Source organism: Amycolatopsis taiwanensis DSM 45107 (genome assembly GCF_000519205.1).
In the GTDB taxonomy this organism is placed as follows: Bacteria; Actinomycetota; Actinomycetes; order Mycobacteriales; family Pseudonocardiaceae; genus Amycolatopsis_E; species Amycolatopsis_E taiwanensis.
Genome location: NZ_JAFB01000014.1, coordinates 57,445 through 168,740 on the forward strand (window position 1 = coordinate 57,445; position 111,296 = coordinate 168,740).

Below are 111,296 nucleotides of genomic sequence, written 5' to 3' on the forward strand. Positions count from 1 at the left end.
AAAATTTTTCTTGTCGGTTGGACCTGGCGCCGGTCAGCCGTTCCGAGAGTTCCCACAGCCGGCGGCCGGTCTCGGCGTCGGTGGCCGCCGGAGCCAACCACACCGGCTTCGGCGCGCCGAGCAGTCCGGCCATGCCGTCCGGCCCGATGAACTGCCCGCTCTCCACATCCGGGACGGTCGCCGAGTACAGCTGGGGCAGCGCGCCCTGGTCCGGAGCCTGAGCGAGTGGGGAGAGGATTCGGCCCTAGATCACCTTGGTCATGGCAACTGGCGTGCCCGTCTGGAGGTTGGTGGAGGCGTAGCCGGGGTGGGCGAGCACGCTGCGCACCGGGCTACCGGCCGAACTCAGCCGCCGGTGCAGTTCCCAGCCGAAGACGGCGTTGGCGAACTTGGACTGGTTGTAGAACTTCATCGGCGAGTACCTGTGCTCGCCGGAGAGGCCGTCGAAGACGATCTGCCGACGCCACCCGCCGCGCGAGTCCCACCTTCGCGTCGTGCGTGTCCCACGTTCGCGTCGCGCGAGTGCCACGTTCCTGTCCTGTGAGTTCCACGTTCCGGTCTACCGGAAGGTGGGACTCGCGCGTCGGGAGTGTGGGACTCGCGTGACGGGAGTGTGGGACTCGCGCGTCGGGAGTGTGGGACTCGCGCGGTAGGCGCCCAGGGCAGGGGTGTTTCCGTGGGTTACTTGAGTTCCGAGGACGTTTTGCCGAGCACGCGGCGGGCGACGATGAGTTGCTGGATCTGTTGGGTGCCTTCGAAAATGTCCAGGATCTTCGCGTCCCGGGCCCATTTCTCCAGCAGCGATTCCTCGGTATAGCCGAGCGTGCCGACCAGTTCCACGCAGCGCAGCGTAATGTCCACGACGGAACGTCCGGCCTTCGCCTTGGCCATCGACGCCGGCAAGGAATTCGGCTTACGGTTGTCGGCCATCCAGGCCGATTCCAGAGTCAGCAGGTACGACGCCTCGTAGTCGGCTTCCAGCTCCAGGTACGCGGCCGCGGCGGCGTGCTGGTGGTGCGCGGGCCGGTCGTAGTCGACGGTGATGCCGGCCTCGGCGAGGATGCGTGAGGTTTCCTCCAGCGCCGCCCGCGCCAGGCCGACGGCCATCGCGGCCACCAGCGGGCGGGTGTTGTCGAAGGTCTTCATGACCCCGGCGAAACTCGTTCTCGTGTCGATCTCCGGCGAGCCCAGGAGGTTTTCCCGTGGCACGCGGCAGTTTTCGAACCGTAGTACCGCGGTGTCGGAGGCGCGGATGCCGAGTTTGTGTTCCAGGCGCACGACTTCGAAGCCGGGGGTGCCCTTTTCCACCACGAACGACTTGATGGCGGCGCGGCCCTTGCTCCGGTCGAGGGTGGCCCACACGACCACGGCGTCGGCACGCTGGCCGGAGGTCACGAAGATCTTTTCGCCGTTGAGGACGTAGGAGTCCCCGTCGGGGGTCGCGGTGGTGGTGATCGACGCGGAATCCGAACCACAGTCCGGCTCGGTGATCGCCATTGCCGCCCACAGCTTGGCGAACCGCTTGAGCTGCTCGTCGTCGGCGACCGAGGCGATCGCGGCGTTGCCAAGGCCCTGGCGGGGCATGGACAGCAGCAATCCGACGTCGCCCCAGCACATTTCGATGGTGCCGAGCACCGTGCGCAGGTTGCCGCCGTTGCGGTTCTCACCGTCCGTTGTGGACTTCCCATGGTCGCCGCGCAGGCCGCTCGCGCCCGCGCCGCCCTCGCCGGAGGAGTTCAGGCCGTCCAGCACGGCCGCGAACATTTCCAGCTCGGTGGGGTAGGCGTGCTCGGCGCGGTCGTATTTCCGCGAGATCGGGCGCAGCACCTGCGACGCCGCCTGGTACGCCTGGTTGATCAGCGCCGCGGCCTTCTTCGGGGGTTCCAGATTGAACATGTCTGTCGGCTCCTACAGCAGGACGATGCCTTCGAGCACGCCGATGGCGCGCAGGTCGCGGTACCAGCGTTCGACGGGGTGTTCCTTGACGAAGCCGTGCCCGCCGAGTAACTGCACCCCGGCGTTGCCGATTCGCATTCCCTTGTCAGCGGCGAGTTTCCGGGCCAGTGCGGCCTCGCGCGCGTAGGTCCGGCCCTGCTCGGCTCGCGCGGCCGCCCGCAACATGACCAGCCGCATACCCTCGAGTTCGATGGCGATGTCGGCGACCGAGAACGCGACCGCCTGCCGGTGACTGATCGGCTCGCCGAAAGCTTTGCGTTCGTTGACGTAAGGCACCACGTAATCGAGAACGGCCTTCCCCGCGCCGCACGCCAGCGCGGCCCAGCCGAGCCGTGAAAGACGCACCGCCTCGGTGAAAGTCTCTGGCGAACCACCACCGAGTAGCGCGCCCGCAGGCAGCGAGACGTTGTCCAGGTGCAGCTTTCCGGTGGCCGCGCCTCGAAGTCCCATCGCCGGCTCCGCCTCGACGGTCAAGCCCGACGCCGAAGACTCGACCAGGAACAGCGCGGGCCGGAAACCGCCCGGCCCCTCCAGCGCGGCGGAGACAACGAACAACTCGGCCTGCGCGGCGCGTGGCACCAACGACTTCACGCCGTCGAGCCGGTACCCGGACGGTGTGCGGCGCGCGCGGGTCGTCGGCTGGAACGGGTCGAACAGCGGCTTACTCTCCTGCAACGCGAACGCGGCGGCGGGCACGTTCTCGCCGACGAAGGCGGGCAGGTAGTCCGCCTGCTGCTGCGTGTCGCCCCACAGGACGAGCGCGGTGCTCACCGCGGAGGGCGCCAGCACGGCCAACGCGAGCCCGAGATCGCCGTGCGCGAGGGCTTCGGCGATCAACGCCGAGGTGACCACCGACCGTTCTGTTCCGGCGCCGCCGAGTTCCTCCGGAATGCCGATCAGCGTTACGCCCAGTTCGGCCGCCCGGGCGAGCAGCCCGTCCGGCGGGTTCAGCTTCGCGTCGGCTTCGGCCGCCGCGGGCCGCAGTTGCTCGGCCGCGAACTCGCCGACCGTTTCCACGATCATCCGCTGTTCTTCGGTGGGCGTGAGGTCGAACAGTTCCCGCTCCCCGGGCCGGGCGGGGCGTGCGGGTGCGCCGAGCCGTCGTGCCGAGGCGAACGTCCGGTTCGCGGCGCCCGCCACGCGGAAGCCGTTCTTCGTTGCCGCGGCAAGGAGATTCCGCACCGGCTCGCGCAGTCCCACCCGGTCAAGGGTCCTGCTGCCGGCGAGCCGGGTGAGCGCGGCGAGCCCCAGCCCCATCGCATCTCGTTTCCGTGGTGCTGACACGTAACCCACTCCCGTCGGAGGTGAACCTACTGGCGAGTAGGTTAGCACGCCGGGCCACCTACGCTGTAACAGCCGGTGCCGGGGTGCCCACGCGATCCCGGCCCGGGCCGGGGAAACTCGGCCCTGGCCGGGTATCGGCGGCCAGGCAGCGCCAGGTATCACTCAGCGGTGAGTGTGGTTCAGGCGGACGTCGCCGCGTGGTGGTTTTTGAAGTAGGACGAAGACTTCCGATTCCACAGCAGCGCAACGGCCGTCAATCCGCTCAGGCACGGCAGCACGCCGGCCAGCGTCATGACAAGTGGGTGTGGCTGGCTGAAGTTGTACGCGGCCATGAGGCTGCCGAGCACGATGACCGCGGCACCCACGCCGCGCACCCAGCGCTTGCCCCGTTGGCTTGCCCGTGCCATCCACAGGAACAGGACCGTGCCGGCTACGGCGAGGGTGAACAGGTAGGTGAGGATGCTGGATTCCGCCATCCCGATCTGGTCGGTGTCGCGCTGCGGATAGATCTGGTGGAGGTGCTGGGCGAGGCCGCCGCCTGCGGCCTGGGCGATCACGATCACGGCCGCGGAGATCACGGCCAGGGCTGCGGCGAAGTACAGCGTGGTGACGGCATTGCGGACTGTTCTGGGTGGACGCTGCATGTTCATCGGATCCCTCCACTTGGAGCATTTTTGGAACTTGAGATATTATGTCCCAAACTTCAGGCGAGAGTAGAGGCAGGATGACGAACAAGCAACCACCCGCAGGGCTGGCCCGGCGCCGACCCCGCCTCACCGATGCCGAGACCGCACAGCGGATGCTGGACGCCGCAATGGCGATGGTCGAGGACACCGGCTTGACCGTGAGCCTGGATCACATCAGCTTCGAGGACGTCATCCGCGACGCCGGTGTCGCACGCAGCGCCGCCTACCGTCGCTGGCCCTACAAGGACATGTTCTTCAGCGACCTGCTCAAGGAACTCGCCAAACAGGCGCCCGCGGCGACCGGTGCCGACGGCCAGGCCGGCGAAGACGCGTTGCGGCAACTGGCCCGCGAACGGATCGATCAGCTGGCCACTGCCCAGGGACGCCACGATCTTTGCGTCGACCTGCTGCGGCAGGGTGCATTGCGCGACTTCGAGGCCATGTACGCCTCAACGCGATGGCGCACCTATATCGCGCTGCACGCGACCTTCCTTGGCCTGGCCGACGGCGAGTTGCGCACCGAGGTCCAGACCGCGTTCGACGCCGCCGAACGCCACCTCAACGACCAGATCGCGAAATCGTACGAACGGCTGGCCGCCTTGCTCGGCCTGCACCTGCGGCCCGAGCTTCACACCACCTTCGGCGAACTGGCCACCCAGCTGAGCGCGACCATGCGCGGATACGTACTCACCGCGCTGTCCCGGCCAGATCTCGCCGACCGCCACCTTAGACAGAGCGCGTTCGGCACTACCGGCGCGGCCGAATGGTCGCAGCCCGCTCTCGGGATCACCGCTGCCGTCCTGTCGTTCCTCGTTCCCGATCCACAGGTCGAATGGAACGAGGAACGGATCAAGCGGATACAGCAAACGTTGGAGTCCTAGAGCTTCACGCCGTGCGACGTGCGGACCATTCGTCGGCAAGCATCGCGAAGTCGAGTTCGGTGGACCACTGTCCTTTGAAGAGTTCGTTCTGCACCAAGCGAGCTTCCTGCCGCATCCCCAGTCGACGCGCCAGTTGCGCCGACGCCTCGTTGCGCTCGTCGAGCCGCGCAACGATGCGGTGCAGGCCGAGTTCCTCGAAGCCGAGGCGAAGGACCGCGCTCGCCGCCTCGGTGGCAAAACCGCGGCCACCGAAGTCGGGATTGAAGACATAGCCGAGTTCCCCGCTTGCGTGCTCGCGGCTGTGCCAGAACAGCACTACGTCGCCGATCAATTCATCGGTTTCGGCTATCACGACACCGAGCGTCAGTGCCTGCCCCTCCTCGGTGAGTTCGCGGCGAGCCCACGAGGACGAAATTCGTTCGCTGATGAGCTCGCGGGTCATCGGCTCGAACGGTACGTAACGACAGACTTCGGGCCGGCTTCGGTAGGCGTGTAACGCCTCGACATCATGGGCGGACAGTGGACGCAGCAACAGCCGTTCGGTGGAGACCGGATACTGGGGACGCAGGTAGGGCCGAGTGGGGGTTAGCACGTCGATCATTGTGACCTACCAGGTTCTTTCCGGCGCACGGCAGGCCACCGGGCTAGTCGTTGAGCACCGCGTTCATCAGCGCGACGAGTTCCATCGCCAGCCGCGGGCGGCTCGCGATGCGGCGGGTGCGGGTGAGGTCGTTCGCGATGGTCAGCGCCGCGTGCACGGTGATCTTGGCTTCGCGAGCGGTCAACCCCGGCCGCGCGGTGCGGAGCAGGTCGACCCACTGGGCCACGTAATCCCGTTGCACACGAACGAGATCGGCCCGGTCCCGTTCCGGAATGTTCGCGCGGTCGGCGGAAAGTCCCACGGCGAGCTCGAACGACCCGGTCAGTGCGCGCACGTAAGACTCCGCGAGCCGCCGCAATGCCTCGGTTTCGTCGGCGCTGGTACGCAGCGCCTGCTCGGCGTCGAGCGCCAGACGGCCGGCGGCGCGGCGGGCGATCGCGCAGAGCAAAGCCGCCTTGCTGGGGAAGTGCTTGTAGATGCTGGGGCCGGAAATGCCCGCGGCCGCGCCGATCTCCTCCATGCTCACGGCGTGGAAGCCGTTGCGGTGGAACAGTTCGGTCGCCGCCGTCAGCAACTGCTCGCGCCGTGATCGTGTGCCGATACCTGACGTGACCGGCGCCTCCGGAGGCGTGGGCACGCCGCTCGGCAACTCCGCGTGCAGGACCCGTTTGGCGAGATCGACCAGCAGGGCCACGAACCGCTGCCTGGCCACGCTGGTGTGATGCACCGCCACGCTGCCGAACACGCTCAGCGTCGCCCAGCACAGCAGTTCCGCATCGGGTGCGGCCAACTCCGGGCGGACCGTGAGCAGCATCTTGGTCCACGTGCCGAGCACGGCAGTGGACCGCTTCGCGATCTCGCGCTGGTCCTGCGGTTTGAGGTGCCGGCCTTCCCAGCGCCACAACGCGGTGATGTCGCGTCTCTCCACCGATGCGGCTGCCAGGCGGCCGAGCAGCGCCTCGATCCGCCCGTGCTCCAGCGCCGCGAGCGCCTCCTCCGTGCCACGTTCCAGGTCCTCGAGCCCGGACAGCAGCACGTAGGCGAGGATCGCCTGTTTGTCGGCGAAGTGCCGGTACAGTGCCGGCCCGGTGACGCCGGCCGCCGCGGCGATGTCGTTGATGCCGACGCCGGCGTAGCCGCGCGCGCGGAACAGCCCGGCCGCGACGGCGGCCAGCTGTTCCTTCCGGTCGGTTTGACGGCGGCCAGGCCTGTCCATAGTGAGCACACTGTAACCGTGCTCGTAGCCGTTGCACCAGGTGTTTTGTGGGTCTATGTTAATAGTCGTTAGCCTTGTAGGCAGGGAAGGACCGTCGGTGTGAGCAACGAGGCATACATCTACGAGGCGATCCGCACGCCTCGTGGCAAGAACAAGGGCGGGTCCCTACACGGGACCAAACCGATCGACCTGGTCGTGGGCCTGGTCAAGGAACTTCAGGCCCGGTACCCGAACCTCGACCCGGCCGCGATCAACGACATCGTGCTCGGCGTGGTCAGCCCGGTCGGGGACCAGGGCGGGGACATCGCGCGCGGCGCGGCCATCGCCGCCGGCCTGCCCGACACGGTGGCCGGTGTGCAGCTGAACCGGTTCTGCTCGTCCGGTCTGGAGGCGGTCAACCAGGCCGCGGCCCGGGTCCGGTCCGGCTGGGAGAACCTGATCGTCGCCGGCGGTGTCGAGTCGATGTCCCGGGTGCCGATGGGCTCGGACGGCGGGGCGATGTTCGCCGACCCGGTGACCAACTACGACAGCTATTTCGCGCCGCAGGGCATCGGCGCCGACCTGATCGCCACCCTCGAAGGCTTTTCGCGGGAGGACGTCGACCGCTTCGCCGTGCGCTCCCAGCAGCGGGCCGAGGCCGCGTGGGCCGGTGGGTACTTCGCCAAGTCCGTGGTGCCGGTCAAGGACCTCAACGGCGTCACCATCCTCGACCACGACGAGCACCGCCGGCCGGGCACCACGGTCGAGGGGCTGGCCAAGCTCAAGCCGTCGTTCGCGGGGATCGGCGACTTCGGTGGCTTCGACGCGGTGGTGCTGCAGAAGTATCACTGGGCGGAGAAGATCAACCATGTGCACACCGGCGGCAACTCGTCGGGCATCGTGGACGGCGCCGCACTGGTGCTGGTCGGCAACGAGCAGGCCGGCAAGGACCTCGGGCTCACGCCGCGGGCCCGCGTGGTGGCCACCGCGGTCACCGGCTCGGACCCGACGATCATGCTGACCGGCCCGACGCCCGCCACCCTCAAGGTGCTCGACGTGGCCGGGCTGACCCTCGACGACATCGACCTGTTCGAACTCAACGAGGCCTTCGCGGCCGTGGTCCTGAAGTGGATGAAGGACCTGAAGCTGCCGGAGGAGAAGGTCAACGTCAACGGTGGCGCGATCGCCATGGGGCATCCGCTCGGCGCGACCGGTGCGATGATCCTGGGCACCATGGTGGACGAGTTGGAGCGGCGCCAGGCCCGGCGCGCGCTGCTGTCGCTGTGCATCGGCGGCGGTATGGGTATCGCGACGATCATCGAGCGGGTGTGACCATGGCCGAGACTATTCGCTGGGACAAGGACTCCGACGGGATCGTCGTGCTCACTTTGGACGATCCCAACCAGTCCGCGAACACGATGAACAACGACTTCCGCGCGTCGCTGGCCGCGACCGTGGACCGGCTGGAGTCCGAAAAGGACTCGATCACCGGCGTGGTGGTCACCTCGGCCAAGAAGACCTTCTTCGCCGGCGGTGACCTCAAGGACCTGATCCAGGCGAAGCCCGAGCATGCCGAGGAGATCACCCACAGGTCCACGAAGCTCAAGTCGCAGCTGCGGCGGCTGGAGACGCTCGGTAAGCCGGTGGTCGCCGCGATCAACGGCGCCGCGCTCGGCGGCGGGCTGGAGATCGCGCTGGCCTGCCACCACCGGATCGCCGCCGACGTGCGGGGCAGCCAGATCGGCTTCCCCGAGGTCACCCTGGGCCTGCTGCCCGGCGCCGGCGGGGTGACCCGCTCGGTCCGGTTGCTGGGCATCCAGAACGCGGTGCTGAACTGGTTGATGCAGGGCCAGCGGCACCGACCGGCGAAGGCCGTCGAGCTGGGCCTGGTGCACGAACTCGTGTCTACTGTGGACGAGCTGCTACCACGTGCCAAGGAATGGATCAAGGCCAACCCCGAGGCGGCGCAACCCTGGGACGTCAAGGGCTACAAGATCCCCGGCGGCACACCGTCCACGCCGTCGTTCGCGGCGAACCTGCCCGCGTTCCCGGCCAACCTGCGCAAGCAGCTCAAGGGCGCGCCGATGCCCGCGCCGCGCGCGATCCTGGCCGCCGCGGTCGAAGGCGCCCAGGTCGACTTTGACACCGCGACGCTGGTGGAAACGCGGTACTTCGTCAGCCTGGTGACCGGTCAGGTCGCCAAGAACATGACCAAGGCGTTCTTCTTCGACCTGCAGACCATCAATTCCGGCGGCTCGCGGCCGGACGGTTACGAGAAGTACCAGGCCAGGAAGGTCGGCGTGCTGGGCGCCGGAATGATGGGCGCGGCCATCTCGTATGTCTGCGCCAAGGCCGGGATCGACGTGGTGCTCAAGGACGTTTCCCTCGAAGCGGCCGAAAAGGGCAAGGGCTACGCGGTCAAGCTGGAAGAGAAAGCGCTTTCTCGTGGACGGACCACGAAGGAGCGCTCGGCCGAGCTGCTCGCGCGGATCAAGCCGACCGCGGACGCGGCCGACTTCGCCGGCGTGGACTTCGTCATCGAGGCCGTGTTCGAAAGCCAGGAGCTCAAGCACAAGGTGTTCGGCGAGATCGAGCACATCGTCAACCCCGACGCGGTGCTCGGCTCGAACACCTCGACCCTGCCCATCACCGGGCTCGCCCAGGGCGTGCGGCGGCAGGAGGACTTCATCGGCATCCACTTCTTCTCGCCGGTGGACAAGATGCCGCTGGTGGAGATCATCCGCGGGGAGAAGACCTCCGACGCCACGCTCGCCAAGGTCGTCGATTTCACCCTGCAGATCAAGAAAACACCGATCGTGGTCAACGACAGCCGCGGCTTCTTCACCAGCCGGGTGATCGGCACGTTCCTCAACGAGGCCGTCGCCGCGGTCGGTGAAGGCGTCGAACCCGCTTCGATCGAGCAGGCCGGCGCCCAGGCGGGCTATCCGGCACCGCCGCTGCAGTTGATGGACGAACTGACGCTGACCCTGCCGCGCAAGATCCGGCAGGAGACGCGGGCGGCGGTGGAGGCCGCCGGTGGCGTGTGGAAGGAGCACGGCTCCGAGGCCGTCATCAACCGGCTGGTCGAAGAGTTCGACCGGAAGGGCAAGTCCGCGGGCGCCGGCTTCTACGACTACTCCGACGGCAAGCGGGTCGGGATCTGGCCCGGCCTGCGCGAGGCGTTCAAGTCGGGTAGTGCCAACGTGCCGTTCAAGGACCTGCAGGAGCGGATGCTGTTCGCCGAGGCACTGGAAACCGTGCGCTGCTTCGACGAGGGCGTGCTGAACTCGGTGGCCGACGCCAACATCGGGTCCATCTTCGGGATCGGTTTCCCGGCCTGGACCGGTGGCGTGATCCAGTACATCAACTCCTACGAGGGCGGCCTGGCCGGCTTCGTAGCCCGTGCCCGCGAACTGGCCGACCGCTACGGTGACCACTTCACCCCGCCACAGTCCCTTGTGGACAAGGCGGAGAAGGGCGAGATCTTCGAGTAGCAGCCCTTGAGTGAAGGGCACCGTTCGCGCTCCAACGGTGCCCTTCACTCGTAGCCGGTTCAGGCGGCGGATGACCCGGTGGGTGTCGCGGTGCGACTGGCCCGATGGCGGCGAACGGCCTCGCGATTGGCGCAGGTCGGACTGCAGAACCGCTGGCGCCCGTTCCGGGAGATGTCGGCGTATATCTTCGCGCACCCGTCGGCGGCGCACACGCCCAACCGGTCCATGCCGAGCCCACTGAGGTGCAGGGCCGTTCCCACGCTGATCAGTGCCGCGATCTGACGGGGCGTGTCGACATCGGGTTCGCGGAAGTGAAGGTGCCATCCGGTACCCGCATGGTCGGTCAGCCATGGTGCCGAGGCATATTCGGCCATCAGTGCGTTCAGCAGTGCCGCTCGCTGCGTGTGCTCGGTGCAAGCGACGACGCGCTCCCAGCCCGAGAGAAACGATTGCACCGCGACGAGGTCCTCGTCGGTGGGAGGGGCGGCGAGGACCAAGCCCGCTGCCTTGCACCGATGTCCCAGTTCGGCCGCGCTCGAGCACGGTTCGTTGAGCAGGCTGACGCCCAGGAGAACCGGATCCCTGCCGTAATGGTTGAACTGCATAAGGCCATTACAGCACGGTGGGGGACATGCACACCACGAACGAGCACGAGTGGATCACAGAGTCTCGACACTTCACCAGCGAGGGACTCATCACCTACGAGCGTTGTGGCTGCGGCGCCCGTCGGATCGTGACAGACCTGGTGATGAGCGCGCTCACCGTCGCCGAGTGCGACTCGCTTCGCTGAACCGGGAACTCGCCCGCCTGAACCGGCAACTCGCCCGCCTGAACCGGGAACTCGCCCGCCTGGGCCGGGAACTCGCCCGCCTGAACCGGCAACTCGCCTGCCTGGGCCGGGAACTCGCCCGCCTGAACCGGGGACTCGGGCGCCTGGGCCGGGGACACGCCAGGCTCCGGCGTGTCCCCGGCTCGGACGCGTGTGTTCCGGCTTCAGGTGTCTGAGTTCTGGGTTCGGGAGGGTGAGTTCTGGGTTCGGGAGGGTGAGTTCTGGGTTGGGGTGTCCGGGTTATGGGTTGGGGAGACTGGGCGGGGTTTTGTCAGTCGAGCCAGTCGAAGGTTTTGGTGACCGCCTTCTTCCAGTTGCGGTACTGGGTTTCCCGGGTCTCCTCGGCCATGTTGGGGGTCCATTCCTTGTCCTGGGCCCAGTTGGTGCGGATGTCGTCTTCGCTGGCCCAGAATCCGGTGGCGAGTCCGGCGGCGTAGGCGGCGCCGAGGGCGGTGGTTTCGTTGACGACTGGCCGGATGACGGGAACGTTGAGGATGTCGGCCTGGAATTGCATGAGTAGTTCGTTGACGACCATGCCGCCGTCTACTTTGAGTGATTTGAGGGGGACGCCGGAGTCGGCGTTCATGGCTTCGATTACTTCGCGGGTTTGGAAGGCGGTGGCTTCCAGGACGGCGCGGGCGAGGTGGCCTTTGTTGACGTATCGGGTGAGGCCGACGATGGCGCCGCGTGCGTCGGAGCGCCAGTAGGGGGCGAACAAGCCGGAGAAGGCGGGTACGAAGTAGGCGCCGCCGTTGTCCTCGACGGTGCCGGCGAGGTCTTCGATCTCGGCCGCGGTCGAGATCATGCCCAGGTTGTCCCGCAGCCATTGGACCAGCGCACCGGTGACCGCGATCGAGCCCTCGAGGGCGTAGACCGTGTCGTTGGCGCCGATCTTGTAGCAGACGGTGGTGAGCAGTCCGTTCTGTGACATGACCTTTTCGGTGCCGGTGTTGAGGAGCACGAAGTTGCCGGTGCCGTAAGTGTTCTTGGCCTCGCCGACGGACAGGCATGCCTGTCCGAAGGTGGCGGCCTGCTGGTCGCCGAGGATGCCCGCGATCGGCACCCCTGCCAGCACACCCCGCTCGCGGACGTGTTCGTATTCTTCGGACGAGGACCTGACCTGCGGCAGCATCGATACCGGGATACCGAGATCCGCGGCGATTTCGGGGTCCCAGGCTAGGGTGTCCAGGTCCATCAGCAGGGTGCGTGAGGCATTCGTCGGGTCGGTGACGTGTACCCCGCCATCGGGTCCACCGGTCATGTTCCACAGCAGCCAGGTGTCCATGTTGCCGAAGAGCAGGTCGCCGGCTTCGGCTCTGGCCCGGACGCCGTCCACGTTGTCCAGGATCCATTTGATCTTCGGCCCGGAGAAGTAGGTGGCCAGCGGCAAGCCGGTCTTGGCGCGATAGCGCTCTTGACCGCCGCCCAGCGCGCCGAGTTCGTCGATGATCTTGTCGGTTCGGGTGTCCTGCCAGACGATCGCGTTGTACACCGGCTTGCCGGTGTTGCGATCCCACACCACAGTCGTCTCACGCTGGTTGGTGATGCCGACCGCGGTGATATCGGCTATCCGCAGATCGGCCTTTGCCAGCGCACCCGCCGTGACCGTCCGGGCGTTCTGCCAGATCTCCTCGGGGTTGTGTTCGACCCAGCCCGCCTGCGGGAAGATCTGCTCGTGTTCGCGTTGATCGGAGGCCACGACCCGGCCCGAGCGATCGAAGATCATCGTCCGGGTCGAGGTCGTGCCCTGGTCAACCGCGGCGACATACGCCATTCGTCCTCCTCGATGTCACGACGCGTGAACCAGGCGGTGTTGGGCTTGTCCTTCACTCGGGGGGACTCACTCGGTGGGACGCCGCCCTTCCGCGGCAGCGCGTTCCCGTTCCCGTTCCTCCGCGGCCACCCGTTCCTCCTCCGTCGACACACGCTGCGGGGGCACGCGGCCGGGCTCGGGACCTTCGCCCGCGGCCACCCGCGCGGCGAGCACCTGCCCGATGAAGAGGTCGTAGATCAGGATGCCGAGAACCCCGCCGACGAGCGGCCCGGCTATCGGTATCCACCAGTAGTTACTGAACCACACCCCGTTCCCCGGGAAGGCCTTGTTGCCCCAGCCCGCGGCGAAGGTGAGCAGGCGAGGGCCGAAGTCGCGGGCCGGGTTTATCGCGTAACCGGCGTTCGTCCCGAAGGTCAGGCCGATCGCCACGACGACGAAACCGATCATGTACGGCGCGACATTGGACCCCGGTGACATATTCCGGCGGTCGATCAGCGCCGCGATGATGCCGACCAAGAGCGCGGTACCGACAACCTGGTCAACGAACGGTCCCCACCACACGCCCCCGAAGTACTGCGCGGGGAACGTCGCGAATATCGAGAACGTGGGCAGAGAGTCGGGCCGGGTCAGCGGTGGGGCCTGGGTGGCGTTGTAGAAGTCGATCGCGTTGTGGTAAACGGCGTACACCACGGCCGCCCCGGCGAACGCGCCGACCACTTGAGCCGCCCAGTAGGGAACCACCTTGGCCCAGGGGAACTTTCGCCGGATGGCGAACGCGAGGGTCACCGCCGGATTGATGTGCGCGCCGCTGACCCCGCCGGCCACATAGACACCGAACACGACCGCGAGGCCCCAACCCCAGGCGATGATCAACCAGTTCGCCGCGCCGAACGGGACCGACTGCCGACCCGAACCAGGCAACCCAGCGACAGCGACAGCGACAGAACCACATCCGAACATGATCAAAACCGCGGTTCCGAGAAATTCCGCGAGTAACTCTCCGCCAGTGTTTCGACGCAGTTTGCTCATCACGTTCGTTCGCTGGTGGGAGACCTGTTCGCTCATGGCGCACCTCCCGATGCCGTTGCCACGTCGCGTCGTTCATCTCAATAGTCCCCGTGCACTCTGTTAGGGACAACTTTTGCCAGATGGCGCGCGGCAGCGACCGGTGAACAAGGAGGTGTTACATCAGCGGAGGCACGATCGCGTCGATCAGATGCGGGCCGGGCTCGGCCAGGGCCCGGGCGAACTGCTCGGCGAGTTCCTCGGCCGTGGTGGCGCGGGTGGCCGGGACGCCCATCCCCTCGGCGATCTTGACGAAGTCCAGGTCCGGCCGGGAGAGGTCGAGCAGGTCGTTCGCCTTCGGGCCGGCAGCCTCGGCACCGACGCGCTGCAACTCCATGCGCAGGATCGCGTACGCCCGGTTGTTCAGCACGATCGTGGTGATGTCGAGGTTCTCCCGGGCCATCGTCCACAACGCGGAGATCGTGTAGAGCGCGCTCCCATCGGCCTGCAACGCGACCACCGGGCGGTCGGGCGCGGCCACGGCGGCGCCGACCGCGACCGGCAGGCCCTGGCCGATCGCGCCGCCGGTGAGCGTGAGCACGTCGTGGCGCGGCGCACCCGCGGTGGCCGCGGGCAACAGCACACCAGAGGTGTTCGCCTCGTCCGAGATGATCGCGCCCTCGGGCAGCAGCGCGCCGATCACCTCGACCCAGTTCTGCGGGGTGAGCGGCCCGCTCGGCAACGCCGGCCGGCGCGCCGGCTGGACGGCCGGCCGCTTGTCTTTCGCCACCTCGTCCGCAAGCGACTTCAGCGCGGCCACCACGTCCTGGTCGAGCCCGGCCAGCGTGTGCACCTGCGCGCCCTCGGGCACCAGTTCGCTGGGCTTGCCCGGGTAGGCGAAGAACGACACCGGCGGTTTCGTGCCGGCGACGATCACGTGCTTCACGCCGTCGAGCTGGTAGGTGACATGTTCGGCGAGATACCCCAGCCGCTCGATGGCGGGCAGCCCCGCACCGCGCTCGATCCGGGCGGGGAAGGTCTCGATGAACACCTTCGCCCCGGTCGCCTCGGCGATCCGGCTCGCCGCGAGCAACCCGGGTTCGCGGCAGGCCGGCCCGCCGATCAGCAGCGCGGCCGGCGCCCCGGTGCGCAGCACCTCGGCGATCCCCCGCACATCGGTGACCCGCTGCGGGACCCGTGGCGGTACCGGCTTGACCGGTTCGCCCCCATCGCCCCACGACACGTCCGCGGGCAGGATGAGGGTCGCCACCTGCCCCGGGGCCTTCTGCGCGGCGGCGACGGCGAGCGCGGCATCCGCAGCCACCTCGGCGGGGCTCTGCGACCGGCGAACCCAGCCGTTCAGCGAGCCGGCGACGGCGTCGATATCGGATTCCAGCGGGGCGTCGTACTGCTTGTGGTATGTCGCGTGGTCGCCGATGACATTGACGACCGGCGTGTGTGCACGGCGAGCGTTGTGCAGGTTCGCCAGCCCGTTGCCCAGACCGGGGCCCAGGTGCAGCAGGGTCGCCGCGGGTTTGCCCGCGATCCGCGCGTAACCGTCGGCCGCGCCGGTCACCACGCCTTCGAAGAGGGCGAGGACCGCGCGCATCTCGGGTTCACCGGATGTGTCGGCGTCGTGCTCGCCGGCGTTGGAGGCATCGGCGTCGAGCTCGTGGGCGCTGGAGGATTTGAGGCTGTCGAGCGCGGCCACGAAATGCATCTCCGAGGTGCCCGGGTTGGCGAAACACACGTCGACTCCCGCGTCGACGAGCGTGCGGATCAGGGACTGCGCGCCGTTCATCTCGCTCCTAGCCTGCCGCGTTTCGCGCGGTGTGGGGTGACATGTGGGGTGAAGTGCTTGCCCGGTAAGGAAACCATGACTCGGCTCCCGGCGGCACACTTCGCGGATGAAGCCTAGCCAGTCGCCGTTGTGGTTGTCAGTGATCAAGGGCGGTGAGTCGTTGATCTCCTCCGGCGGGCGGTGCGGAGCTGGATTCAGGAGTTGCCCAGCCGGGCCGACTTGGCCCACTCGGCCCAATCGGCGAGGGCGTCGTAGAGACGGATGGCCGCTTCGATGGTCACCCGCATGGAGCGGGTCTCGGAACTGTCGCCGAAGTCTCCGCGGTCCTTCGCGGCGGCGTAGGTCCGGTACACCTCGGCGATCTCGCGGTAGACGGTCACTTCGCGGTCCAGGTGCTCGGCGAGTTCGTCCGGGGACATGAGCCAGAAGAAAAGCGAGCGCAGCAGCGGCTCGACCCGCATCGTGTGGTCGACCGGTCCTTCGGCGAGCCACCGCCGGACATCGGCGAGCCCGGTGTCGGTGATGCGGTAGACCTTGCGTCGGCGCGGGCCCTCCGCGTCGACCTCGATCAGCCCCTCGTTCGCCAGGCGGTTCAGCTCGCCGTAGATCTGCGGATGCTTCGCGGGCCAGATCGATCCGAGGACCTCCTCGAACCGCCGGGTCAGGTCATAGCCGCTGGCCGGTTGCCCGGCCAGCAGACCGAGCAAGCCGTAGTGCAATGACACCGCTCCAACCTACCTGACCTGTAGCTCTTGACTTCTAGATGTACAACATGACATGTATAAATAAACATGTCGGGAGGACCATTTCATGTCGGACAAGGCTGTGCTGATCACTGGGGCCGGTGGCGGCATCGGTGTCTCGACGACCGCGGCGTTCGCCGACCGCGGCTACCGCGTCTACGCGGGCGTGTGACAGGGAAGCGACCACCCGGCGCTCGACCGCACCGGCGTTCGGCCGGTGGTGCTGGACGTGACCGACCCGGCGAGCATCGACGCGGCGTGCCGCGAGATCGCCGCGGACCAGCCCGGCGGACTTCAGGTGCTGGTCAACAATGCCGGGGTGATCGTCGGGGGGCCGATGGAACTGGTTCCCGCCGAGGAACTGCACCGGCAGTTCGCCGTCAACCTCTACGGACCGGCACTGGTCACGCAGGCCTTCCTGCCGCTGCTTCGACAGGGCAAGGGACGAGTGATCAACATCAGCGCGCCGACCGCCCGGGTCTCTCTCCCGTTCCTCGGCGTGCTCGCCAGCCAGCAAGGCCGCGCTGGAGTCCCTGTCCGACGCAGTACGGCTCGAACTGGCGCCGTGGCGCATCCCCGTGGTGGTCGTCGAGCCCGGCGCGATGGACACCGCGATCTTCCGCAATGCCGAATCCGCGGCCCAGGGCACGCTGGCGACGACGGACCCGGATCGCGTTGCCCTGTACGAAAAACAGCTTGTCGCGATGGGGCCGGCGATGGAGAAGCAACGGCTCGGGAACGTGGAAACGGTGTCGAAGGCGATCCTCCGCGCAGCGGAGGCCACCCGGCCGAAGAATCTCTACACTGCAGGAGCCGATGCGCGCATGGCCGGCGTCCTGGCCCGGTTTCCGGCCGGGCTACGCGACCGGCTGATCACCCGCATGTTCGGACTGAACCAGGCAGCCGGCGCCCCCTGACGAAATCAGGGGTCACCGGGTTGACCCGGTCAGTCGAACAGGGTGCCGGGGTTGAGGATGTTCCGCGGATCGAAGGCCTGCTTGATCCGCCGCAGCAGCGCGATTTTCGCCGGATCTTCCAGGGCCAGGAAATGGTCCTTCTTCGCCTCGCCGATACCGTGCTCGCCGGAGATCGCGCCGCCCGCGGCCATGCCCGCGGCGAAGATGTCGTGCAGGAGTTCGTGCCGCCGCTGCGGGTCCTTGCAGAAGATGCCGAGGTGCACGTTGCCGTCTCCGGCGTGTCCGCAACCGATCGCGCCCGCCTCGGCGGCGGTGGCGATTTCCCGTACCGTGGCAAGGAAACCGGGCATCTCCGAGCGCGGCACGACTACGTCGATCACGTCGTCCGCGCCCGCGGCCTTCGCCGTCCAGAAAGCCCTTTCCCGCGCTTCGATGAGTTTTCGTGCGGACCCGCCGTCGAGCACGTAGACGTCCGCCGCGCCCAGGTCGGCCAGCAGTTCCCCGGCACGCTCGACGTCACCGTCCAGCCGGTCCGAGTCGCGGTTTTGCAGGCCTACCACCAAATAGGCTTGCGTCGCGTCGCGGATTTCGTCGGGCACACCGAGCGAGAGTTGTTCGGTGTAGACGATCGCGGCCATCGTCAGGTTGTCGATGTATTCGAGGATGTCCGGGGTCAGCCCGCTGGCAAGGATCTTCGGCACCGCCTTCATGACCTTGTCGAGGTCGCCGAAGGGGGCCAGCAGGGTCGAGGTGTGCGCGAGCCTCGGGTACAGCTTGACGATCACCTCGGTGGCCAGCGCGAGGGTGCCCTCCGAGCCGATGATGAGCTGGGTGAGGTCGTAGCCCGAGGAGATCTTCGAGGTCTTGCCGCCGGTGCGGATGATCTCGCCGGTCGGCAGTACCGCTTGGAGCCCGAGAACGTTGTTCCTGGTCACGCCGTATTTCACGGCACGCATGCCACCCGCGTTCGTGCCGACGGTGCCTCCGACACTGGCGCTCAGCTCACCCGGGTACACCGTGTAGGCCAGGCCGGCGGCGGCGGTGGATCGGTCGAGCTCGGCCAGTGTCACACCCGGCTGCACGACCGCGACCTGGTTGTCCACGTCGATCTCCAGCACCGAGTTCATGCGTTCAAAGGAGATCAGCAGGCCGTCGGGGCGCGGCCGGGCGGCGCCGGACAGGCCGCTGCCGGTGCCGCGCGCGGTGACCGGCACGCCGTGCTCGGCGGCCGTCCTCAGCAGCGCGGCGACCTCTTCGGCCGTGGCCGGCTTGGCCACGGCGGCGGGTTTGGAAGGCTCGCAGGTGAGGGACTCGTCGCGCGCGTAGTCCTCCGGAATCCGGTCCCCGGTGAGCAGGTCGTGCTCGCCGACGATCTCGGCGAAGCGGGCTGCGACGGCATCGTCCATGCCGATCAGCGTAGTACGCCGACGTTGCCGGCAGGTGCCCGGCGACGGCAGCCGAACGGCCGGTTTTCGCTGCTGGAAAACAGCGAGAAACCGGCCGTTTCGCCTCCTGCGGTCTGGAACGCTAGATCAGACCAGCCAGCTCAGGAAGTGCCCGAGGTGGGCCACCAGGTTGCCGAGCAGGTCGTGCGGGTGGTGAAAGTGGGTGAAGGACGGGTGCATTCACGGGCTCCTTATCGGATTCAATTGCGTGAAAGTGCCTGCTTTCGAAAGCGAGGAGAGTATTTTCGGAGCCGCCCGGAGATGTCAATCTTTGCGAACCCCGGGCGGCCCTGTCCTCGCTGATCGAAAAGCGTGTCGGGGCTAACCCAACGACACCTTCACCTTTTCCCGTGCGGTTATTCCCCACTGTCGAGTGAGCATCCATCCGTCGGTCGAGTGACCGACCCGGGGTTCGGTGCAGCGAACCCCCGGCCTTTCGTCGAGTCGTCACCCCGGGTGGGTGAATCCGTTCCCGTGACTTCCAGACCACACGAATGAGTGAGCCGATTAGGATGCGTCCACTCGAACAGTCCCTAGTCCGCCCTGGCGAAGGAGAGGGTTTCTCCCTCGACCCCGCGCAGCCAGAGATCCTGCGCGGCCGCCGCCATTTCGGGCAGGCCCTCGACGATCGTGGCGAACACGTTGCCCGGCACCCAGCCGGCGTCGCCGTTTATCAACAGGTTGTTCCGGCCGTAGAAGATGGCCAGGTCGGTCGCGCCCTGCGCACCGTGCGCCTCGCTGGAGTCCTCGTAACCGTAGGCCGGATTGCCGATTTCCCACGCTTCGAAACCGAAATAGACGACGTCCCCGGGAATGGGGGTGACCGTCGGGTTCTCCCGGCCCGGTTGCGGCTGCGCGAACGGCGGCACCAGCGTGTAGATCTCATTGCGCGCGTATTTCGCGTGGTAGGCGGAACCGCTTTGCGGGAGGGCGTCCCAGACCGCGCGACAGGTGCGCGGCGCCTGGTCGTCGAGCAGCAGTGCCCGGCAGGACACGCCGCGCTTGTCCAGCGTGATGGTGATGTATCGAGCCATGTTCATCCCTTCGTGACGGCCGCGACCGTCTCACCCCAGATACCCAGTGCCTCATCGACCTGTTCGGAGCTGACCACCAGCGGCGGAATCATCCGAACCACGTTCATGTATGCCCCGCACGTGAGCAGTAACAGTCCCCGCTTCGCCGCCTCCTGCTGAGCGGCCTGTGCGGTGGCGGTGTCCGGCTTGCCGTCGGCGGTGGTGAACTCGGAGCCGATGAGCAGGCCGAGCCCGCGCACCTCTCCGATGGCCGGGGTCTTGTCGGCCACCAGCCGCGCGCCTTCGAGCAACTGCTGCCCGCGTGCCGCCGCGTTGTCCACCAGTCCCTCATCTTCGATCACGTCCAGGGTGGCCAGCGCCGCCGCGCACGAAACCGCGTTGCCGCCGTAGGTGCCGCCCTGCGAGCCCGGGAACGCCTTCGCCATCAGTTCCTGCGACGCCGCGATGCCGGACAGCGGGAAGCCGCTCGCCAGGCCCTTCGCGATGGTCACCACGTCGGGCCGTACGCCGAAGTGGTCGAGTCCCCAATACTTGCCGGTGCGGCCGAAACCGGTCTGGATCTCGTCCAGCACCAGCAGGATCCCGTGCTCGTCGGCCCGCTCTCGCAGCCCGGCGAAGAACTCCGCGTTGCCCGGCACGTACCCGCCTTCGCCGAGCATCGGCTCGACGAAGAACGCGGCGGTCTCCTGCGGAGAACTGATCGTGGCGAACAGGTAGTCCAGCTCCCGCAGCGCGAACTTGGTCGCGGTCGCCTCGTCCCAGCCGTAGTGATACGCATACGGGAAGGGAGCGACGTGCACACCGCTCATCAGCGGCGAGAACCCGGCGCTGAACCGGGTGCCCGAGGTGGTCATGGTCGCGGCCGCGACCGTGCGGCCGTGAAAACCGCCTTGGAACACCACGATGTTCGGCCTTCCGGTGGCCTGCCGGGACAACCGCAGCGCGGCTTCGATCGCCTCACTGCCCGAGTTGGCGAAGAACAGCGAGTCGAGCCCGGCGGGCAGCACATCGCCGAGGCGCTCGGTCAGCCGCAGCAGCGGCTGGTGCATGACCGTCGTGTACTGGCCGTGGATCAGCTTCCCGACCTGCTCCTGCGCCGCCCGCACCACGCGGGGATGGCAGTGGCCGGTGCTGGTGACCCCGATGCCCGCGGTGAAGTCGAGATAGCGGTTGCCGTCGACGCCGTAGAGATAACAGCCCTCGCCGTGATCGACGACGACCGGGGTGGCCTGCTTGAGTAGGGGCGAGAGCTGGGTCATCGGGGCTCCTCGGGTGTGTGCCGCGATTTCGGGTGCCGGGAAGATCACTCGCCGGGGAGTGATCTTTGCTCGGGTGTCTGGTTACGTTGCCATTGTGGGCCGGACAGGGCCCTTGGGAGAGCCTTTTCCTCGCCCGGCAGCCAGCCGGGCTCGGTGGTTACAACGTGGTTGTAGATTGTTGACAACATGCATAGCATGGCGGCCGGAGCGGGTGCAATGGAGGACACAGATGAGCGAGACCAGTGTGGTCGAAGCGGTCGGCAAGGAACTGTTCATCGGCGGAAAGTGGGTCCCCGCGACGGGCGGCCGCACCTTCGGCGTGGAGGACCCGTCCACCGGCCGGGTGCTCTGTAAGGTCGCCGATGCCACCCCGCAGGACGGCCTGGCCGCCCTCGATGCCGCGGTCGCCGCGCAGGCGGAGTGGGCCGCCACCGCGCCCCGCGAACGCAGCGAAATCCTGCGCCGCGCGTTCGAGTTGCTCAACGCGCGGAACGAGGAACTGGCGCTGTTGATGACCCTGGAGATGGGCAAGCCGCTGGCCGAGGCGCGCGGCGAAATCTCTTACGCCGCCGAGTTCTTCCGGTGGTTCTCCGAAGAGGCCGTGCGGATCGACGGTGGGTACCAGGTCGCGCCGAACGGCAGCGGGCGCTTCCTGGTCACCCGGCAGCCGGTCGGGCCGACGCTGCTGATCACCCCGTGGAACTTCCCGATGGCCATGGGCGGCCGCAAGATCGGCCCGGCGATCGCGGCCGGCTGCACGATGGTGATCAAGCCGGCCGAGCAGACCCCGCTGTCGATGCTCGCCCTCGCGGAGATCCTCGCCGAGGCCGGACTGCCCGACGGGGTGCTCAACGTGGTCACCACGACCGATCCCGGCGGCGTGATGGAACCGCTGATCCGCGACGGCCGGGCGCGCAAGCTCTCCTTCACCGGCTCCACCGCGGTCGGCCGCAAGCTGCTCGAACAATGTGCGGACAAGGTGTTGCGCACGTCCATGGAACTCGGTGGCAACGCGCCGTTCGTGGTGTTCGACGACGCGGATCTCGACGCGGCGATCGACGGCGCGATGCAGGCGAAGATGCGCAACATCGGTGAGGCATGCACTGCCGCGAACCGGTTCTACGTGCAGCGCGGCGTCGCGGACGAGTTCGCGCGCAGGCTCACCGAGCGGATGGCGGCGCTGCCGATGGGCCGCGGTACCGAACCGGGTGTGGTGGTCGGTCCGCTGATCGACGCCGACGCGGTCGAGAAGGTCAGTTCGCTGGTGCAGGACGCGGCCGACCGGGGGGCGCAGGTGCTCACCGGTGGGGCCACTGTGGACGGTCCCGGCCATTTCTACCAGGCCACCGTGCTCACCGGCGTGCCCCGCGATGCCCGGATGGCCAGCGAGGAGATCTTCGGCCCGGTGGCGCCGATCTCGGTGTTCGACACCGAGGACGAGGCCGTCGCCGCGGCCAACAACACCGACTTCGGCCTGGTGAGTTACGTCTACACCAACGATCTCAAGCGAGCGTTGCGAGTTTCGGAGCGGCTGGAAGCCGGGATGATCGGCCTGAACCAGGGCATCGTGTCCAACCCGGCGGCACCCTTCGGCGGGGTCAAGCAGTCCGGGCTGGGCCGGGAAGGCGGGAGCGTGGGCATCGACGAGTTCCTGGAGATCAAGTACGTCGCGGTGGCCCTGTGAACGGGCGCAGTTATCAGATCGCGAGCATTCCCGGGGACGGGATCGGCGTCGACGTCGTCATCGAGGCACGCAAGGTGCTCGACCGGGCGGCCGCCCTGCACGGCTTCGATCTGGGGTGGACGGAGTTCGACTGGAGCTGCGAGCGCTACGCCCGCACCGGCACCATGATGCCCGAGGACGGCGTCGAGCAGTTGTCTGCGTTCGACGGGATCTTTCTCGGCGCGGTGGGCTTTCCCGGCGTGCCGGACCATGTTTCCCTTTGGGGACTGCTGATTCCGATACGCCGGGCGTTCGCGCAGTACGTCAACCTCCGGCCGGTGCGCCTGCTGCCCGGCACCTCCTCGGTCCTGAAGAACCGGAGCGCGGAAGAACTGGAGATGGTGATCGTCCGGGAGAATTCCGAGGGCGAGTATTCGACGATCGGCGGCCGGCAGACCGGCCCGGCCGGCGAGTTCGCCGTGCAGGAGTCGGTGTTCACCCGGGCCGGCGTGGAACGGATCATCCGCTATGCCTTCGAACTCGCGCGCACCCGCGCGGGCCGGGTGTGCTCGGCGACGAAGTCCAACGGGATCATCCACACCATGCCGTTCTGGGACGAGATCTTCACCGAGGTCGCGGCCGGTTACCCGGATGTCCACAGTGAACAGTGCCATATCGACGCGCTGGCGGCCCGGATGGTGCAGCAGCCCGACCGGCTGGACGTCGTCGTCGGCTCGAACCTGTTCGGCGACATCCTCAGCGACCTGGCCGCCGCGATCACCGGCGGGCTGGGCATGGCACCCTCGGGCAACATCAACCCGGCCGGGGAGTACCCGTCGATGTTCGAGGCGGTGCACGGCAGCGCGCCGGACATCGCCGGGCAGGGCATCGCGAACCCGGTCGCGCAGATCCTCGCCGGGGCGATGATGCTGGAGCACCTCGGGGAGAGCGCCGCCGCGCGGGCGGTCAACGCCGCCGTCGAGGGCGTGCTGGCCGCCGGCGAGGTGGCGACGCCGGATCTCGGCGGCAAGTCCACCACCGCCGACCTCGGCACGGCCATCGCCGCGGCCCTCGATGCGAGCCCATCACGAATAGCGGGCGATTAGCGTGCCCACCCCGGTGAATATGAGCCCGACCAGGAACATCGCCATGCCGGCGGCAACGCCGGAATTCCCGCCCTTGGCCACCTGCGCTTGATCGGGATTCGCCGGATTGACCAGGACCTCGACGGGGAACGGAAAGCTGCGCAGCGTTCCGGTCGAACTGCCCGTCGGGTTCCTGGCCGTCCGGGTCACGCCGTCATCGTCCACCCATTGCAGTATCCAGAACTGGTGGCTGGAGCCTCCTGATCGTTCCCAGGCATAGCTGACCGCCTCGCCCCGGTAGCGTTTTCACCGTCGCCGCCGGTACACCACCAGCCACAGACCCCGGATGCCGATTATCGCCAGCAAGATCCCCAGGACGATGAACCCGATGGCCATCCGAACCTCTCCGTGTTACTCAGAACGTGTCCGGGTAGCCAGGCCGTGACTGCTCCTCGTCGGCTTCCGGTTGATCACGACGGCGGCCTGCTTCCCGCTCACAAGTTAACGTTGTGCTGGGTCGCCGAGCGTGCTCGTCTTGCGTTTGAATAACCCACGTCACAGTTTCAATGGTGTGTTCGGCTGGTGGGTTCCTCGGTCAGGCGGGCGGCGAGTACAGGCTCAGGCCGGGCGCCAGGCGCCGCACGGCGTCTTCCATGTGCGCCTCCAGCAACGACAGCGCGGCCTTCTCGTCGCGGGCCCGGATGGCTTCGGTGATCCGCTTGTGCTCGGTGACGCGCTCCTCGGCGTCGACGTACGTCCGGCCCAGCGCGGACACGCACATCCGCGTCTCGACGAGCAGTGCGCGTGCCATGCGCTGCAAGCGCTTGCTGCCCGACCCCGCGACCAGCTCCTCGTGGAACCGAAGGTCGGCTTCGGTGACCGCGGTTTCGTCGGCGCTCGTCATCTCCTGCACGACCTCGGCGAGCCGGTCCGCCACCTGTTCGGGGTCGCCGCGCAGAACACCCAGCACCGCCGACCGCTCGATGGCCAGCCGGGCGGTGTAGATGTCGTGGACGTCGGCCGGTTCGAGGTCGATCACGAACAGCCCGCGATGCCGCTCGCTGCGCAGCAAACCCTCCGACACCAGTCGCTGCATCGCTTCACGCAGGGGCCCGCGTGATACCTGGAACTGCGCGGCCAGCTCGGTCTCGCCGAGCTGGGCACCGGGCGGCAGCGCGCCGTTCATGATCGCCTCACGCAGCTGGCGGGCGATGATCGCGGCGGTCGATTCCCGGCTGACCGGCTCGATTTCGGTCAACGACACCGAAGGCGGCGCTGGGTGCGCAGGCCGCGGCCGCGCCGGTACCTTCTGCCGCCGGGTGCCCTTCCGCACGGCGCGCCCGCGCACCACGGTCCGGTCGGCGTTTCCCCCGACGGACGAATCCCCGGCCGTACCGGGCGATTCCAGCGCCTTTCCCTCAGTGCCTGGTTGAGGACCCGCCCACCCGATCTTGTGGACAGGGCTCTCCTGACCGCGTTGCTCACGGTTTTCCTGCGCGGAGCCCTGCCCCCAAGATCTCCTGCCTTCGGACGGCGGGTTCGAGGACTCACCTTCACCAGGGATCTGGCGGTTTCCGAACAGACTTTCCGTACTCACCTGACTCATGCCTTCCGATCCTCATCCGGTGGTCGAGCCGCCCGGAACAGCGCCCCCAGCCGGTCCGTCTGCGGGATGTCCCCGGCCAGCCGCAGTCCTTCCCAGATCGTCACCTGATTCGCCGTGAGCACCGGTTTCCCGAGCTTCTCCTCGATCGCCGGGATGACTCCGAGCGTACGCATGGCGGTGTCCGGGATCAGTACCGCGTCGGCGGCGGGGTGATCATGGCGCACCGCCAGCCGGACCACCGCCTCGGGGGACAGGCGGCCGACCTCGGCGGCCGTGTCGATGCCCTCGCTGCTCATGGACACGATCTCGATCCCGCCCACGGCGAGGAAGTCGACGAAGTACCGGGCCACGTCCGCCGGGTAGCTGGCCGCGACCGCGACCCGGCGGAGGCTCAGCGCCTCGGCCGCGCGCACGAAGGCGAACGAGGTGCTCGACGCGGGCTTGCCGGCCGCCGCGGCCAGCTTCTCGACCTGCTCGTGCGCGCCGTCCCATTCGTAGACGAAGCTGCCGCTGGTACACGCCCAGACCACCGAGTCGGGTTCGTGCTCGGCGAGCAGCGCCGCGCCCTCGGCCAGCCGTCGCTCGCTGCCCAGATCCAGCAGTTCCGGCACGGCATGCAGGTCGGTGCCGTAGATGTGCCGCACCGGAAGCGCCACGCCGTCGCCGAACAGCCGTTCGGCGAACGGGTAGTCGTCTTCCGCGGCGTGGTCCGGGTAGATGAAACCGGCGGTCGGCATGCCACTCCTCTCAAGGGGGTGTGGGGGCGGAGCCCCACGGGGCAGAGCGTGTGGGGCGGAGCCCCACGAGGCAGAACGTTCGAGGGTTTCCAGGCGGGTTCCGGGGGTTGCACCCCCAGAAGCGATAGTTGTTGACAATCCTACACGTCGCGAAGCCATTTTCCGGGCCCCACGATCGGTAGTTCCATCCGCGTCAGGCAGGCCCACATGGTGAGCTGGTTCGCGGTGAGCACCGGCTTGCCCAGTGCCGTTTCCAGCGGCTCGATCAGGTCGTAGGTCGGGAGGTTGGTGCAGCTGACGAAAATCGCCTCGGCGTCTTCATGATCCGCGGCGAGGATCCGCTCGGCGATGGTGCGGTAACTGACCTTCCAGATGCCACCGCCGAGGCCGAGGTGGTCGCTGGCCACCGTCACCACGTTCAACTCGGCGAGGAAGTCGTGCAGCTTCCCGGTCAGGTCGCCGTCGTACGGCGTGATCACCGCGAGCCGGTGCAGGTTCAACCGTTCCAGCACCTCGGCCAGCGCGCCCGACGTCGTCACCGCGTCGGGTGCGCCGGCGTCACAGATCGCCTTGCACAGCGACCGTTCGTAGTTCACCCCGTTGACGAAACTGCCCGATGTGCACAGGTATGCGACGACCTCGGGTTCGACGTGCAGCACGTCCCGGGTCGCGGCAGCGAGGTGCCGGCTGTCGCTGACCAGTTGCGCCATCTCCATACTCACCGGCACGGGCTCGTAGGGTGTGCGCGCCAGGTGCAGGGAGACCTCCATGGGCACCCAGCGCCAGAGCTCGCGCTCCAGGGCCAGGTCGAAGGGGGCGATGACGCCGATACCACGCTGAGCCAAAGGGCCGTCGAATACAGGGAAGTCCAAATCCAAGGCTCGTCCTCCGAAGGTTGTTCGCTGCAAGACAAAGCCTCCGGGGTGGCTCCTCGGATTGTTGACAATCATACGACCGACTCCTACCGTGTCAACGTGATCGGCACGAACAGCCCAGTGCTCGTGGTGCTGGAAGGTGACCAGCACCCACCTCGCATGGGGCCCATCGAAGCCTCTGCCCTTGTCCGTTACACCCGCGAAGACGGTCTGGCGGAGGCGCTGCGCGGAGCCGACGCGCTATTCCTTTACGACTTTCAGTCCAGCGCTTTGCGTGACGTCTGGTCGTCGGCCGACCGCCTGCGCTGGGTCCACGTTGCCGCCGCCGGGGTGGATCCCGTGCTGTTCCCCGAGTTGCGGGAAAGTCAAGTGGTCTTGACCAACTCTCGGGGCGTGTTCGACGGCCCGATCGCCGAATACGTGCTCGGTCTGATACTCGCACTGGCCAAGGATTTCGCTCATACGATCGAGCTGCAACGCCAGGGCCGCTGGCTGCATCGGGAAAGCGAACGGATCGCCGGTGCCCGCGTGCTCGTCGTCGGCACCGGCCCGATCGGGCGCGCGATCGCGAGAATGCTGCGGGCGGTCGGCATGCAGGTGACCGGCATGGGGCGCCGGTCCCAGGCCGACGACCCGGACTTCGGCACGGTGCGACCCTCGGCCGAACTCGTGCGGTGGCTTCCCGAAATGGACTACGTCGTCGCCGTGGCGCCGCTGACCGAGCAGACCAAGGGCATGTTCGACGAGGCGGCGTTCGCCGCGATGAAACCGGGCGCCCGCTTCGTCAACGTCGGCCGGGGCGCGTTGATGGACACGTCGGCCCTGGTCGCGGCCCTGCGCGACGGGCGGCTGGCCGGCGCGGCGCTGGACGTGTTCGAGACCGAGCCGTTACCCGGTGACAGTCCATTGTGGAATCTTCCGGGCGTGCTGGTGTCGCCGCACATGTCCGGGGATTTCGTCGGCTGGCGCGACACGCTGGTCGAGGTGTTCGCGGACAACTTCCAGCGCTGGCAAACTGGCCGTCCGCTTCGTAATGTGGTGGACAAACAGCTGGGCTACGTACCTTCGAGAGGTGTGTAATTCGAAACGTGAGACGGGCGCTCGTGGTGACGGCAGCAACGGTGCCCTGTGGGGCGCCACCCCCACGCCCCCACTGGGGCAAGCCCTCAGACCCCCTGGCCACCCGCACGCGTTCTGAATAACACAGGAGATTGATGAGCAAGCTTTTGACGGCGAGCGAAATGGTCGCCGCATACTCCGCCGGTGAGATTTCCCCCGTCGAGACGACAGAGGCCGCGTTGCGGGCGATCGAGGAGCGCGACGGCGAACTGGACTCCTACTGCCTGGTCGACCGGGAAGCGGCGCTGGCAGACGCGCGCGCCTCGGAAACCCGATGGCGGGAGGGCAATCCCATCGGGTGGCTGGACGGCGTGCCGGCGTCGATCAAGGACATGTTCCTCACCCGGGGCTGGCCGACGCTTCGCGGGTCCACCTGCGTCGAGGAGGACCAGTCGTGGGACGTGGACAGCCCGGTCACCGCCCGGATGCGGGAGAACGGGCTCGTCGTGCTCGGCAAGACCACCACACCCGAACTGGCCTGGAAGGGCGTCACCGACAGCCCGCTCACCGGAATCACGCGCAACCCGTGGAACCCCGCGCTGACTCCCGGCGGGTCGAGCGGCGGGAGCGCGGCCGCGGTGGCGGCGGGCATGGGCGAGCTGTCCGTGGGCACCGACGGCGGCGGCTCGGTCCGGATCCCGGCGTCGTTCTGCGGAATCGTCGGCCTCAAGCCCACTCACGGGCGGATCCCGCTGTACCCGGCAAGTCCGTTCGGCGCGCTTTCGCACGCTGGGCCGATGGCGCGCTCGGTCTACGACGTCGCCTTGATGCTGGACGTGCTCGCGCTGCCCGACCACCGGGACCCCGCCGCGCTGCCACCGGCCGAGAGCGTCTACCGCGAGGCCGTACGGCGCGACGTCCGTGGCCTGATCGCCGCGTTCTCACCCACCCTCGGCTACGTGAACGTGGACCCGGAAGTGGCGGCCGTCGTGCGCGCCGCGGTGACGGCCCTCGACGAGGCGGGGCTGCGGGTCGAGGAAACCGATCCCGGCTTCACCGACCCCAAGGAGGCCTTCGACGTCCTGTGGTCGACGGGCGCCGCGCAGTGGCTGAACACCTTCCCGGCCGGATCGGAGGAGAAGATCGACGCCGGGCTGCGGCGCGTCTGGCAGCAGGGCAAGACGTACTCGGCCGCCGACTACCTGGCCGCGAACGCCGAACGAGCCGCGCTGGGCATCCTCATGGGCGAGTTCCATTCGCGCTACGACGTGCTCATCACCCCGACCGTGCCGATCCCGCCGTTCGAGGCCGGGCACGACGTGCCGCCGGGCAGTGGGCTGACCGAGTGGCCCGAGTGGACCCCGTTCACCTACCCGTTCAACATGACCCAGCAGCCGGCGATCTCGGTTCCGGCCGGGTTCACCACGAGCGGGCTGCCGGTCGGCCTTCAGGTCGTCGGGCCGCGGCACTCCGACGATCTGGTGCTCGCCGTGGCCAAGCTGCTCGAAGACGTATGCCCCTGGCCCACCGACCGCCCCGCCGCACCCGGCCCGCGCTAGCGCTTGTCGACTTCGACAAGCGCTAGCGCCTTGTCGACTTCGAGAAGCTGACGTCACGAACCCACACCCCGCCCCACCGGCCCCGGAACTCGCCCGCCCCAACCCGGAGCTCGCCCGCCCCAACTCGGAACTTGGCAGCCGGAACCCGGGCTCCCCAACCGGGGACACGGCGGCCGGAACCCGGAGCTCGCCGGCCTAAACCCGGAACTCGGGGGCCTAAACCCGGAACTCGGCGGCCGGAACCCGGAACTCGGCCTCCCCAACCGGGGACACGCCGAGCCCCGGCGTGTCCCCGGTTCAGGCGCGTGTGTTCCGGGTTCAGGCGCGTGAGTTCTCGGTTCGGGTGGGCGAGTTCCCGGTTCGGGTGCGTGTGTTCCGGGTTCAGGTGGGCGCTCGGTTCGGGTCGGGCGCGTCCCTGCGTATCGGGCAGCGTCAGCGAGTGGCGTGTTCGAGTTCGGCCAGGGCGGTGTCCAGGTGGAGGAGCAGGCGCTGCAGGTGCGGGACCGAGCGGCGGCAGCCGGTGACGCCGAAGTCGAGGTTGTCGCCGTTGCTGGTCACCGTGATGTTGAGCGCCTGACCGTCGAGCAGCACCGACGCGGGATAAATGCCGTCGAGTTTCGCGCCGTTCCAGTACATCTGCTCGCTCGGGCCGGGCACGTTCGAGATGACCAGGTTGAACGGTGGCCTCGTGTTCACGGCCAGGCCCGTCAGGCTCGTGACACCGACTTGAGCCACGTTGAGCGCGGACAGCAGCAGCGCCTGCACCGGCGTCAGCTCCCGGAAGACCCGTTTGGCCTCCCGCATGGACCGGTGGATAGCGCCCAGCCGCGCGGCCGGGTCCTTCCGGTCGGTGCCCAGGTTGCAGAGCACCGCGCCGATCTTGTTGCCGCCTCCGTGCTCGGTGTCCGACGGCTTGCGCATCGACACCGGCACCATCGCGACCAGCGGGTCGTCCGGCAGCGCACTCTGCTCGATCAGATAGTCACGCAGCGCACCGGAGCACATCGCCAGCATCACGTCGTTGGTGGACGTGCCCGTGGCGGTGGCGATCTCACGGACGCGGGTCAGCGACCACGACTGGGCGGCGAACCGCCGGGCGCCACCGATCGGGACGTTGAGCATCGTCTTCGGAGCCTGTATCGGGAGGGTCAGCGCGTTTTCCCGGAACACCTCGTTCGCCACCTTGAACGCCGCCGGGGCGAGCGTCACGAGTTGGTCGACCGATTCGCGCGCGGTGCGCAGCAGGGAAAAGCGAGGACCGCGCTCCTCGTCACTCTTGCGTGGCCGCCGGGGCGCCCACTGCGGCGGGCATTCGAAGTCGAACGGATCCGGGCTCAGCGTGCTCTGCAGGTGCCGCAACGCCGACACACCGTCCAGCAGCGCGTGATGGATCTTGCTGAACACCGCGAAGCGGCCGTCCTGCATGCCTTCCACGAGATGGCTCTCCCACAGCGGGCGATGCCGGTCGAGCAGGATGCTGTGCCAGCGGGAGGCGAGCTCGAGCAGTTCGCGCACGCGCCCGGGTTGCGGCAGCGCGGAATGGCGGAAGTGGTAATCCAGGTCGACGTCGTCGTCCTCGACCCAGGCGAGATAACCCGCCGTGTTCAAGGGCTTGGCGGGACGGCGGCGGAACAGCGGGTCGATGTCGTTCTTCTTGAGCAGGTCGTCGTGGAGGTTGCGGAGGTACTGGCCGTCCGCGCCCTCGGGCTTGCGGAAGAGTTGGAGGCCGCCCACGTGCATGGGGTGCTCACGGCTTTCGATGAAAAGGAACACCGAGTCCGTGACCGGCATCAATGTCATTGTGACCACCTCTCGCCTCACCCCGGATGGTCAGTCTACGCAGCATGAACACTATTCACAGCGCGAGATGGGCTCCCGCGGTAACCCGAGCACGCTCTTTGCGCAGCACAGAAAGTCTAGGCTAGGGGAATGACCATTCCGACCAATCCCGAAACCGGAGAATTCGTTCGGGCACCCAATCACTTCGCCGCGCGCATCACCTCGGACGGGCGAGACGGCTGGCCGGCGGAGCCCGGCCGGTACCGGCTCGTGGTCAGCCGGGCGTGCCCGTGGGCGAGCCGCGGGCTCATCGTGCGCCGGCTGCTCGGCCTCGAGGACGCGATCTCGGTGGCGATCGCGGACCCGATCCAGGACCACCGCAGCTGGCGGTTCACCCTGGATGAGGGCGGGAGGGATCCGGTGCTGGGCATCCGGTTCCTGGCCGAGGCGTATCACGCGGCGGAGCCCGACTACGACGGCGGCATCAGCGTGCCCGCGGTGGTCGACATTCCGAGCGGGAAGCTGGTGACCAACGACTACCCGCAGATCACCCTCGACTTCTCCACCGAGTGGACGGCCTACCACCGGGAGGGCGCGCCGGAGCTGTACCCGGAAAAACACTCCGACGAGATCGACGAGATCAACCGCGGCGTGTACAAGGACGTGAACGCTGCCGTCTACGAAGCGGGCTTCGCCTCGAAACAGTCGGCGTACGAAGACGCTTACCGCCGGTTGTTCGCAAAGCTGGACGAGTTGTCGCAGCGGCTGGAGACCAACCGCTATCTGGTGGGGGACACGATCACCGAAGCCGACATCCGGTTGTTCACCACCCTCGTCCGGTTCGACCCGGTGTATCACGGGCACTTCAAGTGCAACCGGAACAAGCTCAGCGAGATGCCGGTGCTGTGGGCGTATGCGCGGGATCTGTTCCAGACCCCCGGCTTCGGCGACACGGTCGACTTCGACCACATCAAGCGGCACTACTACCAGGTGCACGAGCAGGTCAACCCGACCCGGATCGTCCCGCTGGGCCCGGATCTCTCGTCGTGGGCGACGCCGCACGGGCGGGAGGCGCTCGGCGGCCGCCCGTTCGGGAACGGCACCCCGCCCGGCCCGCCGCCCGCCGCGGAAGTCCTTCCCGCCCAGTGGTAACCAGGGTGCATCCCGCTGTCCGGGCCGGGGATCTCCCGGCCCGGTGGCGAGGGCTTTAACCTGACCTGGTGAGGAAAACCGGCGCGCAGCATCTGGTGGACGTGTTGACCGAGCTCGGCGTCGAGGTTGTGTTCGGCCTTCCCGGGGTGCACAACCTGGCCATCTGGGAAGCGCTTGCTGGAAGTGGGATCCGTGTGGTGGGCGTGCGGCAGGAGCAGACCGCCGGGTACGCGGCCGACGGGTACGCGCGGGCCACCGGAAAGCTCGGGGTCGCGATCGTCACCACCGGCCCGGGCGCCGCGAACACCCTGGCGGCAGTGGGCGAAGCCATGGCGTCGGCATCCCCGGTACTGGTGCTGGCCACCGACATCCCAGCGAAGCTGCGCCGCCCCGGCATGGTGCGCGGGGCGCTGCACGAGACCAGCGACCAGGCGGCGATGTTCGCCCCGGTGACCAAGGCGGCGCGCACGATCGACGCGCCGGAGGAGATCGCACCCGAACTGCTGCGCGCCGCCCGGCTGGCAAGACAACCGCAGAGTGGGCCCGTTTACGTCGGGATACCAACGGATTTCCTGCGCGAGGAAACCTCGAGGCTGCCCGATCCCGAACTCACCGAGCGGTTTCCCGCGGTGAACGTCGACGAGATCGACCACGCGCAACGCCTGCTCTCGTCCGCGGCCCGCCCGCTGATCTGGGCCGGCGGCGGCGCGGTCCGGGCCGGCGCCGGGCCGCTGGTCGCCGAGCTCGCGGAGAAGCTCGCCGCGCCCGTGATCACGACCTTCGCCGGGCGAGGCCTGCTCTCCCCGGCGCATCCATGTGCGGCGCCGAATCCAGTGCACACGCCGGAAGTCGGCGCCCTGTGGGACGAGGCCGACGTGGTGCTGGGCATAGGGACCGACTTCGACGGCCTGATGACCCAGAACTGGCTCATGCCCAAGCCGCCCACGCTCATCGCGGTCAACGTGGACGCCAAAGACGCCGCGAAGAACTACCCGCCGGAGGTGACCCTCGTCGGCGACGCGGGGGACGTGGTCGGCCAGTTGCTCGCCGGGCTCGTGCCCCGGCCGGGACTCGCCGAGCTCACCGAACGCCTGCGGCAGATCGACCAGCGCGTGCGGCGCCGAATTCGCGCCGAGGACCCGCAGGCAGCGGATTTCCTTGGCACGCTGGCGGAAACGCTGCCCGAGAGCGCCGTGCTCGTCGCCGATATGTGCGTTGCCGGCTACTGGGCCGGCGGCTTCCACCGGGTGACCGCGCCGCGCCGTTTTGCCTATCCGATGGGCTGGGGCACGCTCGGGTTCGGCTTCCCGGCTTCGCTGGGCGCCGCCACGGCACTGCCCAACCGGACCGCGGGCGGTGCGGCCGGTCGCGTGGTCTGTGTCAGCGGCGACGGCGGTTTCCTTTACGGATGCGGCGATCTGGCGACTCTCGCGCAGGAATCCCTGCCGGTGACGGTGATCGTCGTCGACGACGGCGGCTACGGCATGCTTCGCTTCGACCAGGACAGCCGCGGCCTGCCGGAACGCGGCGTCAATCTGCACACGCCGGATTTCGTAGGCTTAGCAAGGTCTTTCGGCGTGTACGCTGACCGCGTGGACGGGTTCGGCCGGGCGTTTCGCCGCCTGCTCACCGAGTTCGTCCGCGCCGACGAACCGAACATGCTGGTCGTACGTGCGAGTTTGAAGCCACCCGTCAATACTTCGCCACGTTGGTATCGCGCCACCCGGTAACGGCCACGCTTCCCGCGCGCAGGTTGCTCGTCGCGGCCGAACTGGCCTGGGACCCTTTAGCTCATTGCAGGCAGAACTCGTTTCCTTCCGGGTCCGTGACGGTGGCCCAGGTGTAAGGCCCTTGCTGTCCCCGATACTTCAGCGTCGCGCCGTTGGCCAGCAGCCGGTCCAGCTCCTTCTCCAGGTTTTCCTTGCCCACGAACACATCCAGGTGCACCCGGTTCTTGACCGTCTTGGCCTCCGGCACGCCCTGGAACAGGATCCGCCTCGGTGGCGAAGACCCGCCGCCGTCCGGATGGCGTATCGCCGCGCCCGTCCGCCAGACCAGTACGCCGTGGTACGTCGTGGTGTCTTCTTCGCGGGCTTGGCCTTCGGCGACCATCCGCCGGATGAACGCCTCGTCGCTCGGCTCCACGTGCCAGCCGAGTGCCTCCGCCCACCAGTCGGCGAGCTTGTGCGGTTCCGCCGAGTCGACGGTCACCTGGAAGTCGAATGCCATGGGCGCACGCTAACGCGACCCACCGACATTTTTTGGTCGACCGCCCTGACCAGCGGTTTCACCCCGCATCGCGAGAGAACTCGAGCGGGAACGGCCGGTCCCACAGCGCGCAGGCCACGGCATAGAGGTTGCCCGCCATTTTGCCCGCGACGCGGTAGGCGTACCGGTGCCCCTGCTCCGTGTCGCGGTAGAACGGTCCTGGCTCCGAGCCCGGGTTCCAGCAGGCCCAGGACTGGCCCGGGATGGTGTACCCGAGGTCCACCAGCGCCCCGCTGATCTCGCTGACCACGTGGTGCGCGCCGTCCTCGTTGCCGGTGGCCACCACGCCGGCGACCCGGTCGTAGGCGACCGGTTTACCGTCTTCGCGGGTTTCGATCAGCATCGCGTGCATCCGTTCCAGCGCCCGCTGGGCCAGCGATGACGGGCGGCCGAGCCACGTCGGCGACGCGAAGATGAGGATCTGGGAACGCAGCACTTCGCGGCGGATCCACGGCCATTCGTCGCCGTCGCCGAGGTCGCTGACCACCCCGGGCGGGATCGCGTGGTCGGCCAGCCGGATGGTGCGTACCGCGGCGCCCAGGTCCCGCAGTCCCGCGGCCACCGCGTCGGCCAGTTCCTGGGTGTTGGAGGGTTCGGGGGACTTCTTGAGCGTGCAGTTCAGAATCGTCGCCCGCATGCCTTCCGGCATTCCCTTCGGCCACCGGTGGCAAACGGGGCCTACGACAGGTGTTCGACGAGTAGGGCGGTGAGTACCTCGGGAACCTCCTCGGGAATCCAGTGCGTCACGTCCTCCAGCATCTGGAACGAATAGGCCCCGGTCACCCAGTTCTCCGTGTCGAGGGCCGCGGTGGAGCCCAGGGCGACGTCTTCCGTGCTCCACACGTACAGCGTGGGCACCTCTACCTTGCCGACCTCCCCGCTTGGGCGGCCGGCGCGGTACCAGTTCAACGCGGCGGTCAGCGCGCCGGGCTCGGACAGGCGCCGCACGTACTCGTCGACATGGCTCGGCGGCACGCGCCACTCGAAAATCCTTCGCAGCGCCTCGGCGTTGTTGGCGAGCATCCGGCGTTCGGCGCTGGTCTGCCGGAATTCCGTCATGTACGCCGAGCGCAGTTGCTGGTCCTCATCGGTGCGCAGGGCCGCCGCGAGCGCCTTGGGATGCGGGGTCGACACGGCGGTCAGCGTGCGCAGCCGCGCCGGGTGCTCGGCGGCCGTCCACCACCCGACCGCGGCGCCCCAGTCGTGGCCGACGAGGTCGAACCGGTGCCAGCCGAGTTCGTCGGCGATGGCCAGCACGTCCCCGACCAGCTCGCCCATGCCGTATTCGGCCGGGGCCGGCGGGCGCACCCCGGGCGAATAACCCCGCTGGTCGGGCGCGACCGCGCGGAAACCGCGCTTGCCCAGCGCCGCGACCTGGTATTCCCAGCAGATCGCCGCCTCCGGGAAGCCGTGCAGAAGCAGCACCGGCCGGCCGTCGGCGGGGCCGGCGGCGATCGCGTCGAAGGTGCCGGCCGCGGTGGGAATCGAGAGGTGTTCGGTCACGCCCGATAACTCTAAGGGGTCTGGGGGCTTGCCCCCAGCTGGGACGTGGGGGAGCCCCGCAAGGCGGAGCGCGTCTGGCGCCGTTGACGGGTAATCGGCCTTTCGGCTCGGCGAACCGTATCCGGTCTCCTCAAGCCGGAACTCGGATGCCTGAGGCGGGGACACACGTGTCTGAAGCCGGGACTCGCGTGCTTGAGGGGGAACTCGCGTGTCTGAGGCGGGAACTCGGATGCCTGGGGTGGGAACTCGCGTGTCTGAGGCGGGAACTCGCGTGTCTGAGGCGGGGACTCGCGTGTCTGAGGCCGGAATTCGCGTGCCTGGGGCGGGGACACGCCAGGTTCACGGCCTCGGTGGGTACCGTGACGGCGTGAACGAACCTGACAGACGGGTGTTCTTCGGCATGCTCGCGGTCGGCTTGGCGAGCGTGATCGCCGGTTGCGCTCCCGCCGGCAATGCCGAAGTCCCTCCGACGTCGGCGCCGGAGCCGCTCCCGCCCGAGCCGGCGCCGAGCCGGGACGTGCCCAAGCCGGCCGAGGCGTCTTCCGGTCCGGCCCGGGTGCTCACCCAGGGCCCGACCGACGGCAACCGCATCGCACTCACCGTCGACGACGGATACAACGACGAGGTCGTGGCCGGATATGTAAGTTTCGCCGTCCGGACCGGTATTCATCTCACCTTCAGCCCCAACGGGCGCTATGCCCACGCCTGGGAGCCGCATGCGGACGCGCTGAAGCCGCTCGTGGAACGCGGCCAGATCCAGATCATCAACCACACCTTCAACCACCCCGATCTACGCAAGATGAGTGATACGGACATCCGTGTCGAACTCGAGCGCAACGAGGAATGGGTGAACCGGATGTTCGGCACCAGCACCCGGCCGTACTACCGCCCGCCGTACGGCTTCCACAACGCCCACATAGACGGGGTCGCGGCGGATCTCGGTTATCGGAACACGGTGATGTGGAGCGGTTCCTACGGCGACTCGAAGGTGCTCACGCCCGAATACCTGATGAGCCAGGCGAGCAGGTACTTCCAGCCCGGTGTGATCATGCTCGGCCACGCCAACCATCCGACCGTGCTCGGTCTTTTCGACCAGATCGTGGACCTGATCCGGCAGCGCCAGCTGAATCCGGTAACTCTCCAGGAAATGTTCGCGACACACGGAGTGTGACTTTGCGCGCGCGATTTGTGGCACACCGGGCCGCCATGAGGCGTATTTCCCTTTTGGTCGCGGCCTTGATCGTGGTGGCCGCCTGCCATCCGGCCGGCGACCAGGGGGGCGCGGAACCTCCCGCGACCATCCAGGATCGGCCTTCGCACGTGCCCACCGCACTCCAGGCGACGGACTGGCCGACCTATCACCATGACAACGCGCGCACCGGCGTCGCCGAGGTGCCGCCACCGGGCGAGCTTTCCCAGGCGTGGACGGCGAACCTCGACGGCGCGGTCTACGGGCAGCCGCTCGTCATCGGCGACCACGTCATCGCGGCGACGGAGAACGACACCGTGTACGCCCTGGCCGCCACGGACGGGCACGTGCTCTGGTCCCAGCACCTCGGCAGCCCGCAACCCCGCTCCGGCCTGCCGTGCGGCAACATCGATCCGCTCGGGATCACCGGTACGGCGGCCTATGACCCGGCCACCGGCCTGGTGTTCGTGCTCGCCGAACTCGACGGGGGCGCACACGTGCTGGCGGGGCTGGATCTCGACACCGGGCTCGTCGCGTTGAGCAGGCCGCTGGAGCCGCCGCTGGGAGACCGCATCGCGCACCAGCAGCGGGCCGCGCTGACCGTGCTCGACGGGTGGGTCTACGTCGCGTACGGCGGACTCGCCGGGGACTGCGCCAACTACGTCGGTTCGGTCGTCGCGGCGCCGACCACCGGCCTCGGCCCGCTGCGCACGTATTCCGTTCCCACGCCACGGGAAGGCGCCATCTGGTCGCCGGGCGGCGCGGCGGTCGGCGGCGGAAAGCTGTACTACCCGGTCGGAAATGGAGAGTCCACTTCGGACTACGACCACAGCGACTCGGTGCTCGCGCTGACCCCGGAGCTGACGCTGGCGGACTCGTTCAGCCCGACGACGTGGGCCGAAGACAACGACAACGACCTCGACCTCGGCTCGATGAGCCCGGCGATCGTCGGGACGCACGTGGTCGCCGACGGCAAGCGGGGCGTGGCCTACGTGCTTGACGCCCAGCATCTCGGCGGGATCGGCGGCGAGATCTCCCAACAGGAAATCTGCGCGGCCTACGGCGGCAGCGCCGTGGTCGGCTCGACGGTGTACCTGCCCTGCAAGGACGGCACGCGCGCGGTCGACGTCAGCGACTCCGGGCAGTTGACGGTGCGGTGGAAGGCGCCGGTGCCCACGGACGGCCCACCGGTCGTGGGCGGCGGCGCGGTCTGGGCGATCGGCATCGGAAGCGGCGTGCTTTACGCGCTCGACCAGGGCACCGGCGCGGTGCGGTCGCAGCTGTCGCTGGGGCGGGTGCCGCATTTCGCGTCGCCGACGCTCGCGGGTAACCACGCATACGTCGGCACGATGTCCGGCGTGGTCGCCGTTCGCACCAGCTAACCGGCGCGAGTCCCACGCTTCGGTAGCGCGAGTCCCACGCTGCCGTTCCGCGAGTCCCACGCTTCGGTAGCGCGAGTTCCACGCTCGTGTCGCATGAGTCCCGCGCTTCGGTAGACGGGAAGGTGGCACTCACAGGTCGAGAAGGTGGGACTCGCGCGACGGGAATGGGGGACTCGCAGGTCGGGAAGGTTGGACTCGCGCGACGGGAATGGGGGACTCGCGCGACGGGAATGGGGGACTCGCGCGACGGGAATGGGGGACTCGCAGGTCGGGAAGGTGGGACTCGCGTGTCGGGAGTGGGGGACTCGCGGGAGCGCGGTCAGGCGGCTTCGTGGTCGTCGACGAGGCATTCCCAGTGGCGCTGCGCCGCGGGGCGCCACTCGACGTGCTTGCGGTGGAACAGCTCCGCGGCCTGCGTGCCGCTCCAGGCCGGCGGCAGCAGCCGGCCCGGCAGTTGCGGGTCGAGGAACGGGAACCGGCGCCATTCGTGCACCAACCGGGTCTGCGCGTGCAGCACGGCTTGACCGGTGTCCGGGTCGACCCCGGCGAACTGGTCGATGAACCCCTCGTAGCGTTCCTTCAACGCGCTGAGGTCCCAGGCCCGGGCGACCATGGCGTCCTCGTCGCCGATCTCGCCGTAGCCGGCGATGAACGACATCGCCTCGGCGTCCAGGCCGAGCTCGGCCAGGATGGTGGCCGCCTCGGCCTGCCGGTGGGTGCCGGGGCTGATCCACACTCCCGGTGTCGGCGAGCCGAAACCGGCCCAGGTCAGCCGGGTGCGCAGGCTGTGCCGGAGATCGCGCTTGGCTTCCGGGACCGAGACCAGCAGCATCAGCCACCGCCCGTCCCAGTCGCCACCGGCCCGCCCGAAACCGTAGATCCGCTCGGCGCCCTCGGTGAGCAGGCGGCGGCCGGGCGGCGTGAGAGACCAGCGCACGCGGCGGCCGATCCGTTCCGACACCAGCCAGCCCTCGCCGGCGGTGCGCGCGAGGGCCTGGCGCGCGGACTTCTCCTCGATGCCGAAGGTGCCGAGCACGTCGACGAGCGTCGCGGTCCAGACCGGCCGGTCGCGGGGTAGCACGAACTCCCCGAGCAGGGTCATCAGCAACGACCGGGCACTGGTGTGGCTCACCTCGCGCCGCCTGCTCAGCGTCGGGCGCGCTGTCGCGTCCCCCATCGCCGCCTCCTTCCCGACGGAACCGCTCTCGTCATTGTCTCTACACACGGACGGGATCGAGCGCTTCTCGTGATCGCTCTCGGGAGGTTAGCCTTTGCTTGGTGAGCGAACTGCAAGCGCCACCGGGCTCCGGATCACGCCGGCTCTCCTACGAGTTGATCGACTGTGCGTGGCGCGGTCACGTGCTCGCCGGCTTGGACGCCGCCACGATCCGCCCCACCGACGCGCTGGTCGTGCGTGAGCGCGATGGCCTCCGCTGGCACCGCTGCCTGCGCTGCGACGCATGGCTGCCGGTGCCGCCACCCGAGCACCCGGCCCGGGAGTTCCTGCCCGCACGGGACGAGATCGAGGTGCCGCTGCGGGGGAGGCCGTTGCGTGACCGCTACGTGCTCCGGCTGATCGCACTCGACCGGCTGATCCACTTCCTCGTGCTCGGCACGCTCGCGGTGGGGATCTTCCTGTTCGCGCGTGAACGGGTGACGCTCGGCGACCGGTTCTTCCGGATCCTGGACGCGGTGCAGGGCGTCGTCGGCGGCCGGACCGGCGCCACCGGCCAGGGCATGCTCGCCGAGCTGGAGAAGGCGTTCGAGGCGCGGGCGTCCACGCTGTACCTGGTCGGCCTGGTGGTGGCCGCTTACGCCCTGCTGGAGGGGATCGAGGCGGTCGGGTTGTGGCTGGCCAAGCGGTGGGCGGAGTACCTGACCTTCGTGGCGACCACGATCCTGCTGATCCCGGAGGTGTACGAGCTGACGCGCACGGTCAGCGCGTTGAAGGTCGTGGCTCTGGCGATCAACCTGGCGGTGGTCGCCTACCTGCTGTTCGCGAAGCGGCTGTTCGGCCTGCGCGGTGGTGGACGGGCCGAGCGGGCCGAGCGGAAACGCGACACCGGATGGCCCGCGCTGCACCGGTTCCTTCCCGGTGCCCTGCCTGGCGAGGGCTCCGCTCCCGCACCGCCGACTGGGGGCAACCCCCAGAGCCCCCTGCCTGGCGAGGGCTCCGCCTCCACACCGCCGGCTGGGGGCGACTCCAAGGCTCCCTAGGCGTGTGCCATCCTCGCTCACCATGATCACGTATCAGATGTTCGAGCATGCCTTCGTCGTTGCCGAGGAGTTTCAGGCCGGGTTCCTGGGTACGGTCGGCAAGATCGCGGCGGGCACGATCATCTTCTTCATCGCGATCGGCTTCATTCTCGGACTGTTGCTCGGAATCTTCATCGGCCGGCTCACCAAGCGGTGAGCGACTTCCCCCTTGTGCCGCACGGCTGTCCGCCAGATTGACAGCCGCACGACGCAAGGGGTCCAACGGAAGACAAGCTCACAGACGCGGGTCGACCGGCTCCGACTCCAGCGCCAGCACGCCGAACACCGCTTCGTGCACCCGCCACAGCGGCTCACCCTCCGCGAGCCGGTCGAGCGACTCCAGGCCGAGGGCGTACTCGCGCAGGGCGAGGGACCGCTTGTGGTTCAGGAACCGTTCGCGCAGCCGGGCGAGGTTGTCTTCACGGGTGTATTCGGGGCCGTAGATGATCCGCAGATACTCCCGGCCCCGGCATTTGATGCCGGGCTGCACGAGCCGCCCGTCCTGGTTCCGGACCAGCGCGCCGACCGGCTTGACGACCATGCCCTCGCCGCCCCGGCCGGTCATCTCCAGCCACCAGTCGACACCGGCCTGGACGGACTCCGGCTCGCCCGTGTCGACGTACAGCCGCCGGGTGCCCTGGAGCAGCCCGGTGCTGTCACGCTCCACCAGGCGGTCGATCAGGGCGAGTTGCTCGTCGTGCGGCAGCGCGGCGAGGCTGCGGCCCTGGGCGGCCAGCAGCTGGAAGGGGGCCAGGCGAACGCCGTCCAGACCCTCGGTGGTCCAGCAGTAGCGGCGGTAGGCGGCGGTGAACGCCGCGGCGTCCGAGGCCCGTTCGCGCTGGTAGGTGAGCAGATCGGTGACGGCAACGCCCCGCGCCGCCGCCCGCTCCAGCGCGGCCAGCGCATCGGGGAAGACGGCACCGGAGGCGGCGCCCACGGCCGCGTACTGGCTGCGCAGCAGCCCCGCGGCCTTCAGCGACCATGGCATCAGCTCGGCGTCCAGCAGTAGCCAGTCGGTGTCGAGTTCCTGCCACAGGCCCGTGTCCTCGATCCCCGAGCGGAGCCGGCCGAGGATCTCCTCGGTCACCTTCTCGTCGTCGAAGAACGGCCGCCCGGTACGGGTGTACAGCGAGCCGGTGGGGCCGTCCACCCCGAAGGCCTTGCTCGCCGCCGCCGCGTCCCGGCACACCAGGGCCACGGCCCGCGAACCCATGTGCTTCTCCTCGCACACGACTCGCGCGACCCCGTCCCGCGCGTACTGGGCGAACGCCTCGACCGGGTGCTCCAAGAAGCCCTCCACCTGCGAGGTGGCCGTGGGTGCCATGGTCGGCGGCAGGTACGGCAGCAGGCGCGGGTCGATCGCGAAGCGGCTCATGACCTCCAGTGCCGCGGCCGCGTTCTGCTCGCGGATCGCCACCCTGCCCGCGTGCCGGGTCTCCACGGAGCGGCGGCCGTGCACGTCCGCCAGGTCCAGCGGCCGGCCGTCCTGCCCGCCGGGCGCCTCGGAGCGCAGCGGCTTCGTCGGTTCGTACCAGACTCGTTCGGCCGGTACGTCCACCAGTTCGCGTTCCGGCCAGCGCAGCGCGGTCAGCTTGCCGCCGAAGACGGCACCGGTGTCGAGGCAGATGGTGTTGTTCAGCCAACTGGCCTGCGGGACGGGCGTGTGACCGTAGACGACCGCCGCCCGGCCCCGGTAGTCCTCGGCCCACGGATAGCGCACCGGCAGCCCGAACTCGTCCGTCTCGCCCGTGGTTTCGCCGTACAGGGCGTGCGAACGGACCCGGCCGGAGGTGCGGCCGTGGTACTTCTCGGGCAGCCCGGCGTGGCAGACGACCAGCTTGCCGCCGTCGAGGACGTAGTGGCTGACCAGCCCGTGAACGAACTCGCGGACCTCGGCCCGGAATTCCTCGCTCTCGCCCTCCATCTGGGCGATGGTCTCGGCGAGCCCATGGGTGGGCTGGACCTTGCGGCCGTTGAGGTAGCGGCCGTACTTGTTCTCGTGGTTGCCGGGCACGCACAACGCGTTGCCGGACTTGACCATCGCCATCACGCGGCGCAGCACGCCCGGGGTGTCCGGGCCGCGGTCGACCAGATCGCCGACGAAGACGGCGGTACGGCCCTGCGGGTGGACCCCGTCGGCGTAGCCCAGCTTGGCCAGCAGCGCCTCCAGTTCGGCGGAACAGCCGTGGACGTCGCCGATGATGTCGAAGGGGCCGGTGAGGTGGGTCAGGTCGTTGAACCGCTTTTCGGTGATGACGCTGGCGTTGTTGGCCTCCTCGACGCCGCGCAGCACATGGACCTTGCGGAAGCCCTCGCGCTCCAAATGCCTGAGCGATCGGCGCAGTTCGCGGATGTGCCGCTGAATCACCCGGCGGGGCAGGTCGGCGCGGTCGGCGCGGGCGGCATTGCGTTCGGCGCACACGTCCTCCGGCGTGTCCAGCACGATGGCGATGGGCAGCACGTCGTACTTCCGTGCCAGCTCGATCAGTTGCCGCCGGCTGTCCTGCTGCACGTTGGTGGCGTCCACGACGGTGCGACGGCCGGCGGCCAGCCGCTTGCCCGCGATGTAGTGAAGTACGTCGAACGCGTCTTGGGTTGCGCTCTGGTCGTTCTCGTCGTCGGAGACGATCCCGCGACAGAAGTCCGAGGAGATGACCTCGGTGGGCTTGAAGTGCCTGCGGGCGAAGGTCGACTTGCCGGAGCCGGAGGCGCCGACGAGGACGACCAGGGAGAGGTCGGTGACCGGGAGGATCCGCTTAGTCATGCTGGCCCCTCCGCGAGTTTGCGCGCGACCGCGATCGTGTCGACGGGGCGCTGCTTAGAGGATCGAGTAACGTCGGCGGTGAGGGCGCCCCGCCGCCCCGATAAGGGGGTCTGGGGGCTTGCCCCCAGTCGGGGGTGTGGGGGCAGAGCCCCCACAAGACACAGGACAGAAGCGCGCGCTCGGTGGTCACCGTGATTGCCGCGAGTCGGCACAAGGAGTGTCATGCTGCCGTTGCCTCCTTCCGCTTGATTACGAACTGTGCCAGCTGGGTGGGTGGGCCCACCTCGGGGTCCTCGGGGCCGACCGGACTGAACCCGACCTCGTAGCCGTGCCGTTCGGCCACGGCCGTCGCCCAGGCGCGGAACTCCTCGCGGGTCCACTCGAAGCGGTGGTCGCCGTGCCGGACCTGCCCGGCCGGGAGGGTCTCCCAGCGGACGTTGTACTCGACGTTGGGCGTGGTCACGACGACCGTGCGGGGACGGGCGTGCCCGAACACGGCGTACTCCAGGGCGGGCAGCCGGGGCAGGTCGAGGTGCTCGATCACCTCGCTGAGCACGGCCGCGTCGTAGCCCTTGAGCCGGTTGTCGGTGTAGGCGAGCGAGCCCTGCACGAGCTTCACCCGGGACGCCTGCCGCTCCCCGATGCGGTCCAGCTTCAGCCGCCGGCCCGCGATGGTGAGCGCCCGCGTCGACACGTCGAGGCCGACGATCTCGGTGAACCGGGCGTCCTTGAGCAGCGCCTGCACCAACTGGCCCTGCCCGCAGCCGAGGTCGAGGACGCGGGCGGCACCGGAGTCCCGCAGCGCCGCGAGGATCGCCTCCCGGCGCTGCACGGAGAGCGGCGTCGGTTTGCTCTCGGTCTCGGTGTCTTCCTCGACCGCGTTGTCGATCTCCTCGACCTCGCTGTCGTCCGCCTCCGCCAGCCGCAACAGCTCCAGCTGTTCGGTCGCCTGCCGGGTCAACGACCAGCGCCGGGACAGATAGCGCGTGGTGATCAGCTGCTGCTCCGGGTGGCCGGCCAGCCAGCCTTCACCGGCCCGCAACAGCTTGTCGACCTCGTCGGGGGAGACCCAGTAGTGCTTGGCGTCGTCGAGCACCGGCAGCAGGACGTACAGGTGGCGCAGCGCTGCGGCGAGGGTCAGCGCGTCCGACTCCAGGATGAGGCGGACGTACCGCGAGTCGCCCCACTCCGGGAACGCGGTGTCCAGCGCGACCGGTTCGGCGGTCACGGCCCAGCCGAGCGGCGCGAAGAGCCGTCCTACGAGGTCGGGGCCGCCGCGGGCGGGCAGGGCCGGCACCTCGACGCGCAACGGCCGCGGGCGCTCGGGAAGGTCCGGGCGCGCGTTGCACACGCCGCGCATCGCGCTGGAGAACACGCTGCTCAGCGCGACCGCGAGCAGGGAGGAAGCCGCGTAGGGGCGATCGTTGACGTATTGCGCGAGCGCCGTGTCGGGTGCGCCGCCGCGACCCTTGCCCTTGCCCCGCCGCACGAGCGCCACGGGATCGATGTCCAGCAGCAGCGCGGCCGTGCACCGCTGCTCGTCGGCCTCGGGGTAGAAGACGTGCGCGGTGCCGTAGGACGTGGAGAACCGCTGTGCCTTGTCGGGATGCTTGTGCAGCAGGTAGCCGAGGTCGGTGGCCGGGTGGGCTGCGTCGCCGCTCGTGGAGATCGTCAGGAACACGTGACGGAGTCTCCCGGCCCAGTGCCTTCTCTCACCACCGGTTTTCTCCGCTCCTGTAACGACCGTGTCCTTTTCCGCCGACTGTCACCATGACCTCGACCGCATGGTCCTCCAAGCCCTCGCTTGCCCGCGCGGGGCAGATGGTGGCGTGCCTGCCGTGGGCCCCTCGGCCTGTGCCCGGACGGCCACGAAGCCGGGTATGCGGCCGCCCGGCTGGATCACCAGCGCGTTCTCACCGCCCTCGGCCTCCCGGGTCCTGTCGACGTGGTAGTCACCATGTCCGGCGTACCAAGACGAACACCGCGAGGTTAATGACCCGCACTGACAATTCCGGAACCCCATTCGGCATCGGTTAGTGCGTCATTGCGCGGGCAGGCCGAACATCGGCAGGCAGGGTTCGAGGCCGTCGATCGTGACCGGCACGCGGCGATGGCGCTCCCACCCGGCGCGGGTCAGGCGCTGTCGTTGCTCGATGACCAGGCGGTCGCGGACGACGCGGCGGTTGACGCCGTCGGGCTGGTAGCCGAGCTTGCGGGAAACCGCCAGGGAAGCGGCGTTGTGCTCGAACGCGCCGGAGACCGCTTCCTCCGCGCCCAGTCCGGCGAAGGCCAGGTGCAGCACGGCGGCCCGCATCTCGGTGCCGATGCCCTGGCCGTGATACTCCAGCCCGAGCCAGGAGCCGGTGCTCACCTCGCGGGTGATCGCCAGGTCGCGGGCCTCGATGCCCTGCGTGCCGACCACCGTGCCCTCGTGGAACACGGTGAGGTTCAGCCTCCAGTCCTGCGGCGACCACTCGCCAAGGCCGGACCAGAGGTACTGGATGACCGAGCGGGCGACCTCGGCCGGCGGGGCATCGGTCCATGGGACGAGGAAGGGCATCACGTCCGGGTCGTGCACCCCGGCCGCGGCCAGTTCACCGAGTTCGGCGAGTTCCTCGTTCGAGGGCAGGCGCAGTTCCAGGCGAGGGGTGGTCAGCCGGAGCCCGGCGAGCGGAAACCGATCGAGGAGCATGGGAACATCGTGGCAGCCGTGTCGCCGGCGATCACGTGGTTTTCTCCGTCGGCGCGCCGGGCAGGCCGGCGAGGAGCAGGCCGGAGCGGGGCTTCGGGGTGAAGTAGGTGCTCTTGCGCGGCATCAGGCGGTGCTGCGCGTGCACGGCGAGAACATCGTCGAACGGCACCGGGGCGAGTTCGAACACCGCGTCGACGTCCGGGCCTGGCGGGTGACCGGCCGCGACCGGGCGGACGTGCGGACCCTCCGGGTCGACGCCGAGGGCACCGGCGATGAGCACCTCTTCCACCACGGTGTGGTCGATCCGGGGAAGCGGCTGGCCGGGTTCCGGCACGGGGAGTTCGACCATCAGCCCGCCCCCGGCCGCCCGCACGGCCACCACGCCCGGCACTGGCCGGTCACCGGCCGCGCCTTCTGGGGGCGCACTCCCCGGACCCCGCCTGGGGGCAAGCCCCCGAACCCCGGTGTCTTCTGGGGGCGCGACCCCAGGATCTAGGCCCCAGACCCCCTCCCACACGCGCAAACCCAGGCCACGCCAGGACCGGGCGAGATCGGCGGCGGTCAGCCCGGTGCCGACGAGTTCCCGGTGAAACGCGCCGATGCGCAGGTCCGGTCCACCGGTGACCAGTGCGAGCAGGCGTACCCGCGCCCGCGCCGCGGCGGCCAGGCGATGGTTGCCGTCGGCGACCAGGAGCGGCCGGCTGCGCACCGAGGCGAGCAGAAGGTCCTGGTCCGGCCCCGGGCCGACGAGCCACATCCGGTGCGTCCGCCCGGCGGGATCGACGGTGTGCACGGCGGGCGGTGCCGTCGTCGTGCGCAGGACGGTCTCGGTCAGCCACGCTCCGCCGGCCACCGGGACCAGCATGGCCGCGCTGGTGGCACGGCCGAGCCCGGTCAGCATCGCGGCCCGCTCGGCCACCACCCGGGGGTAGACCTCCTCGCTGTGCCGGACCCGCGACACCTCGTTCGGGTCGACCAGGCACAGCACGCCGACCGCCGTGCCGTCCGGGCCATCCACCCGATACGGCGCCACCACGTCGGCGACCGGCCGGTACCAGCCGGCCAGCAGCCGGTCCAGCTCCTGGCGGGCCGACGGGAGCGCATCCGCCAGCGACAGCCCTCGGGCTCGTGCGCGCGGCGTGCGATGAGGGTGCTGCACCGCGAGCAGGCTGTCGCCCGCGGAGCCGGTCAGCGCGGCGATCACCTCGCTCGCGTCGGCGAATTCGTCGACGTCCGGGCCGGGTACCCGGCTGTCGACGACCCAGCCCTGCCCGATGGGTTCGACCCAAGCAGCCATGCCTCGATCTTGAAAGATCGAGCGGAAAGCGCAAGTCCGGCTTCTCGAGCTGTGACCGAACGCGCCCCATACGGCGCAGCGAAATCCGTGACCATGCGGGCACTTTCCGTACCCGAACACGGTCCACTATGGACTCGCCGCCGGCGTCCTAACTCGCCATCTTCTGGACGAGCAGGTTCATTTCGTAGGCAGCCGTGCCGATGTCCGCGTTCGAGGCGGTGATCAGCGCCAGGCACCTGCCCTGCCCGGCCGCGGTGAACACCAGGAAGGCGTTGTCCATCTCGACGACCGTCTGGCGGACGTTCCCGCCGCCGAGATGTCTGGCGGTGCCGCGCGCGAGGCTCTGGAAGCCCGAGACGACCGCGGACAAATGCTCCGCTTCGCCCACGGGCAGGTCCTGGGACCAGCCGACCGGCAGGCCGTCGGCGGAGAGCACCACCGCGCGCTGCGCCCCGGCCACCCGATTGACCAGATCGTCGAGGAGCCGGTCGAGCTCGCTGGTAGTAATGGAATCGGCCATGACGTCTCCGGCTCACTCCTGACTGTTCGGTCGCGCTTCGCGCGCTCGGCGAGTTCCTCGCTGGAACGCGGTCATCGTTTCCCTGGCCAGTTCGGCTGAGCGGACCGGCGGCTCCTCGATCGGCGAGCCGGCCTCGGCCGCGAGCTGCGGCGCGAGGTTGGCCTGGCGCCGCCGCCGGGGCAGCGGCGGCCGGCTGTCGACCGGCGTGGGCGCCTTCGTGTGATCTTCGGACGGTGAGGTCATGGTCGCCGCCGTAATCTTCGGCTCGAACAACGAACGCTTCTCACGGTTTCCCCTCTCGCTTCCGTTCCCGGGAGACGTTCACGACTGCCGCGACCATATCTCGTGATGCTCGTTCTGTGCTGTAATGACGCACCGACCGCGTTTCTTCCTCCGTCCACACGGCAGCTGTGGTGGCGGCGCGTCGGCCACCATGCCCCAGGTGGGTGATGTCCGCCTCGTCCACAGTGGCGGATGAATCGGGGGAAATGCGCGCAAGATCCGCGTAGGCGCCGACGGCGGATTTGTAATGCCGGAATGGTATTCGTCACCGGTGTCTTCACTCGTGTGGGGTGACGGTGACAATTCTCCTTGGCCGGCCGCTTGTCTATGCTTGTCGACATGTCCGTTATACCGAACAGCGAGTTTGGTCAGCGTGTGCGCGAACGCCTGCGGTCCGAGGACGTCATCTGGTTCAGCACCGTGGGCGCCGACGGGACGCCGCAGCCCAACCCGGTCTGGTTTCTGTGGCAGGAAAACGGGTTCCTGATCTACAACCGGGCCGATGCCCACCGTCTCGCCCACATCGTGCACCGGCCCCAGGTTTCGCTGAACTTCGACAGCGACGGCCAGGGCAACGACATCGTGGTGTTCACCGGCCGCGCGGTGCGGCTCGAGGATCAACCGTTACCGCACGAACTGCCGGCGTACGTGGAGAAGTACGGCGACGCCATGATCCGGATCGGGGGGAGCCGCGAGAAGTTCAGCGCGGACTACCCGGTGGCGGTCCGGGTCGAGGTCACCCGCGTTCGCGGTTTCTGACGCCGGTGGTCAGAAGTTGCGTGATCAACCCGCCACCGGGGGTGGCGACGAGCCAGACGTCGATAGTTTTGCCGTCGACTTCGTACTTGCAGTCGATCGACACCCCGGCTGCCGCATCCAGCGCGGACATCCCCTGATCACGCTGTGCCACCAGGGGATCGGGGGCCGGCGAGGTGGTCTTCGAGGTGCACACCTCGACCTTGCCCGGCTGCACTGCCTGAGAGCCGGATAGCGCAGCGGGAACATCGAAGGGAATCGGGCAAGTGGCGGGCGAGGGCCCGGCGCCGGCGGCTGCCTTGCGCGTGTCGTCGAACGCGATCCCGTCGGTGGCGCCGGCTCCGGAAGTGCATCCAGCCACCGCGAGCGCGCCGACGATCAGGCCTGCGCCCAACATCGCGTACTTGCCGATCATGTCCGACTTGTTATGGCGACAGTCGCGGTGTGTGTTCGCGGGGCGAGTGCCCCGGGTCGGCGGCCTCATTGCCAGTGCGCCGCTTATGACACGCGATCTAGGAGCGTTGGCGGTCGTCGAGAAGGTCTGCGGGGTGGATCTCCAGCGCGTCGGCCATGCGGAAGAGCGAGTCGAGCGTGATGTTGCGCGGCGGGCGTTTGCGCGGGTCCTCGCGGCTCTTGGGCTGGTTCAGGCGGGAACGCTCGAGTTCGGCGACGACGGACCGGGACACGCCGGCCCGGTCGGCCAGGTCCTCCTGGCTGAGGTCGCGCTCGCGGCGCGCCCTGCGGACGCGCGTGGCGAGGGCGCGCAGCCGCTCGTCGAGCCCCTGCTCGTCATGCTCCGTCATCAGGGGGACACCCTACCAACCGCCATGTTCGACGGACAATTTGTCGTTTCTATGATATTTTTGGTCGCATGATCTCCGAACTCACCGACTTCGAACCGCCCGGCTACCTCTACCAAGCCGTGGCCAGTGACCTCACCCGCCGCATCCGGTCCGGCGAGCTGCCGGCCCATGCCCCACTGCCCGCCGAAGTGGATCTCGCCCGCAGATACGGCGTCTCGCTCGGCACGGCTCGGCACGCGACCAGGCTGCTGCGCGAGCGCGGACTGGTCGTGACCATCCGGTCCAAGGGGACATACGTGGTCAAACGAGACGAGCAGCCGCCGATCTGCCTGTGGGCAGCGCCGAACCCGCGGCGCTCAGAGCTTGGTTGAGGACCCGCCCACCCGATCTTGCCGACAGGGCTCTCCGGAATGCGTTGCTCGCGTTTTTCTTGGTCGGAGCCCTGTTCCCGAGATCGACTACCTTCGGACGGCGGGTTCGAGGATTCACCTCGACCAGGGAGCTGGCGGTTCGAACAGGCCCTTCAGACTACCTGGGCGCGGACGGTGCGGAGCACGTCAACGTCCACAGTGGAAGATTCCGCGGCGAGCCAGTCGCCGATCTCCTGGACGAACTGCTCCGGCGTCATCGGCTGCGGCGCCGGATCGCCGTCCACCGGGTCGGTGGTGATCAGGCCGGCCCGGCTCGGATAGACGATCAGCGCGCCGCGGATCTCCACACCGGGCAGCAGGTCGCGATACGCGTCGATCGCTTCGGGCAACTGGGTCGCACCGCCGCGGAACAGCCGGTCGTTGCGCCACAACACGCCGGTCTCGTCGGTGGCGTAGTGCCCGGGCAGCCAGGTTTTCGACTCGATCAGCACGAGCCGGCGGCCGGCCAGCACCGCGTGGTCGATATCGGCGAACACGGAGCCCGGCCAGGCCAGGCCGTGGAAGATCCGTGCGTTCGGCAGCCGGGTCAGGTACCGCTCCAGTAGGTCCGCGGTGAGCCGCTCGGCCCACTGGTCGGGTTCGGTGCCGGGGTGGCCGTATACCGCCTCCGTTCCGAACTCCGCGGCCAAGGCCTGCCGGGCGCGCGAGAGCGCGAGATGGCGGCGTACCAGCCAGATCGCCACGCCGGTGGCGAGCAGCAACCAGACGGTCAGCAGCAGGGCGGAGGCCAGGAACGGCAGCACCACGAGCAGCAGCCAGGCGACCAGGATCGCGATCGGGGCATGCCCGGGCGCGGCCGGGGTGGCCGGGTGAACCTGCCTCTTGGCGGCAGCTTCCCACCATGCCAGGGTTTCCGGGTCCAATCGCGGGATCTCGGCGGTGAAGTCCGGATCCTCGCCGAATTCGCGCGGCTGTGCCCGGCGCCGGCCGCGGGCGGGAAGAACCGGCTGGAGACGCCGGTCGTAAATCGCGCGCCGGAGCGGGTCGCTCAGCGTCTCGTAGGCCAGGCGCAGTTCGTGGAAGGCATCGGGGGAACCACCGAAGTCCGGATGCAGGGCGCGTGCCCGGGACCGGTACGCCGATTTGATCTCCGCGGTTGACGCGTCCTTGCCCACTCCGAGCAACTCGTAATAGCGAGCACCGAGCATTCGGTCACCATACCGTGGCACTCGCCGCGCCCCCCTGCGAACCGGAACGCTATGCAGAACGCAAGATCGGCATCCATGGTGACAGACAACGAGGGTGCACGTGGGCGGGGAGGCAGGCCGCCGTCGTGATCGACCGGCAGCCGACAATGGAGGTCACGGTCTGGCTACCCGCACACGTTCTGGACAACACTGATCCGGCGGCACCGGAGCCGTCGCGCCGTTACAGTTACGCCGTGGCAGGTTCTCCGGCGGAGACTTTGGCCCAGCGACTGGGTATCCGGACCGGCCGGTTCGTCGCGCCGGCCGGTCTGATCGCCGTCTTCGCCGGCGCCGCGCTGTTCCTCTTCCCGCCGCACAACGCGGTCGAGGCGATCGCGCTCGGCATCGGCGGGGTGGCCACGTTCGGGCTGGGCATGGTGCGATACGCGGGCGGGCCGTGGTGGGCGTTGATCAGCGCGGCCGTGAGCGGGCTGTTTCTGTTCGTCGCGTTGATCGTGGCCGGGCGCGGCCTCCTCCTGCGCGTGCTCGGCGAATCCGAGTTGTGCGAGGTGGTGCAGCGCCAGCAGGTCGATACCGAGGCACGCTACAAGCACATCGGGTTCGTGCACACGCTCGACTGCCCCCGGGCCGGCCGGCTCGCGATCCGCACCGACTCCACAGACCGGCAGGAGACCGGCGCGCGGGTGGAGGTGCTCACCGACCCCGGCGGAGTGCTGCAACCGGACTTCGCGATCCGCCACAACGTCGTCGGCGACGCGCTCACACCCCTCGCCGCGACCGGCCTGGCCGTGGCGACGGTGTGGTTCACCCGGAAACGGGGCGCTACGCGAGCGAGCTAGGGTCGGCCGGCACGTCGACCGCATGCCTGCGAAGATCGTCGAGTTCGATGATCTCCAGCGCGCGGGCGTGCGTGGCGGCCAGCACCACCGGCGGTGCCACGCCGGCCTCGAAGGCTTCCTGCCAGCGCGCGGCGCATACGCACCAGCGATCCCCGGGTTCCAACCCGGGGAAGCCGTATTCCGGCCGCGGCGTGACCAGGTCGTTGCCGGCCTCGACCTGGTGTTCCAGGAACTCCCTTGAGACGACGGCGCAGACGGTGTGGTTACCGAGATCGTCGGGGCCGGAGTTGCAACACCCGTCCCGGTAGAAACCGGTCACCGGATCGGTGCCACACGGCTCCAAGTCCCCGCCGAGCACGTTGCGATCGTTCGCCATGGCTTCAAGCTTGACATCTTCGCGCCGGGTTCGCTGCCGGGCGGCCTGGACGCCGATCACCTGCCGTCAGGCGGAAGTCCTCTTTGAGGAGCGGCGACGGGTGGCCGACGATCAACGTGACGATCGAGGAGATAGTGCCGACAGCGAGGTGTGCGCGATGCTGAAGACGAAGGCCGCCGTTCTCCGCGAAGCCGGCCCCGACAAGTGGTGGGGGATCGAGGAGATCGAGCTCGACGAGCCCGGGACCGGCGAGGTGCTGGTCCGCTTCGAGGCGGCCGGGCTGTGCCATTCCGATGACCATGTGCGCGCCGGGGACTCTCCCGTGCGGCTGCCGCTGGTGGGCGGGCACGAGGGCGCCGGCGTCGTCGAGCGCGTCGGTCCCGGCGTCACGCGGGTCGCCGAGGGCGACCACATCGTCTGCTCGTTCATCCCGGTCTGCGGCAAGTGCCGGTACTGCTCGACCGGGCGGCAGAACCTGTGCGACGCGGGCAAGAACGCCGGAAGCGGCCTGATGCCGGACGGCACCTTCCGGTTCCACTCCGCCGACGACGACCTGGGCGGCATGTGCGTCCTGGGCACGTTCTCCGAGCGTGCGGTGCTTCACGAGACTTCGTGCGTGCGTTACGAGCCGGACATCGCGCCGGAGGTCGCCGCGCTCGTGGGCTGCGGGGTCACCACAGGCTGGGGGTCGGCGGTGTACGCGGCGGAAGTGCGGGCCGGGCAAACCGTGGTGATCTTCGGGATCGGCGGGGTCGGCATCAATGCGGTCCAGGGCGCCCGCTACGCCGGGGCGCAGAACGTGGTCGCGATCGACCCGGTGGCGTTCAAGCTGGAAATGGCCAGGAAGCTCGGCGCCACGCATACCTTTGAGGACCCGGCCTCGGCGAAGGAGTTCCTCATCGACGCCACCCGGGGCCAGCTCGCCGACCACGCGATCCTCACCGTCGGGTTCATGACCACGCCGGTGGTACTGCAGGCCGCGGAACTGGTCGGCAAGGACGGCAAGGTCACCATCACCGGGGTCGGCAAGTACGAGCTGGGCATCCCCGGCAGCATGATGACGTTGTGGCAGAAGCGGTTCCGCGGCGCGTTGTTCGGCGGTGCGAACCCGCTTTACGACATCCCACGCCTGCTCGACCTTTACCGGGCGGGGCAGCTCAAGCTCGACGAGCTGATCACGCACCGGTACCGGCTCGACGAGGTCAACGACGGATACCGGGACATGTTGGCGGGAAAGAACATCCGGGGTGTGATCATCCATGTCTGACGCGATCTTCCGGGCCCGGGTTCCGTCCTAATGCGACGGTCGTGCCGTCGCCGAGGCACGTGCCGGGTGATCATGGCCGGCACCCGGAATGTCGGGATCTTCGGGTTGGTGCGGGTATTCGAGCTGTGGTCAGAGATTTCGGTTTGGAGGTCGGCGTGATAGACGAGGAAGGTTTGGCGGCGATCCGTACGACGCTGGCCGCCGACGGGTACGCGCTGGACGTGAGCGAAGCGGGCGGCCGGGTGTCGGTACGGATCTCGGTGGCCGATCCCGAGGCGTGTGAGGACTGCCTCGCGCCGGAGCCGATCATGCGCGGGATCCTGCAACAGACCCTGGGCGTGCCCGGGCACTCGATCGACCTGACCTATCCGCCGGGAAGCGTTCACGAGTGATCGGCATCGGATCGCCGAGGTGAGTTCCGCTGTTCAAGCCACGCTAAGCGAGGTCGGCCAGGAGTGCGGCGGCTTTCTCGGGGCGGACGAGGAAGCCGGCGTGGCTGGATTCCAGCGTGCGCACGTCGAACGGGTTGTCCGGGGTGAGCGCGTCGGCCTGTCGGATGAACAGGTCCTGCAGGGCGAGTGGGATGGACCGGTCCTGGGTCAGCCTGACGTAGGTGTGTGGAATGCGACCCAAGGTCGTGGCCTGGATCCGATCGTCGGCGGCGCTTGCGAGCTCGTCGGGTTCGAGCGTGTTGAGGAAGGCGAGGAACTCGTTGTCGGTGCCGTCGGCCAGCAGCATGGTCTTGAGCGTGCGGAGCCGTTCGGGGTCCGCGGTGCGCCAGTTCAGCCGCACGGCGCCGAGTTCGGCCGGGTCTGCAACCGGTGCGCCGAGCGTCCCGGCGGCGATTTCGGCCGAGTACTCGGGAAGTCGCGTGTACTCGGCCGGGCTCCGGTCCACGCAGCACCACGCCGAGATATAGACGATCCGGTGGATCAGTTCGGGGATCGCGTTGCCGGTTCCGGTGATGGTGAGCCCGCCCCGGCTGTGCCCGGCGAGGATCACCGGGCCGTGCTCGGCGGCCCGCCGGACCGTGGAGATCACGTGCGCGACCGCGTCCGTGTCCGCGAGACCGGCCACAGTGGACGGTTCGGTGGCGAGCCTGCCGAGGTCCTGCGGCGCCTGGTAGGCAGCGGGGAAGGCCGCGGCGAAGCCGTGTCCGGGCAGGTCGACCGCGAGCGACCGGTGCCCCCGCAGGGCCAGTTCGCGCTGTAGCGGGGCCCAGCTGAACGAGTTGCTGTACGAGCCGTGCACGAAAACGAAGGTGGGACTCACTCCCGGCAGCGTAGTCCGGGCCTTTGGGCGAGATAGCGGCTGGACACAGGGTCGATCATGATAGGAATGCTGCCATGACACAGCCCCCGCCTGGCGCTCCTTCGAACTGGGATTCGTCCCAGGGCCAGCAGCCCTCCGGCTACCCCACACCATACCCACAGACTTCACCGCAGCCGGGCGGTTGGACGCCATATCCCGAGGCGGCACCGCAGCCGCCCGGAGGTTATGGGATGCCAGGTGGCTACGGGATGCCGCCGAAGCGCAGCAAAACGCCGATGATCGTCACGATCCTGGTGCTGGTCGTGGTGCTCGTGGGTACCGGCGTGACGCTGGCCGTAACCGGCGTGTTCTCGTCCGGGAAGAGCGCGTCCGGGGGTACCGGCGGGAGCGGCTCCGGCGGCGACGCGAAGAAACTGTGGTCTGCCCCGGCCGTCAATGCCGACCCCAACAAGCCAAGTGGGGGCTGGGTGGTCGACGATCACACGCTCGCCAACGTCGTCGAATCCGGTGTCACCGGCTACGACCTCAACACCGGCAAGCAGTTGTGGCAGGTGCCGGCGCCGGCCGGTCAAGTCATCTGCGCGATGAGTCCCCGGGCCGACGGCGGGATCGGAGCGGTGGGCCTGGGCGTGGACAGCGATCACTGCGACACCGCAGCCGCGGTCGACCTCACCGCGGGCAAGCTGCTGTGGCAGGAGAAACTAACCCTGCCGAGCAACTTCGAGGGGTACAAGCGGGTGCTCGGTGTGCTGTGGGTGGCGAAGGAAATGGTGATCGTCCAGGACCCGGAGACCACGTTCGGCTACGGTGCCCGCGACGGGAAGCGGAAATGGACCGCGCCTCCGGTTCCGGAGGAAGTCGAGGAATGGGACGACCACTTCTGCTATTCGATGTCCGCGCTGGCGGAGGGAGACGTGACCGCTCAGGTGCTGTCCTGCGACTCCGACGGCGTGAAGGTCGCCACCTACGACACGGTCAGCGGTGCGGTGAAAGGGATAGCTCCGGCGTCGAACGACAGTGCCCCCGGCTCGTGGTGGCTGCTGTCGGCGAACCCGCTGGTCGCCGTGGACGCGCGCACCGGGATCTACTCCCTGTCCGGACCGAACGGGTCACCGGTGCCCATCGGGCGTATCGCGACCACTTTCGGGGAATTCATCAGCCCGAACTACGCCTACGGCTCGGCCGCCTTCGACGGCACCACCATGTTCACTGTGGACAGTGACGAGGGAGCCACGCCGTCGGAGCACGTCACCATCACGGTGAACTCCTGGGACACCACCACCGGCCAGTCGCGGTGGAAGCACACCTTCGACGTGGACGCCGAGGTGAAGATGGTCGGTATGAGCCAGGGCAAGGTGTGGGTCGAGTACGCCGCGCCGGACTCCGACGAAGAGCGCCAGCTCATGGCGTTTTCGCCCGCCGACGGGTCGATGATCCAAGGACCGACGTTCGAGCCGCCCTATGACAGCTCGAGCCCGCTGACCACGCAGCTCGTCGGGAACAAGATCGTGCGGTTCGGGCCGCCCAAGGCGCCGGTGACCGTGTGGGACATGGGCTAGCTGCCTGTGCCGAAGCCGGTTGGGCAGGTTGGGTCGGTCGGTTAGGTTGGGCTGATTTCGGTGTTCTCACCCGAACCCCGGAACTCACCCTCCCGAACCCAGAACTCACCCTCCCCAGCCGGGGACACGCCAGCACCTGGCGTGTTCCCGGCTCAGGCACCCGAGTTCCCGGCTCAGGCACCCGAGTTCCCGGCTCAGGCACCCGAGTTCCCGGTTCGGGCACGTGAGTTCTCGGTTCGGGCACGTGAGTTCCTGGTTCGGCCGGGCGTGTCCCCGGTCCAGACACTTGAGTTCCGGCTTGGGAACACAGACACCGAAGACCGGAAGCACCGTCTGGTGGCCGAGCTCATTCGTCCGTAGTGGTCGCGGGCTCCTTCTTCTTGGCGGTCAACGAGTGCTCACCGGTGAGGTAGACGTAGACCAGTCCGGGCAGCATCGCCACCGCGGCAACGTAGATGCTCCACTTGGCAAGCGTGCCGCCGAACTGGCTGAGCGTGGCGCCCCCGTGGCCACCGATGATCAGCGCCACCAGGAAGACGGCGGCGAGCAGGACCGCCATGCCCAGGGCGACGACGGCGAGCGCGCCGTAGCAGTTTTTCAATACCTTCCGCACTTTGAACCCCTTGTCAGATGCCGGCGATGGGCAACAGGCCCGCGAGCAGTGCCATGGACATCAGCAGGTGGCAGACGATCCAGATCGTCGCCGCCCGGGCTGTCTTGCCGAACTCGGAGTTCGCGATCCCCATCGTCACGAACAGGCCGAGCGCAAGGGGCGGAGTCATCCCCTCCAGCGCACCGGTGAGCGCCGGCAGCATCAGCGCCAGCAGGACCGGGTTGCCGCCCAGTGCGGCGAACACCGTGACCAGTGATCCGCCGAGGATCGCCACCTGTGCCGTGCCGGGCAGCACCATCCCGAGGACGGCGAAGACCAGCGGCACGATCAGGACTACCGCGGTCAGCGACAAGTGCAACCCGGTGAACCAGGTCTCGATCTCCTTTTCCGCCTTCAGGCCGGTGAACGCGGCCGAGATGGCGTACGCGAAGTACACGGTCGCGGCGATGGGTACCACCGTGCGCAGGGAACCACGGCACATGTCGACGATCGGCGCCAGCCGGAGCTTGCCCTCCGGCAGCGATTTCCGGCCGATGACCAGCGCGTAGACGGCGGCGAGGCCGGGGGTGAACATCAGCACCGCGTTGGAGAAGTTGTCCGCACCGTCCTTGCCCAGGCGGGAGACGAGCCAGCCCTTCGCCGCGAAGTCGATGATCAGCGGGACGAACAGCACCACCGGAAGCAGCAGCGCGGGCCAGCCCTGTTTCCATACCTCGCCGAACTTGGGCCGCTCCTCGACCGGGATCGGTTTGACCTTGGTGGCCTTGCAGATGAAGAAGAGCACGACGAACTTCTGGAGCAGGAACCAGAGACCGATCACGTAGGCGGCGAGGATGAAGCCGCTTTGGCTGATCTTCCCCGGGAAGACGCCGTCGACGACGCCGAAGGACAGGAAAATGATCCCGGCCGGGGGGATGACGTTGCCCAGCATGCTCGCGGACATCTCGATGGACGCGGCCGTGTGCGGCTTGAACCCGGACCGCTTCATCATCGGGATCGTGAAGGACCCGACCGCGGCCGCGTTTCCCGGGCCACTGCCGGAAAGTGAGGCCATGAACGCGCTCGCCAGCGTCGCCACATAGCCCGAACCGCCGCGGAACCGCCCGACGAGGGCGAGCATGATGTAGACGATCCGGCCGACGGCGTCGGTGGCGTCGAAGATCCTCGCGATCAACATGAACGTGAAGATCACGTAGAACAGGCTGTTCTTGGTGGGGAAGACCAGGTATTCGCCCAGTCGGCTCCACTGGCCGGACAGGGCCACGAGCAGCAGCAGACCGAGGGCCATGTTCTCGTACATCGGGCGTTTGAACACGAGGAACATCACCGCGATGAACGCGACGAGCGCGACGAGCAGGACGACGGCTACAGGTAGTCCGAACATGACACCCCCGGCATATTGCCTCCTCGGGACGGTGGGATTAGCGACCAGTGGTACTAACTGGTTATGTCGATGGCCGGGAACGTTAGCAGTCCGAATAGCCGCTGAGAAGCCCTGATTTCCGGCCGAAGTGAACCGTAATAACGTCGAAACCGGCGTTCATCGGGCCAAGCGGCGCGACCTGCTCGCCACAGAGGGTGCCGGTGGTCCGGTCGCGCCGGTAGTGTGATAAGAACCAGTCGTCCCTACTGGTCTTCGGTTTGGCGGTGTGTGGTGCTCGATCGCGGAGGCGGTCAGCCGCTTTATGAGCAGCTCATGGCGACGTTCCGGGAGAAAATCGACTCCGGTGAGTGGTCACCGGGCAGTCAGCTTCCCTCGGAGCGGCAGCTGTGCGAGCTGTTCGACGTGAGCCGCATCACGGTCAGGCATGCGATCGACATCGCCGCGCGGGATGGCCTGCTGCACCGGATTCACGGGGTCGGCACGTTCGTCGCGCAACCGGCCATGGAGCAGCCGCTGGAGCAGCTGAACAGCTTCGAGCAGACGCTCGCCCAGCGCGGGCTGGTCGCTTCGACCCGGCTGCACACCGCCGAAGTGACGGTCAGCGACCTTGCCCTGTCCAGCATTCTGCGACTCGGCGCGACCGCGCCGGTGGCGCATTTGCGGCTGGTTGGCCGGGGTAACGAACAGCCGATCGTCGTCTACGACAGCTACTTCCCGCCCGACGTCGGCGAGGAGATGACCGCGGCGGCGAGGCGCGCGGAGCGGGCTGGACTCCCGTTCTCCACCTTGGACCTGTACCGGGACACCGAGCACACCAAGCCGGACCACCTGGCGCAGACGTTCGAAGCGATCGTCGCCGACCGCGAATTCGCCGAACTGCTCGCCGTCGACGAGGGCTGGCCGATCCTCAGGGTCACTTCCTTGCTGTCCCAGGGAAATCGTCCGGTCGAGTACCGTACGGCCGCCTATCGTGGTGACCGGTACAAGTTCGCGATCGACCGCAGCTTGCACAGCCTCGGCTGACACCTGACCACAGTTGACAGTGATCGGGCGCGAGTGCGACTGTGTCCGTAGTGGTTATAACCAGTACTGGATGAGGTAGCATGAAGTCCGAACTTCGCATCGTCAGCCCCAACGGTCACCTCGGTTTCGCGCCGACCAAGGAGGAGAGCTTCCACCTCGCAGCCGCGACCCGTCCCGACTACTACTGCTGCGACTCCGGCAGCGACGACATCGGTCCCGCGGCGCTGGGCGCCGACCGTTCGGTCAGCATGTACGAGTGGCAGAAGCACGACCTCGAACTGATGCTCCTGGCCGCTCGCGAGCAGAACGTGCCCATGCTCGTCGGATCCGCCGGTGACTGTGGCACGAACAGCCGGGTGGACATGTTCGTCCAGATCATCAAGGACCTGGCGGCCGAGCACCGGCTCCCGCCGTTCAAGCTCGCCTACTTCTACTCCGAACTCGACAACGCCGACCTGAAGTCCAGAATGGACAGCGGCGTCATCTTCGAGGGGCTGGATGGCCGGGAGAACCTCACCGTCGAGGAACTGGAGACCACCACCCGCGTGGTCGCCGTCGCCGGCGTGCATCCGTTCCTCGAAGCCCTGGCCGCCGGAGCCGACGTCATCATCGGTGGCCGGTCCAGCGATGTCGCGGTTTTCGCCGCCCCGGCGATCCACGAAGGGTTCCCGCCCGAACACGCCTACTACGCGGGCAAGGTCCTGGAGTGCGCATCGTTCTGCGCGGAACCCTATGGTGCGAAGGAAAGCGTGATCGGCACGATCACCCACGACGACGTCAAGGTCACCGCGATGGCACCGCATCAGCGGTGCACGGTCGCCAGTGTCGCCGGGCATGCGATGTACGAACGTTCCAACCCGTACTTCGAGTACTTCGCCGGCGGCTTGCTCGACATGTCGAACTGCAATTACGAGCAGTACGACGAGAAAACCACCCGGATCACCGGGCAGAAGTACGTACCCATCGAGGGCGACATCAAGGTCAAACTCGAGGGTTCCCGCCGCCTGGGCGAGAAGTACCTTGGCATCGCCGGGATCCGCGATCCCTACACCATCGCCAACATCGACAAGGTCCTCGACCTGGTGCGCGGCGAGGTGGCCGCGCAGTTCAAGGGCGTCGACTACCACCTCAATTTCCGCGTCTTCGGCAAGGACGGCGTGATGGGCGAACTGGAACCGGTCACCGAGATCCGTTCCCACGAGTTGTGTGTGGTGGTCGAGGGGATCGCCGAGACCAGCGAACTCGCCGAGAGCGTGACGCTGATGGGGGCCCGGCAGATCTTCTACGCCCGGCTGCCGGAGGTCAAGGGCACCGCGGGCACCGCCTCGTTCGTGGTGGACGACGTTCTGCCCGCCGGCACGACGTACTTCTGGTCGATGAACCACACCGTGCCGGTGAAGGACCCGATGGAACTGTTCGAGCTCAACCTGTGCGAAGTCGGCGCCTCGGCGTCCTGACCGGCCGGACCACAACCCAAGGAGCGACCATGCCGACCAAAACCCTGGCCGAACTGGCCAAGACGATCCGCAGCAAGAACGCGGGCACCGACCGCATCACCTTCGACGTCATCTTCCACACCCGCGAGGACTACGAGCACGTGAAGAACAGCGGCGTGCTGACCCGGGAGACGGTCGCCGCTCTGTTCAAAGTGGACGACGAGCGGATCGTCGACTTCGTCAACTTCGACCCCGCCCACGCGATCAAGTTCACGTTCGCCCGGCCGCAGCCCAGCGGCAGCCCGGGCGAGGGCGACATCTTCGGATGCCAGCAGTACCCGCCGCTGCTGGACATCGTCGTTCCGGTCGACTGACAGTCTGTTCCGGAGCCGCCAGATTCCTGGTGAAGGTGGGCAGGTTCTGAACAGGCACTGAGCACAATCACTGGCCCGGCTCCCTTGGGGGAGCCCGGCCAGTTTCAGGCTTCGGTGAGGGCAGCCACCAGAGCAGCTATGACGCCCTGCCAGTGGCGGCGCTGCCGCTCGCGTTCGGCAGCATCGGCCAGCCGTTCCTGGTGGACTCGCAACATCGCCCGGCCCGCACCTGCCGGCCGTACGGCCAATTGCAGTGTCGTGTCGTGCGACCAGCCGGGCGGCTGCCAGGTGAGCCGGATTCGGTCGAGTTCGCGGAAACTCCTTGTCTCACCGTGGATTCCGGTCGTGGTTTCGTAGCCCGCGCCGTGCTCGGACAAGACCGTGACGCCTTCGCCCAGCCAGATGGCGATGCCCGCCGGTGAGGTGATGAAGTCCCATACCTCCTCGACCGGACAGTCGATGGTCTTCGACACCCCGATCTGCCAGCCGGCATCACGGGTGCGACCGACCTCCGCTCGCCTCACGACGCCACCGCAGCGACGGCGCTGACTTCGACGAGCGCGCCCGGAACGGCCAGACCGGCGACCCGCATGACCACGACCGGTGGCGCGGCACCCGCCAATGCCGCGGCGGCAACGGGATAAGCCTTCGTGATGTCGACGCCATCGACCACGAGGATCGTCAGCATTACCAGATCGTGGACACCGGCACCCGCGGAAGCCAGCGCGACCTGCAGCAGGTTCGCCATCACCTGCTGGGTCTGGGCGGCGGCGTCGCTTCCACCGACGAGCCGGCCCTCACCGTCGACGGCGTTCTGGCCGCCGATGTAAACCGTCGTCGCAGCGGGCGGCACTACCGCGACGTGGCTGAACGCGGGGGAACGCACGAGTCCTTCGGGACGCAGCAGTTGCTTCTGGTTCATGTCATCCAGGATGACCCAATACCCGGTCGGTTAGTGTCTGGGTATGCAGGCGCACAGTCCGGCGAGCACGGCAAGCCGTCGCCTTGAGACGCTCTCGCTGCTTCAGACGCACCCGGGCATATCCGCCGCCGGTCTCGCCGCCCGCCTTGGCGTCACAGAACGCACCGCACGCCGTGACGTCGCGCAACTACGTGAGCTCGGCTACCGCATCGACGCCGAGGCCGGCCGGACAGGCGGTTACCGGCTCGCGCACGGGCGCACCATGCCTCCGCTACTGCTGGACGCGGACGAGGTCGCCGCAGTCGCATTAGGACTGCGGACAGCCGTTGCCGTTGACGGACTGGAAACCGCTGCGGTCACCGCGCTGGCCAAGCTCACCCAGGTCGTGCCATCGCGCTGGCAGGCCCGGCTTACCGCACTGGCCGACGTACAGACGCTGCCAGGGCAATTCTCGCGCCGCGCCGGCCACGATGTGCTCGTTCCCGCCGCGCTCGCCTGTCGCGCGAACGAAGCGCTCCGCATTCGTCACCGCCGTAACGACACCTCACCGGCAACCGCCATCGACGTGCAGCCGCACCGCCTGGTGACGCTGCGCGGCCGTTGGTACCTCGTCGCATGCCCGCGCGGAGACCTGGAGTGGAAGGCTTACGCCGTGGACCGTATTGATCACGTCCAACCGCTCGGCACGGGTATCCAATCGCCTGAGCCACCGGCCGACGCCGCCGAGTTCGTCGCTGACACGCTTGCGCATGGACCGTGGCGGCACCGCGTCCGCGTTCGGGTTCACACCTCCGCCGATCTCGTCCGCGAGCTCGTCGACCCGAGCGTCGCTACCGTGATCGATGCTGACTACGAATGCGAACTCCGCTTCGGGACCGACGATCTCGACTGGGCCGCCCGCTGGCTCGCTTACCTCAACCTCGACCTCGACGTCATCGAACCGAACTCGCTCAACGACCACCTGCGCGCCTTCGGCAGCTGGCTGCTCGAACGCCACTGACAATGCCCGCGTGTCCCACGTTCTCGTCGCGCGTGTCCCACATTCCCGTCCCGCGTGTCCCACATTCCCGTCCCGCGTGTCCCACATTCCCGTCGCGCGAGTTCCGCATTCGCGTAGCGCGAGTTCCGCGTTCCGGTAGACGGGAATGTGGGACTCACCCGACGGGAAGGTGGGACTCGCGCACGTTGCCATCGTTGGCAGCGACGCTGTCAAAACCTGGACTTCACTTCCGGCTGGTAAGCACGTCAAATGGGCGGATGAAACGAGCCGTCACGCGCCTGGCGAACCTGGATCTGAACCTGCTGGTGATCCTGCGAGAGCTGATCCGCGAGCGGAACGTGACCCGGGCGGCCGAGCGGGTCGGAGTGACCCAGCCGGCGGCCAGCGCGGCGCTTTCCCGGTTGCGGCGGCATTTCGGCGACGAGTTGCTCGTGCGCGGGAAGGGCACCTACCTGCTTTCTCCGCTCGCCACGCAACTTGCCGAGCAGGTCGAGGTGGTGTGCGCCGCGGCCGAGCGGCTCTTCGCGGCCGCGGAGGTGTTCGACCCGAAGGGCTCCCGGCGCGAGTTCACCCTGCTGGTGGCCGATTACACGATCGCGGTGCTCGGCGAGCATCTCGGCCGGCTGGTCGACGAGCGCGCGCCGGGCGTGGGGCTGCACCTGCGCCTGGTGCGGGAGGCGATGGCGACCCACATCGACGAGAACATCCGCCTGATGGACGGCATGATCTCGCCGCCGGTGGGCCGGTTCCGCACGCCGGACATGCGGTCGGCCGAGCTGTTCCGCGACCGCTGGGTGTGCGTGGTGTCCGGGGACAACGGTCTGCTCGGCACCGACCGGCCCAGCCTCGACGACCTGGCCCGGCTGTCCTGGGTCGCGCCGTACCACCCCGACCAGGGCTCGACCGTGGCACCGATCCCGCGGCAGCTGACCATCTTCGGCATCCGCCCCAACGTCGCCGTGCGGGTGGAGAGCTACCAGGCCGTGCCGCACCTGGTCGCCGGCACGGACCGGATCGCGCTGCTGCAGGAGCGGCTGGCCCGGCAGGTCGCCGACCGGCTGGGCCTGAGGGTGCTCGAATGTCCCGGTAATCCGGAGCCCATCGTCGAAATGCTTTGGTGGCACGCCAACTTCGACGACGACCCCGGCCATGTCTGGCTGCGCGATCTGCTCCAGGAAGCGGCCCGAAACCTCCCCGCCATAGCCTGAATTTCCGGCGGTAGGTGTCCGAACCGCTCGCCAATAGGGTCCAGGCCATGACGACACTGAAGTCGACGCTGGTTGACGACATTCCCGTGGCGTGGTGCAGCCCCATTGAGCCTCGCGCAGCCGGCCCCCGTCTCGCCCTGTGGCAACCGCCGTTCGGCATGGACAAGGCGGCGATGGAGCCCTATCTGAGGGAGTTGGCCGAGGCCGGCTTCACCGCGGTGAGCGTCGACCCCTGGCAGCACGGCGAGCGCGCTGCCGACGAGACGGGGGAGGAGCGGTTCGCCCGGGTGTTCGCCGCGTTCCGCCGCGGGATGTGGCCGATCCTGGGCCGCACCGTGCTCGACTGCATGCGTGTCCTGGATTGGGCGGAGGAGGAGCTGGGCGCCGGCCGTGAGGCGGTGGCGGGTGGCATGTCCCTGGGCGGGGACACGGCCGTGGCCCTGGCCGGAGCGGACGCCCGGGTCCGCCGCGTCGCCGCGATCGTCGCTACTCCGGACTGGACGCGCCCCGGCATGCGGGACGTGTTCGACCCATCCCGCGAGATCGACCAGGGCGAGGCCGGCCCCACCGCCCAATGGTTCCACGATCACCTGTGCCCCATGAAACGCCTGGACGCCTTCGCCGCCCACGCCCCGGCCATCGCCTTCGAGTTGGGCGCGGACGACACCCACGTTCCCCCGGAGGCCGCCGCCCGCTTCCGCGACGCCCTCGCCGCCACCCCGGCCACCGTCCGCATCACTCATCACCCCGGCGACCACAGCGCCGCCATCCGGACCCCCGATCCCTGGCGCAACAGTCTGGAGTGGCTGACGTCGACGGAGGACTGATCGCCCGTCAGCCGCGGACCTCGGCGGGACGGTCCCCCTGGGAGCCTTTGCCACACTTGCGGTCCCTCGCCCGTGCCTGAACCCGGAACTCGCGTGCCTGAGCCGGGAAATCGCGTGCCTGGGGTAGGGACACGCGTGCTGGGGTCGGGAACTCGTGTGCCTGGAGCGGGGACACGCGTGCTGGAGCCGGGACTTGAGTGCTTGGGGTGGGGACACGGGTGTTCGTCAGCGGGGGATTTGTCGCGGGCGGAGGCCGTCGAGGGCGAGGTCGAGGAACCGGCGCCAGTCGCCGCTGCCGGTGCGGATGACCGACGACAGGCAGCCGACGAGCAGGTAGACGTCGCCGACCGTGCAGTCCGGCCGCAGGGCTCCGGCCTCGACGTCCCGCGCGATCACCTGGGCCACCACGGTCTCCAGCCGGGCGCGTGCCTCGCCGCGGGGCTCGCTTCCGGTGGATCCGCGCGACGTCTCGATGGCGGAGGACAGACCCCGGTCCCGGGACAGCATCCGCCCGACGTAACGCAGGTAGCGTGCCAGCCCCAAGTCTCCGCCGAGGCACCGAGTTCGCGCGTACCGCTCGATTTCGGCGAACCGGTGTTCCGCCGCGGCCTCCACCAGTGCCTGGCGGTCCGGGAAATGCCGGTACACCGTGCCTACGCCGACTCCGGCGGCCCGGGCGATCTCCGGCATCTGCACCTCGTCTCCGCGCTCGCCGAACAGGGTGCGCGCCGCCTCGATCACCCGGGCCCGGTTGCGTTCCGCGTCGGCTCGTGGCCTGCGCTCAGTTGACAACTCCGACTTCCCTCCGCCAATCTGGAAACGGAATCCGGTTCCGATTTATTGGAAGGATAGCGCATGTCCGGCGGCTCCAAGGATCGCTTCATCCTGCTCAAGCCCGGCGAGGCCAGGCCGGGACGCGTCCCGCTCCCGCCCGCGTTCGCCGTGAAGGCGACGACGGAGGACACCGAGGCGAGGTTCTCGCTGCTCGAAGTCGTCGTCGCCCGCGACATTCCCCGGCACACGCACCACGAGGCGGACGAGTGCATCTACGTCCTCGACGGTGCGCTCGGCGTGGACTTCGACGACGAGTCCCACACGATCACGAAGGGCACGTTCGTGTTGCTGCCGCACGGGGTTCCGCACGCGCTGCGGTGCGCCTCCGAGCCGCCGCCGCGGGTCCTGCAGATCTCGTCCCCGGGCGGCTGGGAACACTACCTGGAGGATCTGTTCGAGGCGGGGCCGTCGGTGCTGACCGACCGCGGCACGGTCGACCCCGTCAAGATCAACCCGATTGCCGCTCGGTACGCCATCCGCTACGAGGAATGACCCCGCCGGGCCGGCGTTCTCCCGTCTGGAGCGCGTTCGCCCACGGCCGATGAGTTTTTCTCGTTGGGCCGGTCTGTACAGGTGTGGCGAGCGAGGAGAAGCTGTGACCATGACACTGACGGACAAGCCGGCCGACGAGGACTTCCTTCGGGAGGCCGACGCGTTCCGGCGCGAGTTGCTGGCGCACTGTTACCGCATGCTCGGGTCGGTGCACGACGCCGAGGACCTGGTCCAGGAGACCTACCTGCGCGCCTGGCGGGCGCACGAGAAGTTCGAGGGACGCTCGTCCCTGCGCACCTGGCTCTATCGCATCGCGACGCGAGTGTGCCTGACCGCGCTGGAAACCCGGGGCAAGCGGCCGTTGCCCAGCGGCCTCGGCGCCGAGAGCTCGGATCCGGAGGACGTGCTGGAGGAACGGGCGGAGGTGCCCTGGCTCGAACCCGTGCCGGACGCGATGGTCGGCGCCGACCCCGCCGCCGTGGTCACTTCGCGGGAAAGCATCCGGCTCGCCCTGATCGCCGCGTTGCAGCATCTGCCGCCCCGGCAGCGCGCCGTGCTGGTCCTGCGGGACGTCTTGCAGTGGCGGGCAGCGGAGGTCGCCAAGGTGATCGGCACCACGACCACGGCGGTGAACAGCATCCTGCAGCGCGCCCGCGCACAACTCGACGAGGCGACCCCGACCGAAGACAGCGTGGTCGAGCCGGCCGAGGCCGATCAGCGCGCGTTGCTGGACAGGTATGTCACGGCGTTCGAGAAGAAGGACATTTCGGCCATCGTCGAGTTGTTCACGAAGGACGCGGTGTGGGAGATGCCGCCGTTCCCCGGCTGGTATTCCGGTGCCGAGGCGATCGCCCGGCTCGTCGACCTGCAGTGCCCGGCCAAGTGCCCCGGCGACATGCGCCTGCTGCCCACCTGGGCCAATGGGCAGCCAGCCTTCGGGGTGTACCTGCTCGACGGGGACACCCACCGACCATTTCAGCTTCACGTGCTCACGCTGACCTCGTCGGGTATTTCACATGTGGTCTCGTTCTTCGACACCCGGTTGTTCGCCAAATTCGGCCTGCCGGAGACATGGGAGGCGGCCCGATGAGCGACACTGGCGGAGCCCTGCTCGTCGGGGCCGACTCGGGTGCGGGTGTCCCGCAAGGCACTGGAGGCGGCCGATGAGTGACACTGGCGGAGCCCTGCTCGTCGGGGCCGGCCCGGGTGCGGGTGTCCCGCAAGGCACTGGAGGCGGCCCGATGAGCGACGCTGGCGGAGCCCTGCTCATCGGGGCCGACTCGGGTGCGGGTGTCCCGCAAGAGCACCGGGTGCGGTTGTCCCGCAAGACACTGGACCTCCGATGACCGACTGCTCACCGACTGCCCTGCTGGGTGGCGTCGGGCTGCTCGAACGCGCGATCTCTTACGTGCTGGGCAACCTGCAGGAGGTTCGTCCCGAGTCGCTGGACCGGCCCACGCCCTGCCGCCGGTGGAACCTCCGGGCGCTGCTGGCCCACCTCAACGACTCGCTGCTGGCGTTGCACGAGGCCGCCGAGCTCGGCCGGGTCGGCCTGGAGGAGTCCGTTGTGGACGGTGATCCGGTCGAGCTGGCGCGCGCCCGGGCCGGCCGGCTCCTTGGTGCCTGGTCGAGTGCGCGGTCACCGAGCCCGGTGCTCGTCGCGCAGTCACCGCTGACCACCGGGATCGTGGTGGCCGCCGGTGCGCTGGAGGTGGCCGTGCACGGCTGGGACGTGGGTCGCGCCTGTGGTGGGGACCGCCCCCTCCCGTCCGCGCTGGCCGAGGAACTGCTGGAACTGGCCCCGTTCTTCGTCACCGACGCCGACCGTCCCATCCGGTTCGCCTGGCCGGCCGCAGCACCGCCCGGCGCCACTGCAAGTGACCAACTCCTCACGTTTCTGGGGCGCCACCCGTAATCTCGATCGTCGACCATATTGTTGACGATTTTGTGGACGTGATTCTAGGGTCTGGGGTACCTGAAGTCGCGGAGGTTCTGTCGTGAGGAACGTGATCGTGACCAATCCGCCGCGCGCGGATCTGACGGCCGTGGACAAGCTGGCCGAGCACGGGGTCGCCACGGTGCACGAGGCGATGGGGCGCACCGGTTACCTCGGGCCGGGATTGCGGCCGACGCATCTCGGTTCGCGCATCGGTGGCACGGCCGTCACCGTGGTGTGCTGGCCCGGGGACAACATGATGATCCACGCCGCGGTCGAGCAGTGCCAGGCCGGAGACATCCTGGTGGTGACCACGACCTCGCCGAACACCGACGGGGCGTTCGGTGAGCTGCTCGCGACGTCGCTGCAGACGAGGGGCGTCCGCGGACTGGTGACCACGGGCGGTGTGCGCGACGTTGCCGAGTTGCACGAGATGGGCTTTCCGGTGTGGTCGGCCGCGGTGAGCGCGCAGGGCACGGTGAAGGCGACCGCGGGCGCGGTGAACGTGCCGGTGACCATCGGCGGCCAGCTGGTCCGGCCCGGCGACGCGATCCTCGCCGATGACGACGGGGTGGTCGTCGTACCCCGCCAGGACGTGAACCGTGCGCTGGAGGGATCGCAGGCCCGGGTCGACAAGGAGGCCGCGGCGCGCGCGGCGTTTTCCTCCGGTGAGCTCGGCCTCGACCGCTACGGCCTGCGCGCCAAGCTCGCCGAACTCGGCGTGGAATATGTCAGCGCCGAAGAATGCGAGGCGTAGGCGCGCGCCGCGGCCCTGGTGCGGATCGACACCGTTGTGAGTGCCCTATCGGTCCTATGAGGACTGCGTGTCGTCGGCGTCCTTCCAGCACCAGCGGTCGTTTTCCTTCGCCAGCTTGCTGGTGAACGGATCGGGTTTCCCGTTGTAGGTGATGCTGATCACGCCGTCGTATTCGGTCTCCGACACCTTGGTCGGTCCGCTCACCAGCTTCGCGTTACTGACCCCGTTGACGTTGCTGATCGCTTTCGCGATCTTGGGATCGGCGTCCGCGCACTTCAGTGCGGTCAAGGCGTTTTGGTCGTGTTTGTTGAGAGCGTCCACGATGCCCTGCAGCGTGGCTTCGGGAGAGCTCTTGCCGAGGAAGAAGCCCGGCTGCCAGAAGCCCGTGATGCCCAACGCGGCGAGGATCACGACGACGCCGACGCTCAACCCGACCCACAGCCCCTTGCGGCTCTTCGGCGGTTGTGGAGACCAGCCGTACCCACCGGGCTGGCCGTACCCACCGGACTGGCCGTAGCCGGGGTACTGGCCGTATTCCGGCGCGCCGTATGGCTGCTGGGGGATCCCGCCGGCCTGCGGGGCCGAACCGGCACCCGGGAAGCCGCCGGAGTCCGGTGCGCCGGCGCCCGGGAACTGGCCGGCCTGCGGGTACCCACCGGGCTGCTGGTACCCGCCCGGCTGCTGGTACCCACCCGGCTGTGGGTATCCGCCCCCTTGTGGGTCCCCAGGCTGTGGATAGCCGCCCGGTTGTTGTGGGAACCCGTCCGGTTGTCCGTAAGGCTGTGGTGGATAGGTCATCACGTCTCCCGGTGATCGCGGTGTGACCCAGCATAAAGCGGCCGGGTGCGGGGAGTCCGTCGGTGGCGGGAAACCAGCCGAGCAAGTTGTCGATTTTCGTGCCACTCGTGTGTCGAGGAGGTGGAGGGAACATCTCGACCCGAAGGAGTGAGCATGCCTAAGAAGTTCGAAGTGCGCTGGGAGGGTGACCTGCCCGCGACTCCGGCACAGGCGTGGGACGCGTTCACCGTCCACACCGCCGGCTGGCTCTGGAAGATCCATTACGAGCCGCGCCTCGGCGGCGCCGAGACCGGCCTGACCAAGGGCGGCGGGGCGGTGACCGCCTGGGAACCGGGCCGGCACTTCGCCACCCGGGCCGAGGCAGGCGGCGGGTTTTTCAACCAACTCGACTACCGGCTCGAACCGCGCGGCGAGCGCACGCACCTGAAGTTCACCCACCAGGGCGTCTTCGCCGACGACGAGTACGACAGCCAGCTCGACGCTTGCCGGCGCCATACAGCCTTCTACTGTCACTCGCTCACCGAGTATCTGCGCCACTTCGCTGGGCGAGATGCGGTCTACCTAGACCTCGATGTACCCGAAGAGTCGGCGAAGGCGGGTTTCGCCGTGCTGCGTGACGCCCTCGGCGTGCCGGCGAATGCCGCGGTCGGCGATGAAGTCAGGATGACGCCGGAGGGCATGGACCCGATCGACGGTGTCGTGGACTACGCCACCGGCCCATTCCTCGGCGTGCGCACGCCCGACGCGCTCTACCGGTTCTTCGGCCGGGAGAGGTGGGGTTGGCCGGTCGGCGTCGCCTTGCACCTCTACGCGGAGGGCATCGACGAGGCAGAGGCCAAGAAGGCGTGGGAGGAATACCTGAGGGACGTCTACGCAAACGATGACACCCTCTGTGTTGACTCGCGGCAATCACAGTGACCACCGAGCGCGCGCCACTGTCTCGCTATCGGGGCGGCGAGGCGCCCTCATGACAGACTTGACTCGACCCCTATGCAGCGCTCCGTCGACGCGGTCGCGCGCAAACTCGCGGAGAAACAGCCGATGACACAGTATGCGGTACTGATTTTCGAAGGTGCGAAAGAGCTTCCGGCCGAGGTGCTGGCCGCGCACGGCGACCTGCCCGGCCGGATCGCCGAAAAGGGCGGCCGGATCGTGGCCGGCCTCGCCCTGCCGGGCAACGAGACGGCCACGGCGATCCGTGGCGAGGAGATCACCGATGGGCCGTTCATCGAGACCAAGGAGGCACTGGCCGGCGTCTTCGTCCTCGAAGCCCGAGACCTCGACCACGCGATCGCGCTCGCCGAACTGACTCCCATCGTCGACGGCGGCGTGGAAGTGCGGCCGCTGCTTGGTTTCCACGTCCTGGAGGACAGCTGACCACCGCGACAACGGCGGTCGCCGACGCGCACCGTCGCGAGTGGGCCTACGTGCTCGCCGCGACGGTGCGGGTCACGCGCGACCTCGACGCGGCCGAAGAAGCCGTGCAAGACGCGTATGTCCAGGCGCTGACCGCCTGGGAGCGCGACGGCGTGCCCGCGCGGCCGGGGGCATGGCTGACCACCGCGGCCCGGCGCAACGCACTCAACATGTTGCGCCGGGCGCGGACGCTCGAACTCAAGCTGCCCCTGCTGCTCGGGCCCGACGACACCGACACGGTGCTTCCCGAAGCCCAGGCCGTCCCCGACGACCGCCTGCGGCTGATCTTCACCTGCTGTCACCCGGCGCTCGCGCAGCAGGCGCGGATCGCGCTCACTCTGCGGCTGGTGTGTGGCGTGGCCACGCCGGACATCGCACACGCCTTTCTCGTCTCCGAGCCCACGATGGCCGCACGCATCACCCGGGCCAAGAAGAAGATCGCCGCCGCACGCATCCCGTACGCGGTGCCCACTGCCGAAGATCTGCCCGAACGCGTGGACACGGTGCTGACCGTCATCCACCTGCTCTACACGACCGGCCACACCGCTTCCTCCGGCCAGAATCTGGTGCGCGACGACCTCACCGCACGGGCGTTCGACCTGGCCTGCATGCTGCACGCCCTGCTCCCGGACAATCGGGAAACCGCTGGGCTGCTGGCGTTGCTGCTCGTCCACGAAGCCCGTCGCGCGACCCGCACCGGCCTGGACGGCCGCCTGCTGAGGCTGGAAGAGCAGGACCGCACTCGGTGGGACCGCGACCTCATCGCCGAAGCCGACCGGCTCATCGTCGCCGCGCTCACCGCGGGTCCGCCCGGCCGCTTCACCCTCCAGGCCGCGATCGCCGCGTTGCACGCTCAGGCGCCCAGCTACCGCGACACCGACTGGCCACAGATCCTCATGCTCTACACCGAATTGCAGCGAATCTGGCCGTCTCCCGTGGTGGCCCTCAACCGCGCGGTCGCCGTGTCCATGGTGGACGGTCCCGAGGCCGCGCTGACCGAGGTCGAGGCGCTCGAAGCCGATGGGCGCCTGGCCACCTACCGGTACCTGCACGCCACCAAGGCGGATCTACTGCACCGCCTCGGCCGTGACGCCGAAGCCGTCGAGGCGTACCAGGCCGCGCTCGCACTCACCGACAACGCCGCCGAACAGCAGTTCCTCACCGAACGCGTGGACCGCCTGGAGTTCGGCCGCCCTTGACCAGCGCGGCGCGAGTCCCCCGTTCCCGTCGCGCGAGTCCCACGTTCCGGTCACCTTCGATGCGGACAGTCCACTCCGGACCGTGTTTCCGGAGCGAACATCGTCCCGGGACCGGGAACTCAGCTGCCTGAAGCCGGAACTCGCGCGCCTCAACCGGGGACAGGGCGTCCTGAACCGGGGATACCGAGTCAGTCAAGCGTGGGCAGGGTGAGCGTCTGACCGAGGTCGCCGGTGGCGACGGTGACCAGCGCGCCGGTGAGTCCACCGCGGTAGTTGAGATCCCCGCCGGCGAGCACCACCTTGATCGAATGGCCGGCGGCGAATTGGTGCACTATGGCCGGCAAGGTGATGGTCACCGGTTGGCTCGGATCGGCGATCCTGGCCGGCGCCACCAGGTTGTGGATCAGGCTCGCGGTGTGGTCCGGGGCGACGTCGTAGATCTTGGCGATCACCACCGGTTTTCCGGCCGGTCCCAGCGCCGCCGGGATCGGGGACTGCATCCGCACGGTGAGTTCCGGCGGCCCGACCACGGTCACCGGGGATGACAGCGGCGCGCTGCTCCAGGAGGCGTAGGTGCCGGGCAGGTTCAGATCCGGCGGCAGGTTCGGCGACAGCACGTCGATGCCGGAGGAACTGGTCGGAATTCCGCCCGGGATGGTGCCGAAACTCTGTGCACCGGGGCCGACATCCGCCGGCGACCGCACCAGGTTCTTGCCCGACAGGTAAAGCGTGCTGGTAGTGCCCACCGGGTACTGCGGTGCGGAGCCGTACGCCGGAGTGGCGATCCCGTTGTAGGACACCCAGTCCCGGAAGTACGTGAACTCTGGCGAGGTGTCCACCGGTCCGTTCTTCAGGTACTGGTTGAACCAGGCGACCATCCGCGCGGCTTCATACTGGGTGGCAGGGTCGATATTGTCGGGGTCGATCTCCCCGGGTGCCGGGCCACCGGAATGCCCCCAGGACTGCCAGACCAGCTTCACTGGGTTGCCCTGGGCCTTGAGCGCCTGGTAAGTGGCGATCGACTCGTTGAGATTGAACAAGGTGTCGTTCTGCCCTTGCATCAGCAGCACCGGCACCTTGATCTGGTCCACGAAGCTGGTCACCGAGGCATGGCGCAGCAGGGAGATGGTGTCGTTGGTCGGGTAGCCAAGGGTGCCGGATGCCAGCAGGTCCGGGCAGATCTCGTTGGTGAAGTTGGGGCAGCCGAGCACACGGGACGGGTCGTTGTTGAGCCCGGTCACACTGCTCAGCCCGGCCCCCACCCCGAAGAGCAGCACCGGCCAGGTCAGTTTGGTGACCCCCGGCGTGCGGTAGGTGACCCCGGTGCGCAGGTCGGTGTTGTTGGGCGCCAGCGAATAGGACAGATCGTTCCAGGTGCTGATCGGTATCAGCGTGTCGATCCGCGGATCCACAGCGGCGGCCGCGAACTGCGCGCCGCCCCCGTAGGAGCCGCCGATCATGCCGACTCGCGGGTCGTGGGTGCTGGGTTTGCCGTTGTGGTCGACCTTGTCCTGCACGATCGAGGTCAGCGCCGGCACCGGTTGGGCATGCGCGGCGTCGTAGTAGGCGATGCCTTCCTGGCCACCGAGGAAACCGACCAGCTGGCTGGCCGCCTGGCCGTCCCAGTCCGGATCGTCCATGGTGATCTTGCAGCCGGATCCGCCGAACCCGAGCCCGGAATAGGCCAGCACCGCGTATTCGTTGGCGGCGAAGTACTTGCCGATACCTGCCCGATCGTCTTTCGAACCACCGAACCCGTTGGTGGTCAGAATCGCCGGAACCGGCCGTTTCGCACTGGCCCCATCCGGCAGGTACAGGTCTCCGACTACATCGCAGTGCTTCACCCCACCCGGCCCGACCAGCACGTCGAAATGCATCTCGGTCACCGAGAAGCCGATCGTCGTGTCCGCGGCGTACGCGGTCGCCGGTGCGGCCGCGGCGACCATCAGCAACCCGGCGAGCAAGGCCTTTGCCCGGCCCATCCCACCCACCCTTCCTCACGGGAATTTCATCCCATGGGCTACAACGCCCCTCTCTCGCCGGGGTTACGCGCCGGTAGCCAGGTCGACGATCGTCGCGCAGCCTTCCTCGGCCTGATCGAGGTGTTTTCGTTGACGGGAGTTTGCCGCACTGAACCGGCAACTCAGTTGTCTGGACCCAGAACTCGCCGGTCTGAACCGGGGACACGGCGTGCTGGACCGGGGACACGCCGGAACCCCGGCGTGTCCCCGCTTCCGGCGCGTGTGTTCCCGGTTCTGGCGGCTGAGTTCTGGGTTGCGGACGGGGCGGAAGCGCCGTTCAGGCCTACTTCGCCGTGCGCTGGTCGGCCCGCACGATCTCGGCCGCGGTGGGCGCGTGCTCGGGATCGGTGAGCCACTGCAGGGCGGTACCGACGAGCAGTGAGTAGTAGTGCGCGCCGACGGCACGCACTTCGTCGGGAGCGGCTTCCGGCCCCAGGCCGCCGAACGCACGCGCCAGCACGGTGCGGGCCGTTTGCTGGGCGCCTGCGTTCATCGCACGGACCTTCTCGTCGTGCTTCAGATAGCTGATGCCCTCGAAGTTCACGAACCACAATTCGCGGTTGGCCCGGATCGACTCGATGATCCGGCTCCAGCGAGCTTCGTGCGTGGCGGGCGTGTCGGTCCCCGCCGGTGTCGCCGGATCGTCGAGGACGGCGAACAGCAGCTCTCCCCACTCGGTGTTCAGCTCATGGAGGGCCTGTGTGAGCAACTCCTCCTTCGAGCCGAAGTGGTAGTTGATCGATGCCTGGTTCGCGCCGGACGCGGCGACCAGTTCACGCACGGTCGTGCGCGCGTACCCGGTCCGCAGCAGGCACTCTCTCGCGGCGCTCAGCAGGTTCTCGCGGTGTCCCACGTGTGCTACCGTATCATGTAAACGTTCGTTTTAAACACCCATTCGCCATAGCTGGAGGGGATCAGAATGTCCGCACCTGCCGTGCGCACGCGGGACCTGCGCTGCAGATTCGCCGGGGAGGCCGGCCCGGTCGACGCGTTACGCGGGATCAACCTGGACGTCGAACGCGGCTCGTTCGTCGCGATCATGGGACCGTCGGGCTCGGGCAAGACGACCTTGCTGCACTGCGCCGCCGGGCTGCGGGTCCCGACCTCGGGCACCGTCGAACTCGACGGCGTGAACCTGTCCGGGCTCGACGAGACCCGGTTGGCCGAGTTGCGCCGACGGCGCGTCGGTTTCGTGTTCCAGTCGTTCAACCTGCTCCCGGCCCTGACGGCGGCGGAGAACATAGAACTGCCGCTGCGCCTGGACTCGCGCCAGGTCGACCCGCGGCATACCGCTGCGCTACTCGCCCGAGTGGGCCTGGGCAACCGCGACCGGCACCGGCCAGACCAGCTGTCGGGCGGGCAGAAACAGCGCGTGGCGGTCGCCCGGGCGCTGATCACCAACCCGGAAGTCGTGTTCGCGGACGAGCCGACCGGGGCACTGGACATCCGCAGCGCACGGGAAGTGCTCACCCTGCTGCGTCAACTGGCTGACCAGGGACAGACGATCATCATGGTCACCCACGACCCGGTGGCCGCCTCGTTCTCCGACCAGGTGCTCTTCCTGGCCGACGGCCTGATCGTCGACCGGCTGGCGCGGCCGTCCGCGCCCGCGGTCGCCAGCCGCATGGCGACCCTGGTCGAGTCCGCCGAGCGGGCGGCGAACGCGGCGGGGGTGCGTTGAGATGATTTCCTTGGCACTGCGCCTGTTCCGCTATCACCGCGCGGCGGCGGTCGCCACCGGACTCGTCGCGCTGGTCGGGATGGCCTTGGTCGTCGCGATGGCCGCGCTGCTCGACACGGGCCTGGCGGAGAGTACCGCCGCTGCGGACCGAGCATTTTTGACCCAGTTCCCGCTGATCCTCGGTGGTTGGGTGGTCGCGATCGTGGTTTTCGCGATGGTCTCCACCATCGGTGTCACCGTCAGCGGACGGGCCGGGGAGATCGCCGGGTTGCGCCTGATCGGAGCGTCACCGCGTCAGGTGCGGACGCTGATCTCGGCGGAGACGCTGGCGATCGCCGTCGCGGCCGTGCTGCCCGGCCTGGGTGTCGGGTACCTCCTCGGCTGGATCCTCATGTCGAGCATTCGCTCCGCGGGCCTGACCGACCCGGCCTCGAGCTACGCGCCCGGGGTGGGCCTCCCGGTCGCCGGCGTCGCCGTCGTGCTGGCCGCGAGCGCGGCGGCGGCGTGGATCGGCAGCCGTAAACCGGCAGGGCGAAGCCCCGTCGGGGACCCGGTGCCCACGGTGTCCAAGCGGCGCCGGGCAACCGGCCGGCGAGTCGTCGCGGGAATCATGCTGGTCGCCGGGATCGGCTCGGCGAGTGCCGTCCTGGGCCTGCCGGCGGACAACATCGCGACGACCGGGATGACCGGTCCGGCCACGGTCCTCATCGCGGTCAGCCTGGCCGTGCTCGCGCCTGAACTCGTGAACGTGGTGAACCGTGTCCTGCGCGTCCTTTCCTCGCTGCCACGTGGCGCCGCCGCCCATCTCGCGGCCATCAACCTGTCCGCGGCGCCGGAGCGAGTGCGTCCGCTCGTCACGTTTCTCACGCTGCTCGTCGGGGTCTCGGCCGGGACCCTCAGCATGCAGGGCATCGAGAACCAACACGCGAGCCCGGACAGCACGGCGCGCGTACTGGCGTCGGTCAACTACCTCGTGGTGGTCCTCATCGCGCTGTTCATGGCGATCGCGCTGACCAACAATCTGGTGGCCGCGATCGCTCGGCGGCGCGAGGAATTCGCCGTGATATCGCTGATCGGCTCGACTATCGGGCAGGCGCGCGGAATGCTGCTCCGCGAGACGGCCGCGGCGACGATCATCAGCGTGGTCGCGGGCGGCCTCGGCGCGCTGGTGTGCGTCATCCCGTTCGCCATCGTCAAGACCGGCAGCCCGGCGGCGGCCTTCCACGTCGGCCCCTACCTGGTGAGCATCGCGATCGGTGCCGCCGTCGCGCTCGGCGTCACCGCTGTCGCCGGCAGCCGGACCATCCGCAACGCCTGATCATCGCATTGACGCACGCCCCGCCGGCGGGCATCATGAACGCACGTTCATGAACAGGCGTTCACAAAGGTGGTCGAGGAGGCTTCGGTGGCAGGAATCGTCAACACCGCACAGGCGCAGGCATGGAACGGGTATGAAGGTGAGCACTGGGCCGCCCATTACGACCGCTATGACGCGGTGAACGGCGGATTCAACAAGTTCCTGCTCGAGGCGGCGGCGATCGGCGAACGAGATCGCGTACTCGACGTCGGCTGCGGGAACGGTCAGTTGACGCGGTTGGCGGCCCGTCAGGCCCGGCTCGGGTCCGCATCCGGTGTCGACCTTTCGGGCCCGATGCTCGCCACGGCGCGGGCCCGCGCGGAAGCGGAGAACGTTCGCAACGTGTCGTTCGAGCGGGGCGACGTACAGGTCTACCCGTTCGAGGAGGACGCCTTCGACGTTGCGCTCAGCCGGTTCGGGATCATGTTCTTCGGCGACCCGGTCGCCGCCTTCGCCAACATCGCCCGCGCTCTGCGCCCGGCGGGCCGGCTCGCGTTCGTGTGCATGACCGAGATCGCCGACACCGACCTGGGCACCGTGTTCGGCTCGATGGCCCAGTACCTGCCACCTCCCAACGGTCCGGACGGGAGCGGCCCCACGTCCTTCGCCGATCCCGAGCGCACTCGGTCCGTGCTGGCGGAGGCCGGATTCGGAGACATCACCTGCACCCGCGTTGAAACGGACCAGACTTGGGGCCGCGACGTCGCCGACGCCGCCCAGTTCATCGCCGGCTGGGGCCCGGTCAAGTACCACATGGACCTGGCCGGACCCGAGGCCACGACTCGCGCTCGGGACGCCCTCACGGCCGCGCTGCACGCTTATGCCGAACCCGGTGCTGTCCGGCTGCGCGGCGTGGCGTGGCTGGTCACCGCGGTCGCCCCGGCATCGTCCTAACGCGACGGACGCCTGATGTCACCGAGGAAGGCGGAGATACTGCGCCACAGCGACGATGAGCGAAGCCTGCGTGACCACCTGATCGCCACCACCGAACGCATGATTTCGGTGCAGGGGACGGCGGGGCTCACCGTCCGGGCGATCGCTCGTGAGGCGGGTGTCGCCGACGGCGTGCTGTACAACCATTTCACCGACAAGGAGGAGTTGCTGGCCCACGCCTTGCGTGCGCATGTCCGGACTGTCGAACAAGGTCTGGGCGAACTCCCCGAACCCGGCGCCGGTGCCGTCGAAGCCAATCTTCGCGCCTACCTCACCTACGGCTTGGCCATGCACCGGGCGATCCTGCCCGCTTTCGCCGGGTTGCTCGCCCAGCCCGCGGTCCTCGTCAGGTTCACGGAGTTGGTCGAGCCCACCGCGGACTGGCGCGATCGGCTGCGGGAGTACCTGCATGCCGAACGAGATCTGGGCCGCCTCGCTGCCGACGCCGAACTGGAGTCGGCCGCGGCGATGCTCGTGGGTGTCTGCCACGAGTTCGTGCTGTCCACGCTGTTTCAACACAATGCACCGGAAACGACCCCGCCCGCGGTCGAATCCATCATCACCGCCGTACTGAACGGAATCGCACGATGATTCAGCGCACCACCTCTGTCCAAAGAGGAAAATGCACTGGAGAGCCGACCCAGCGATGACCTCAGGGGTAATTGCCCCTGCGTGAATCGCGGGCCAGTCTGTGCCGGTAACCCAGCGGACCAAATGAGGAGACCGGGTTGACCGAACAGACCAGGAGCCGCGTGCTGGACGGGCAGGTGGCGATCGTGACCGGGGCGACCAGCGGCATCGGCGCCGCCATCGCGGCGGAATTCGCACGGCAGGGCGCGCGGGTGGTGATGACGGGCCGCCGCGTCAAGGACGGCGCAGCGGTAGCCGAGCGCATCGGCACCAACGCGGTGTTCCTACCCGCCGACCTCACCGACCACGCCGCGCCGGCCCGTCTGGTCGACACGGCGCTGGATCGGTTCGGCCGTCTGGACTGCCTGGTCAACAATGCGGGCATCCCCGGCCACCCGGTCCCGATCGCCGAACTCGACCTGGCCGCGTTCGACCAGGCCATCGCGGTGCATGTGCGGGCTCCGCTGGCCTTGATCCAGCAGGCGGCGCGGCATATGGTGCCCCAGCGGTCGGGAACCGTGCTCAATGTGGCGAGCGTTTCGGGGCTGCGCGCCGGATTCTCCGGGCCGGACTACTCGATCGCCAAGGCCGCGATGCAGCACCTGACCCGGTGTGCCGCCGTCGATCTCGGACAGTCCGGGATCCGGGTCAACACGATCTCCCCGGGCCCCATCGCCACCGGCATCCAGGCCAAGGCCGTCGGCGCCGATGCCGCAGCCGCCGACCATGCGGCCGACGACGGGGTCCCGGTGTTCGCCCGGTTCCTCCCTCAGTTTCAACCCGACCCGCGCATCGGCCGGCCCCAGGACATCGCCGACGTCGCCGTTTTCCTCGCCAGCGACGCCGCCCGGCACGTCAACGGGCAGGACCTCACCGTCGACGGCGCGCTCACCGCGGGCCGGCCCTGGTCCACGGCGGCCGCCGAACACGCGGCCATCGCCCAAGCCATCGCGACCGTGAAGGCAAACAGCCACTGAGATCAACCAATGCGGTTCAGGCGGAATTGGGCGATGACTATCTCAGGGGCCGGAAGAATTCCCGGATGTCGGTGACCAACAGGTCCGGGGCCTGTAGCGAGGCGAAATGGCCGCCGCGGGAGAACGCCGACCATCGAGTGACCACATTGGACAACTCCGCCAGGCCGCGGATCGCCCGATCGCCAAGGAAGTTCGCCACCCCGGTCGGCACGGACGAGCGCGCGGGACGCCGGCCCCACGCTTCTGACGCGGCTTCGAGATAGAGCCGAGCGGCGGATCCCGCGGTTCGGGTGAGCCAGTAAGTCGTAACGTTGGTGAGGATCGTGTCCCGAGCTATCGGCGTCCGCTGGGTTTGGGTGGGGTTCCAGTCCACGAACCATTCCAGGTTCCAGGCGAGTTGCCCGGCCGGGGAGTCGTTGAGTGCGTAGGCGATTGTTTGCGGGCGGGTGGACATCTGGGTGGCGTAGCCGGAGTGGCCATACCACCACATCGTGTTCTGCTGGGCCTGTTCTCGCTCCGCTTCGGAAAGGGTGTCCAGTTCGCCGGGGTCGATCGGGGTCGAGGCGTTGGCCAGCGCATTGACATGCACGCCGAGGACATTTTCCGGGGCGATCCGGCCGAGTTCGGGGGAGACGATGCTGCCGAAGTCGCCACCCTGGGCCCCATAGCGCTGGTATCCGAGGCGCCGCATCAGTTCCGCCCAGGCTCGCGCGATGCGGTTCACGCCCCAACCGGGCTCCCCGGTCGGGCCGGAGAAGGCGAACCCCGGCAGTGAGGGAGCGACGACGTGGAAGGCGTCCATCGGGTCCCCGCCGTGGGCACGTGGGTCGGTCAGCGGGCCGAGGATGTCCAGAAAGTCGTACACCGTGCTCGGCCAGCCGTGCGTGATGACCAGCGGCGTGGCGCCGGGTTCCGGCGACCGCACATGCAGGAAATGGATTCTCTGGCCGTCGATGGTCGTCGTGAACTGGGGAACCCTGTTGAGACGTGCCTCGTGCTCGCGCCAGTCGTAACCGGTGCGCCAGTAGTCGGCCAACTCGGCCAGGTAGTCCTTGTTCACCCCGTACGACCACCCGGCGTCCGGCAGTTCGTCGGGCCACCGGGTCCGGGCCAGCCGATCCGCCAGGTCGTCGAGATCGGCCTGGGGGATGTCGACGCGAAAGGGTTCGATTGTGCTCATACGACACAGCGTCCCGCGTGTATAGGACAGCCGCAGTCCTACATATCGGCGATAGTGGGTGTGTGTTGGAAACACCCACCCGCCTGCTCCGGTTGCTGGCGTTGCTGCAGATGCGCCGTGACTGGAGCGGCACCGAGCTCGCGGAGCGGCTCGGCGTGACCACCAGAACAGTGCGGCGCGACATCGACCGGCTGCGAGAGCTCGGCTATCCGGTCGCCGCCACGATGGGCCCCACCGGCGGGTACCGGCTCGGGGCCGGCGCCACGGTGCCCCCGCTCCTGCTGGACGACGACGAGGCGGTGGCGGTCGCCGTTGGGCTGCATACCGCCGCCATGAGTAGCGTGACCGGGATCGAAGAAGCGTCCCTGCGCGCCCTGTCCAAAGTGGAACACCTACTGCCGCCGCGCCTGCGCGACCGGGTGAGAACCCTGGAAAACGCCATGGTCGCGATCCCTTCGCGCAAGGGTCCCACCGTGGACGCGCCAGTCCTCACCGCGGTCTCGGCCGCGATCCGCGCCGCCGAGACGCTCCGGTTCGACTACGTCAGCCACCATGAGACCTCGTCGCTGCGCATGGTCGAGCCGCATCGTGTGGTCTCGTGGGGCCGCAAGTGGTATTTGGTCGGCTGGGACGTCGACCGGGCGAACTGGCGCACCTTCCGCGTTGATCGGATGTCGCTTCGCACGCCGAACGGCCCCAGGTTCGCCCGTCGCGAACCACCGGACGGTGATGTGACCGCTTACCTGCGCAGGACGATCGGCCGTGACATCTGGCCCTATCGCGCCCGGCTGCGTGTGCACGCTCCCGCATCCCGGATCACCGGACGCGTCGACGGAATGGTCACGCCGATCGATGAGCGGACCTGCCTGCTGGAGTTGGCTTCGGACTCGCTCGATCTGGTAGCTCTCGTCGTGGGCACGCTCGACGTCGATTTCGATGTCGAATCTCCACCAGAACTCGCCCAACACCTTCGCAAACTGGCCAACCGTTTCGCGAAAGCCTTAGCTCGTACGCCACCAGCGGGCGAATGAAAAATCGCGTGCCGAGACCTGTACGGGTACGGATAATCACGAATGTGAAGGAACTACGACTGCGCGCTGCTGAACCTCACGAAGCGGACGACATCACGGCATTGACGCTCCGCTCGAAGGGACACTGGGGCTACGACCAGGCGTATCTCGACCGGGTCCGCCACCTGCTGGTCATGCGGCCGGAGCAGGTCCGCGACGAACGGGTTGTGGTCGCCGAACGTGATGGCGCGTTGCTCGGCTACTACCAACTGGGCGGCGAGCCCCCCGACGGTGAGCTGATGGACTTGTTCGTAGATCCCGCCGCGATCGGTACGGGCCTGGGTCGCGTGCTATGGGAACATGCCACGAGTTCGGCCAGAGAACGCGGATTTCGCACTTTGGAGCTGGAATCCGATCCCAACGCCGAGCCGTTCTATCTGCACATGGGTGCCCATCGCGTGGGCGAGCGTACGGTCGCACCGGGACGCTCGTTGCCCGTTATGAGAATCGATTTCGACGACGCCTGACCGCACCGATAGCCGGCCAGGACTTCGAGCTCGGCATCATCTGCGAGTTGGGCCGTTCGCGTCGGCACGACGTTGGTCACTCGCCGAGCACGGGTGGGGCGATCTTGTTGCCGTGCTCGTCGGTTTCGATCGTGACGCCGAGCGCGTCGTAGGGGTCGGTCTCCACGAGGAAGCCTGGGCGCTTGTGCGCCTTGTCTTCCTCTGCCTTCTTGCTGCCCGCCGCGGCACCTGGCACACCGCTGGCCCCGGGCCTGCCGGTTTTGCCCGCGGTACCCTCGCGGGCAGCCTGTGCCGCGGCCTTCGCGCCGGGTTCGGCCGTGCCGGACTTCTTGCCGCCCGTCGGCTCCTGCTCGGTGCCGCCCGCGGGTGCCCGGCCACCGGCCCGCCCGGAGGAGCCACCGGAACGATCCGAGCCACCGCGTTCGATGTCGCCACCGGGGCGACGGCCGCCCACTGGGGACAGCAGCACGGAGTCTTGGCCAGGGTTGAGCGTCGAGCCGGGTGTCCGGCGCCGGCCAGCCACATCCCCGCCACTGCTGATGGGCGGACCGCCGACGGGACTCGATCCGCTCACGGTGCCGTCCTGCGGTCCCGCCGTCGGTAGTGATCCGATGGCGGGAACCGGCCCTCCGCCGCCAGTCGGGGCAGGGGGTGAGGTGTAACTGGCTGCGGTGGTGTGGCCGAGGGCCGGGATCGCGGCGCTCGGCGATCCGACGGAACCGCCGGCCGGCGACCCGGCCGAGCCACTGGTCGGCGATGTTGCCGGGGTCGCCGAGGCCGGCGTGGCCGGTGCCGGCGGTGGCGAGTAGGTCGGTTGGGTGGAGCCGGTCTGGTAGAAGGTCTGGTCCCGCGCCGCCAGCACCGCCGCCGCCTGCTGCTGGGCCTGGGCCGCGAGTTCCGCCTGCGCCTGCATGTTCTGGTAGGTGTTAAGCAAACCGCCGAGGTCCCCGCGGGTGAGCTGCTGGTGCGCCAGGTCCATCGACTGCGTCACGGTGCGCCCGGCCGGTTCGGGCATGCTGTGTTGCGCGTTCGCGATCGCCGCCGAGGTCTGGGAGTAGCGGTTCGCGGTCAGGAACGTGGCGTCTCCACTCGAGTCAAACCAGTTCGACAGGCTACCGAGCCCCTGGAACGCTGCGTCCGCGCCTTTTCCCTGCCACCCGGCCTGTTCCTTCGAAATGGCCTGCCCGATGGTGCTCGCCAACTCCTTGAACACGTTGCCCAGGTCGTTGACCACGATGCCCTGCTCGTCGATTTCCTCAGCGCTCGTCCCGTCGTGGACCATCGCCCGCAATCGTTCATGGGACATTCCGTGGTAGTGGACAACGGAGGCGGGCAAACCCTTTCGGTAGCCACCGCCCTCGCTCGCCACCCTGCGCGCATACATCTCGGCGGACTTGGTGGAATAGTCGCCGGCCACCCTGGCCGGATCATGCCAGTCCCCGCTCCACCGCAACTTACCCGCATTCGTCCCCGCGACCTCGGCGTAAACCTCGGACTCGTACTTCCGCCGCGTGTACTCCTCAGGCGTGCCACCCGGCTGGGTCACGACAACCCCCTCCTATTGATCCTTCGGCAACAACGGTTCAAGCTTCTCCGCCAGTTGCTCCGCATTCGGACACGCCTGCGCGTTGTCCGTACTGCTCGCCATATTCGCCAGCGCCAGCGCCAGCGCGTTCTGTCCCACTTCGAGCGCGTACACGCACATCCCCGGGGAAGGTTCAGCCTGCATCGCGTTTCGGCCGTTGACGACGGTCTGTGTTGCACCAACGTTCGATGCCGCGAACTCAGTGAGGCCCCGTGTCGGGTCCAAAGCAATCGAATACGCGCCGAAATCGAGTTTCGATGTGGTGCACTCGTTACGTGTGTTCTGGTTGTCGCCAGGGTGGAAGCCCTGGCCCGCGAGAAGCTGATCAAGAACCTGGCATGCGTTCAAGGCGTCGAACACATTGCCGCTGGCCGTACCTGTCCTGCTTGTGGTGGCCGGGGACGCGGTTCCTGCTATCGTGCTGGAACAGCCGGTCACGGCCATCGCTGCGGTGGCAACGAGGGCGGCGAAGCTGGCAACGCTGGCTTTGCTGATCATGTGAGCCTCAGTCCTTGACCGGGCCGAAATGTTTCGTCGCGGCCTCATCGGTCGCGTTGTAATGCCTGATCGCCTCGTCGATCGCCGCGTGCCACTTGGTGAGGGCGTCTTTTATCGCGTTGAAGGTCGGGAGCAGCGAGTACCGGTCGGAATTCACCGACGCCAGCATGTGTTTCGAGACCTGCCGCGCGTAGTTGTCCTTTCCGACCTTGGGGGGTTGCTCAAGGAGATACGTCTTGTTGCCGATCTGCGCCAGTCGCTCCATCGCGTGGGCGAACGCGCTTCGGAGGTGGGTGCCGGTTTCCTCGTCGATCGCCCAGTCACCTGCCTTGGCCATATCGAGGTAGTGCTGGGCGGCGTCGGCGATGGCCTTCACCTGCTGGTCGCCACCGGATATCCCGGTGGCGATCGATCCGGGGGAACCGCCCGTGTTGTCGTCGGCCATGATGCCGTCCTCCCAGCCCGGCGATTACAGGTGAGCGCAAACTGGTGCGGTGTAAGTGATCGCTGCCTGGTGCTGCATGGCACTGTACAGCGTTTCATGCCGAGTCGTGTCGGATTCGGTTGATTCGATCGTGTAACCACTGCGCGATGCGGGCCTGGTCGGCGGGTGTGACGGTGTGTCGTTCGGCGCCGTTGGAGAGGGCTTCGACGATCATGAAGAACCGGCCGTCGGTGGTGTCAAACCAGTTCAGTGGTCCTATCTTGATCTCGTCGCCGCGTCGTGTGCGGCTGTTGGATTTGCGGATCGAGCAGGCGATGACTCCGGCCCGCACGATGGGTGCGCGGAAGAATCGCTCGGCGGCCCGCGCACCGATCGACGGTGCGGGTGGGGGCGCATCGATTCCGCCGAAGAACTCCTCATCGTCGCGGCTGCGCCGGGGGCCCGTGTTGCCGTCTTGGACGTAGGTGACCGATGCGCCATACACCGGTTCCCGATGCGGCAGGAAACCGACCATTTCGTCGATGACCTGGGTGGGGCGGAGTTCGGCGAAGGTCAGCACGGCGCCTTTTTGACTGGTCACGATTCCGGTCCGGCCGCGCCAGCCACCGCGCTGGAGGAACCGGCGATCGCCGTCGACAACGGTGGCGATTTGAGTGATCACGACTTCGGGTTCGGCCCACACACGCAACAGGTATTCAAGATCCGCGCGCAGGCTGCCGCTACCCGACATCCATCCGTCGCGTCGAAGTCGCTGACGGACCTTGTCGCGGTGCGCGGAGCGTTCCGCGTCGGACTCGCCGGTATAGGGAAGCTCGTAGGGATAGACCACACGCCCGAGGCCGAGGTCCTCGGCCAGAATGTCCAGCTCCGTCAAATCAACATCGAACGTCAACAACACCCCGGCCCCCTGCGGCAAGCGTCGGCGTCACGTTGGGTAATTCGGCAGACCTGTCAGATTAATAGGCGCTCCGACGGTGCGGCAAGGAGCGCCACCCGAGTGGCGTGTTCCAGTGACCAGCGAGCACTGGCCGGAATTCACCGACGGCATATCACCTGATGATGTACTGATCATTTGGACCCGTGTGGCTTCACCGTCACCGAACCGTCGTGATCGGTCACAGTTGGGTCAGGGACGGGCGACTTGACGAAGTCCGGCGTCGCTTCCTGGTGACGTAACGTTCACACTCGGGAAAACCGCGTTCAAGAGAATCAGACGAATATCGACGAAAAACCGCGCTGCAAGCTCAGCGCCGGCGGTTCACGGCGATCCGTTGGGGGTACACATATCCATGACCACCAAACACAAGACCAAGCAGACGATGACCCGCGCCGAGGCGGCGGACTGGCTGTCCTCGTTGGCTCGGGTACTGGCCGCCGGTGGCGGGGAGGTCGAAATCGCCGGCCAGCAGGCCGGCCTGCGCGTCGCCGACCAGATCAGCGCCAAGATCGAGACGGAAACGGACGCCGACGAGCACGAAATCGAAATCGAGTTCTCCTGGACGGTCACACCGTCTCCTGAGTCGCAGCCATCCCCTGAACCGGAGCCGGAGCCGCCTACGCCTTAGCGCCGGGCTCCCCGGCGCCTGGCGAGACTGGGAGGTCGTCACCATGAACGCGACCGCGGGTAGGACGACCGGGAAGGCCGCGCAACGGTCGATGGAGGCCCGGCTCGGCCGGATCGGCCGGGAGATCGACCAGATCGCGAAACGGGTCGCCGCATGCCCGGCAGATGTCCGGGCGAAGGTACAGCGTCCGCTGGACCACCTGCGGGAGCGGCACTCGCGGGCACGGGAACATCTGCGCCAGCAGGCGCAGGCCGACCAGGCGGCGGGGGAGGCCTACGCCGCCGAACTGGCGTGGGACCTGAACGAGCTGGACGTGGAGCTGGCCATCGCCCACGCCGCTCTCGACGTCGAACTGGCTGCCGATGCGGCGATCTTCGACGCCGCGGTGCAGTCCGAACTGGACGCGTGGAACGACTGGATCGGTTTGCTGCAGGCCAAGGCCGCGCGCCAGGCAGACACCCCGGACCAGGCGGAGGCGTTGACACAGCCGCTGCAGCAACGGTCGGCGGCCGCGGCCAGCGCGTTGCATCGGTTCCGGGCCAACCCCACGGAGGAGAGGGGACAGGCTCGCGTCGGTGTGGAACAGGCAATGGCCGAGTTGCGCGAGGCCGCGGACGAGACGACCCGGCAGGTCACCCGGCAGATCGGCGACCGGCTGAGCAGAGCCTGGCCGGTGCCGACCGCGAGCCAGGTGCGTGCCGCGCGGGCTTGGCCGGTGCGGGGTGGGGCCCCGCGGTGGCTGGCCGGGTGGGGCTGGCCCTCGCCCTGGTGGACCGTCGCCTTCGGAGTACTGACCATCGCCGCCGGCGTGGTAGTGCTGGTCTGGCCGCGGGAGGCGCTGACCGTGTTGAGCATCGTCTTGGGTATCCAACTGCTGGTCGCCGGCGTGTTCTGGGTCGTGTCCGCCTTTTCCGTGCCCGATGCGGGTGTGGCGGCCCTGGTCGCCCTGACCGGTGTACTGGGGATCCTCGTGGGTGTGCTGCTGGTCAGCCATCCGATACAGGGCATCGCGGCGCTGGTCCTGCTGGTGGGCTTGTATTGGACGGTCGCCGGGTTGGTGCAGTTCGTCCACGGCGTCCGCGGGTACATGCCCGCCCGCGGTTGGACGATCGCCGCCGGTGTCGTGGGCGCGGCGGCCGGGATCGTAGTCCTGGTCTACCCACTGCCCAGCGTGTTCGTGTTGACTCTTCTGTTCGGCGTCCTGCTCATCCTCCACGGCGCGTTCCTGGTCGCAGAAGGCATCCGGCGCCTGCAGTGGCGACGCGCGACCGTACCGGCGCATCCCTGATCGCGGGGCGGACTCGGCGTCCGGTCACGCCGCAATGCTTCGCGGACCGCCGAGTACTACTGCGCGGCCAGATCGCGGCCGTCACCGGCCGGGAGCCGGCACTCAGCCGACTTATCGGGCGGGGCGGGAAGGAAAAGGCGGTCGAGATGATAGTTCAGGATTGCGCGGGCGTCGTCGGCGCTGCGTTGGCCGACCAACACGCTGGTACCAAGTCCGTGGCTGAGCGTCAGTAGCCTCGCGGCCTCGACTCCGTGATCCCCGTCGGGACGTAGCTCGCCGCGTGCGGCGGCGTCGGCAAGGATGCCGGCGAGTTCGCGTTCGCGCCGGTTCGGGCCGTCGACGAACGGCTGCGCGGCCAGTTCTCGATCCGTCATCGCCAGTACCGCGTACGAGGTCCACACCAGATGGTGCGCTCGGCTTTCCCCATCGGCCGGCAATGCCTCGGCAAGGAACCCTGCCACGATCGCTCGCGTCGACGACCCGGGTTCGGCCGCCCGCACCTTTTCCCGCCAACGTTCGACGCTGCGCCGTTCGAGATGTTCGAGTGTGGCGTGCAGGAGCTTGGCCTTCGTGTCGAAGTAGTACTGCACCAGGCTGACCGACACCCCGGCCTCCGCGGCGACCGTCCGCATTGTCACCGTGTGCAGCCCATCGCGGGCGGCGACCCGGACCAGCGCCTCGGCGATGTGCGCCCGGCGTTCGGCGTGGTCGACGATCTTCGGCACTCGTTCCTCCACGCGATGCTTTACTATACGTCTGTATATAATACATGTGTACAGCAAACGGGGGTGGGGGCGCTGAACGGGCGTGGCGGAGCCTTGCTGGCCTTGTCGTGTGCGGCGCAGTTCATGGTGGTGCTCGACGTCTCGGTGGTGAACGTCGCGCTGCCCGCCATCCAGTCCTCGCTCGGGTTCGATGCGGTGGACCTGCAGTGGGTGGTCAACGCCTACGCGGTGGTCTTTGCCGGGTTCCTGCTGCTCGGCGGACGTCTGGCCGACGTCTGGGGCCGGCGCCGGGTCTTCCTGGCGGGGCTGGCCGGGTTCACCGCGGCCAGCCTGGTCGGTGGCCTCGCCTACACGGCGGGGCTGCTCGCCACTGCGCGGGCGGTGCAGGGGCTCGGCGCGGCGGTACTCGCCCCGGCGACGCTGACCGCGCTCACGACGGCGTTTCCCGACGGTGCCCGGCGGACGCGGGCATTGGCCGCTTGGACGGCGCTCGGTGTTGCCGGTGGCACGGCGGGCAACCTCCTCGGCGGTGCGCTGACCGAGTTCCTCACCTGGCGGGCGACCCTGCTGATCAACGTGCCGGTCGGCGTGCTGGCCCTGGTCGCCGGGGTGAAGCTGCTGCCCGTGGACACCGGACGGGAGTCGCGGCCTCGCCTGGACATTCCCGGCGCTGTCGCCGTCACCCTCGGCCTGGCCGCGCTCAGTTACGGCTTGAGCCGATTCGCCGATGGCGGGCTCGCTGTCGCTGCCCTGGGAGTCGGGATCACGGCGCTTGCGGGCTTCGTCCTGATCGAGCGGCGGACCACTGGAGCACCGCTGATTCCATTGCGGCTCTTCTCCAGTCGCACGATCATGGTCGGCAATGTGGTGATGCTGCTGGCGGGGGCGTGCCTGAACCCGATGTGGTACTTCCTCGCATTGTCCATGCAAAACGTGCTGCACTACAGCGCCCTGCAGACCGGTCTCGGCTTCTTGCCGCACACCCTGCTGAGCATCATGGTCGGTACCTGGCTGACGCCATGGCTCATGCGGTTCACCCCGCACCGGCTGCTCATTGCCGGCGGTGCGCTCGTCGCCGCGGGCGGCTTCGGGTGGCAGAGTGCGCTCACCCCCGGCAGCGGTTATCTCGCCGGCATCGCCGGGCCGGCGGTCCTGATCGCGCTCGGCTCCGGGCTGCTCAACACGCCGTTGACCACCACCGTCACCGCCGGCATCGACTCGGCCGATGCAGGTGCCGCCTCGGGCCTGATGAACACCACCAAACAAGCCGGCGCCGCCCTCGGTCTCGCCGCGCTCGTCATGGCAGCCGGCACACCGGATACCGCGCCCGAACACTTGGCCACCGCCTACGGACACGCCTTCGCGCTGATCGCGGCCATCCTGACCGCCGCGGCCGTGGCCACGTTCGCGCTACCCGGCCGTGCCCGTCAACTCGCACCGACATGATCGCTCGCCTATAACGCGAACAAACCCGGATCGACGACGCGATCACACAGCTCCAGGTATTCCGACAAGCCCTCGACACGCTCCACGCCTATGCGCTCCAGCAACCCGACGACAGACCCAGGCCGACCGACTTGCCGCGTCCTCAACAGGTTATGGGTGACCAGCGCCGGGCAGGACCACGTCGATGAGGTCGTGCAGGTAGTCGGGCGGCGCGGGTTCACCGCGCAGCAGCAGTCGAAACCAGATCGCGCCCGCCAGCAGATCCGCGCAACCGCCGCCCGATCCGGTGTGAAGGTTCAGCGGGTCGGCGCGGCCTGCTTCGCCAGTCGCCGGGTGACCCGCCGGTGGGCGGCGAGCAGGCGCGGGACGACGAAGTAGACGGCAGCGGGGACCACGAAGGCGGTGAGCACGAGTGCTCGCAGGGCTGGCGGCCAGCCGCCGGTGAACGGGGCCATCACCGTCATACCCACGGCCACCATGGGGAAGATGGCAAGCCAGGTGATGGCGGCGCGGACGTGCACCGAGGGGGTGGTCGCGGTGGGGGGCTCGATGGTGGTGGTCACGACGGCTCCTCAATCTCCAACTAACTAGTTGCAATCGAGAGTAGACACCAGCGCGGCCAGAATTGCAACTAGTTAGTTGGAGATCTGCTAGAGTCGGGGCATGGCCTGGGACATCGAGCGCACCAAGCGGCGGTTGCTGGACGCGGCGGCCGAGGAGTTCTGCGAGCGCGGGCTCGCCGGCGCGCGGGTGGACCGGATCGCCGCGGCCGCCGGGGTCAACAAGGAGCGCATCTACCAGTACTTCGGGAAGAAGGACCAACTCTTCGCCACCGTCATCAGCCGCGAGGTGACCGCGCTGGGCGATGCCGTGCACATCGACGGTGAAGGCCCGCAGGCGGTGATCGACTACGCCGAACGGTTCTTCGACCACGTGTGCCGCAAACCCGCGCTGGCGCGCCTGCTGTTCTGGGAGAGTCTGGAGTTGGGCATTCCGGTTGCCGAACCCGAACGACGCCAGAGCATGCGTGACAAGATCGCGGGCATCCGTCGTGCGGTCCCGCGGGTTTCGGAAAGCCAAGCGCGAGAACTGCTTTCGACGATCCTGTCGCTGTGCTACAGCTGGCAGGCGTTACCCACGCTGGACCGCCTCGCCACCGGCGATCCGGCGCCAAGGGCTTCGCGGCAGCGACAGCGCCGGAAAGCCATCGGACGCCTCGTCTCGGCCGCCCTCACCAGTGCCACCGTCCTCGACGGCGCCTCGTAAGTGGCACCGGATGGTCAAGCCACTGCTGTTGTTGGACGTCGACTTTACCGACCGCAGGTAGTGCCGCCCGTGATGTCCGTCTGGGCCTGTGACCAGGACGTCATGGGCTCGTTTACCGACCGGGACCGGGACGTCTGTCATGTTCCGGGTTCGGTACGGAGGACAAGTGGCACGGCACGTCGTGATCGGGGACTTGAGGGTCCAGCGGATCGAGCGGAAGGACGGGCGGAGATCATGGACGATCGTCTGGCCTGAGGGCACGCTCCACACGGAGGCGGAACGGTTCCTGCGCGAGCATGAGGGCTCGGGCACGCAGAAGACCTACGCGTACTACCTGGTGGACCATCTGCGCTGGCTGGAGCGCGAGTGCCTGGCCTTCGACACGGTCCAACTGCGCGACCTGGAAAGGTACATGGGGATCATCGGTGCCCAGGTCCGCATGCCGCTCGGAGAACCGTGGCGGGTCGGCAAGCGCCCCTACAGCCGTTCCGCGCTGTCGACCGCGGCAGCCTGTCTGAAAGGCTTCTACCTGCACCAAGCCTCCCTCGGCATCAACGGCGAACTCGGCAAGAAGCTCGACAGGTCCCGGCTGCCGTCGCGGGTGGACCGCCGCCGCTCGTTCCTCGGTCACGCGAAGTCGCCACTGCCCACGAACCCGCTGGCACCGAAAGGGCCGCACCGCCGGCACCCGAAGATGCTGCCGGATGGGGCGCGGGAGAGGCTGCTGGAGACGGTGAACGCCGCCCGGGACCGGCTGGTCGTGGACTGGCTCGCCGACGGGGGCCTGAGGATCGGCGAGCTGTGCGGGTTGCACCTGGTCGACCTGCACCTGCGGGAGAACGCGGCCTGCGGCGAATGCCGCACCCCGCACCTGCACGTCTGCCACCGGCCCGGCAACCCGAACCATGCCGAGGCCAAGACCAAACACCCATGGCAGGTCACGCGAGGGACGGTCACCGGCGGGCTGATCAAGCGAGTCAGCCCAGCGATGGTGCACTCCTACTTCGAGTACATGACGACCGAGTACCCGCGCGGCGCTCGGCACGGCATGCTCCTGGTCCAGCTGCACGGCGCCGATGCCGGCCAGCCGTGGGCCCCGGTCGGTGCCCGCCGGATGCTCGGGCGGGCAGGGAAGCGCGCTGGTCTGGGGCTGGTGAAACCCCATGCCTTCCGGCACACCTTTACCTCGGCGGTTCTCGACGCCGCGGACGGCAACACCCTGATCGCCCGGGACGCGGGCGGCTGGGCCTCGGCCGCGATGGTCGACGAGGTCTACGGTCACGTCGACATCCACGATCCGGTCTTCGATGCCGCTCTGCGCACGGTCTGGGGTGAGAACCGATGAAGCGCCGGGACGCCTTCCTGTTGCCCTTGCTGACCTCGCACCAGAACGACACGCGGATCGGCAGAGATCGTCTGGAAATCCTCACCGCGCTGATGAACGCACCCTCCTTCGACCCGCTGTTTCGCGACGACATCATCCAAATCCCACAGGGACACCAGACCTATCGATGGTTCTGCCGGGTCGGTGGTTGCGAGCGCGCCACCGGCCTCGGCGACTTCTGCCACAGCCATCGAGAACAGTGGCTCACGGTCGCGAAGCAAAGAGTCAGCCGGTCGGCTTTCCTCAGCACTGCTGAACCTTTGGGCCAATCAACCGATCATTACGGCAATTTGTCTTGCCTGATCTGTCCCGAGCGTCCCGCGCGACCGGGTGAGTATCGTCTCTGTGAATTGCACTTCAAAAAGTGGAGTCGGGCGCGAGCCGGGAAAGAAGTCGCACTCGACTTGGATGGGTGGGTCGCCGAGCAAAGTCCTTCTCCGGGGTTCGGGGCATGCATGGTGCTGGTCTGTCCTCTGTTGGCGGAGTCGCAGCTCGGACTCTGCCGTCGGCACGGTAATGCTTACCGGAGGGCAGGTACCCCCGGCGGGGCGTCAATTCCGCAGGGATGGTTGCGTGACGACCAAGCCGCAGTCAGTTACAAAGACCACAGCCAGTTCCAGGCGTGGTGCAATGCGGAGGCCGCAGTCGCCCTGCCTGCTCAGTTGAACTTGCGCGGCCTGCGTCCGCTGGCGCAGAAGGAGATTCAGTGGGGGCTGTTCACTCACACTCAACGGTCGCGTCCGGCCCGTTGGGATGTCACCGCGCTCCGAATGGTAGTGAATGCCTGTCGCGAAGCAGATGCGACCTCGATCATCGATCTGGACGTTTCGTCCTTGACTAAGACCGCCACGGGGATCACGAAAGAGATCCTCCATGAGTTGCGTCTGGTCTATTTCACGCGCGAGGAGACCAAGGAGGCTGGATTCATCGAGACCAGGCACTTCGGCGTCAGCCTCGATCAGCGGCTCGGGCATATCGGCCTCACCGAGATCTCCCAACGATGGCTACAGGGAATCGCGTGGGACTACTTTGCCGAGATCCTGAGTTCGCCCCGATGTCCCAGTGCTCACAAACTCGATCAAATTCGCCGCGCGATGACCGAATTGAGCGCTTTCCTTGAAGTCGATGCCCCTGGCGGGGGCCACGACCCCGCAGTCTTGACGAAGGGGCACGCCGATCGCTTCGTCGCAGATCAGAGACATCGCGAACGCCATGGACTCCCCTCTTTGGCCATGGTCCGGTCCGATGGGAAGCCGAGCATCGTCACGACCGGCACGCGGTCGGTGGTCTTCAACCACACGCGCAAGATCCTCCGCAAGGCAATGGACGACGGTGCGACCGATGCTCTCGGCCTCGCGAGAGAGTTTGTCGTCGCGCTGCCGAACGCCGGCGCCACGGCCTACCCGAAGCGTCGGCGCCCCTTCGCCGACGAGGTGGCACGCGCACTGGCAGACGAGCGCAACCTCGCCGAGTTCACACGCGTCCACGATGGGGATGACGAGGGCGCTCGGGACATCTGGGAGATCATCGTCATCACCGGACGACGGCTGGGGGAGGTCATCGAGCTCCGCTGGAACTGCATCGGTCGGCTCAATGGGCTCGCGATGCTCTGGCACGACCAGACCAAGGTGGGCAACTACGACGCCGCCATTCGCATCCCCGAGTCGCTCTACGACCTCATCACCGCCCGACAACGCAAGACGCTCAGCCGGTTCGCCGACGAACACGGCTACACCCCCACCGGCAAAGAACGCGACGGACTCGCGCTGTTCCCCACCAACTACCGCAGCACCGACGGAACGATCGCACTGAGCAGACCGTGGTTCTACAGCCGTTTCCGCCCCTGGGTCGACTCCCTGGACATCGGCCATTGCGTTCCCCACCAGGCTCGCCACACCCTGGCCACCAGCCTCCTCCGCCAAGGCGCCACCCTCACCCACATCCGTCGCTATCTCGGGCACGTCTCGGACAGGATGGCCGAGCACTACGTCCATCTCTCCAACACCGATCTGGAGAACGTGCTCCAGCACGTGTGGGTCGCCGGCCCCGGCACGGCCACTCCGGGGGAGCTCCTCTCAGGGGACTCCGCCGAGGCGCTCACCAAGGAGCAGGCCCTGGCCATCGCGGTCGACCTCGCCCGCCGCAGCACCCCGGCCGAGGGCGGATTCTGCACCTTCCAGCCGGTCGTCGACGGCGGCGCCTGTCCCTGGAACCTGGACTGCCACAACTGCGACAAATTCGTCCTCTCCGGCGCCGACCTCCTCTACTGGCGGCGCAAGCGCGAGCAGTGGCGGCTGCTGGCCGAGGGCGCCCCAGACGACGCCACCGCCGACTACCTCCACCGCTACTTCGAGCCGACCGGCCGCGCCATCGACGGTCTGGAGAAGGCCCTGGCCGGCCTCGGCCTCCTTGATGACGCGCTCGCCCTGGACCTGCGTAAACCGCAGGACTACTTCCATCGCGTGTGGTCCACTGCCTTCCGCGCCACCGATCTCGCCGACGCGGGCAGCAGGGAGCAGGACGAGTGCAGCGATACGTGCACAACAGACGGCGACGATCTCGAACAGGACATCGCATGAAGACCGCCAGCGTTCCAGAACCCCGCACGGCAGCTGCCCTGGCGGCCCGTCGTCGCAAGACCGAGACGGCCCTCCAGCGAGTCCACGAGGCCATCACCTGCCTCCGTCGTGAGAAGGCACAGATCAGCATCGCCGCCGTCGCCCGTCGCCCGTCGCGCGGACGTATCCCGTACCTTCCTCTACGACAATCCCGAGGCCAGGGCGGCCATCGCCTCAGCCATGGCCGAGGTCGGCGAGTGCCGGTTGCGGACCCTCGCCGAGCAGGACGACGAGCGTGAGGCGACGTGGCGGGAACGCGCGCTGAACGCCGAGGACGCCCTCAAGGCAGCCCACGCTGAGATTCTGGCTCAGCGCACCCGCATCGGCGAACTCCTCGGTGAAATCCGGGACTTGCAGGCTGAATGGACCGAGGAAGCCATCCAGCGGATCACCACCGAGAACACCACCCTCAAACAGCGGGTCCGCCAGCTCACTGCCGAAAACCGCACCCTCGACGAGCGGCTCAAGGCTGCCCGCTCCAACCTCCGCTTCCAGGACCGGCGCCTCGCCGACCTCGAAGCCCAGATCGCTGGCAGCTGAGAACTCAAGGAGTGCCGCTCGGTCCGGTGACCACGGGAAACCCGTGGTCACCGGGCCGAGTCGTATGCCAGGATCCGGCGCATGGAGCCCCACAAAGAGTCGGCAGCAGGCGAGGTCATGCGTCAACGCGGCTGGCGCAAGGCATTCACCGTCCAAGAGATGGTCGACAAGTGGGCCTGGCTCGTGGGCAAGGTCGAGGACGGTTACAGCGACCTGGTGGACGAATACACCAACGACCTCTACAGCCGGAACTGGCTGCACGAGGCATGGCCGATCCTCACTGAGCGCGTGATCGTCCTATGGACCCCGCAGGTCAAGGCCCTCGACGACCGTTTCCGGGCTGCCACCGTCTTCGACGACGGCATCTCGTTGTCGCAGTTCCACCGGATCAGCGAATTCGACCCCATCGACATGTGGTGGTGGCGGCGCCACCCTCGTCTACTCGTCGGCGATCTCGGCCGCTCGCTCCGCTCGGCGGGCGCTACCGACTGATCCTCCGCAATGGAGCCTGCTACGAATCGCGGCCAGCGACCGCAATCACCTGGCCGGCGGCTCGGCCAGGAGGACGACTCGGTCGGTGTCGATGTCGAAGCCGAGCACCGGATGACCATGATCGGTTTCCGCCTGCCGGGCTGGAGTCGTCGCCGGCCCCTTCGGATGTGGCTCAACCCCGCGCTGGGTCCGGCGCTGCTGGAATTGGCCGCGCAGGCCGGATTGGAGCTGGTGTGGGCCACCAACTGGGAACATCGGGCCAATACGATGATGGGCCCGGCGATCGGCTTGCCGGTGCTGCCGGTCATCGAGTTTCCAGCCGGGTTGCAGCCCTTGCCGGGACGACGGTTCACCTGGAAGTACGGCCCGGTGGCTCGATACGCCGCCGGGCGCCCGCTGGCCTGGCTGGATGACGACTTCGACGTCTATCCGACCGCGCGTGAGGAATTCCTGGACCGGCGCCGGGCGGCGAGCGTGCCGACCGAGTTGGTTGGCGTGAATCCACGCATCGGCATCACCGACGACCATCTCGCGTCCGTCGCCGGCTGGGCGCAATCGCTCTGATCATCGCCAGTGCAGGCGTCTTGCCCAAGGTACGAACGATTACGGTGCGGGCGGAGATGGTTGTGTTCGCAGGTCGCGCACGGTGCAGGAGAGACCGGGAGCCCGGGCGAGCTTGCTGTCAAGAGTTATCAGGTCGGCACCGAGGGATTCAGCCAGCGCGACATAGGCCGCGTCATACGGCCACATGTTGTGCCGCAACTGCCAGATGCGCGGCAGCAAGGGCACGTGATCGTATCGTTTCAGCTTGATGATGCCCAGCAGTTCGAGCGCCCGTTGTGCCTCGTCGACGGGCAGCTTGCCGCCTCGAACCAGGCCTCGCAAGGTCGACGCGCATTCCAGGTCGACCGCGTACGGAGCGGCGAGCCGTTCGCCGACGGATGCCGTGCGTACCCTCTCCGCGGGCGCGTCCCTGCCGACGAGGAACTCCACCAGAGCGGACGTGTCCAGAACGATCAACTGCGGGCCTCACGCATGTCCGCGATCGCATCCATGACATCGTCAGCCGTTACCGCGGAGCGTGCGGCGATGGTCCGTGCCCGTTCCGCGGCCTCTTCCGTGGTCAGCATTTCGGCTTCACCCTCAAGCAATTGGCGCACATACGACTGCAACGACTGCCCCGCGCGGGCGGCCCGCACCTTCAGCGTGGTCAGCGCGTCGTCGGACACGTCGCGTACGTGAATGGTAGGCATGGAGCCATTTTAGTCCCAATGAAAGCATTTTGCTAGCGGAACTACCTACCGCCGCGCAGCAAGGGCACGTGGTCACGGGCTAGGGGTTGAACAGCCGTCTTGGGCCTGGGCCTTCCCGGCCGAGCTTGTCGTTGGAGTTGACCAACTCGCACTGCTCGAAGGACAGGCAACCGCAGCCGATGCACTCGGTGAAGCGGTCGCGCATTTGTTCCAGCCGGGCGATCCGGGCGTTGAGCTCGGCGCTCCAGCATTCTGACGCTTTGACCCAGAATTCGCGGGTGGGGGCTACGCCCTCGGGTAGCAGGGCGAGGACCTCGCCGATGAACGAGAGCGGGATGCCGAGGTGGTGCGAGGCGCGGATGAAGGCGACTTGGCGAAGGGTTTCCCGGGGGTAGCGGCGCTGGTTGCCGGTGGTGCGCCGGCTGCGGAGAAGCCCTTGTCGCTCGTAGAAGCGCAGGGCCGAGGCGGGGACTCCGCTGCGCTCGGCGAGTTCACCGATGGTGAGCTCGGCGATGCCGGCCGGTAGTGATGCCATGTGGATCACATTACTTGACTTGAACCCTTGTTGAGGTTTGACGCTGCTGAGGTACAGCGAATGATCAGCTCTCGAAGGGATTCGCCATGTCTAAAAGCCCGCTCCGGCTCGCGGTGATCGTGGGCAGCACGCGGGAGGGCCGGTTCGGCCCCACCGTCGCCACCTGGTTCGCCGAGCACGCCGCACAGCGTGCGGACATCGTGGTCGACGTCATCGATCTCGCGGAGGTGCGGCTTCCCGCGTGTTTGTCCAGTGAACCCGATCAGGAAGGAGCACGGGCGCTGGCGGTGGTGGGGCCGCGACTGGTCGCGGCCGACGCGTTCGTCGTCGTGACGCCGGAGTACAACCACAGCTATCCCGCGTCCTTGAAGAACGCGATCGATTGGCACTTCACGCAGTGGCAGGCCAAGCCGGTGGGATTCGTTTCCTATGGCGGTATTTCGGGCGGATTGCGGGCCGTGGAGCATCTCCGGCACGTCTTCGCCGAACTGCATGCGGTGACCGTGCGCGACACGGTCAGTTTTCACGGCGCTCAATCCCAGTTCGACCCGGCCGGCCGGCCGACGGACCCGGTGGCGTGCGGGAAGGCCGCCACCAAGTTGCTCGACCAGCTCGTCTGGTGGGGCCGCGCCACGAAGGCGGCCCGCGCCGAACAGCCGTACGCCGCCTGATTTCGCCGGCCTGCCAGAGGAAGAGTGACATGACCACCATCCACAATGCGCTGCCCGACCCCGCACGGCCGGACACCGGCTCCACTGCGAGGCAGGACGAGGTGTCGGACAGCCCCACGGGCTGGGTGGCCGAGCACATCCGCCGCTATGTCGAAACCGACGGCGAGAACGGCCATCTGTACCAGGGCCGGCCGACCCTGCTGCTCACCACCCGAGGCCGCAAGTCCGGCAAGCTCCGGCGTACCGCGTTGATCTACGCGCAGGACGGTGCCCGCTATCTGCTGGTGGCCTCGAACGCCGGCGCGCCACACCATCCCGCGTGGTACCTCAACCTCGACGCTCACCCCGATGTCACCGTCCAGGTCCGCGACGAAACGTTCCCCGCTCGGGCCAGAACCGCCACCGCGGAGGAGAAACGGCCGTTGTGGGAACGGACGACATCGGTCTTCCCGCTCTACGACACCTACCAGGCCAAAGCCGGCCGGGACATCCCGCTCGTGATCGTCGAACGCCTTGCCGGAAAGGATGCCTGAGAGCGTCGCGGCGAAATCGGAGACTACGGACATCGTCTCGGTCGACGCTGTGCCGGCCACCGCGGCCTGTCCGGCCCAATGGATTCGATGAGGATGTCGGGGCCGGGATGTCGAGATACGGTCCCTCTGTTCGTCATCCTCTTCGACCGACCGGAACACGGATGAGCGGAGGACCTGTGCAGTACATGCTGTTGATCTACGATTGCGAGCGGCCCGGGCCGGACGATCCGGGTTTCGCCGAGGCCCTGGCCAGGGTGAACGCGTTTGCCGACGAGTGCCGCCGGCGCGGCGTGTTCGTCTCCGGGCACCCCCTGGAGGCCGAGCACACCGCCACCACCGTCAGCGTGCGGGACGGCCGGACGCTGATCACCGACGGTCCCTACGCCGAAACCCACGAGCACCTCGGCGGCGCCTACGTCCTCGACTGCCGCAATCTGGACGAGGCCCTGGAGCTGGCCGCGATGTGCCCGATGGCCGGGCAGGGCGGGATCGAGGTGCGGCCGATCGCCGGTATGCCGGGCCTTGACCACCGCCCGGCGAACCTGGCGGCCACCGGCGAATGAACGCCCCGCGCGTCCTGCAGCAGGTCTACCACGAGCACCGGGCCCGGATGCTCGCCGCGCTGATCCGCGTCCTCGGCGACTTCGAACTAGCCGAGGACGCCCTGCAGGACGCGTGTGCGCTCGCCTTGCGCGCATGGGACGGACCGGCGCCGGACGACCCGGTGGCGTGGCTGCTGACCGCGGCCCGCAACAGCGCGATCGACCGGTTGCGGCGGGCCCGGCGCGGCCGGGAGAAGCTGGCCCAACTCGGCGCGGCTGCCGAAGGTGTCCCCAGGCGGGGCCCAGGGGTTGCGTCCCCAGCGGACACAGGGGTGTCGGGGGCTGCCTCCAAGCGGGACCTGGGGAGTGCACCGCCAGACGACAGAGCGGTGACGATGATGACGGACTTCGGTGAGGACAGCTTGCTGAGCACGGGTGATGAGCGGCTCAGCCTGATCTTCACCTGCTGTCATCCCGCCCTGGCCGAGGACGCGCGGGTTGCCCTGACCCTGCAGGCCGTGGCCGGGCTGACCGCCGGGCAGATCGCTCGGATGTTCCTGGTCGGCGAATCGGCGCTGGCGCAACGGCTGGTGCGCGCGAAACGGAAGATCCGGGATGCGGGCATCAGTCTCGAGGTCCCGGCCGACCACCTGCTGCCCGAGCGGCTCTCCGGCGTGCTCGCGGTGCTGTACCTGATCTTCACCCAGGGCTACACCGCCGCCCGCGACCGGCCCGAGCACCGCACGCTGTGCCAGGAAGCGATCCGGCTCGCCAAACTTGTCGCCGTACTGATGCCCGACGAGCCCGAAACGCTCGGCCTGGTCGCGTTGTTGCTGCTACATGACTCGCGCGCCGCCGCCCGCTACAGCGCCTCCGGTGAGGTGGTGCTGCTGGAAGACCAGGACCGGTCCCGCTGGGATCACGCGGAGATCATCGAAGCCATCGGGTTACTGGACCGGGCGCTGCGTTTGGGCAGACCGGGCCCGTACCAGTTGCAGGCCGGGATCGCCGCGTTGCACGCCCAGGCCGTCTCCGCCGATCAGACGGACTGGCCGGGCATCGCCGCCCTCTACGCCCACCTGCTCGCGCTGACTCCGTCGCCGGTGGTGGCGCTGAACCACGCCGTGGCCGTGGCCATGGCGACCACCCCGGAAGAGGGCCTGGCGCTGATCGACCGAATCGACGGACTCGACCGCTACCACCTGCTGCACGCCGCCCGCGCGGACCTGCTGCGCCGCCTCGGCCGCACGGCGGAGGCGGCATCGGCGTACCGGCGTGCCCACGAACTGGCCGCCAACCCCGCCGACCGGCGGTTCCTCGCCGGCCGGCTACACGACCTCGACGTGACGGAGTCCCAATGAGACTGTCCATTCTCGACCAAGGCCATCGCCGCCGCGCCAAGCTGTTCCTGGCGTTCACCGCCATGATGTCGCGTGTGGACAGTCCGGACATCGTGAAGATGCTGCTGTACCGGCCTGGCTTTCTCACCCGTGCGCTGCTGGACCTCACCGCCGACGCCATGCGTGGGCCGTCGTACTGGACCGCAGGGGAGCGCGAATACCTCGCGATGTGCACCGCGCGGCTACACCAGTGCCCGTTCTGCATCGACACGCACGCCGAACTCACCCGCATCGCCGGCCACGGCGAAATCGACCCGGACGATGCCGCGTCGGCCCGGCCCCAACTGCGCGCCGTCCGGGAGTTCCTCGACGTGGCCACCCGGGACCCGGACCACGTCGACATCACCGGGGTCGCTGACCTGCCCGAGGACGCGTTGCGGGAAGCGCTGCACGTCAACCTGGTGTGGAACATCGTCAACCGCCTGGCCAACGCGTTCGGCTTCGTCCTCCGCGAGGGCCAGTTGCACAGCGGTACCCGCGCGCTGCACCGGTTCGGCTACCGCTTCCCGTCCTTTCTGCTCACCGACGGTCCTGTCACCGATCACGGCGACGTCGTGGCCAACCTGCGCCACGCGGTGCTGGATGCTCCCGCGACCACCGACCCGGCACTGCGCGCCGCCGCCGTGGCCGGTGACCCATTACCCGAACCGTGGCAGTCCTACGCCACGGCCGTCCGCGACACCTCGTACCGGATCACCGACACCGACATCGAACGGCTCACCGCGGCCGGGCACACCGAAGACCAGATCTTCGAGGTCGCCGTCGCAGCGGCGGTCGGCGCGGCGCTACGCAGCTTCGATGCCGGCCGGAACGCACTGGAGCAGAAGACCACGGGCTGAACCGATGCGCCGCAAGGCGGTTAGGCGAATTTGCTGGTGATTTCCCCGTTGGTGGTGGTCACGTCGAGCCGATGTTCGCCGACCGGGTCATGGGGCACGCCGTTCTCGACATGGTGTGTTGCCTCCGGCCGATCGCCGTGGTTGGCGATCGAACGGTGTATCGACACCTTGGTCGAGTCTTGTCCACCATGCAGTGTGACGCCGCCGGAGTTGCTGTCCAGCCGTACAGAAGTGATCTCTGGGGCTGGCCCTACCCGGCATACGGTGGCCAGCGGGAATGACGGCTCAGTGGGGTCCGCCGGTACCGCTGGGCTCAGGTCGCCACCCGGTAACGGGTGGTGCGACGCCGATCGTCGTCGACAAGGTGGAACCGCCCTGTCGAGAACGGCTACGGCTGTTCGTCCTCCGGTGCGTCAACCGACGATTCACCGAAAGGACCGAGCAATGCCTGGACAGATCGACTGGATCGAACTGCCTGCCGCCGACACCGGCAAGGCCCGTACCTTCTACGGCGGCTTGTTCGGCTGGGGCACCAGCGAATTCGGCGGCGACTACCACGTGATCGACAACGGGCCCGCGGGCGCCATCGCACCTCGCGAGGATGGCTTCACCCACCCACGGGTCTACTTCACCACCGAGGACGTCGACGCCTCGGTCAAGCGTGTCCACGAACTCGGCGGCACCAGCGAGGACGTCCAAACCGTCCCAGGGGTCGGCCGGATCGCGCACTGCCATGACGATCAGGGCACCCCGTTCAGCCTCTACGAGCCCGCCGCGCAGAGCTGACCAACCCGGTGTGGGAGGACCGGTCAGGTCCTCCCACACCGGGCCAGCGTGCCGGTTTGCTGGGTCCTGCCACGTCCGGCCCGCTAGTCTCGAGTTCCCGCGAGGACCGGGAAATTGCTGCGGAACACTCCGTGTGGGTCGCGGTTTCGCTTGATCGTTTGCAACCGGGTGAGTGTGCCGGGGCTGAAGGTGTCGGCGGCGTTCTCGCCGGGAGCGAGGTAGGTGAAGGGTTTGCGGTCACCGACGTGCGGGGCGAGGCTGGCGATCAGGTCGTGCTGTCGGGTGTGGACGGCCGCCGCGGTCTCGGGCGTCGTGGGGATACCGAACAGGTAGATGGCGTAGGGCTCGGTCAACGGGCCGTGCGGGCTGTCGGAGGGTTGGGCGAAGGCACCGCCCAGGTGTCGAATTTGGACACTGAGCAGTGGCCGGATGGGCTCGGACAGCAGGGTTTTGACGGTCACGTCGGTCAGTTCGGTCAGCAGTTCTCCGCGGGAGAGCCCCGGACTGGGGTTGGTCGGCTCGGCGGCGATGGTGCCCAGTTCGGCGATCGGCATCGCCGCGCGGCTGTCGGAGATCGGCGTGCCGATGCCGTCCAGGCCACGCAGCAGCGCTCGCCCTTCGGCCGGGTCGCCGAGATACGTGGCGTCCACCGCGACCAGCGGAGCCGAGCCGGGAAAGTGCAGCAGGTCGGCCCAGACGGTGAGTTCGTCCGGTGCGCCGGCGGTGATCTCGCGGAACGCCGCCAGCGCCTCGGGCGCACGGTCGGCGGACCAAAGCACGCGCCCGCCGTATAGCTGGGGAGCTGGGTGCAGGTCGAACTCGAGCGCGGTGACGATCGCGAAGTCACCCCCGCCGCCGCGTAGCGCCCAGAACAACTCGGGATCGGACTCGGCCGTCACGCGGGCGCGGCGCCCGTCGGCGTCGACGATGTCGAAGGCGGTGACGCTGTCGGCGGCCCATCCGTACTTGCGGCCGAACCAGCTCAGCCCGCCTCCGAGGCTGTAGCCGGCCACACTGACCACGGGAGAGCTGCCCGGCACACCCGTGAGACCCAGTGGCCCTGCGACCGCTAGGACCTCACCCCAGGACACGCCGGCGCCGACGCGAGCCGTACGTGCGTCCGCGTCCACGCGAAGCTCGTCAAGGTGGCGGGTGCGCAGCAAAATCACCCCGTCTACGTCGCCGCTGGCGCCGTGCCCGCTGGGCTGGGCCGTCACCGTCAGGCCATTGTCCCGGGCGTAGCGGACGAGGGCTGCCACATCGTCGGCATCCTCCGCGTCGACCACGGCGGCCACCGGTTGTTCGACGGCGAGGTTCCACGGCCTGGTCGCGTTGGCGAAGTCGTCGTCGCCGGGCAACAGCACGCGTCCTCTGACGGCGGAGCGCAAGTTCAGCATGAGTTTCTTCGTCCTTTCAGTAAGCGGGAAGGGGATCAGGCCCGGGCAACGTCGGCGAGCACGGATTCGGTCGAGCCGGCCTTGCGGGAGCTTGGTGTGAAGCCGAAAACGGTGACCGTGGCGAGCACGATCACGGCCGCGGCGAGGAACACGGCGGTGCGCAGGCCGGTGATCGTCATGCCGGTCCCCGCCGAGTTCGCGATGGCGACCAGGACGGCAAGGCCGACCGCACCGCCGATCTGCTGGGCCGTGGAGGTCAGGCCCGAGGCGACGCCCCGGTTGCGGGCATCGATTCCGGCGGTCGCGGCGCCGAACATCAGGGTGTACCCGGCACCTTGTCCGAGACCGAGCAGCACCAGGCCGGGCACCAGACCGAGGTAGCCGGCCGTGGTGCTCATGCACACGCCCACCACCACCGTGCCGGCCCCGCCGACGGTCAAGCTGATCACCATGGCGGTGCGCATCCCACGGCGGGTGGCGAGCCGGCCGGCGATCTGCGACCCCGCGGCGATGGCCGCCATGGGCACCAGGAAGGCCAGGCCGGTGGCCAGGGGGCCGTAGCCGTGCACGGCCTGGAAGTAGACGGTGAGGAAGTACAGCAGCGTGCCGAAGCCGGCCATGTACAGGAAGGTGACGGCGACGCCGGTACGCAGATCGCGGTCGCGCAGCAACCGCATCGGCAGCAGCGGGTCGCCGCTTTTCCGTTCGATCACGACGAACGCCACCAGCAGCACCGCGCCGGCACCGGCCGCGGTGAGCACGGTCGGGGCGGTCCAGCCCGACTCAGGACCCTGGACCAGCGCGAATACCAGGAGCACGACACCGGCGGTGGCGGTCAGCGCACCGGCCAGGTCCAACCGGCGGCCGACGTCCCGCGGTCCGTCGTGCGGAATCAGTACCAACGCGGCGGCCACGGCGATCAATACCAGCGGCACATTCACGAAGAGCACCGCGGCCCAGCCGAACGCGTCGGTGAGCACCCCGCCCAGGAGCGACCCCAGGATCATGCCGCTGCCACCGGCGGTGCCCCACACGGCGAATGCTCGGTTGCGGTCCCTTCCGGCGGCGAAACCGGTGCTGACCAGGGTCAGCGTCGACGGGAACAGCAGCGCACCGCCGAGGCCCTGCAGTGCGCGCGCGGCGATCAGTGTTCCCGGCGCGGTCGCCAGTCCACCGGCCAGTGAGGACACCCCGTACAGCGCCAGCCCCAGCACGAACATCCTCCGCGGGCCGAACAGGTCACAGCCACGACCGCCCAGCAGCAGGAAACCACCGAAGGCGACCGCGTACGCGCTGATCACCCATTGCAGAGTTTGTGTGGAGAAGCCGAGCGCGTCGCCGATCTCCGGCAACGCGACGTACACGATGTTGTAGTCGATCGAGATGATCAACTGCGCGAGCGCCAGCAACGCCAACGTCGCGGCCGGCCGCCGGAACCGCGCCGGCGCGGTCTGGACCTCAGGCATTCTCGAGCACGACCTTCCCGGCGATGCCGTCGCGCTTGGCCAAAAACGCCTCCCGGGTGGCGGACAACGGGAAGGTGGCGCCGATGAACGGGCGGAGCCGCCCGGCGCGGACGTGCTCGGCGAGTTCGGCGAGCTGCGTGCGGTCGGATTCCACGATGAAGTACACGGCTCGACCGTCGGCCGGCGCCGGGGGCGGCGCGGAGATCGACACCAGTGTTCCGCCGGGTTTGACGACGGCGGCCGAGCGGGCGAGCACGTCCCCGCCGATCGTGTCGAAGACCAGGTCGGCCTGGCTCACTGCGTCCTCGAACCCGTGCTGGTCGAGTGCGATGAACTCATGCACGCCCGCCTCGGTCGCCACGTCGTGGTGCTGTCCGTGCCCGGTACCGATCACGTGTGCCCCGGCGTCGCGGGCGAGTTGGGTGGCGACGGTTCCGACGCCGCCGGCCGCGCCGTGGATGAGGACGGTCTGCTTGGCGGTGAGCCGCCCATGGGTGAACAGCGCCTGCCACGCGGTGAGGCCCGGCATCGCCAGAGCGGCCGCGTCCGCGTGGGTGACCGTGTCGGGCAGGACCGCGAGATCGCGTGCTTCGACGGCGAGGTACTCGGCCGCGGCGCCGTCGCGGTGCCGGTCGGTGAGCCCGTAGACCCGGTCGCCGACCTGCAGCCCGGTGGTGCCGTACCCGATCTCGGTCACCACGCCGGACACCTCGTGTGCGGGGATGGCGGGGGTCCGGTCCCGGCCGGCGCGGTCGACCCAGGTCACCGGCCAGTCGAGCTCGCCCGGCGTGAACGAGGCCGCGTGCACCTTCACGACCACGTCGCCGACACCGACGTAGGGCTGTGGTGCGTCTTCGTAGACCAGGCCCTCGGGTCCGCCGGGCGAGTGAATTCTGGTGGCTTTCATGTTCATGCCATGACCGTATGGGCCAAAAGACCCGCGATAGGGTTCATTACTGTGGCAGAACCAGGGGTCAATCCTGTAGATGGTGCAGAGTTGCCAGCGGAGGGGCCGGGCGCGGGGACCGACCTCCATCTGGAGCTCACCGGCGAAGGCAGTCGTCGCGACCAGCTCATGCGCGCACTGCGAGAAGCCATCCGCTCCGGCCGGCTCGCGCCGGGGACGCGGCTTCCTCCCTACCGCAGCCTTGCCCTCGACATCGGCGTCGCTCGCAACACCGTCGCCCGTGCGTACGCGGAACTCGTCGAGGAGGGCTGGCTGACCGCCCGGCAAGGATCCGGCACCCGGGTGGCTCAGCGCGCCACGCCGCTGGAGCCCGACCGCGTGCGGCGGCCACTCCCGCAGACCCGCCGCCGCGTGCTCCATGATCTGGCGCCCAGCTCACCGGATGCCGCTGCCTTTCCCCGCGCTGCCTGGCTCACCTCCGTCCGACGCGCCGTCGCGGCCGCACCGACCGACGCCTTCGGGGTGCTGGACTCACACGGCAGGCCTGAGCTGCGTCGCGCACTGGCGGAATACCTGGCGCGAACCCGGGGCGTCCGCACCGAACCCGACCGGATCGTCATCTGCTCCGGTTTCGCTCACGGGCTGCGGCTGTTGGCGAAGGCACTTGATGGCCCGATCGCGGTGGAGGCCTACGGCCTGGACTTCCATCGGGGAATCCTGCACGAGGCAGGCTTGCGCACCGTGCCGCTGACGATCGACTCGCACGGGGCACGGATCGACGAACTATCCGCCAGCGGTGCGAAAGCCGCGCTGCTGACCCCGGCGCACCAGTATCCCACCGGAGGCCCACTGCACCCGGAACGTCGAGCGGCGGTAATCGACTGGGCCCGCTCCACCCGCGGTCTGCTTCTGGAAGACGACTACGACGGCGAGTTCCGCTATGACCGGCAACCGGTCGGCGCTGTCCAGGGCCTCGACCCAGAACGGGTCGTCTATCTGGGCTCGGCCAGCAAAAGCCTCTCGCCCGGCTTGCGGCTGGGCTGGCTGGTGTTGCCGAAAGCCATCGTCGGCGATGTTCTCGCGGCCAAAGGGATCCGGGAAATGTCGACCGGAGTTGTCGGCCAGCTGACCCTCGCCGACTTCATCGCCCGCGGCGCCTACGACCGGCATCTGCGCCGGATGCGGCAAAGCTACCGGCGGCGCCGGGACCTGCTGGTGAACACACTGGCGAAACGCGCGCCGCACATCCGGGTCAGTGGCATCGCAGCCGGACTACACGCCGTTCTCGAACTTCCGGAAAACACCGAAGAAGCCACCCTGCGCGCCGCTCGCCGCCTCGGTCTGGCTCTGGATGGACTGCACCCCTACCGCCACCCCGACAGCGCGATGCCCGCGCGCGACGGCTTGGTCATCGGCTACGGCACGCCTCCTGACCACGCCTTCGCCGCCGCCTTGGACGCCCTGTGCCTGGCCCTACCGGAAGCGTCAGCACCCGGAGAAAGACAAGCGCAGAGCGCCATCCGGTCAGTGGGGATCCGCCGCCTTTCCGGGGACGTGTCGCCTGACGATCAGCAGGGCGAGGATGGCGAGGGCGGCGCCGGCCCACAGCACGCTCGTGGTGCCGATGCGGTCGATGACCAGGCCACCGGTCAGCGCGCCAAGCGCGATGGATAGGTTGAACGTGGCGACGTACGGGGAAGATGCCGCCTCGGCTGCGGCTGGTGCGGCCTTGAGGATCCAGGTTTGGCAGGTGACGGGGACGGCCCCGTAGCCCAGGCCCCAGCCGATGAGGACCGCGCCTGCGGTGATGGCGGTGTGGTCATCAGGGCGAAGATGCCGACGGTCACGGCCAGCACGGCGAGCCAGCCCCTGACGGGCGAGCGGCCGTCGCTGGTGGGGGGTACGGGTGTGTCGAGTGTGGTCACGGCAGGTGTCGGTCTCTCGTGAAGATCGTGGGGCACGCCACCTCGCGGGCGGGGGCCACGCGAGGCGGCCACCGCGTGAGGTGGGGTGCCGGTTATCGGATTCCGGGAGTCGTGCGGGCGGTGACGTTGATCCGGTTCCAGGCGTTGACGGTGAAGATCAGCGCGATGAGCTGGGCGAGTTCCTCCTCGCCGAAGTGCTCGGCGGCCTCGTTGTAGACCTGGTCGGGGACACCGTCGGGTAGCCGGGTGACGGCCTCGGTCAGGGCGAGCGCGGCCCGCTCCCGTGCGGTGTAGAGGCTGGACTCCGCCCAGGCGCTGAGCTGGTAAATGCGTTCGTCCGTCTCGCCGGCCTTGCGCGCATCCGAGATGTGGTAGTCGATGCAGTACACGCAGTGGTTGATCTGGGAGGCGCGGATCTGGACGAGTTCGACCAGGACCGGGTCGAGGCCCGCACGCGCGACGGCGTCGAGGGCCAGGACGGCCTTGAACACCTTGGGCGCGACGGCGGCGAAATTCATGCGCTGGGGCACTTGAAATGTCGTCATGCCCTCGACCCTATGCACGAAAAGATCCACGAGATGGTTCACTTCCGCAGCAATACGATGGGTCAATTTCCCGAACCGGGAGTCCGAGGTGGCCACCTCCCCACCGCAGCCGCGCCGTCGACCTGGCCATCGCCCGCGACACGGTGTCGGACCCTGCTGGGGTCCGGCGAAGTCGCGCAGCGACAAGCAGGATCGCTTGAATCAGCAGCGAATCAGCAAGACTCGGTGACTAGTGCGGTCGTGCTGGTCACTATGTGAGCCACGGCCCGGCGCTGGTCCGTGCAAAACGGGACCACGCTGGGTCGGGTGGAGCTCGCACCGTGGGGGTTTGGGGGGCTCGGCCCCCCAAGGCAATGACACCCGATCCCGGCGAAGTCGCGTAGTGACAAGCGGGAGCGCCTGAATCAGCACCGGATCAGCAAGGCTCGGAGATCAGCGCAGTTGTGCTGGTCACTATGTGAGGCACGGCCGGGTGCTGGTTGCCCCGAAAGGGGACCACGCTGGGTCGGGTGGAGCTCGCACCGTGGGGGTTTGGGGGGCTCGGCCCCCCAAGGCAATGACACCCGATCCCGGCGAAGTCGCGCAGCGACGAGCAGGATCGCCCCAATCGGGTGGGCCCGGAGAGACTCGAACTCTCACTGGCACGGACCTAAACCGTGTGCCTCTGCCAGTTGGGCTACGGGCCCGACCCTCGCAGCCTACCGTGTGGGCCGTGATCTACGGTGATGGCCTGGAAGGTGAGGAGGACCCGTGGCCCGCGACCCGGACACCATCGAGCGTGAGATCGAACAGGCCAGGAGTGCGCTGGCGACCACGCTGGACCAGCTCGGCGAGAAGGCCAGCCCGAAGCGGTTGGCGGACTCGGCGAAGGTCAGCGTGCGCGTCAAGCTGGAGGAGCCGAAGGTCAAGTACCCGCTGATCGGCGGGGGCGTGCTGATCGTCGCGCTGCTGCTGCGCAAGCTCTTCCGCCGCTAGGGGCAGCCATTCGGATGGGCGGAGCCGGCCGGCTCCGCCCATTTCCGCGCGCCGAGGTTTCCTCCTCGTCGCGCGGCTCAGGCGGTGGGTGCGCTGACCTCGGGCATCTTGG

The 111,296-nt window shown here is 68.3% G+C and carries 118 protein-coding genes, 1 tRNA gene and 2 pseudogenes (2 of these 121 only partly in view); 61 read left to right on the forward strand and 60 right to left on the reverse strand.

Features of this window, described 5'->3' with window-relative positions:
* The 5 genes from A3CU_RS53910 to A3CU_RS0112445 form a co-directional block, all read right to left on the reverse strand.
* Positions 1–166 carry the 5' portion of a hypothetical protein gene (locus A3CU_RS53910; RefSeq protein ID WP_211246406.1) on the reverse strand. It extends 5 nt beyond the left edge of the window, so 166 of the gene's 171 nt are visible here — the first part of the coding sequence; its start codon is at positions 164–166; the stop codon falls past the left edge of the window.
* A gap of 78 nt (positions 167–244) precedes the next feature.
* Positions 245–529, reverse strand: coding sequence for an SDR family NAD(P)-dependent oxidoreductase (locus tag A3CU_RS53915; protein WP_027942567.1), 285 nt, complete (start codon positions 527–529; stop codon positions 245–247).
* 152 nt (positions 530–681) lie between these two features.
* Positions 682–1,896 carry an acyl-CoA dehydrogenase family protein gene (locus A3CU_RS0112435; protein WP_027942568.1) on the reverse strand — a complete coding sequence of 405 codons (1,215 nt, stop codon included), beginning with the start codon at positions 1,894–1,896 and terminating at the stop codon, positions 682–684.
* 12 nt (positions 1,897–1,908) lie between these two features.
* On the reverse strand, positions 1,909–3,213 hold the full coding sequence (locus A3CU_RS0112440) for an acyl-CoA dehydrogenase family protein (RefSeq protein WP_027942569.1): 1,305 nt from the start codon (positions 3,211–3,213) through the stop codon (positions 1,909–1,911).
* A gap of 206 nt (positions 3,214–3,419) precedes the next feature.
* On the reverse strand, positions 3,420–3,890 hold the full coding sequence (locus A3CU_RS0112445) for a hypothetical protein (RefSeq protein WP_027942570.1): 471 nt from the start codon (positions 3,888–3,890) through the stop codon (positions 3,420–3,422).
* A 74-nt stretch (positions 3,891–3,964) separates the two neighbouring features.
* On the opposite strand from A3CU_RS0112445, the gene A3CU_RS0112450 reads away from it, so the two are divergent.
* Positions 3,965–4,807, forward strand: coding sequence for a TetR/AcrR family transcriptional regulator (locus tag A3CU_RS0112450; RefSeq protein ID WP_043840986.1), 843 nt, complete (start codon positions 3,965–3,967; stop codon positions 4,805–4,807).
* 4 nt (positions 4,808–4,811) lie between these two features.
* Here A3CU_RS0112450 and A3CU_RS0112455 read toward each other — a convergent pair whose 3' ends face one another.
* Together A3CU_RS0112455 and A3CU_RS0112460 are read right to left on the reverse strand one after the other, a co-directional pair.
* Positions 4,812–5,399 carry a GNAT family N-acetyltransferase gene (locus A3CU_RS0112455; RefSeq protein ID WP_245617029.1) on the reverse strand — a complete coding sequence of 196 codons (588 nt, stop codon included), beginning with the start codon at positions 5,397–5,399 and terminating at the stop codon, positions 4,812–4,814.
* A gap of 52 nt (positions 5,400–5,451) precedes the next feature.
* On the reverse strand, positions 5,452–6,624 hold the full coding sequence (locus A3CU_RS0112460; protein WP_027942573.1) for a TetR/AcrR family transcriptional regulator: 1,173 nt from the start codon (positions 6,622–6,624) through the stop codon (positions 5,452–5,454).
* Between the two features lie 99 nt (positions 6,625–6,723).
* Here A3CU_RS0112460 and A3CU_RS0112465 point away from each other — a divergent pair, with 99 nt between their 5' ends.
* Both A3CU_RS0112465 and A3CU_RS0112470 read left to right on the forward strand, forming a co-directional pair.
* On the forward strand, positions 6,724–7,935 hold the full coding sequence (locus tag A3CU_RS0112465; protein WP_027942574.1) for an acetyl-CoA C-acetyltransferase: 1,212 nt from the start codon (positions 6,724–6,726) through the stop codon (positions 7,933–7,935).
* Positions 7,932–10,097 (forward strand): 3-hydroxyacyl-CoA dehydrogenase NAD-binding domain-containing protein, encoded by a 2,166-nt coding sequence (locus tag A3CU_RS0112470; RefSeq protein WP_027942575.1) that lies wholly within the window; start codon positions 7,932–7,934, stop codon positions 10,095–10,097. Before A3CU_RS0112465 ends, A3CU_RS0112470 begins: the two co-directional genes overlap by 4 nt.
* 59 nt (positions 10,098–10,156) lie before the next feature.
* Here A3CU_RS0112470 and A3CU_RS0112475 read toward each other — a convergent pair whose 3' ends face one another.
* Positions 10,157–10,702, reverse strand: a complete 546-nt coding sequence (locus A3CU_RS0112475; protein ID WP_027942576.1) for a CGNR zinc finger domain-containing protein — start codon at positions 10,700–10,702, stop codon at positions 10,157–10,159.
* A 26-nt stretch (positions 10,703–10,728) separates the two neighbouring features.
* On the opposite strand from A3CU_RS0112475, the gene A3CU_RS53460 reads away from it, so the two are divergent.
* Positions 10,729–10,887: a hypothetical protein gene (locus tag A3CU_RS53460; RefSeq protein WP_169739624.1), complete on the forward strand. Its 159-nt coding sequence runs from the start codon at positions 10,729–10,731 to the stop codon at positions 10,885–10,887.
* Positions 10,869–11,102, forward strand: coding sequence for a hypothetical protein (locus A3CU_RS51025; protein ID WP_084143226.1), 234 nt, complete (start codon positions 10,869–10,871; stop codon positions 11,100–11,102). The genes A3CU_RS53460 and A3CU_RS51025 overlap by 19 nt, the downstream gene beginning before the upstream one ends.
* Positions 11,103–11,197: 95 nt before the next feature.
* Here A3CU_RS51025 and glpK read toward each other — a convergent pair whose 3' ends face one another.
* From glpK to A3CU_RS0112500, 4 genes are all read right to left on the reverse strand, one after another.
* A complete protein-coding gene (gene glpK / locus A3CU_RS0112485; RefSeq protein ID WP_027942578.1) occupies positions 11,198–12,700 on the reverse strand; it encodes a glycerol kinase GlpK in 1,503 nt (500 codons plus the stop codon).
* A gap of 66 nt (positions 12,701–12,766) precedes the next feature.
* Positions 12,767–13,765: an MIP/aquaporin family protein gene (locus A3CU_RS44525; RefSeq protein ID WP_084143227.1), complete on the reverse strand. Its 999-nt coding sequence runs from the start codon at positions 13,763–13,765 to the stop codon at positions 12,767–12,769.
* A gap of 118 nt (positions 13,766–13,883) precedes the next feature.
* Positions 13,884–15,506, reverse strand: a complete 1,623-nt coding sequence (locus tag A3CU_RS0112495; RefSeq protein ID WP_027942579.1) for an acetolactate synthase large subunit — start codon at positions 15,504–15,506, stop codon at positions 13,884–13,886.
* Between the two features lie 194 nt (positions 15,507–15,700).
* Positions 15,701–16,231: a PadR family transcriptional regulator gene (locus A3CU_RS0112500; RefSeq protein ID WP_027942580.1), complete on the reverse strand. Its 531-nt coding sequence runs from the start codon at positions 16,229–16,231 to the stop codon at positions 15,701–15,703.
* A gap of 229 nt (positions 16,232–16,460) precedes the next feature.
* On the opposite strand from A3CU_RS0112500, the pseudogene A3CU_RS55580 reads away from it, so the two are divergent.
* A pseudogene (locus tag A3CU_RS55580) lies at positions 16,461–16,736 on the forward strand (SDR family NAD(P)-dependent oxidoreductase); the annotation flags it as partial.
* Positions 16,737–16,770: 34 nt separating this feature from the next.
* Positions 16,771–17,166, forward strand: a pseudogene (locus A3CU_RS53925) (hypothetical protein); the annotation flags it as partial.
* 29 nt (positions 17,167–17,195) lie between these two features.
* On the opposite strand, the gene A3CU_RS0112510 reads toward A3CU_RS53925, so the two are convergent.
* The 3 genes from A3CU_RS0112510 to A3CU_RS0112525 form a co-directional block, all read right to left on the reverse strand.
* A complete protein-coding gene (locus A3CU_RS0112510; protein WP_027942581.1) occupies positions 17,196–18,572 on the reverse strand; it encodes an FAD-binding oxidoreductase in 1,377 nt (458 codons plus the stop codon).
* A gap of 572 nt (positions 18,573–19,144) precedes the next feature.
* A complete protein-coding gene (locus A3CU_RS0112520; RefSeq protein ID WP_027942582.1) occupies positions 19,145–19,645 on the reverse strand; it encodes a DUF3830 family protein in 501 nt (166 codons plus the stop codon).
* 2 nt (positions 19,646–19,647) lie between these two features.
* Entirely contained in the window at positions 19,648–20,904 is a 1,257-nt protein-coding gene (locus tag A3CU_RS0112525; RefSeq protein WP_027942583.1) for an aspartate aminotransferase family protein, read from the reverse strand.
* Between the two features lie 229 nt (positions 20,905–21,133).
* Between A3CU_RS0112525 and A3CU_RS0112530 the strand changes: the two genes are divergently transcribed.
* On the forward strand, positions 21,134–22,588 hold the full coding sequence (locus tag A3CU_RS0112530) for an NAD-dependent succinate-semialdehyde dehydrogenase (protein WP_043840987.1): 1,455 nt from the start codon (positions 21,134–21,136) through the stop codon (positions 22,586–22,588).
* Positions 22,585–23,673 carry a tartrate dehydrogenase gene (locus A3CU_RS0112535; protein WP_027942585.1) on the forward strand — a complete coding sequence of 363 codons (1,089 nt, stop codon included), beginning with the start codon at positions 22,585–22,587 and terminating at the stop codon, positions 23,671–23,673. Before A3CU_RS0112530 ends, A3CU_RS0112535 begins: the two co-directional genes overlap by 4 nt.
* Here the strand turns inward: A3CU_RS0112535 and A3CU_RS0112540 are convergent.
* From A3CU_RS0112540 to A3CU_RS0112560, 4 genes are all read right to left on the reverse strand, one after another.
* Positions 23,653–23,877: a DUF3592 domain-containing protein gene (locus tag A3CU_RS0112540; RefSeq protein WP_027942586.1), complete on the reverse strand. Its 225-nt coding sequence runs from the start codon at positions 23,875–23,877 to the stop codon at positions 23,653–23,655. The genes A3CU_RS0112535 and A3CU_RS0112540 overlap by 21 nt on opposite strands.
* Before the next feature lie 370 nt (positions 23,878–24,247).
* Positions 24,248–24,916 (reverse strand): GntR family transcriptional regulator, encoded by a 669-nt coding sequence (locus A3CU_RS0112550; protein WP_027942587.1) that lies wholly within the window; start codon positions 24,914–24,916, stop codon positions 24,248–24,250.
* Positions 24,917–25,254: 338 nt separating this feature from the next.
* Entirely contained in the window at positions 25,255–25,995 is a 741-nt protein-coding gene (locus A3CU_RS44535; RefSeq protein WP_052371670.1) for a maleate cis-trans isomerase family protein, read from the reverse strand.
* Between the two features lie 140 nt (positions 25,996–26,135).
* Complete coding sequence (locus A3CU_RS0112560) at positions 26,136–26,873, reverse strand: maleate cis-trans isomerase family protein (protein ID WP_027942588.1); 738 nt, start codon at positions 26,871–26,873, stop codon at positions 26,136–26,138.
* A gap of 156 nt (positions 26,874–27,029) precedes the next feature.
* Here A3CU_RS0112560 and A3CU_RS0112565 point away from each other — a divergent pair, with 156 nt between their 5' ends.
* Complete coding sequence (locus A3CU_RS0112565) at positions 27,030–27,950, forward strand: D-2-hydroxyacid dehydrogenase (RefSeq protein ID WP_156960354.1); 921 nt, start codon at positions 27,030–27,032, stop codon at positions 27,948–27,950.
* A gap of 134 nt (positions 27,951–28,084) precedes the next feature.
* Positions 28,085–29,488 (forward strand): amidase, encoded by a 1,404-nt coding sequence (locus tag A3CU_RS0112570; RefSeq protein WP_027942590.1) that lies wholly within the window; start codon positions 28,085–28,087, stop codon positions 29,486–29,488.
* Positions 29,489–29,920: 432 nt separating this feature from the next.
* Here the strand turns inward: A3CU_RS0112570 and A3CU_RS0112575 are convergent, their stop codons facing one another.
* Positions 29,921–31,288: a WS/DGAT/MGAT family O-acyltransferase gene (locus A3CU_RS0112575; RefSeq protein WP_027942591.1), complete on the reverse strand. Its 1,368-nt coding sequence runs from the start codon at positions 31,286–31,288 to the stop codon at positions 29,921–29,923.
* 129 nt (positions 31,289–31,417) lie between these two features.
* On the opposite strand from A3CU_RS0112575, the gene A3CU_RS0112580 reads away from it, so the two are divergent.
* A complete protein-coding gene (locus A3CU_RS0112580; protein WP_027942592.1) occupies positions 31,418–32,419 on the forward strand; it encodes a glutathione S-transferase family protein in 1,002 nt (333 codons plus the stop codon).
* 68 nt (positions 32,420–32,487) lie between these two features.
* Positions 32,488–34,149, forward strand: coding sequence for a thiamine pyrophosphate-binding protein (locus tag A3CU_RS0112585; RefSeq protein WP_084143229.1), 1,662 nt, complete (start codon positions 32,488–32,490; stop codon positions 34,147–34,149).
* 61 nt (positions 34,150–34,210) lie between these two features.
* Here A3CU_RS0112585 and A3CU_RS0112590 read toward each other — a convergent pair whose 3' ends face one another.
* The 3 genes from A3CU_RS0112590 to A3CU_RS0112600 are packed head-to-tail and all read right to left on the reverse strand — an operon-like array spanning position 34,211 to position 36,190.
* A complete protein-coding gene (locus tag A3CU_RS0112590; protein WP_027942594.1) occupies positions 34,211–34,648 on the reverse strand; it encodes a VOC family protein in 438 nt (145 codons plus the stop codon).
* A gap of 58 nt (positions 34,649–34,706) precedes the next feature.
* Positions 34,707–35,324, reverse strand: coding sequence for a flavodoxin family protein (locus A3CU_RS0112595; protein WP_027942595.1), 618 nt, complete (start codon positions 35,322–35,324; stop codon positions 34,707–34,709).
* 41 nt (positions 35,325–35,365) lie between these two features.
* A complete protein-coding gene (locus A3CU_RS0112600) occupies positions 35,366–36,190 on the reverse strand; it encodes an alpha/beta fold hydrolase (protein ID WP_027942596.1) in 825 nt (274 codons plus the stop codon).
* Positions 36,191–36,557: 367 nt separating this feature from the next.
* Here A3CU_RS0112600 and A3CU_RS0112605 point away from each other — a divergent pair, with 367 nt between their 5' ends.
* On the forward strand, positions 36,558–37,361 hold the full coding sequence (locus tag A3CU_RS0112605) for a polysaccharide deacetylase family protein (protein WP_245617031.1): 804 nt from the start codon (positions 36,558–36,560) through the stop codon (positions 37,359–37,361).
* A 35-nt stretch (positions 37,362–37,396) separates the two neighbouring features.
* Positions 37,397–38,761, forward strand: a complete 1,365-nt coding sequence (locus A3CU_RS44540) for an outer membrane protein assembly factor BamB family protein (RefSeq protein ID WP_084143248.1) — start codon at positions 37,397–37,399, stop codon at positions 38,759–38,761.
* 319 nt (positions 38,762–39,080) lie between these two features.
* On the opposite strand, the gene A3CU_RS0112615 is transcribed toward A3CU_RS44540, so the two are convergent.
* Positions 39,081–39,938 carry a PaaX family transcriptional regulator gene (locus A3CU_RS0112615; RefSeq protein ID WP_084143230.1) on the reverse strand — a complete coding sequence of 286 codons (858 nt, stop codon included), beginning with the start codon at positions 39,936–39,938 and terminating at the stop codon, positions 39,081–39,083.
* Between the two features lie 101 nt (positions 39,939–40,039).
* On the opposite strand from A3CU_RS0112615, the gene A3CU_RS49750 reads away from it, so the two are divergent.
* The gene (locus tag A3CU_RS49750; RefSeq protein ID WP_063628820.1) at positions 40,040–40,978 is read left to right on the forward strand and encodes a DUF2127 domain-containing protein; all 939 of its coding nucleotides are present in this window, start codon (positions 40,040–40,042) and stop codon (positions 40,976–40,978) included.
* A gap of 22 nt (positions 40,979–41,000) precedes the next feature.
* Positions 41,001–41,174, forward strand: a complete 174-nt coding sequence (locus tag A3CU_RS52355; RefSeq protein WP_156960341.1) for a hypothetical protein — start codon at positions 41,001–41,003, stop codon at positions 41,172–41,174.
* Positions 41,175–41,252: 78 nt separating this feature from the next.
* Here the strand turns inward: A3CU_RS52355 and A3CU_RS0112630 are convergent, their stop codons facing one another.
* The 6 genes from A3CU_RS0112630 to A3CU_RS0112655 all read right to left on the reverse strand — a co-directional run bounded on the left by A3CU_RS0112630 (position 41,253) and on the right by A3CU_RS0112655 (position 48,563).
* A complete protein-coding gene (locus A3CU_RS0112630) occupies positions 41,253–43,781 on the reverse strand; it encodes a polynucleotide kinase-phosphatase (protein ID WP_027942599.1) in 2,529 nt (842 codons plus the stop codon).
* A gap of 220 nt (positions 43,782–44,001) precedes the next feature.
* Positions 44,002–45,462: a 3' terminal RNA ribose 2'-O-methyltransferase Hen1 gene (locus A3CU_RS0112635; protein ID WP_027942600.1), complete on the reverse strand. Its 1,461-nt coding sequence runs from the start codon at positions 45,460–45,462 to the stop codon at positions 44,002–44,004.
* A 360-nt stretch (positions 45,463–45,822) separates the two neighbouring features.
* The gene (locus tag A3CU_RS0112640) at positions 45,823–46,473 is read right to left on the reverse strand and encodes a GNAT family N-acetyltransferase (RefSeq protein WP_027942601.1); all 651 of its coding nucleotides are present in this window, start codon (positions 46,471–46,473) and stop codon (positions 45,823–45,825) included.
* 31 nt (positions 46,474–46,504) lie between these two features.
* Positions 46,505–47,770 (reverse strand): DUF1015 family protein, encoded by a 1,266-nt coding sequence (locus tag A3CU_RS0112645; RefSeq protein ID WP_027942602.1) that lies wholly within the window; start codon positions 47,768–47,770, stop codon positions 46,505–46,507.
* Between the two features lie 148 nt (positions 47,771–47,918).
* Positions 47,919–48,290, reverse strand: a complete 372-nt coding sequence (locus A3CU_RS44550; RefSeq protein ID WP_043841015.1) for a roadblock/LC7 domain-containing protein — start codon at positions 48,288–48,290, stop codon at positions 47,919–47,921.
* Between the two features lie 12 nt (positions 48,291–48,302).
* Positions 48,303–48,563 (reverse strand): hypothetical protein, encoded by a 261-nt coding sequence (locus A3CU_RS0112655; protein ID WP_027942603.1) that lies wholly within the window; start codon positions 48,561–48,563, stop codon positions 48,303–48,305.
* A 348-nt stretch (positions 48,564–48,911) separates the two neighbouring features.
* On the opposite strand from A3CU_RS0112655, the gene A3CU_RS0112660 reads away from it, so the two are divergent.
* On the forward strand, positions 48,912–49,331 hold the full coding sequence (locus tag A3CU_RS0112660; RefSeq protein ID WP_027942604.1) for a TIGR03667 family PPOX class F420-dependent oxidoreductase: 420 nt from the start codon (positions 48,912–48,914) through the stop codon (positions 49,329–49,331).
* On the opposite strand, the gene A3CU_RS0112665 is transcribed toward A3CU_RS0112660, so the two are convergent.
* Both A3CU_RS0112665 and A3CU_RS0112670 read right to left on the reverse strand, forming a co-directional pair.
* Positions 49,309–49,743 carry a hypothetical protein gene (locus tag A3CU_RS0112665; protein ID WP_027942605.1) on the reverse strand — a complete coding sequence of 145 codons (435 nt, stop codon included), beginning with the start codon at positions 49,741–49,743 and terminating at the stop codon, positions 49,309–49,311. The two genes, A3CU_RS0112660 and A3CU_RS0112665, sit on opposite strands and share 23 nt — an antisense overlap.
* A 97-nt stretch (positions 49,744–49,840) precedes the next feature.
* A complete protein-coding gene (locus A3CU_RS0112670) occupies positions 49,841–50,131 on the reverse strand; it encodes a helix-turn-helix domain-containing protein (protein WP_052371673.1) in 291 nt (96 codons plus the stop codon).
* A 68-nt stretch (positions 50,132–50,199) separates the two neighbouring features.
* Between A3CU_RS0112670 and A3CU_RS44555 the strand changes: the two genes are divergently transcribed.
* Complete coding sequence (locus tag A3CU_RS44555; protein WP_052371674.1) at positions 50,200–50,502, forward strand: GntR family transcriptional regulator; 303 nt, start codon at positions 50,200–50,202, stop codon at positions 50,500–50,502.
* A gap of 152 nt (positions 50,503–50,654) precedes the next feature.
* Here the strand turns inward: A3CU_RS44555 and A3CU_RS0112680 are convergent, their stop codons facing one another.
* Complete coding sequence (locus A3CU_RS0112680) at positions 50,655–51,710, reverse strand: J domain-containing protein (RefSeq protein ID WP_027942607.1); 1,056 nt, start codon at positions 51,708–51,710, stop codon at positions 50,655–50,657.
* Positions 51,711–51,943: 233 nt separating this feature from the next.
* On the opposite strand from A3CU_RS0112680, the gene A3CU_RS44560 reads away from it, so the two are divergent.
* On the forward strand, positions 51,944–52,549 hold the full coding sequence (locus tag A3CU_RS44560; protein ID WP_156960343.1) for a hypothetical protein: 606 nt from the start codon (positions 51,944–51,946) through the stop codon (positions 52,547–52,549).
* Here A3CU_RS44560 and A3CU_RS0112690 read toward each other — a convergent pair.
* The gene (locus A3CU_RS0112690; protein WP_027942608.1) at positions 52,533–52,925 is read right to left on the reverse strand and encodes a DUF2237 family protein; all 393 of its coding nucleotides are present in this window, start codon (positions 52,923–52,925) and stop codon (positions 52,533–52,535) included. The genes A3CU_RS44560 and A3CU_RS0112690 overlap by 17 nt on opposite strands.
* Positions 52,926–53,082: 157 nt before the next feature.
* Here A3CU_RS0112690 and A3CU_RS0112695 point away from each other — a divergent pair, with 157 nt between their 5' ends.
* The gene (locus tag A3CU_RS0112695; RefSeq protein WP_043841018.1) at positions 53,083–54,192 is read left to right on the forward strand and encodes an NDMA-dependent alcohol dehydrogenase; all 1,110 of its coding nucleotides are present in this window, start codon (positions 53,083–53,085) and stop codon (positions 54,190–54,192) included.
* Positions 54,193–54,347: 155 nt separating this feature from the next.
* On the forward strand, positions 54,348–54,584 hold the full coding sequence (locus A3CU_RS0112700; protein WP_027942610.1) for a hypothetical protein: 237 nt from the start codon (positions 54,348–54,350) through the stop codon (positions 54,582–54,584).
* 43 nt (positions 54,585–54,627) lie between these two features.
* Here the strand turns inward: A3CU_RS0112700 and A3CU_RS0112705 are convergent, their stop codons facing one another.
* On the reverse strand, positions 54,628–55,464 hold the full coding sequence (locus tag A3CU_RS0112705) for an alpha/beta fold hydrolase (RefSeq protein WP_027942611.1): 837 nt from the start codon (positions 55,462–55,464) through the stop codon (positions 54,628–54,630).
* A gap of 230 nt (positions 55,465–55,694) precedes the next feature.
* On the opposite strand from A3CU_RS0112705, the gene A3CU_RS0112710 reads away from it, so the two are divergent.
* On the forward strand, positions 55,695–57,023 hold the full coding sequence (locus A3CU_RS0112710) for an outer membrane protein assembly factor BamB family protein (RefSeq protein WP_169739625.1): 1,329 nt from the start codon (positions 55,695–55,697) through the stop codon (positions 57,021–57,023).
* A 346-nt stretch (positions 57,024–57,369) separates the two neighbouring features.
* On the opposite strand, the gene A3CU_RS0112715 is transcribed toward A3CU_RS0112710, so the two are convergent.
* A complete protein-coding gene (locus A3CU_RS0112715; RefSeq protein WP_156960344.1) occupies positions 57,370–57,636 on the reverse strand; it encodes an ER lumen protein-retaining receptor in 267 nt (88 codons plus the stop codon).
* A gap of 13 nt (positions 57,637–57,649) precedes the next feature.
* Entirely contained in the window at positions 57,650–59,020 is a 1,371-nt protein-coding gene (locus A3CU_RS0112720; protein ID WP_027942614.1) for a TRAP transporter large permease subunit, read from the reverse strand.
* A gap of 270 nt (positions 59,021–59,290) precedes the next feature.
* On the opposite strand from A3CU_RS0112720, the gene A3CU_RS0112725 reads away from it, so the two are divergent.
* From A3CU_RS0112725 to A3CU_RS0112735, 3 genes are all read left to right on the forward strand, one after another.
* Entirely contained in the window at positions 59,291–60,043 is a 753-nt protein-coding gene (locus A3CU_RS0112725; protein ID WP_156960345.1) for a GntR family transcriptional regulator, read from the forward strand.
* Between the two features lie 80 nt (positions 60,044–60,123).
* On the forward strand, positions 60,124–61,500 hold the full coding sequence (locus tag A3CU_RS0112730) for an acyclic terpene utilization AtuA family protein (RefSeq protein WP_027942616.1): 1,377 nt from the start codon (positions 60,124–60,126) through the stop codon (positions 61,498–61,500).
* A gap of 29 nt (positions 61,501–61,529) precedes the next feature.
* On the forward strand, positions 61,530–61,853 hold the full coding sequence (locus A3CU_RS0112735; protein WP_027942617.1) for a DUF4387 domain-containing protein: 324 nt from the start codon (positions 61,530–61,532) through the stop codon (positions 61,851–61,853).
* Between the two features lie 104 nt (positions 61,854–61,957).
* On the opposite strand, the gene A3CU_RS0112740 is transcribed toward A3CU_RS0112735, so the two are convergent.
* Both A3CU_RS0112740 and A3CU_RS0112745 read right to left on the reverse strand, forming a co-directional pair.
* A complete protein-coding gene (locus A3CU_RS0112740) occupies positions 61,958–62,377 on the reverse strand; it encodes an SRPBCC domain-containing protein (protein WP_027942618.1) in 420 nt (139 codons plus the stop codon).
* Positions 62,374–62,775, reverse strand: coding sequence for a RidA family protein (locus tag A3CU_RS0112745; RefSeq protein WP_027942619.1), 402 nt, complete (start codon positions 62,773–62,775; stop codon positions 62,374–62,376). Before A3CU_RS0112745 ends, A3CU_RS0112740 begins: the two co-directional genes overlap by 4 nt.
* Positions 62,776–62,818: 43 nt before the next feature.
* On the opposite strand from A3CU_RS0112745, the gene A3CU_RS0112750 reads away from it, so the two are divergent.
* From A3CU_RS0112750 to A3CU_RS0112760, 3 genes are all read left to right on the forward strand, one after another.
* A complete protein-coding gene (locus A3CU_RS0112750; protein WP_043840988.1) occupies positions 62,819–63,775 on the forward strand; it encodes a helix-turn-helix transcriptional regulator in 957 nt (318 codons plus the stop codon).
* A gap of 257 nt (positions 63,776–64,032) precedes the next feature.
* On the forward strand, positions 64,033–64,983 hold the full coding sequence (locus A3CU_RS0112755) for a LysR family transcriptional regulator (RefSeq protein WP_027942621.1): 951 nt from the start codon (positions 64,033–64,035) through the stop codon (positions 64,981–64,983).
* Positions 64,984–65,030: 47 nt separating this feature from the next.
* Positions 65,031–65,810: a dienelactone hydrolase family protein gene (locus A3CU_RS0112760; protein WP_027942622.1), complete on the forward strand. Its 780-nt coding sequence runs from the start codon at positions 65,031–65,033 to the stop codon at positions 65,808–65,810.
* 225 nt (positions 65,811–66,035) lie between these two features.
* On the opposite strand, the gene A3CU_RS0112765 is transcribed toward A3CU_RS0112760, so the two are convergent.
* Entirely contained in the window at positions 66,036–66,602 is a 567-nt protein-coding gene (locus A3CU_RS0112765) for a TetR/AcrR family transcriptional regulator (RefSeq protein ID WP_027942623.1), read from the reverse strand.
* 63 nt (positions 66,603–66,665) lie between these two features.
* On the opposite strand from A3CU_RS0112765, the gene A3CU_RS0112770 reads away from it, so the two are divergent.
* The 5 genes from A3CU_RS0112770 (at position 66,666) to A3CU_RS0112785 (ending at position 69,829) form a co-directional block, all read left to right on the forward strand.
* Positions 66,666–67,136, forward strand: coding sequence for a cupin domain-containing protein (locus A3CU_RS0112770; protein WP_027942624.1), 471 nt, complete (start codon positions 66,666–66,668; stop codon positions 67,134–67,136).
* Between the two features lie 109 nt (positions 67,137–67,245).
* Entirely contained in the window at positions 67,246–68,226 is a 981-nt protein-coding gene (locus A3CU_RS0112775) for a sigma-70 family RNA polymerase sigma factor (RefSeq protein ID WP_027942625.1), read from the forward strand.
* Positions 68,227–68,299: 73 nt separating this feature from the next.
* Entirely contained in the window at positions 68,300–68,482 is a 183-nt protein-coding gene (locus A3CU_RS52360) for a hypothetical protein (RefSeq protein ID WP_156960346.1), read from the forward strand.
* On the forward strand, positions 68,479–69,051 hold the full coding sequence (locus A3CU_RS0112780) for a TIGR03086 family metal-binding protein (protein WP_043840989.1): 573 nt from the start codon (positions 68,479–68,481) through the stop codon (positions 69,049–69,051). The genes A3CU_RS52360 and A3CU_RS0112780 overlap by 4 nt, the downstream gene beginning before the upstream one ends.
* 82 nt (positions 69,052–69,133) lie before the next feature.
* On the forward strand, positions 69,134–69,829 hold the full coding sequence (locus A3CU_RS0112785) for a 4-carboxy-4-hydroxy-2-oxoadipate aldolase/oxaloacetate decarboxylase (RefSeq protein WP_027942627.1): 696 nt from the start codon (positions 69,134–69,136) through the stop codon (positions 69,827–69,829).
* A gap of 54 nt (positions 69,830–69,883) precedes the next feature.
* Here A3CU_RS0112785 and A3CU_RS0112790 read toward each other — a convergent pair whose 3' ends face one another.
* Positions 69,884–70,627: a hypothetical protein gene (locus tag A3CU_RS0112790; protein ID WP_027942628.1), complete on the reverse strand. Its 744-nt coding sequence runs from the start codon at positions 70,625–70,627 to the stop codon at positions 69,884–69,886.
* A 153-nt stretch (positions 70,628–70,780) separates the two neighbouring features.
* Between A3CU_RS0112790 and A3CU_RS44565 the strand changes: the two genes are divergently transcribed.
* The 3 genes from A3CU_RS44565 (at position 70,781) to A3CU_RS0112805 (ending at position 73,242) form a co-directional block, all read left to right on the forward strand.
* On the forward strand, positions 70,781–71,545 hold the full coding sequence (locus A3CU_RS44565; protein WP_052371677.1) for an SRPBCC family protein: 765 nt from the start codon (positions 70,781–70,783) through the stop codon (positions 71,543–71,545).
* Positions 71,546–71,617: 72 nt separating this feature from the next.
* Entirely contained in the window at positions 71,618–72,004 is a 387-nt protein-coding gene (locus A3CU_RS0112800; protein WP_245617033.1) for a YciI family protein, read from the forward strand.
* Positions 72,001–73,242 (forward strand): RNA polymerase sigma factor, encoded by a 1,242-nt coding sequence (locus A3CU_RS0112805; protein ID WP_211246413.1) that lies wholly within the window; start codon positions 72,001–72,003, stop codon positions 73,240–73,242. The genes A3CU_RS0112800 and A3CU_RS0112805 overlap by 4 nt, the downstream gene beginning before the upstream one ends.
* Before the next feature lie 188 nt (positions 73,243–73,430).
* On the opposite strand, the gene A3CU_RS0112810 is transcribed toward A3CU_RS0112805, so the two are convergent.
* Positions 73,431–75,224 carry a S15 peptidase family protein gene (locus A3CU_RS0112810; RefSeq protein ID WP_027942631.1) on the reverse strand — a complete coding sequence of 598 codons (1,794 nt, stop codon included), beginning with the start codon at positions 75,222–75,224 and terminating at the stop codon, positions 73,431–73,433.
* 322 nt (positions 75,225–75,546) lie between these two features.
* Positions 75,547–76,116, reverse strand: coding sequence for a TetR/AcrR family transcriptional regulator (locus tag A3CU_RS0112815; protein WP_027942632.1), 570 nt, complete (start codon positions 76,114–76,116; stop codon positions 75,547–75,549).
* 66 nt (positions 76,117–76,182) lie between these two features.
* On the opposite strand from A3CU_RS0112815, the gene A3CU_RS0112820 reads away from it, so the two are divergent.
* The 5 genes from A3CU_RS0112820 to A3CU_RS0112840 all read left to right on the forward strand — a co-directional run bounded on the left by A3CU_RS0112820 (position 76,183) and on the right by A3CU_RS0112840 (position 80,841).
* Positions 76,183–76,944, forward strand: a complete 762-nt coding sequence (locus A3CU_RS0112820) for an ABC transporter ATP-binding protein (protein ID WP_043840990.1) — start codon at positions 76,183–76,185, stop codon at positions 76,942–76,944.
* 1 nt (position 76,945) lies between these two features.
* Positions 76,946–78,262: an FtsX-like permease family protein gene (locus A3CU_RS44570; RefSeq protein WP_043840991.1), complete on the forward strand. Its 1,317-nt coding sequence runs from the start codon at positions 76,946–76,948 to the stop codon at positions 78,260–78,262.
* An 87-nt stretch (positions 78,263–78,349) separates the two neighbouring features.
* Positions 78,350–79,195, forward strand: coding sequence for a class I SAM-dependent methyltransferase (locus A3CU_RS0112830; RefSeq protein WP_027942634.1), 846 nt, complete (start codon positions 78,350–78,352; stop codon positions 79,193–79,195).
* A 15-nt stretch (positions 79,196–79,210) separates the two neighbouring features.
* The gene (locus A3CU_RS0112835; protein ID WP_027942635.1) at positions 79,211–79,825 is read left to right on the forward strand and encodes a TetR/AcrR family transcriptional regulator; all 615 of its coding nucleotides are present in this window, start codon (positions 79,211–79,213) and stop codon (positions 79,823–79,825) included.
* Between the two features lie 137 nt (positions 79,826–79,962).
* Positions 79,963–80,841, forward strand: coding sequence for an SDR family NAD(P)-dependent oxidoreductase (locus tag A3CU_RS0112840; RefSeq protein WP_027942636.1), 879 nt, complete (start codon positions 79,963–79,965; stop codon positions 80,839–80,841).
* 37 nt (positions 80,842–80,878) lie between these two features.
* On the opposite strand, the gene A3CU_RS0112845 is transcribed toward A3CU_RS0112840, so the two are convergent.
* Positions 80,879–82,021, reverse strand: a complete 1,143-nt coding sequence (locus tag A3CU_RS0112845; RefSeq protein WP_211246407.1) for an epoxide hydrolase family protein — start codon at positions 82,019–82,021, stop codon at positions 80,879–80,881.
* Between the two features lie 62 nt (positions 82,022–82,083).
* On the opposite strand from A3CU_RS0112845, the gene A3CU_RS0112850 reads away from it, so the two are divergent.
* Both A3CU_RS0112850 and A3CU_RS0112855 read left to right on the forward strand, forming a co-directional pair.
* Positions 82,084–83,052 (forward strand): helix-turn-helix transcriptional regulator, encoded by a 969-nt coding sequence (locus A3CU_RS0112850; RefSeq protein ID WP_027942638.1) that lies wholly within the window; start codon positions 82,084–82,086, stop codon positions 83,050–83,052.
* Between the two features lie 44 nt (positions 83,053–83,096).
* On the forward strand, positions 83,097–83,558 hold the full coding sequence (locus A3CU_RS0112855; protein ID WP_211246408.1) for a GNAT family N-acetyltransferase: 462 nt from the start codon (positions 83,097–83,099) through the stop codon (positions 83,556–83,558).
* Between the two features lie 76 nt (positions 83,559–83,634).
* On the opposite strand, the gene A3CU_RS0112860 is transcribed toward A3CU_RS0112855, so the two are convergent.
* From A3CU_RS0112860 to A3CU_RS0112875, 4 genes are all read right to left on the reverse strand, one after another.
* Positions 83,635–85,104: a hypothetical protein gene (locus A3CU_RS0112860; RefSeq protein WP_027942640.1), complete on the reverse strand. Its 1,470-nt coding sequence runs from the start codon at positions 85,102–85,104 to the stop codon at positions 83,635–83,637.
* Positions 85,105–85,116: 12 nt separating this feature from the next.
* Positions 85,117–85,641 carry a DUF3558 domain-containing protein gene (locus tag A3CU_RS44575; RefSeq protein WP_027942641.1) on the reverse strand — a complete coding sequence of 175 codons (525 nt, stop codon included), beginning with the start codon at positions 85,639–85,641 and terminating at the stop codon, positions 85,117–85,119.
* 7 nt (positions 85,642–85,648) lie between these two features.
* A complete protein-coding gene (locus A3CU_RS0112870; RefSeq protein WP_027942642.1) occupies positions 85,649–86,086 on the reverse strand; it encodes a hypothetical protein in 438 nt (145 codons plus the stop codon).
* 94 nt (positions 86,087–86,180) lie between these two features.
* Complete coding sequence (locus tag A3CU_RS0112875) at positions 86,181–86,960, reverse strand: ESX secretion-associated protein EspG (RefSeq protein WP_169739626.1); 780 nt, start codon at positions 86,958–86,960, stop codon at positions 86,181–86,183.
* Between the two features lie 415 nt (positions 86,961–87,375).
* Between A3CU_RS0112875 and A3CU_RS44580 the strand changes: the two genes are divergently transcribed.
* Both A3CU_RS44580 and A3CU_RS49755 read left to right on the forward strand, forming a co-directional pair.
* A complete protein-coding gene (locus A3CU_RS44580) occupies positions 87,376–87,651 on the forward strand; it encodes an amphi-Trp domain-containing protein (protein WP_043841030.1) in 276 nt (91 codons plus the stop codon).
* Between the two features lie 43 nt (positions 87,652–87,694).
* On the forward strand, positions 87,695–88,939 hold the full coding sequence (locus A3CU_RS49755) for an HdeD family acid-resistance protein (protein WP_052371679.1): 1,245 nt from the start codon (positions 87,695–87,697) through the stop codon (positions 88,937–88,939).
* Between the two features lie 56 nt (positions 88,940–88,995).
* On the opposite strand, the gene A3CU_RS44590 is transcribed toward A3CU_RS49755, so the two are convergent.
* Complete coding sequence (locus tag A3CU_RS44590; RefSeq protein WP_342668909.1) at positions 88,996–89,676, reverse strand: TetR/AcrR family transcriptional regulator; 681 nt, start codon at positions 89,674–89,676, stop codon at positions 88,996–88,998.
* 51 nt (positions 89,677–89,727) lie between these two features.
* Here A3CU_RS44590 and A3CU_RS0112895 point away from each other — a divergent pair, with 51 nt between their 5' ends.
* Positions 89,728–91,110 (forward strand): MFS transporter, encoded by a 1,383-nt coding sequence (locus tag A3CU_RS0112895; protein ID WP_027942644.1) that lies wholly within the window; start codon positions 89,728–89,730, stop codon positions 91,108–91,110.
* 296 nt (positions 91,111–91,406) lie between these two features.
* Here A3CU_RS0112895 and A3CU_RS44595 read toward each other — a convergent pair whose 3' ends face one another.
* The gene (locus A3CU_RS44595; RefSeq protein WP_052371680.1) at positions 91,407–91,673 is read right to left on the reverse strand and encodes a putative antibiotic biosynthesis monooxygenase; all 267 of its coding nucleotides are present in this window, start codon (positions 91,671–91,673) and stop codon (positions 91,407–91,409) included.
* Between the two features lie 100 nt (positions 91,674–91,773).
* Between A3CU_RS44595 and A3CU_RS44600 the strand changes: the two genes are divergently transcribed.
* The 6 genes from A3CU_RS44600 (at position 91,774) to A3CU_RS44615 (ending at position 97,974) form a co-directional block, all read left to right on the forward strand.
* A complete protein-coding gene (locus tag A3CU_RS44600) occupies positions 91,774–92,376 on the forward strand; it encodes a TetR/AcrR family transcriptional regulator (RefSeq protein ID WP_043840993.1) in 603 nt (200 codons plus the stop codon).
* A 166-nt stretch (positions 92,377–92,542) separates the two neighbouring features.
* Positions 92,543–93,721, forward strand: coding sequence for a tyrosine-type recombinase/integrase (locus tag A3CU_RS0112910; protein WP_027942645.1), 1,179 nt, complete (start codon positions 92,543–92,545; stop codon positions 93,719–93,721).
* Positions 93,718–96,339, forward strand: coding sequence for a tyrosine-type recombinase/integrase (locus A3CU_RS54410; protein ID WP_052371681.1), 2,622 nt, complete (start codon positions 93,718–93,720; stop codon positions 96,337–96,339). Before A3CU_RS0112910 ends, A3CU_RS54410 begins: the two co-directional genes overlap by 4 nt.
* A 219-nt stretch (positions 96,340–96,558) precedes the next feature.
* Complete coding sequence (locus A3CU_RS53935; protein WP_211246409.1) at positions 96,559–96,918, forward strand: hypothetical protein; 360 nt, start codon at positions 96,559–96,561, stop codon at positions 96,916–96,918.
* Between the two features lie 81 nt (positions 96,919–96,999).
* Complete coding sequence (locus A3CU_RS0112925) at positions 97,000–97,410, forward strand: hypothetical protein (protein WP_027942646.1); 411 nt, start codon at positions 97,000–97,002, stop codon at positions 97,408–97,410.
* 9 nt (positions 97,411–97,419) lie between these two features.
* Complete coding sequence (locus tag A3CU_RS44615) at positions 97,420–97,974, forward strand: HAD domain-containing protein (protein WP_052371682.1); 555 nt, start codon at positions 97,420–97,422, stop codon at positions 97,972–97,974.
* Between the two features lie 39 nt (positions 97,975–98,013).
* Here the strand turns inward: A3CU_RS44615 and A3CU_RS0112935 are convergent, their stop codons facing one another.
* The 3 genes from A3CU_RS0112935 to soxR all read right to left on the reverse strand — a co-directional run bounded on the left by A3CU_RS0112935 (position 98,014) and on the right by soxR (position 99,198).
* On the reverse strand, positions 98,014–98,430 hold the full coding sequence (locus tag A3CU_RS0112935; RefSeq protein ID WP_027942647.1) for a type II toxin-antitoxin system VapC family toxin: 417 nt from the start codon (positions 98,428–98,430) through the stop codon (positions 98,014–98,016).
* Positions 98,427–98,663, reverse strand: a complete 237-nt coding sequence (locus A3CU_RS0112940) for a FitA-like ribbon-helix-helix domain-containing protein (protein ID WP_027942648.1) — start codon at positions 98,661–98,663, stop codon at positions 98,427–98,429. The genes A3CU_RS0112935 and A3CU_RS0112940 overlap by 4 nt, the downstream gene beginning before the upstream one ends.
* Positions 98,664–98,742: 79 nt before the next feature.
* Positions 98,743–99,198, reverse strand: a complete 456-nt coding sequence (gene soxR, locus A3CU_RS0112945) for a redox-sensitive transcriptional activator SoxR (RefSeq protein WP_027942649.1) — start codon at positions 99,196–99,198, stop codon at positions 98,743–98,745.
* 86 nt (positions 99,199–99,284) lie between these two features.
* Here soxR and A3CU_RS0112950 point away from each other — a divergent pair, with 86 nt between their 5' ends.
* The 5 genes from A3CU_RS0112950 to A3CU_RS0112970 all read left to right on the forward strand — a co-directional run bounded on the left by A3CU_RS0112950 (position 99,285) and on the right by A3CU_RS0112970 (position 103,183).
* Complete coding sequence (locus tag A3CU_RS0112950) at positions 99,285–99,869, forward strand: NADPH-dependent FMN reductase (RefSeq protein ID WP_027942650.1); 585 nt, start codon at positions 99,285–99,287, stop codon at positions 99,867–99,869.
* Between the two features lie 29 nt (positions 99,870–99,898).
* Positions 99,899–100,402: a nitroreductase family deazaflavin-dependent oxidoreductase gene (locus tag A3CU_RS0112955; RefSeq protein WP_084143237.1), complete on the forward strand. Its 504-nt coding sequence runs from the start codon at positions 99,899–99,901 to the stop codon at positions 100,400–100,402.
* 176 nt (positions 100,403–100,578) lie between these two features.
* Positions 100,579–100,965: a YciI family protein gene (locus tag A3CU_RS0112960; RefSeq protein WP_027942652.1), complete on the forward strand. Its 387-nt coding sequence runs from the start codon at positions 100,579–100,581 to the stop codon at positions 100,963–100,965.
* Positions 100,962–102,305: an RNA polymerase sigma factor gene (locus A3CU_RS0112965; protein WP_027942653.1), complete on the forward strand. Its 1,344-nt coding sequence runs from the start codon at positions 100,962–100,964 to the stop codon at positions 102,303–102,305. The genes A3CU_RS0112960 and A3CU_RS0112965 overlap by 4 nt, the downstream gene beginning before the upstream one ends.
* Entirely contained in the window at positions 102,302–103,183 is an 882-nt protein-coding gene (locus A3CU_RS0112970; protein ID WP_027942654.1) for a carboxymuconolactone decarboxylase family protein, read from the forward strand. The genes A3CU_RS0112965 and A3CU_RS0112970 overlap by 4 nt, the downstream gene beginning before the upstream one ends.
* 20 nt (positions 103,184–103,203) lie before the next feature.
* Here A3CU_RS0112970 and A3CU_RS52370 read toward each other — a convergent pair whose 3' ends face one another.
* Entirely contained in the window at positions 103,204–103,350 is a 147-nt protein-coding gene (locus A3CU_RS52370; protein WP_156960347.1) for a hypothetical protein, read from the reverse strand.
* Positions 103,351–103,627: 277 nt separating this feature from the next.
* Between A3CU_RS52370 and A3CU_RS0112980 the strand changes: the two genes are divergently transcribed.
* Positions 103,628–103,969: a VOC family protein gene (locus A3CU_RS0112980; protein WP_027942655.1), complete on the forward strand. Its 342-nt coding sequence runs from the start codon at positions 103,628–103,630 to the stop codon at positions 103,967–103,969.
* Between the two features lie 83 nt (positions 103,970–104,052).
* On the opposite strand, the gene A3CU_RS0112985 is transcribed toward A3CU_RS0112980, so the two are convergent.
* From A3CU_RS0112985 to A3CU_RS0112995, 3 genes are read right to left on the reverse strand one after another with little or no spacing between them, the layout of a single operon-like run.
* Positions 104,053–105,366, reverse strand: coding sequence for an FAD-binding oxidoreductase (locus A3CU_RS0112985; protein ID WP_027942656.1), 1,314 nt, complete (start codon positions 105,364–105,366; stop codon positions 104,053–104,055).
* Positions 105,367–105,401: 35 nt separating this feature from the next.
* Positions 105,402–106,832 carry an MFS transporter gene (locus tag A3CU_RS44620; RefSeq protein WP_043840994.1) on the reverse strand — a complete coding sequence of 477 codons (1,431 nt, stop codon included), beginning with the start codon at positions 106,830–106,832 and terminating at the stop codon, positions 105,402–105,404.
* A complete protein-coding gene (locus A3CU_RS0112995; protein ID WP_245617038.1) occupies positions 106,825–107,745 on the reverse strand; it encodes an NADP-dependent oxidoreductase in 921 nt (306 codons plus the stop codon). The genes A3CU_RS44620 and A3CU_RS0112995 overlap by 8 nt, the downstream gene beginning before the upstream one ends.
* A gap of 84 nt (positions 107,746–107,829) precedes the next feature.
* Between A3CU_RS0112995 and pdxR the strand changes: the two genes are divergently transcribed.
* A complete protein-coding gene (gene pdxR, locus A3CU_RS44625) occupies positions 107,830–109,413 on the forward strand; it encodes a MocR-like pyridoxine biosynthesis transcription factor PdxR (protein WP_245617040.1) in 1,584 nt (527 codons plus the stop codon).
* Between the two features lie 343 nt (positions 109,414–109,756).
* Here pdxR and A3CU_RS0113010 read toward each other — a convergent pair whose 3' ends face one another.
* Both A3CU_RS0113010 and A3CU_RS0113015 read right to left on the reverse strand, forming a co-directional pair.
* Positions 109,757–110,209 carry a carboxymuconolactone decarboxylase family protein gene (locus tag A3CU_RS0113010; RefSeq protein ID WP_027942658.1) on the reverse strand — a complete coding sequence of 151 codons (453 nt, stop codon included), beginning with the start codon at positions 110,207–110,209 and terminating at the stop codon, positions 109,757–109,759.
* A gap of 612 nt (positions 110,210–110,821) precedes the next feature.
* A tRNA-Leu gene (locus tag A3CU_RS0113015) sits at positions 110,822–110,895 on the reverse strand.
* A 64-nt stretch (positions 110,896–110,959) separates the two neighbouring features.
* On the opposite strand from A3CU_RS0113015, the gene A3CU_RS0113020 reads away from it, so the two are divergent.
* Positions 110,960–111,184, forward strand: a complete 225-nt coding sequence (locus A3CU_RS0113020) for a DUF3618 domain-containing protein (RefSeq protein WP_027942659.1) — start codon at positions 110,960–110,962, stop codon at positions 111,182–111,184.
* Positions 111,185–111,261: 77 nt separating this feature from the next.
* Here A3CU_RS0113020 and A3CU_RS54415 read toward each other — a convergent pair whose 3' ends face one another.
* Positions 111,262–111,296, reverse strand: partial view of a hypothetical protein gene (locus tag A3CU_RS54415; protein WP_052371683.1) — the 3' portion only. 430 nt of this gene lie beyond the right edge of the window; only the last 35 of its 465 coding nucleotides appear in the window; its start codon lies beyond the right edge, outside the window; the stop codon is at positions 111,262–111,264.

Coding starts and splice junctions, on each gene's coding strand:
- A3CU_RS0112630 (WP_027942599.1), bottom strand. CDS start 43,781: ATGACTAAGCGGATCCTCCCGGTCACCGACCTCTCCCTGGTCGTCCTC.
- A3CU_RS0112800 (WP_245617033.1), top strand. CDS start 71,618: ATGCAGCGCTCCGTCGACGCGGTCGCGCGCAAACTCGCGGAGAAACAG.
- A3CU_RS0112940 (WP_027942648.1), bottom strand. CDS start 98,663: ATGCCTACCATTCACGTACGCGACGTGTCCGACGACGCGCTGACCACG.
- A3CU_RS0112645 (WP_027942602.1), bottom strand. CDS start 47,770: ATGGCTGCTTGGGTCGAACCCATCGGGCAGGGCTGGGTCGTCGACAGC.
- A3CU_RS0112720 (WP_027942614.1), bottom strand. CDS start 59,020: ATGTTCGGACTACCTGTAGCCGTCGTCCTGCTCGTCGCGCTCGTCGCG.
- A3CU_RS52355 (WP_156960341.1), top strand. CDS start 41,001: ATGATCACGTATCAGATGTTCGAGCATGCCTTCGTCGTTGCCGAGGAG.
- A3CU_RS0112760 (WP_027942622.1), top strand. CDS start 65,031: ATGACGACACTGAAGTCGACGCTGGTTGACGACATTCCCGTGGCGTGG.
- A3CU_RS0112710 (WP_169739625.1), top strand. CDS start 55,695: ATGCCAGGTGGCTACGGGATGCCGCCGAAGCGCAGCAAAACGCCGATG.
- A3CU_RS0112440 (WP_027942569.1), bottom strand. CDS start 3,213: ATGGGGCTGGGGCTCGCCGCGCTCACCCGGCTCGCCGGCAGCAGGACC.
- A3CU_RS44540 (WP_084143248.1), top strand. CDS start 37,397: ATGAGGCGTATTTCCCTTTTGGTCGCGGCCTTGATCGTGGTGGCCGCC.
- A3CU_RS0112985 (WP_027942656.1), bottom strand. CDS start 105,366: ATGCTGAACTTGCGCTCCGCCGTCAGAGGACGCGTGCTGTTGCCCGGC.
- A3CU_RS44580 (WP_043841030.1), top strand. CDS start 87,376: ATGACCACCAAACACAAGACCAAGCAGACGATGACCCGCGCCGAGGCG.
- A3CU_RS0112475 (WP_027942576.1), bottom strand. CDS start 10,702: ATGCAGTTCAACCATTACGGCAGGGATCCGGTTCTCCTGGGCGTCAGC.
- A3CU_RS44600 (WP_043840993.1), top strand. CDS start 91,774: ATGGCCTGGGACATCGAGCGCACCAAGCGGCGGTTGCTGGACGCGGCG.
- A3CU_RS44550 (WP_043841015.1), bottom strand. CDS start 48,290: ATGGCCGATTCCATTACTACCAGCGAGCTCGACCGGCTCCTCGACGAT.
- A3CU_RS0112570 (WP_027942590.1), top strand. CDS start 28,085: ATGAGCAAGCTTTTGACGGCGAGCGAAATGGTCGCCGCATACTCCGCC.
- A3CU_RS0112640 (WP_027942601.1), bottom strand. CDS start 46,473: ATGCTCCTCGATCGGTTTCCGCTCGCCGGGCTCCGGCTGACCACCCCT.
- A3CU_RS0112845 (WP_211246407.1), bottom strand. CDS start 82,021: ATGAGCACAATCGAACCCTTTCGCGTCGACATCCCCCAGGCCGATCTC.
- A3CU_RS0112450 (WP_043840986.1), top strand. CDS start 3,965: ATGACGAACAAGCAACCACCCGCAGGGCTGGCCCGGCGCCGACCCCGC.
- A3CU_RS0112525 (WP_027942583.1), bottom strand. CDS start 20,904: ATGACCCAGCTCTCGCCCCTACTCAAGCAGGCCACCCCGGTCGTCGTC.
- A3CU_RS0112435 (WP_027942568.1), bottom strand. CDS start 1,896: ATGTTCAATCTGGAACCCCCGAAGAAGGCCGCGGCGCTGATCAACCAG.
- A3CU_RS0112680 (WP_027942607.1), bottom strand. CDS start 51,710: ATGCTCGGTGCTCGCTATTACGAGTTGCTCGGAGTGGGCAAGGACGCG.
- A3CU_RS44525 (WP_084143227.1), bottom strand. CDS start 13,765: ATGAGCGAACAGGTCTCCCACCAGCGAACGAACGTGATGAGCAAACTG.
- A3CU_RS44570 (WP_043840991.1), top strand. CDS start 76,946: ATGATTTCCTTGGCACTGCGCCTGTTCCGCTATCACCGCGCGGCGGCG.
- A3CU_RS0112870 (WP_027942642.1), bottom strand. CDS start 86,086: ATGGCCGACGACAACACGGGCGGTTCCCCCGGATCGATCGCCACCGGG.
- A3CU_RS0112745 (WP_027942619.1), bottom strand. CDS start 62,775: ATGAACCAGAAGCAACTGCTGCGTCCCGAAGGACTCGTGCGTTCCCCC.
- A3CU_RS0112770 (WP_027942624.1), top strand. CDS start 66,666: ATGTCCGGCGGCTCCAAGGATCGCTTCATCCTGCTCAAGCCCGGCGAG.
- A3CU_RS44575 (WP_027942641.1), bottom strand. CDS start 85,641: ATGATCAGCAAAGCCAGCGTTGCCAGCTTCGCCGCCCTCGTTGCCACC.
- A3CU_RS0112965 (WP_027942653.1), top strand. CDS start 100,962: ATGAACGCCCCGCGCGTCCTGCAGCAGGTCTACCACGAGCACCGGGCC.
- A3CU_RS44620 (WP_043840994.1), bottom strand. CDS start 106,832: ATGCCTGAGGTCCAGACCGCGCCGGCGCGGTTCCGGCGGCCGGCCGCG.
- A3CU_RS0112980 (WP_027942655.1), top strand. CDS start 103,628: ATGCCTGGACAGATCGACTGGATCGAACTGCCTGCCGCCGACACCGGC.
- A3CU_RS0112575 (WP_027942591.1), bottom strand. CDS start 31,288: ATGACATTGATGCCGGTCACGGACTCGGTGTTCCTTTTCATCGAAAGC.
- A3CU_RS0112530 (WP_043840987.1), top strand. CDS start 21,134: ATGAGCGAGACCAGTGTGGTCGAAGCGGTCGGCAAGGAACTGTTCATC.
- A3CU_RS0112695 (WP_043841018.1), top strand. CDS start 53,083: ATGCTGAAGACGAAGGCCGCCGTTCTCCGCGAAGCCGGCCCCGACAAG.
- A3CU_RS0112495 (WP_027942579.1), bottom strand. CDS start 15,506: ATGAACGGCGCGCAGTCCCTGATCCGCACGCTCGTCGACGCGGGAGTC.
- A3CU_RS0112750 (WP_043840988.1), top strand. CDS start 62,819: ATGCAGGCGCACAGTCCGGCGAGCACGGCAAGCCGTCGCCTTGAGACG.
- A3CU_RS0112995 (WP_245617038.1), bottom strand. CDS start 107,745: ATGAACATGAAAGCCACCAGAATTCACTCGCCCGGCGGACCCGAGGGC.
- soxR (WP_027942649.1), bottom strand. CDS start 99,198: ATGGCATCACTACCGGCCGGCATCGCCGAGCTCACCATCGGTGAACTC.
- A3CU_RS54410 (WP_052371681.1), top strand. CDS start 93,718: ATGAAGCGCCGGGACGCCTTCCTGTTGCCCTTGCTGACCTCGCACCAG.
- A3CU_RS0112580 (WP_027942592.1), top strand. CDS start 31,418: ATGACCATTCCGACCAATCCCGAAACCGGAGAATTCGTTCGGGCACCC.
- A3CU_RS0112460 (WP_027942573.1), bottom strand. CDS start 6,624: ATGGACAGGCCTGGCCGCCGTCAAACCGACCGGAAGGAACAGCTGGCC.
- A3CU_RS0112955 (WP_084143237.1), top strand. CDS start 99,899: ATGACCACCATCCACAATGCGCTGCCCGACCCCGCACGGCCGGACACC.
- A3CU_RS44555 (WP_052371674.1), top strand. CDS start 50,200: ATGATCTCCGAACTCACCGACTTCGAACCGCCCGGCTACCTCTACCAA.
- A3CU_RS0112775 (WP_027942625.1), top strand. CDS start 67,246: ATGACACTGACGGACAAGCCGGCCGACGAGGACTTCCTTCGGGAGGCC.
- A3CU_RS53935 (WP_211246409.1), top strand. CDS start 96,559: ATGGCCGAGGTCGGCGAGTGCCGGTTGCGGACCCTCGCCGAGCAGGAC.
- A3CU_RS44615 (WP_052371682.1), top strand. CDS start 97,420: ATGGAGCCTGCTACGAATCGCGGCCAGCGACCGCAATCACCTGGCCGG.
- A3CU_RS0112690 (WP_027942608.1), bottom strand. CDS start 52,925: ATGGCGAACGATCGCAACGTGCTCGGCGGGGACTTGGAGCCGTGTGGC.
- A3CU_RS0112925 (WP_027942646.1), top strand. CDS start 97,000: ATGGAGCCCCACAAAGAGTCGGCAGCAGGCGAGGTCATGCGTCAACGC.
- A3CU_RS44565 (WP_052371677.1), top strand. CDS start 70,781: ATGCCTAAGAAGTTCGAAGTGCGCTGGGAGGGTGACCTGCCCGCGACT.
- glpK (WP_027942578.1), bottom strand. CDS start 12,700: ATGGCGTATGTCGCCGCGGTTGACCAGGGCACGACCTCGACCCGGACG.
- A3CU_RS0112660 (WP_027942604.1), top strand. CDS start 48,912: ATGTCCGTTATACCGAACAGCGAGTTTGGTCAGCGTGTGCGCGAACGC.
- A3CU_RS53460 (WP_169739624.1), top strand. CDS start 10,729: ATGCACACCACGAACGAGCACGAGTGGATCACAGAGTCTCGACACTTC.
- A3CU_RS0112810 (WP_027942631.1), bottom strand. CDS start 75,224: ATGGGCCGGGCAAAGGCCTTGCTCGCCGGGTTGCTGATGGTCGCCGCG.
- A3CU_RS0112520 (WP_027942582.1), bottom strand. CDS start 19,645: ATGGCTCGATACATCACCATCACGCTGGACAAGCGCGGCGTGTCCTGC.
- A3CU_RS0112615 (WP_084143230.1), bottom strand. CDS start 39,938: ATGGGGGACGCGACAGCGCGCCCGACGCTGAGCAGGCGGCGCGAGGTG.
- A3CU_RS0112510 (WP_027942581.1), bottom strand. CDS start 18,572: ATGGACGATGCCGTCGCAGCCCGCTTCGCCGAGATCGTCGGCGAGCAC.
- A3CU_RS0112565 (WP_156960354.1), top strand. CDS start 27,030: ATGGGGCCCATCGAAGCCTCTGCCCTTGTCCGTTACACCCGCGAAGAC.
- A3CU_RS0112780 (WP_043840989.1), top strand. CDS start 68,479: ATGACCGACTGCTCACCGACTGCCCTGCTGGGTGGCGTCGGGCTGCTC.
- A3CU_RS0112790 (WP_027942628.1), bottom strand. CDS start 70,627: ATGACCTATCCACCACAGCCTTACGGACAACCGGACGGGTTCCCACAA.
- A3CU_RS0112595 (WP_027942595.1), bottom strand. CDS start 35,324: ATGCGGGCGACGATTCTGAACTGCACGCTCAAGAAGTCCCCCGAACCC.
- A3CU_RS0112755 (WP_027942621.1), top strand. CDS start 64,033: ATGAAACGAGCCGTCACGCGCCTGGCGAACCTGGATCTGAACCTGCTG.
- A3CU_RS0112735 (WP_027942617.1), top strand. CDS start 61,530: ATGCCGACCAAAACCCTGGCCGAACTGGCCAAGACGATCCGCAGCAAG.
- A3CU_RS0112590 (WP_027942594.1), bottom strand. CDS start 34,648: ATGGCATTCGACTTCCAGGTGACCGTCGACTCGGCGGAACCGCACAAG.
- A3CU_RS0113010 (WP_027942658.1), bottom strand. CDS start 110,209: ATGACGACATTTCAAGTGCCCCAGCGCATGAATTTCGCCGCCGTCGCG.
- A3CU_RS0112445 (WP_027942570.1), bottom strand. CDS start 3,890: ATGAACATGCAGCGTCCACCCAGAACAGTCCGCAATGCCGTCACCACG.
- A3CU_RS0112950 (WP_027942650.1), top strand. CDS start 99,285: ATGTCTAAAAGCCCGCTCCGGCTCGCGGTGATCGTGGGCAGCACGCGG.
- A3CU_RS0112835 (WP_027942635.1), top strand. CDS start 79,211: ATGTCACCGAGGAAGGCGGAGATACTGCGCCACAGCGACGATGAGCGA.
- A3CU_RS44535 (WP_052371670.1), bottom strand. CDS start 25,995: ATGCCGACCGCCGGTTTCATCTACCCGGACCACGCCGCGGAAGACGAC.
- A3CU_RS0112820 (WP_043840990.1), top strand. CDS start 76,183: ATGTCCGCACCTGCCGTGCGCACGCGGGACCTGCGCTGCAGATTCGCC.
- A3CU_RS0112730 (WP_027942616.1), top strand. CDS start 60,124: ATGAAGTCCGAACTTCGCATCGTCAGCCCCAACGGTCACCTCGGTTTC.
- A3CU_RS0112665 (WP_027942605.1), bottom strand. CDS start 49,743: ATGATCGGCAAGTACGCGATGTTGGGCGCAGGCCTGATCGTCGGCGCG.
- A3CU_RS0112670 (WP_052371673.1), bottom strand. CDS start 50,131: ATGACGGAGCATGACGAGCAGGGGCTCGACGAGCGGCTGCGCGCCCTC.
- A3CU_RS52360 (WP_156960346.1), top strand. CDS start 68,300: ATGAGTGACACTGGCGGAGCCCTGCTCGTCGGGGCCGGCCCGGGTGCG.
- A3CU_RS0112970 (WP_027942654.1), top strand. CDS start 102,302: ATGAGACTGTCCATTCTCGACCAAGGCCATCGCCGCCGCGCCAAGCTG.
- A3CU_RS49755 (WP_052371679.1), top strand. CDS start 87,695: ATGAACGCGACCGCGGGTAGGACGACCGGGAAGGCCGCGCAACGGTCG.